This is a genomic window from Aeribacillus sp. SP014 (assembly GCF_054055575.1).
On sequence record NZ_JBSRXI010000001.1, the window covers coordinates 3,503,523 to 3,618,865 of the forward strand.

Annotated in this window: 101 protein-coding genes, 1 tRNA gene and 3 pseudogenes (2 of these 105 cut by a window edge); 15 read left to right on the forward strand and 90 right to left on the reverse strand. The window is 39.2% G+C overall.

The genetic code is table 11. The features are described 5' to 3' along the window. The 8 genes from cas3 to ACVIJU_RS17300 all read right to left on the reverse strand — a co-directional run. Positions 1 to 1,562, reverse strand: the 5' portion of a protein-coding gene (gene cas3 / locus ACVIJU_RS17265) for a CRISPR-associated helicase Cas3' (protein ID WP_456687803.1). It extends 922 nt beyond the left edge of the window; only the first 1,562 of its 2,484 coding nucleotides appear in the window; the start codon lies at positions 1,560 to 1,562; the stop codon falls past the left edge of the window. 45 nt (positions 1,563 to 1,607) lie between these two features. After that, positions 1,608 to 2,342, reverse strand: a complete 735-nt coding sequence (gene cas5b, locus ACVIJU_RS17270; RefSeq protein ID WP_144597299.1) for a type I-B CRISPR-associated protein Cas5b — start codon at positions 2,340 to 2,342, stop codon at positions 1,608 to 1,610. Between the two features lie 15 nt (positions 2,343 to 2,357). Beyond that, positions 2,358 to 3,296 carry a type I-B CRISPR-associated protein Cas7/Csh2 gene (gene cas7b / locus ACVIJU_RS17275; RefSeq protein ID WP_327847971.1) on the reverse strand — a complete coding sequence of 313 codons (939 nt, stop codon included), beginning with the start codon at positions 3,294 to 3,296 and terminating at the stop codon, positions 2,358 to 2,360. A gap of 182 nt (positions 3,297 to 3,478) precedes the next feature. Continuing rightward, positions 3,479 to 5,446 carry a TIGR02556 family CRISPR-associated protein gene (locus ACVIJU_RS17280; protein WP_456687804.1) on the reverse strand — a complete coding sequence of 656 codons (1,968 nt, stop codon included), beginning with the start codon at positions 5,444 to 5,446 and terminating at the stop codon, positions 3,479 to 3,481. Positions 5,447 to 5,570: 124 nt separating this feature from the next. Further along, positions 5,571 to 5,705: a hypothetical protein gene (locus tag ACVIJU_RS17285; RefSeq protein ID WP_327847969.1), complete on the reverse strand. Its 135-nt coding sequence runs from the start codon at positions 5,703 to 5,705 to the stop codon at positions 5,571 to 5,573. A 674-nt stretch (positions 5,706 to 6,379) separates the two neighbouring features. Then, positions 6,380 to 6,826: an aminoacyl-tRNA deacylase gene (locus ACVIJU_RS17290; protein ID WP_456687805.1), complete on the reverse strand. Its 447-nt coding sequence runs from the start codon at positions 6,824 to 6,826 to the stop codon at positions 6,380 to 6,382. A gap of 731 nt (positions 6,827 to 7,557) precedes the next feature. Next, positions 7,558 to 9,618 (reverse strand): glucose-specific PTS transporter subunit IIBC, encoded by a 2,061-nt coding sequence (gene ptsG, locus ACVIJU_RS17295; RefSeq protein WP_456687806.1) that lies wholly within the window; start codon positions 9,616 to 9,618, stop codon positions 7,558 to 7,560. A 96-nt stretch (positions 9,619 to 9,714) separates the two neighbouring features. Then, the gene (locus tag ACVIJU_RS17300; RefSeq protein WP_063388732.1) at positions 9,715 to 11,040 is read right to left on the reverse strand and encodes a 6-phospho-alpha-glucosidase; all 1,326 of its coding nucleotides are present in this window, start codon (positions 11,038 to 11,040) and stop codon (positions 9,715 to 9,717) included. Between the two features lie 157 nt (positions 11,041 to 11,197). On the opposite strand from ACVIJU_RS17300, the gene ACVIJU_RS17305 reads away from it, so the two are divergent. Continuing rightward, entirely contained in the window at positions 11,198 to 12,028 is an 831-nt protein-coding gene (locus tag ACVIJU_RS17305; RefSeq protein WP_235600468.1) for a MurR/RpiR family transcriptional regulator, read from the forward strand. Between the two features lies 1 nt (position 12,029). Beyond that, positions 12,030 to 13,157 carry a glycerate kinase gene (locus tag ACVIJU_RS17310; RefSeq protein ID WP_063388735.1) on the forward strand — a complete coding sequence of 376 codons (1,128 nt, stop codon included), beginning with the start codon at positions 12,030 to 12,032 and terminating at the stop codon, positions 13,155 to 13,157. A 1,056-nt stretch (positions 13,158 to 14,213) separates the two neighbouring features. Here ACVIJU_RS17310 and ACVIJU_RS17315 read toward each other — a convergent pair. From ACVIJU_RS17315 to ACVIJU_RS17330, 4 genes are all read right to left on the reverse strand, one after another. After that, positions 14,214 to 15,728, reverse strand: coding sequence for an acetyl-CoA hydrolase/transferase family protein (locus ACVIJU_RS17315; RefSeq protein WP_063388733.1), 1,515 nt, complete (start codon positions 15,726 to 15,728; stop codon positions 14,214 to 14,216). Between the two features lie 133 nt (positions 15,729 to 15,861). Further along, positions 15,862 to 16,506 carry a LytTR family DNA-binding domain-containing protein gene (locus ACVIJU_RS17320; RefSeq protein WP_066249117.1) on the reverse strand — a complete coding sequence of 215 codons (645 nt, stop codon included), beginning with the start codon at positions 16,504 to 16,506 and terminating at the stop codon, positions 15,862 to 15,864. Between the two features lie 476 nt (positions 16,507 to 16,982). Continuing rightward, positions 16,983 to 17,504, reverse strand: a complete 522-nt coding sequence (locus tag ACVIJU_RS17325) for a DUF4352 domain-containing protein (protein WP_157727907.1) — start codon at positions 17,502 to 17,504, stop codon at positions 16,983 to 16,985. A 1,101-nt stretch (positions 17,505 to 18,605) separates the two neighbouring features. Continuing rightward, positions 18,606 to 18,681: transfer RNA gene (locus ACVIJU_RS17330), tRNA-Arg, on the reverse strand. Between the two features lie 264 nt (positions 18,682 to 18,945). Here ACVIJU_RS17330 and clpP point away from each other — a divergent pair. Continuing rightward, positions 18,946 to 19,524, forward strand: a complete 579-nt coding sequence (clpP, locus tag ACVIJU_RS17335; protein ID WP_063389160.1) for an ATP-dependent Clp endopeptidase proteolytic subunit ClpP — start codon at positions 18,946 to 18,948, stop codon at positions 19,522 to 19,524. A gap of 722 nt (positions 19,525 to 20,246) precedes the next feature. Here the strand turns inward: clpP and ACVIJU_RS17340 are convergent. The 22 genes from ACVIJU_RS17340 to ACVIJU_RS17445 all read right to left on the reverse strand — a co-directional run bounded on the left by ACVIJU_RS17340 (position 20,247) and on the right by ACVIJU_RS17445 (position 38,811). Then, a complete protein-coding gene (locus ACVIJU_RS17340; RefSeq protein WP_063389161.1) occupies positions 20,247 to 20,504 on the reverse strand; it encodes an HPr family phosphocarrier protein in 258 nt (85 codons plus the stop codon). Positions 20,505 to 20,527: 23 nt separating this feature from the next. Then, positions 20,528 to 21,478, reverse strand: a complete 951-nt coding sequence (gene whiA / locus ACVIJU_RS17345; RefSeq protein ID WP_063389162.1) for a DNA-binding protein WhiA — start codon at positions 21,476 to 21,478, stop codon at positions 20,528 to 20,530. Positions 21,479 to 21,501: 23 nt separating this feature from the next. Continuing rightward, positions 21,502 to 22,458, reverse strand: coding sequence for a gluconeogenesis factor YvcK family protein (locus tag ACVIJU_RS17350; RefSeq protein WP_063389163.1), 957 nt, complete (start codon positions 22,456 to 22,458; stop codon positions 21,502 to 21,504). A 2-nt stretch (positions 22,459 to 22,460) separates the two neighbouring features. Next, positions 22,461 to 23,342: an RNase adapter RapZ gene (gene rapZ / locus ACVIJU_RS17355; RefSeq protein ID WP_063389288.1), complete on the reverse strand. Its 882-nt coding sequence runs from the start codon at positions 23,340 to 23,342 to the stop codon at positions 22,461 to 22,463. 210 nt (positions 23,343 to 23,552) lie between these two features. Further along, on the reverse strand, positions 23,553 to 24,011 hold the full coding sequence (locus ACVIJU_RS17360; RefSeq protein ID WP_063389164.1) for an 8-oxo-dGTP diphosphatase: 459 nt from the start codon (positions 24,009 to 24,011) through the stop codon (positions 23,553 to 23,555). A 289-nt stretch (positions 24,012 to 24,300) separates the two neighbouring features. After that, complete coding sequence (trxB, locus tag ACVIJU_RS17365; RefSeq protein WP_456687807.1) at positions 24,301 to 25,248, reverse strand: thioredoxin-disulfide reductase; 948 nt, start codon at positions 25,246 to 25,248, stop codon at positions 24,301 to 24,303. Between the two features lie 99 nt (positions 25,249 to 25,347). Further along, on the reverse strand, positions 25,348 to 26,778 hold the full coding sequence (locus ACVIJU_RS17370) for a tetratricopeptide repeat protein (RefSeq protein ID WP_456687808.1): 1,431 nt from the start codon (positions 26,776 to 26,778) through the stop codon (positions 25,348 to 25,350). Between the two features lie 81 nt (positions 26,779 to 26,859). Further along, positions 26,860 to 27,477 carry a bifunctional phosphoribosyl-AMP cyclohydrolase/phosphoribosyl-ATP diphosphatase HisIE gene (gene hisIE / locus ACVIJU_RS17375; protein WP_094245213.1) on the reverse strand — a complete coding sequence of 206 codons (618 nt, stop codon included), beginning with the start codon at positions 27,475 to 27,477 and terminating at the stop codon, positions 26,860 to 26,862. After that, positions 27,474 to 28,232 (reverse strand): imidazole glycerol phosphate synthase subunit HisF, encoded by a 759-nt coding sequence (hisF, locus tag ACVIJU_RS17380; RefSeq protein WP_063389168.1) that lies wholly within the window; start codon positions 28,230 to 28,232, stop codon positions 27,474 to 27,476. Before hisF ends, hisIE begins: the two co-directional genes overlap by 4 nt. Next, complete coding sequence (gene hisA, locus ACVIJU_RS17385; RefSeq protein WP_063389169.1) at positions 28,229 to 28,966, reverse strand: 1-(5-phosphoribosyl)-5-[(5-phosphoribosylamino)methylideneamino]imidazole-4-carboxamide isomerase; 738 nt, start codon at positions 28,964 to 28,966, stop codon at positions 28,229 to 28,231. The genes hisF and hisA overlap by 4 nt, the downstream gene beginning before the upstream one ends. Before the next feature lie 4 nt (positions 28,967 to 28,970). After that, positions 28,971 to 29,582 (reverse strand): imidazole glycerol phosphate synthase subunit HisH, encoded by a 612-nt coding sequence (hisH, locus tag ACVIJU_RS17390; RefSeq protein ID WP_063389170.1) that lies wholly within the window; start codon positions 29,580 to 29,582, stop codon positions 28,971 to 28,973. Positions 29,583 to 29,584: 2 nt separating this feature from the next. Next, entirely contained in the window at positions 29,585 to 30,172 is a 588-nt protein-coding gene (gene hisB, locus ACVIJU_RS17395) for an imidazoleglycerol-phosphate dehydratase HisB (protein ID WP_063389171.1), read from the reverse strand. Further along, complete coding sequence (hisD, locus tag ACVIJU_RS17400) at positions 30,165 to 31,460, reverse strand: histidinol dehydrogenase (protein ID WP_130158171.1); 1,296 nt, start codon at positions 31,458 to 31,460, stop codon at positions 30,165 to 30,167. Before hisD ends, hisB begins: the two co-directional genes overlap by 8 nt. Next, positions 31,457 to 32,095 (reverse strand): ATP phosphoribosyltransferase, encoded by a 639-nt coding sequence (gene hisG / locus ACVIJU_RS17405; RefSeq protein ID WP_063389289.1) that lies wholly within the window; start codon positions 32,093 to 32,095, stop codon positions 31,457 to 31,459. Before hisG ends, hisD begins: the two co-directional genes overlap by 4 nt. Positions 32,096 to 32,100: 5 nt before the next feature. Further along, positions 32,101 to 33,273 carry an ATP phosphoribosyltransferase regulatory subunit gene (locus ACVIJU_RS17410; protein ID WP_199757327.1) on the reverse strand — a complete coding sequence of 391 codons (1,173 nt, stop codon included), beginning with the start codon at positions 33,271 to 33,273 and terminating at the stop codon, positions 32,101 to 32,103. Positions 33,274 to 33,450: 177 nt separating this feature from the next. Further along, positions 33,451 to 33,957 carry an acyltransferase gene (locus tag ACVIJU_RS17415; RefSeq protein ID WP_063389173.1) on the reverse strand — a complete coding sequence of 169 codons (507 nt, stop codon included), beginning with the start codon at positions 33,955 to 33,957 and terminating at the stop codon, positions 33,451 to 33,453. Positions 33,958 to 33,962: 5 nt separating this feature from the next. Further along, the gene (ppaX, locus tag ACVIJU_RS17420) at positions 33,963 to 34,601 is read right to left on the reverse strand and encodes a pyrophosphatase PpaX (protein WP_063389174.1); all 639 of its coding nucleotides are present in this window, start codon (positions 34,599 to 34,601) and stop codon (positions 33,963 to 33,965) included. After that, the gene (locus ACVIJU_RS17425) at positions 34,591 to 35,535 is read right to left on the reverse strand and encodes a nucleoside recognition domain-containing protein (protein WP_094246438.1); all 945 of its coding nucleotides are present in this window, start codon (positions 35,533 to 35,535) and stop codon (positions 34,591 to 34,593) included. The genes ppaX and ACVIJU_RS17425 overlap by 11 nt, the downstream gene beginning before the upstream one ends. Positions 35,536 to 35,584: 49 nt before the next feature. Continuing rightward, positions 35,585 to 36,370, reverse strand: a complete 786-nt coding sequence (gene lgt, locus ACVIJU_RS17430; RefSeq protein WP_456687809.1) for a prolipoprotein diacylglyceryl transferase — start codon at positions 36,368 to 36,370, stop codon at positions 35,585 to 35,587. Between the two features lie 25 nt (positions 36,371 to 36,395). After that, entirely contained in the window at positions 36,396 to 37,331 is a 936-nt protein-coding gene (gene hprK / locus ACVIJU_RS17435) for an HPr(Ser) kinase/phosphatase (RefSeq protein WP_063389176.1), read from the reverse strand. A gap of 139 nt (positions 37,332 to 37,470) precedes the next feature. After that, positions 37,471 to 38,388, reverse strand: coding sequence for a metallophosphoesterase (locus tag ACVIJU_RS17440; RefSeq protein WP_063389177.1), 918 nt, complete (start codon positions 38,386 to 38,388; stop codon positions 37,471 to 37,473). A gap of 63 nt (positions 38,389 to 38,451) precedes the next feature. Continuing rightward, a complete protein-coding gene (locus ACVIJU_RS17445; protein WP_063389178.1) occupies positions 38,452 to 38,811 on the reverse strand; it encodes a phage holin family protein in 360 nt (119 codons plus the stop codon). A gap of 237 nt (positions 38,812 to 39,048) precedes the next feature. On the opposite strand from ACVIJU_RS17445, the gene sda reads away from it, so the two are divergent. Then, positions 39,049 to 39,204, forward strand: coding sequence for a sporulation histidine kinase inhibitor Sda (gene sda / locus ACVIJU_RS17450; RefSeq protein WP_094245206.1), 156 nt, complete (start codon positions 39,049 to 39,051; stop codon positions 39,202 to 39,204). A 702-nt stretch (positions 39,205 to 39,906) separates the two neighbouring features. Here sda and ACVIJU_RS17455 read toward each other — a convergent pair. The 4 genes and pseudogenes from ACVIJU_RS17455 to ACVIJU_RS17470 all read right to left on the reverse strand — a co-directional run bounded on the left by ACVIJU_RS17455 (position 39,907) and on the right by ACVIJU_RS17470 (position 43,081). Next, entirely contained in the window at positions 39,907 to 40,635 is a 729-nt protein-coding gene (locus ACVIJU_RS17455; RefSeq protein ID WP_429653088.1) for an amino acid ABC transporter permease, read from the reverse strand. A gap of 26 nt (positions 40,636 to 40,661) precedes the next feature. After that, complete coding sequence (locus ACVIJU_RS17460; RefSeq protein WP_235600504.1) at positions 40,662 to 41,360, reverse strand: amino acid ABC transporter permease; 699 nt, start codon at positions 41,358 to 41,360, stop codon at positions 40,662 to 40,664. An 86-nt stretch (positions 41,361 to 41,446) separates the two neighbouring features. Then, on the reverse strand, positions 41,447 to 42,301 hold the full coding sequence (locus ACVIJU_RS17465) for an amino acid ABC transporter substrate-binding protein (protein ID WP_063389181.1): 855 nt from the start codon (positions 42,299 to 42,301) through the stop codon (positions 41,447 to 41,449). 63 nt (positions 42,302 to 42,364) lie between these two features. Then, positions 42,365 to 43,081, reverse strand: a pseudogene (locus ACVIJU_RS17470) (amino acid ABC transporter ATP-binding protein). Between the two features lie 193 nt (positions 43,082 to 43,274). Here ACVIJU_RS17470 and ACVIJU_RS17475 point away from each other — a divergent pair. Further along, positions 43,275 to 44,438 (forward strand): acyl-CoA dehydrogenase family protein, encoded by a 1,164-nt coding sequence (locus tag ACVIJU_RS17475; RefSeq protein WP_456687810.1) that lies wholly within the window; start codon positions 43,275 to 43,277, stop codon positions 44,436 to 44,438. 435 nt (positions 44,439 to 44,873) lie between these two features. On the opposite strand, the gene uvrA is transcribed toward ACVIJU_RS17475, so the two are convergent. From uvrA to ACVIJU_RS17505, 6 genes and pseudogenes are all read right to left on the reverse strand, one after another. Beyond that, on the reverse strand, positions 44,874 to 47,750 hold the full coding sequence (gene uvrA / locus ACVIJU_RS17480) for an excinuclease ABC subunit UvrA (protein ID WP_063389183.1): 2,877 nt from the start codon (positions 47,748 to 47,750) through the stop codon (positions 44,874 to 44,876). Positions 47,751 to 47,756: 6 nt separating this feature from the next. Beyond that, complete coding sequence (gene uvrB, locus ACVIJU_RS17485) at positions 47,757 to 49,739, reverse strand: excinuclease ABC subunit UvrB (protein WP_063389184.1); 1,983 nt, start codon at positions 49,737 to 49,739, stop codon at positions 47,757 to 47,759. A 125-nt stretch (positions 49,740 to 49,864) separates the two neighbouring features. Further along, complete coding sequence (locus ACVIJU_RS17490) at positions 49,865 to 50,095, reverse strand: CsbA family protein (RefSeq protein ID WP_063389185.1); 231 nt, start codon at positions 50,093 to 50,095, stop codon at positions 49,865 to 49,867. A 362-nt stretch (positions 50,096 to 50,457) separates the two neighbouring features. Next, positions 50,458 to 50,751: a hypothetical protein gene (locus ACVIJU_RS17495; RefSeq protein WP_144597336.1), complete on the reverse strand. Its 294-nt coding sequence runs from the start codon at positions 50,749 to 50,751 to the stop codon at positions 50,458 to 50,460. 485 nt (positions 50,752 to 51,236) lie between these two features. After that, positions 51,237 to 52,125, reverse strand: a pseudogene (locus ACVIJU_RS17500) (ROK family protein). A 146-nt stretch (positions 52,126 to 52,271) separates the two neighbouring features. Next, complete coding sequence (locus ACVIJU_RS17505; RefSeq protein ID WP_456687811.1) at positions 52,272 to 54,350, reverse strand: heavy metal translocating P-type ATPase; 2,079 nt, start codon at positions 54,348 to 54,350, stop codon at positions 52,272 to 52,274. 214 nt (positions 54,351 to 54,564) lie between these two features. Between ACVIJU_RS17505 and ACVIJU_RS17510 the strand changes: the two genes are divergently transcribed. From ACVIJU_RS17510 to ACVIJU_RS17530, 5 genes are all read left to right on the forward strand, one after another. Further along, positions 54,565 to 54,885, forward strand: coding sequence for a PadR family transcriptional regulator (locus tag ACVIJU_RS17510; protein ID WP_063389188.1), 321 nt, complete (start codon positions 54,565 to 54,567; stop codon positions 54,883 to 54,885). Position 54,886: 1 nt separating this feature from the next. Further along, complete coding sequence (chrA, locus tag ACVIJU_RS17515) at positions 54,887 to 56,059, forward strand: chromate efflux transporter (RefSeq protein ID WP_456687812.1); 1,173 nt, start codon at positions 54,887 to 54,889, stop codon at positions 56,057 to 56,059. Positions 56,060 to 56,721: 662 nt separating this feature from the next. Then, positions 56,722 to 57,030, forward strand: a complete 309-nt coding sequence (locus ACVIJU_RS17520) for an ArsR/SmtB family transcription factor (protein ID WP_063389190.1) — start codon at positions 56,722 to 56,724, stop codon at positions 57,028 to 57,030. Between the two features lie 14 nt (positions 57,031 to 57,044). Then, positions 57,045 to 57,956 carry a cation diffusion facilitator family transporter gene (locus ACVIJU_RS17525; protein ID WP_456687813.1) on the forward strand — a complete coding sequence of 304 codons (912 nt, stop codon included), beginning with the start codon at positions 57,045 to 57,047 and terminating at the stop codon, positions 57,954 to 57,956. A 21-nt stretch (positions 57,957 to 57,977) separates the two neighbouring features. Continuing rightward, positions 57,978 to 59,024, forward strand: a complete 1,047-nt coding sequence (locus ACVIJU_RS17530) for a flavin-containing monooxygenase (protein ID WP_456687814.1) — start codon at positions 57,978 to 57,980, stop codon at positions 59,022 to 59,024. Between the two features lie 309 nt (positions 59,025 to 59,333). Here ACVIJU_RS17530 and ACVIJU_RS17535 read toward each other — a convergent pair whose 3' ends face one another. The 18 genes from ACVIJU_RS17535 to ACVIJU_RS17620 form a co-directional block, all read right to left on the reverse strand. After that, positions 59,334 to 60,524 carry a PDZ domain-containing protein gene (locus ACVIJU_RS17535; protein ID WP_066249828.1) on the reverse strand — a complete coding sequence of 397 codons (1,191 nt, stop codon included), beginning with the start codon at positions 60,522 to 60,524 and terminating at the stop codon, positions 59,334 to 59,336. A 563-nt stretch (positions 60,525 to 61,087) separates the two neighbouring features. Then, a complete protein-coding gene (locus ACVIJU_RS17540; RefSeq protein ID WP_456687815.1) occupies positions 61,088 to 62,533 on the reverse strand; it encodes a S41 family peptidase in 1,446 nt (481 codons plus the stop codon). Positions 62,534 to 63,035: 502 nt separating this feature from the next. Next, a complete protein-coding gene (locus ACVIJU_RS17545) occupies positions 63,036 to 64,322 on the reverse strand; it encodes a murein hydrolase activator EnvC family protein (protein ID WP_063389195.1) in 1,287 nt (428 codons plus the stop codon). Between the two features lie 72 nt (positions 64,323 to 64,394). After that, complete coding sequence (ftsX, locus tag ACVIJU_RS17550) at positions 64,395 to 65,285, reverse strand: permease-like cell division protein FtsX (protein WP_063389196.1); 891 nt, start codon at positions 65,283 to 65,285, stop codon at positions 64,395 to 64,397. Beyond that, the gene (ftsE, locus tag ACVIJU_RS17555) at positions 65,278 to 65,964 is read right to left on the reverse strand and encodes a cell division ATP-binding protein FtsE (RefSeq protein WP_063389197.1); all 687 of its coding nucleotides are present in this window, start codon (positions 65,962 to 65,964) and stop codon (positions 65,278 to 65,280) included. Before ftsE ends, ftsX begins: the two co-directional genes overlap by 8 nt. 315 nt (positions 65,965 to 66,279) lie before the next feature. After that, the gene (cccB, locus tag ACVIJU_RS17560; RefSeq protein ID WP_063389198.1) at positions 66,280 to 66,612 is read right to left on the reverse strand and encodes a cytochrome c551; all 333 of its coding nucleotides are present in this window, start codon (positions 66,610 to 66,612) and stop codon (positions 66,280 to 66,282) included. Between the two features lie 359 nt (positions 66,613 to 66,971). Then, positions 66,972 to 68,073, reverse strand: a protein-coding gene (gene prfB, locus ACVIJU_RS17565; RefSeq protein ID WP_130158800.1) for a peptide chain release factor 2 whose coding sequence is annotated in 2 segments (ribosomal slippage) — positions 66,972 to 68,000 and positions 68,002 to 68,073 — 1,101 coding nt in all. Because the reading frame shifts where the segments join, the coding sequence is not laid out codon by codon here. A gap of 137 nt (positions 68,074 to 68,210) precedes the next feature. Beyond that, the gene (secA, locus tag ACVIJU_RS17570) at positions 68,211 to 70,721 is read right to left on the reverse strand and encodes a preprotein translocase subunit SecA (RefSeq protein WP_063389200.1); all 2,511 of its coding nucleotides are present in this window, start codon (positions 70,719 to 70,721) and stop codon (positions 68,211 to 68,213) included. A 187-nt stretch (positions 70,722 to 70,908) separates the two neighbouring features. Beyond that, a complete protein-coding gene (hpf, locus tag ACVIJU_RS17575; RefSeq protein ID WP_063389201.1) occupies positions 70,909 to 71,460 on the reverse strand; it encodes a ribosome hibernation-promoting factor, HPF/YfiA family in 552 nt (183 codons plus the stop codon). Positions 71,461 to 71,632: 172 nt separating this feature from the next. Then, positions 71,633 to 71,986 (reverse strand): flagellar protein FliT, encoded by a 354-nt coding sequence (locus ACVIJU_RS17580; RefSeq protein ID WP_130158802.1) that lies wholly within the window; start codon positions 71,984 to 71,986, stop codon positions 71,633 to 71,635. Beyond that, complete coding sequence (gene fliS / locus ACVIJU_RS17585) at positions 71,986 to 72,387, reverse strand: flagellar export chaperone FliS (protein WP_063389203.1); 402 nt, start codon at positions 72,385 to 72,387, stop codon at positions 71,986 to 71,988. The genes ACVIJU_RS17580 and fliS overlap by 1 nt, the downstream gene beginning before the upstream one ends. 56 nt (positions 72,388 to 72,443) lie before the next feature. Then, positions 72,444 to 73,922 carry a flagellar hook-associated protein 2 gene (locus tag ACVIJU_RS17590; protein WP_063389204.1) on the reverse strand — a complete coding sequence of 493 codons (1,479 nt, stop codon included), beginning with the start codon at positions 73,920 to 73,922 and terminating at the stop codon, positions 72,444 to 72,446. 15 nt (positions 73,923 to 73,937) lie between these two features. Further along, the gene (gene flaG, locus ACVIJU_RS17595) at positions 73,938 to 74,282 is read right to left on the reverse strand and encodes a flagellar protein FlaG (protein ID WP_063389205.1); all 345 of its coding nucleotides are present in this window, start codon (positions 74,280 to 74,282) and stop codon (positions 73,938 to 73,940) included. 366 nt (positions 74,283 to 74,648) lie between these two features. Then, positions 74,649 to 74,903, reverse strand: coding sequence for a group II intron maturase-specific domain-containing protein (locus ACVIJU_RS17600; RefSeq protein WP_327019724.1), 255 nt, complete (start codon positions 74,901 to 74,903; stop codon positions 74,649 to 74,651). Next, positions 74,854 to 75,180: a reverse transcriptase domain-containing protein gene (locus tag ACVIJU_RS17605; protein WP_456687816.1), complete on the reverse strand. Its 327-nt coding sequence runs from the start codon at positions 75,178 to 75,180 to the stop codon at positions 74,854 to 74,856. The genes ACVIJU_RS17600 and ACVIJU_RS17605 overlap by 50 nt, the downstream gene beginning before the upstream one ends. A 271-nt stretch (positions 75,181 to 75,451) precedes the next feature. After that, positions 75,452 to 76,564: a cupin domain-containing protein gene (locus ACVIJU_RS17610; RefSeq protein ID WP_063389206.1), complete on the reverse strand. Its 1,113-nt coding sequence runs from the start codon at positions 76,562 to 76,564 to the stop codon at positions 75,452 to 75,454. A 24-nt stretch (positions 76,565 to 76,588) separates the two neighbouring features. Continuing rightward, positions 76,589 to 77,068, reverse strand: a complete 480-nt coding sequence (locus ACVIJU_RS17615; protein ID WP_094245185.1) for a DinB family protein — start codon at positions 77,066 to 77,068, stop codon at positions 76,589 to 76,591. Further along, on the reverse strand, positions 77,065 to 78,015 hold the full coding sequence (locus ACVIJU_RS17620; RefSeq protein ID WP_456687817.1) for a fumarylacetoacetate hydrolase family protein: 951 nt from the start codon (positions 78,013 to 78,015) through the stop codon (positions 77,065 to 77,067). Before ACVIJU_RS17620 ends, ACVIJU_RS17615 begins: the two co-directional genes overlap by 4 nt. A gap of 137 nt (positions 78,016 to 78,152) precedes the next feature. Here ACVIJU_RS17620 and ACVIJU_RS17625 point away from each other — a divergent pair, with 137 nt between their 5' ends. The 3 genes from ACVIJU_RS17625 (at position 78,153) to ACVIJU_RS17635 (ending at position 81,125) form a co-directional block, all read left to right on the forward strand. Beyond that, complete coding sequence (locus ACVIJU_RS17625) at positions 78,153 to 78,953, forward strand: IclR family transcriptional regulator (protein WP_456687818.1); 801 nt, start codon at positions 78,153 to 78,155, stop codon at positions 78,951 to 78,953. Positions 78,954 to 78,967: 14 nt separating this feature from the next. After that, positions 78,968 to 79,738: an IclR family transcriptional regulator gene (locus tag ACVIJU_RS17630; RefSeq protein WP_456687819.1), complete on the forward strand. Its 771-nt coding sequence runs from the start codon at positions 78,968 to 78,970 to the stop codon at positions 79,736 to 79,738. 118 nt (positions 79,739 to 79,856) lie between these two features. Continuing rightward, a complete protein-coding gene (locus ACVIJU_RS17635) occupies positions 79,857 to 81,125 on the forward strand; it encodes a phenylacetate--CoA ligase family protein (protein ID WP_311066887.1) in 1,269 nt (422 codons plus the stop codon). A 283-nt stretch (positions 81,126 to 81,408) separates the two neighbouring features. Here ACVIJU_RS17635 and ACVIJU_RS17640 read toward each other — a convergent pair whose 3' ends face one another. From ACVIJU_RS17640 to ACVIJU_RS17675, 8 genes are all read right to left on the reverse strand, one after another. Continuing rightward, on the reverse strand, positions 81,409 to 81,981 hold the full coding sequence (locus ACVIJU_RS17640; RefSeq protein ID WP_094245182.1) for a hypothetical protein: 573 nt from the start codon (positions 81,979 to 81,981) through the stop codon (positions 81,409 to 81,411). Positions 81,982 to 82,014: 33 nt separating this feature from the next. Continuing rightward, positions 82,015 to 83,238, reverse strand: a complete 1,224-nt coding sequence (locus ACVIJU_RS17645) for an FAD-dependent oxidoreductase (RefSeq protein ID WP_066248852.1) — start codon at positions 83,236 to 83,238, stop codon at positions 82,015 to 82,017. Between the two features lie 86 nt (positions 83,239 to 83,324). Next, entirely contained in the window at positions 83,325 to 83,672 is a 348-nt protein-coding gene (locus ACVIJU_RS17650) for a hypothetical protein (RefSeq protein WP_094245181.1), read from the reverse strand. 311 nt (positions 83,673 to 83,983) lie between these two features. After that, positions 83,984 to 85,702, reverse strand: coding sequence for an acyl-CoA dehydrogenase family protein (locus ACVIJU_RS17655; RefSeq protein WP_456687820.1), 1,719 nt, complete (start codon positions 85,700 to 85,702; stop codon positions 83,984 to 83,986). An 816-nt stretch (positions 85,703 to 86,518) separates the two neighbouring features. Then, positions 86,519 to 88,072 (reverse strand): class I adenylate-forming enzyme family protein, encoded by a 1,554-nt coding sequence (locus ACVIJU_RS17660; protein WP_456687821.1) that lies wholly within the window; start codon positions 88,070 to 88,072, stop codon positions 86,519 to 86,521. Between the two features lie 160 nt (positions 88,073 to 88,232). After that, the gene (locus ACVIJU_RS17665) at positions 88,233 to 89,012 is read right to left on the reverse strand and encodes an enoyl-CoA hydratase/isomerase family protein (protein ID WP_456687822.1); all 780 of its coding nucleotides are present in this window, start codon (positions 89,010 to 89,012) and stop codon (positions 88,233 to 88,235) included. A gap of 22 nt (positions 89,013 to 89,034) precedes the next feature. Beyond that, positions 89,035 to 89,889 carry a 3-hydroxyacyl-CoA dehydrogenase family protein gene (locus tag ACVIJU_RS17670; RefSeq protein WP_063389218.1) on the reverse strand — a complete coding sequence of 285 codons (855 nt, stop codon included), beginning with the start codon at positions 89,887 to 89,889 and terminating at the stop codon, positions 89,035 to 89,037. Between the two features lie 142 nt (positions 89,890 to 90,031). Next, positions 90,032 to 92,251, reverse strand: a complete 2,220-nt coding sequence (locus ACVIJU_RS17675; protein ID WP_456687823.1) for a helix-turn-helix domain-containing protein — start codon at positions 92,249 to 92,251, stop codon at positions 90,032 to 90,034. 201 nt (positions 92,252 to 92,452) lie between these two features. On the opposite strand from ACVIJU_RS17675, the gene ACVIJU_RS17680 reads away from it, so the two are divergent. Next, the gene (locus ACVIJU_RS17680) at positions 92,453 to 93,259 is read left to right on the forward strand and encodes a glycosyltransferase family 8 protein (protein WP_327863538.1); all 807 of its coding nucleotides are present in this window, start codon (positions 92,453 to 92,455) and stop codon (positions 93,257 to 93,259) included. Positions 93,260 to 93,482: 223 nt separating this feature from the next. Here the strand turns inward: ACVIJU_RS17680 and ACVIJU_RS17685 are convergent, their stop codons facing one another. From ACVIJU_RS17685 to rraA, 10 genes are all read right to left on the reverse strand, one after another. Then, positions 93,483 to 95,162, reverse strand: a complete 1,680-nt coding sequence (locus ACVIJU_RS17685) for an ABC1 kinase family protein (RefSeq protein ID WP_130158382.1) — start codon at positions 95,160 to 95,162, stop codon at positions 93,483 to 93,485. 45 nt (positions 95,163 to 95,207) lie between these two features. Next, positions 95,208 to 95,498: a phasin family protein gene (locus ACVIJU_RS17690; protein WP_063389222.1), complete on the reverse strand. Its 291-nt coding sequence runs from the start codon at positions 95,496 to 95,498 to the stop codon at positions 95,208 to 95,210. A 148-nt stretch (positions 95,499 to 95,646) separates the two neighbouring features. Then, positions 95,647 to 96,120, reverse strand: coding sequence for a Cys-tRNA(Pro) deacylase (ybaK, locus tag ACVIJU_RS17695; RefSeq protein WP_066248834.1), 474 nt, complete (start codon positions 96,118 to 96,120; stop codon positions 95,647 to 95,649). Between the two features lie 92 nt (positions 96,121 to 96,212). Continuing rightward, positions 96,213 to 96,923: an AAA family ATPase gene (locus ACVIJU_RS17700; protein ID WP_063389224.1), complete on the reverse strand. Its 711-nt coding sequence runs from the start codon at positions 96,921 to 96,923 to the stop codon at positions 96,213 to 96,215. 353 nt (positions 96,924 to 97,276) lie between these two features. Further along, positions 97,277 to 97,816, reverse strand: a complete 540-nt coding sequence (locus ACVIJU_RS17705; protein WP_063389225.1) for an O-acetyl-ADP-ribose deacetylase — start codon at positions 97,814 to 97,816, stop codon at positions 97,277 to 97,279. Positions 97,817 to 97,961: 145 nt separating this feature from the next. Beyond that, positions 97,962 to 98,300 carry a L,D-transpeptidase gene (locus tag ACVIJU_RS17710; protein ID WP_063389226.1) on the reverse strand — a complete coding sequence of 113 codons (339 nt, stop codon included), beginning with the start codon at positions 98,298 to 98,300 and terminating at the stop codon, positions 97,962 to 97,964. A gap of 450 nt (positions 98,301 to 98,750) precedes the next feature. Continuing rightward, complete coding sequence (locus ACVIJU_RS17715) at positions 98,751 to 98,987, reverse strand: NAD(P)H-binding protein (protein WP_161939834.1); 237 nt, start codon at positions 98,985 to 98,987, stop codon at positions 98,751 to 98,753. A 236-nt stretch (positions 98,988 to 99,223) separates the two neighbouring features. Continuing rightward, positions 99,224 to 99,373: an NAD(P)H-binding protein gene (locus ACVIJU_RS17720; RefSeq protein ID WP_327019725.1), complete on the reverse strand. Its 150-nt coding sequence runs from the start codon at positions 99,371 to 99,373 to the stop codon at positions 99,224 to 99,226. A gap of 86 nt (positions 99,374 to 99,459) precedes the next feature. Further along, entirely contained in the window at positions 99,460 to 100,143 is a 684-nt protein-coding gene (locus ACVIJU_RS17725; protein ID WP_456687824.1) for a class I SAM-dependent methyltransferase, read from the reverse strand. Between the two features lie 599 nt (positions 100,144 to 100,742). Beyond that, positions 100,743 to 101,228 (reverse strand): ribonuclease E activity regulator RraA, encoded by a 486-nt coding sequence (gene rraA, locus ACVIJU_RS17730; RefSeq protein WP_063389228.1) that lies wholly within the window; start codon positions 101,226 to 101,228, stop codon positions 100,743 to 100,745. A 533-nt stretch (positions 101,229 to 101,761) separates the two neighbouring features. On the opposite strand from rraA, the gene ACVIJU_RS17735 reads away from it, so the two are divergent. Beyond that, a complete protein-coding gene (locus tag ACVIJU_RS17735; RefSeq protein WP_063389292.1) occupies positions 101,762 to 103,459 on the forward strand; it encodes an ABC transporter ATP-binding protein in 1,698 nt (565 codons plus the stop codon). A 40-nt stretch (positions 103,460 to 103,499) separates the two neighbouring features. Here the strand turns inward: ACVIJU_RS17735 and ACVIJU_RS17740 are convergent, their stop codons facing one another. The 10 genes and pseudogenes from ACVIJU_RS17740 to ACVIJU_RS17785 form a co-directional block, all read right to left on the reverse strand. After that, a complete protein-coding gene (locus ACVIJU_RS17740) occupies positions 103,500 to 104,615 on the reverse strand; it encodes an ABC transporter permease (protein ID WP_063389230.1) in 1,116 nt (371 codons plus the stop codon). Beyond that, positions 104,612 to 105,877, reverse strand: a complete 1,266-nt coding sequence (locus tag ACVIJU_RS17745) for an ABC transporter permease (RefSeq protein WP_340807157.1) — start codon at positions 105,875 to 105,877, stop codon at positions 104,612 to 104,614. The genes ACVIJU_RS17740 and ACVIJU_RS17745 overlap by 4 nt, the downstream gene beginning before the upstream one ends. A gap of 13 nt (positions 105,878 to 105,890) precedes the next feature. Beyond that, positions 105,891 to 106,823, reverse strand: coding sequence for an ABC transporter ATP-binding protein (locus ACVIJU_RS17750; protein ID WP_063389232.1), 933 nt, complete (start codon positions 106,821 to 106,823; stop codon positions 105,891 to 105,893). 273 nt (positions 106,824 to 107,096) lie between these two features. Continuing rightward, positions 107,097 to 107,732, reverse strand: coding sequence for a response regulator (locus ACVIJU_RS17755; protein WP_456687825.1), 636 nt, complete (start codon positions 107,730 to 107,732; stop codon positions 107,097 to 107,099). After that, the gene (locus ACVIJU_RS17760) at positions 107,732 to 108,832 is read right to left on the reverse strand and encodes a sensor histidine kinase (RefSeq protein WP_066246778.1); all 1,101 of its coding nucleotides are present in this window, start codon (positions 108,830 to 108,832) and stop codon (positions 107,732 to 107,734) included. Before ACVIJU_RS17760 ends, ACVIJU_RS17755 begins: the two co-directional genes overlap by 1 nt. Positions 108,833 to 109,291: 459 nt before the next feature. Next, positions 109,292 to 109,720 carry a DUF2935 domain-containing protein gene (locus ACVIJU_RS17765; protein WP_063389235.1) on the reverse strand — a complete coding sequence of 143 codons (429 nt, stop codon included), beginning with the start codon at positions 109,718 to 109,720 and terminating at the stop codon, positions 109,292 to 109,294. A 228-nt stretch (positions 109,721 to 109,948) separates the two neighbouring features. Next, positions 109,949 to 111,937, reverse strand: coding sequence for a sigma-54-dependent Fis family transcriptional regulator (locus ACVIJU_RS17770; RefSeq protein WP_456687826.1), 1,989 nt, complete (start codon positions 111,935 to 111,937; stop codon positions 109,949 to 109,951). A 518-nt stretch (positions 111,938 to 112,455) separates the two neighbouring features. Continuing rightward, a complete protein-coding gene (locus ACVIJU_RS17775) occupies positions 112,456 to 112,956 on the reverse strand; it encodes an acetone carboxylase subunit gamma (protein ID WP_144598056.1) in 501 nt (166 codons plus the stop codon). Positions 112,957 to 112,960: 4 nt separating this feature from the next. Then, on the reverse strand, positions 112,961 to 115,240 hold the full coding sequence (locus ACVIJU_RS17780; protein WP_063389237.1) for a hydantoinase B/oxoprolinase family protein: 2,280 nt from the start codon (positions 115,238 to 115,240) through the stop codon (positions 112,961 to 112,963). A 22-nt stretch (positions 115,241 to 115,262) separates the two neighbouring features. Next, positions 115,263 to 115,343, reverse strand: a pseudogene (locus tag ACVIJU_RS17785) (hydantoinase/oxoprolinase family protein); it runs 2,068 nt beyond the window's last position.

Below are 115,343 nucleotides of genomic sequence, written 5' to 3' on the forward strand. Positions count from 1 at the left end.
AAACGGTTTTGAAACAGTTCCATCCATTCTGCGGGACTGTATGCGCCTTTATCCCCTCCTAGCCAATGAAGCTCGACCCGTTCCATTTCTTTAAAAAAGTCAATTGGCTTTACCATTACCGATTCCAAAAGTTCAACCGTTTCACCTTTGGGGAAAATAAGCGGCTGCGTTGCTGTTAACAACAAAATTTTACAGGAAAACAATTCTGCCATTTTGTACAACACGGAACGCAACAAAGGCCAATACTCAATCGGCACGTTTTGAATTTCGTCGAGAATGATAATGCTTCCGGCAATTTGATGGAATTTTTTTAACGCGCGGTTTTCATAGCCAATCAGTGTATGAAACAATTGTACAAATGTCGTGACAATCAGCTCTGCCTCCCAGCTTTCCGTCAGCAACAATGCTTTGCGGAGAGGCAGTTCGTCATTTTCAGTTTTGTATTGAAACGCAGATAAGTGGTGATGCTTAACTAAATACCGCTGTTCATTTGCATGAAAATCATCCAACTGGCTTAACAAATCACGGATTACTTTTTCATTTTGATCGATAACGCTTGTAAACGGCAGAGCGTAAATAATTTTTGGTGAATAGCCATACTGCCTTTCTGCTTGCTCACGCCATTTTAAAGCAACCGAAAGCGATAGCAACGTTTTTCCCGCTCCAGTCGGCGCCGTTAATGTGAATAATCGCTGTTCTGGTTTTGTTTTAAAAAGCCCCTCTATTCGTTCCATCACTACGTTGTACATCCGATTGCGCCACCCGTTCGTCCCTTCTGTCACGTTCACATCAAAATTCGCTTCTCGATACCGGTCAACAAGATGAGCTGGAATATAAACACGCGGCTTTCGCTCAATATTTGCGGCCGATAGTTTATCGGCATCAATAAGCACGGAATATAACAACAACGCATAATAGTAAAGCTCCCTCGTCAATTCTTGTTTTCTTCGTTTATCGATCAAATAATATTGGCGGTATACCTCATCGAACGTTTTTTCATAGTCTTGAAGGAAGTTGTGCAGTTCTTCAGAAAGGGACAATGGAATGGACAGTTCATCCCATAAAGGAGATAAATCTTCCAAAATCGCAGAAGCATGGTTCTTTATATCATCGATTTGCTGTTTTAATGTAATGACTCGGTAATATAATGAATCTTGTACGGTATTTTCTGCAATATGGCGCGATTTTGTTACATCTAAAGAAATATCGCGCAAATTCCCATGATGGTGCATAACGACGAAGTAGCCTAATAGCGGGGCAAATTCAAACCAAGAAGCATTTAAGTTCACCGGATGGCGCAAAAGATGGGCGGCAAACACGGCAGAAATAAAGGAATGATGATGTAAATCTCCCCTTGCTTCACCTGTTTGCAAATAATCCTGAAAGTATGATAAATATTTACCGAAATCGTGTGACACCGCAACAATTTTGCCTATATATTCAAGCGTCGCCCGATCTCCCTTAGACAACGGCACATGCTTAAGCATATCTTGCAAATATTCGTATACTTCCTTTAAATGTACAGTCAATTTTTTCTCTGGATGATTATGAGACAAATACATATGCTTCCCCCCTAGAAATAAAGCAGCGATGAGGTCACCGCTGCCTTACATCCATAAAATGTTTTCTTTTTCTCCCCCATAAGCAACGGATACATATGGTACAGCCGGAATCGCGATGAATTGCCGTGATTGTTCAAACAAGTAATAGTCTGTTTCTTGAATCATCCGCTCATTTGTAAACTGGCGTGTCATAAATTCTTTTAAAAAGCGAGTTTCCTTTGAAAATTGGATCGATCGCTCACGCAAATTAGGAATTCGCACAACAGAATGGATCGGCACCGCATCACGACTTTCCATTACCGTTCCCTCTGCTTCGGCAACCCAGTTTAACTGTCCAAGTAATTCAGAAAGCCCTAAATACGGCGGATAAACATATCGGCTTGATTGGATTCTTCCCCTCACGCTTTCATAGATAGATCGGTCAGAGTGGGAAAAATAAATGCGGTACCGCACATTGGCTTCTTCTCCCCCGGGAAGCACTAACTCAAGGGGAATTTGCGTATGTCCTCCGCTATTGTTTAAATGGGCTTTTGACTTTACAAACATATAATTGACTGTTTGCATCACTTTGCGAATCGGCGTGCGAACAGATAGCGCAATTTGGCATTGATTCGGTGAAAACACTTCATAATAACTGTCGCGCTCCATTCCTAAAATACCAGCGAGTATGCCAACAATCGTTGTTCGCGGCGGAAAGGAGTACGAAAGCGAAGATGAGTTCGTATCGATTTTTCGGAAATGTCCCATCTTCCCGATAAGGTCAAAAATAAGTATCTTCATAAACGTCACCCTTTTTTACAATACAGGAACGAGTTTATCCGCCAACTCGGATGGAAGAAGAGCTGTTAGCATCCCTTTTTGTCCTTCATAATTCAACAATAAATTAGAATCTTGCCAGTAATGGATGCGGGCAATTTCACCATTTACTTCCAAAAGTTTATTCACAAGTGCATCAACATGCAAATTAACTTCGGAAATGCTGCGCAGCCCTTCTGTTTCCTCTAAACTCACCAAATCTCGCAAATCTCCGGCAATAAATTCAGGAGAATGATATTCTACACGTAAGTAAAGACGAGGGTATTGTCCGACTTTGCTTCGTGTTGCGCTCAATGGAATCGCTTTAACAACCGCTTGATCAAATAAACGGACATCTTCTTCGGTCAATCTCGTATGCACCGCGCGATGACCGCTTATGATGCCATGAAACGCCAAAAATGAATAATAGACACGATAGTCTTTGCCGATAGTACCGCCGTCATTTTTATCATCGGAACCGAAATGTGAGGTAATACTTGCCGATTCGACAAGCGTGACTTTATTTAACGAGTAGCCCCAGTTAAACTGAATCGGACCAGTAAACGTCATGGAGCTTCCTTTATCCTCCGATTTAATCGGCATTGTCGCACCGAACATGCGGACATCAGTAAATTGCTCAAGCATCCAGTTTTGTTCCTCTTTTGATAGTTTATTAAGGTTCACTTTTCCATCATACTTTTTCTCAAATAAACGCTTAATGCGTTCTGTCGCATTGACCGTTTCTCCATCGACTTTGCCTACAAAAATTTCGTTTCCGAGCTGTTCCAAATAATCGCGAATATATCGTTTTAAACGCACATCACTCACTAAGTTTAATGAACGTTCATAATCCATGCGCGGGCGGTTTTCTTCATCAATATCGCCGTTCGGGTTTGTTAACTTTGCATCATAAAGGAATAAAATATCGCTATTATTCATTTTTTTCATTCCTCCTCGTGTATAATTAATGTTAGAAATGATTTTTTAAGAGATTTTGCAGTTTATCCAAATGCCTTGACCAATTGTTTACTATTTGGAAGGAAGAACTCCCCTCATCTTATACAGGATTGGACTTTTCGCAGTATTTGGGGAATCTCTTCTTCCTTTCCATTCGTAATACTTTATTTTTCATTTTCAAAAACAGGGTCGGAATTATCCTTTTTGCTGCTGTTTAAAATCCGCTTTGTACCATATGCGTAGCCTGAAAGCAAATAAAAAACGTTTTCGCGATCACTTAAATTCCATTTTCCCTGCAATGCTGAATCAAAGAGACGTTTATGTTCCACATAAACAGCTTCAATTTGCAAAGAAGCAATTTTCAGTTGTCTCAGCTTTTCAAATACTTCGTTTGAAAGCATGATCAGTTTTTGCCTATTCATACCATGATAATTAATCTTCGATAAAATCGGCTTATTTACTGTTTTGCCGCTTCGGACTTGTCCAAACGCTTCTGCACGTTCTTTTGCTCTCCGAACTTGTTCAGTTCCAATTTTTGCAATTAAATACCCAAGTAAAAATAAAGAACTTTGCGCGACGTTATAATTCATGGTTTCCATATATTCGACCATGTGGGCATCAGGCAAATCATATGCAACCTTTGTCATCTCCCTTTCCTCCTTAATCAAGCTAAGGTTTTGCAGCATTTTTAAGAACAATTGCGCTCGCACCATCGCATTCACTAATCGAAAATCATTGGATTCTTCCTTGTCGTTACTATACTGATAAAGGTTATAGTTAGCATACATATGCACTTTAGCAAGCTGCACAAATTGCGTGATAAGCCATTGATATGAAAGCATTTTATTTGTCAAAAGCGACTCGTATACTTGTAAAATTTTCCGTTTTTCAAAGTTTTCCCTGCGTTGAACACGCATCGGAACTAAGTAGTAGATCGATTCCAAGCCGAGATTGAATTTTTCATTGCCAAAAAAGTGTTGTCCTATTTCCCCTGCTTTTCGCATCTCGTAACCTAGTCGGCGCAAATGAGTGAGCGGAACATCGGATAACAGTTTATTCACCTTTAAAGCTGACTGCGCTTTTGTGTAAAAAAGAAAATGTAACGAAATATGGTTGTCCATTTGATTATTGAATTCTTTGTAATCTTCTATTTCCCGATGCAAATCTTCCGCTGTTTCAACCGTTTTGACAGTGCGGACAAACTGATGAATGTGCTCACTAATATCTTGAAGCGGGACATTTTCAAACGGCACATCATATAAAAAGTCTGGGATGATATAACAAGGAAGGTCACTGAAACGAGTATTAAAGTGGCGGAGAATGTACGCTTCTCCTGCCATAATCGCTTGATAGGCATCTTTGCTGATGGATAAGTTTTTGACAAATGATTTTTTCTCTAGATCGCTCGCAAAGCTGATTTTATCGTTTATGTAGTAGTTAAATTTCAGTTTTGTCGTTTCTCCTGTCACAAAGTCTTCTTTGTTTGTAAGGGCGCATACTCCCTTTTTCGCCTCTTCAAATACACTTAGTTTCTCTGCGATAACGAGTCGTTCATATTCTGGTTGCGATACGACGAGCTGTCCGTCAATGGCAAGAGAATACAAGAGGACATCTTTGATGCTAACATTGGCTTCTTTTTCAATAAAAGCTTGAAACTGCTTCGCTGCTTCCTTAACCGCTTTTTTCGCCTCTTTTTCCGTCAATTCGCCGCCAACATATGCTGGATTAAAAACATAGCGGTATCGTTCGTCTGATTTTTTTGCCGCGCCAAGATCCAAGAAAAAAACATCTTGTGCTTTCTTTAAAAGAGAATAGTAGGAATCCTCTTGATTCCAACGTTCGAGAAGATTTGTAATTGTTTGACTAAGCAAATATTCGACATTGCTCACCGTTCCAAACCATTGTGGGCTCGCTGCTCCATCCGCTGTACCAATCCATAGCAACTCTAATGAGGTCGATTCGCTTATTTCTTTTGGCGTTATTTTGACTTTTTTATCTTTAATAGAAAAGTCCACAATAATTACATATTTAGTTGTGCCATATGATCTTGCAATGGGCAGCGTTATTGCTTGAATAAGAGATTTTTCTTCGGTTAAATACTTATTTCCAAGGGTGTAAATCGTTTTTATCACCGTCTACACCTCCTTTAAATAATTATTGAAACTTTTCAACTTTCATTTAAATTTTACCAACACAATCTTGTATTTCAACGCTTTTGTGTAATTGAATTTTTCACAAAAAAATGTACTAGCTGGCTTAATCCCTTCTAAATAACCAATTATCCTTTATTATCTCTTCACGTAAATATATTTTTTTCGATATTTTTCTTACACCATTTTCCTCTTCTATTATTAATGTTATCGATATTCTAACAATCTTTCTTTCAAACATTCTTTATGCCTCCTTAGTATATGATAACTATGATTATATTATTAATTAATTTTTTATTAGAAATAAAAATGATAGAATTTTATTGGATCTAAATTGAGAATTACTTAATCAAAAAATTAAATCACCGCAATTTAAGTAATAGTTGCTTAAACAATAGTAAAAACAGGTTATAAAAACTTTGTTATGAAAGTATACTTAATCCTTAGTAGGTAAGATAATGATGATATTATTAATGTTTCAATGCTTTAATAAGCTAAGATATGGAAAATGATAACTATAATTTGTATTATATATTAAATGAAATATTTAAACAAGCCAGTTGCAAATTATTAAAAATACAATATGATGCACATAAGAAGTAGGATTGGGATATAAAAAATGTTACCGAACATTCATGTATTCTCTAACCTTTTATTTTCTTATTTGAAACAGCCATGTACTAAAAGTAGTTTCTATAAACACAGATAAGGCACGGCTTTATGAATCTTTCCTCGTTCTATTTCGTTTATTGATCGGTGTTATCAAGTTTTTTATGCTTTCTACCACTTCAACATTTCCTAACACAAAAGAAATAGACATATCTAATTTTTTTTAAATCTTATTTTATTCTTCAAATTGCAGAGAATATCGAATTTATCGTACGAGGCGGGAAATTTACTTACAACAGCAACACTTTAACCTAAGAAAGCAACAACTTGATTCAGTTGTTCCAAAGCATGAGGAGGTATTTTCAGTGTTGAGGTTGGTTCTCCCGTTCCTCCGTAAATAAACGGATAGCGAAAAAGTTCTTTATCGATTATACAAGGCAAAGAAAGACCAACTAAAGGAACGCTGCCGACAGTGTATCCCGTTATCTTCTGGACTTCTTTTGGGGGTGCCATTTTTAATTGATTGCATCCCAAGATTTCTGACAATTTTTCCAGATTCACACGACCGCGTCCTCCTGAAACGATTATTGCAAAATAGCCTTTGTCAGACTTAAGTATCAATGTAGGAGCAGTCTGACCTATTTCGATTCCAAAAAAGTCCGCGCCTTCCTGCGCTGTGCGAATTGGATTTTCGTGATAAAGGATGTCAAATGGGATTCTATTTTCCTGTAAAATGCTTTTTATATGACCCATAAGTAAGCCCTCCTATTACAAATTCCACGAAACGGACTCTTCTAACAATTTAATTGCCAACAGCTTACTTCCACAAATTAATCCAATTTCCTTTTGAAAAGTGGTTTTCTTTACAAAAAAGAAGTGAAATACAGTTGAATGGGACTTTATGGGGATTGTTGCGAGTAAATGCTATTCATAAACTGGAGAGTTTCGTAAGTATCTAAAATGGTATTGAAATGTAAATGAAAACTCTAAGAAGGCTGCCGCAAATTTTTTATCTATATATGATCCGGTTTAAACTTCAAATGAATACAGTAGAAGCCGAATCGGCATTCATTAATAGTTCCCAATTGCCTATGCTAAAAAAGAGAAAGTACCGCAACCTGATGGTCCTGTACCCTTCCGCTTTGTTACTCGTCCAATTTAAAATCTTTTTTTCTCTCTTTAATGATTCTTTCTGAAATTCTTGCCCGTCAAAGCGGCGTACTACAATTTAGCTGTCGGCTCTTTGCAGCTGCTATTTCCGAAGCCTATGACGCCACATCAGCAGATGTACTGTGCCTTTTCACATTTTTCAATCACTATGCAAAAAAGGCTATCGAATGCACTCGATAGCCTTTTGAATGATGATTGATCTAAGCTATATGGACTTGGGTTCCTTGCGAATTCATGGATAATCGATACTATTCTTTATGAACTCGGAAGCAATTCGGTACAGTATCGTACTGATATCACATGGATGATCGATCTTATCCTTTCTGAGCCTTGATTAATACGTCTTTTCCTCCAACTACGCTGGATGGATAACTACTATGGTCGATTTTAAACTGATCTCCGTTCAGTAAAATAATAGGAGTAATGGTGTTGTACCCTTTTTGACCAATTTGATCGATGGCGAATTGTGCGATAAGATCTCCTTTTTTGATTTTGTCTTTAGGTGAAACTTTTATTTCAAAGCCTTCTCCTTTTAAGTTCACTGTTTCTAGTCCCAAATGAATCAACAGCTCTGCTCCTTCATCTGAACGAAGTGTAATGGCATGCTTGGTTGGGAATACATCGACGATTTCACCGTCAACCGGGGAATAGACATCTCCGCTTGTTGGTTGAACAGCAATACCGTCGCCCATCATTTTTTGAGAGAAAACTTCATCAGGCACTTCTTCCAATGCAACAACCTTTCCTGATAATGGAGCTACGACACTAATAGTTGATTCTTCTTTATATTCGTTTGTTTCCTGATTCATGATATCTAAAATTTGATTTTTTAACGTGTCTGAAGTAGGGCCAAATATTGCTTGAACTCCATTTCCTACCTCCAATACGCCTGAAGCACCAAGAGCTTTCAGTTTTTCTTTATTAACAGCGCCTTTGTTTTTTACACCTACTCTTAACCGTGTAATACATGCATCAAGATTATTGATATTTTCTTTTCCGCCAAGTGCTGCTAATACTTCATACGCTTTTTGATTGACAACAGATTCATCACTTTTTCTATTTGTTTTTTCTTCGTAATCTTTTCTAGTATAAAGTCTGTTCGAATCTTCATCTCCGCGTCCTGGTGTAAGAAGATCCCACTTTTTAATAGCCCATCTGAATACAACGTAGTAAACAACAGCCATTGCCAGACCAACGATAATGACATACCACCATGGCTCTCCAACACCAGGTAATATACCAAATAAGATAAAATCAATGATTCCGGATCCGCCGGCATATCCAACATTCACATCTAAAACATACATCAGCATAAATGACAGCCCTGCCATTAATGTGTGGAAAACGTATAATAATGGCGCTACGAACAAGAACGTGAATTCAAGCGGCTCTGTAATTCCTGTAAAAAATGCTGTTCCCGCAGCAGTCAATAATAAGCCTGCTACAGCTTTTTTGTTTTTCGGTTTTGCCATGTGATACATTGCTAACGCTACCGCTGGCAGACCAAACAGGACGAACGGGAATTTCCCTGCCATAAATCTTCCTGCTGTTATTTCAATGGCATCATTTACTTGTTTATCCGCAAGCTGAGCCATATACATTGCCGTATCCCCGGAAACGACAGATCCAGCAAGTGTTGTATACGTTCCGCCAACTTCCGAAAAACGAATTGGGATATAGAAAATATGATGCAATCCAAACGGAATAAGGGCACGTTCTACTAGTCCATAAATGAACATGTAAAGCGGCGGCGTATTTTCTCCTGATAAGGCAGTTCCAAGTGCATAAATGCCGTCTTGTACATGTGGCCAAACAAAGGCCAAAATCAGTGCAATAATGATTGAATAACCTGCTGTTATAATAGGAACAAATCGTGAACCGCCGAAAAAGGACAGCATTTCCGGCATTTTGAAATCATGATATTTTTCATAAAGAACTGCTGCTACAAACCCGATGATGATACCGCCAAAAACACCGATTTGAAGTGTCGGGATCCCTAACTCAAGTACACGCCCTGGTTCCGATACGTTTTCCGGCGTGATTCCAAGGACAATCCCGATAACGGTATGCATAACTAAATAACCAACAAGTGCTGATAAGGAGGCTGCCGCTTTTCCACCGGTCCAGCTCCCCGCTATACCGATAGCGAACAAAACGCCTAAGTTCCCAAATATCGCTTTTCCTGCACCCTTCATTAAATCAGAAATCGTTTTCCAAAATCCTGAATCTAAAAAAGGCAAATATTCGATTAAATATGGAGATTGTAACGTTGTACCGATTCCCAGCAATAAACCGGCTGCAGGAAGCAAAGAAATTATAACCATAAAAGTTTTGCCAATTCTCTGAAAGAAATCAAAGTTAAATACCTTCTTCATTTCATAGCTCCCCTTCTAGATAAGATATAGAAAACGGATACATTCCAGCTATTTTTCAAGCAGGGAGTCATAACGGCTCCCTGCACGGACAAGTTATTATCGCAATTCCGGCCAGTATTCTTTATTGGCTTCGATTAAGGCATCCAATACCTCTCTCGCTTTTGCTGCAGATACCACTGTACGATTTAAAGTTAAAGCTTGCAGCGCTTTGGCGTATGAGCCTTCCATATATGCTTCCACAGTAAGTTTTTCATACGCATATTGCCCTTCAATCAATCCTTTATAGAATGTTGGAATTTCTCCAACTGCGTATGGTCTAGGCCCGTTTGAGGTTATACTTGCAGCCACTTCAACCATCGCATCATCCGGCAAATTGCTGATGATTCCATCATTTTTCAAAATGACAATAAAATTGTCGCCTTTGTTGTATGCAATGGATTCTGCAACAATTAAGATAAACTCGCCATGCGCATCATTTGCTACTACGTTGGAATCTTTTGCAGTTCCTGTTTCAGCAACGCGCACACAATCTTCAAATACGCGTTTCTCTCTTCCGGCTTGTACTTCATTTGCACGCGTAAAATCCGGATTCAATTTTTTCAGCACTTTATCTGGATATAGATAATACTGTAAATACGTATTCGGCAAATAGTCCGGAAAATCTCGCACCATTTGCTGCACCATGGCATACGTTTCGAGCCATGATTTATCCCTTTGCTCGTAGTCAGCCGGACGGAAGCCGTTTTTCAAAATCATTTCCCTTAGCTCAGGCAATTTGTCATTGCCTTGCGGATCATATAAATGAGTAAACCAGCCAAAGTGATTTAATCCGAAGTATACAGGATCAAAATCACGTTCATTCATATTTAATAAACGGCCGTACGAACGAAGCAAGTTTTCAGGCTGGTCGCAAATATTGAGGATTCTTTTATCATCAGGAAACATTTGCTGTAACGCAATCGCAACGATAGCAGCAGGATTTGTGTAGTTTAAAATCCATGCGTCTTTCGTTTTGCTTCTGACATCTTTGACCAATTGAATCATATCGCGGATCGATCTCATACCGTAAGCAAAACCGCCCGGCCCGCATGTTTCCTGACCGATAACCCCTAGTTTCAACGGGATCTTTTCGTCTTTTTCACGCATTTCATAGCCGCCAGTACGCATTTGCACAAAAACAAAATCGATATCTTCCGTGAATGCTTCCTCTTTATCTGTTGTATAGCTAAAATGAATGTCAGGGTACTCTTCTTTAAAGAGCACTTTCGCAAATTCGCCAATTATTTTTTGGCGTTCGTAATTGATATCATACATGACCAATCGGTTGATCGGGAAAGTATCTTGACGCGAGCAAATTGCTTTTAAAAGCCCTGGCGTCCAAGTACTCCCCCCGCCAACAATAAGTACATTGAATTTTTTCATTGTGTTTCAGCTCCTGGTAGTAATTTTTCATGTAACTGCTTCTACCGATATCTTAACGAACGAAAAAACAAAGACAGGAAAAATTTCATTTTATGAAACTTTTTTCATGGTCATTTATAATAGAGCGTACAATAAATATGAAATCCGGAGTGATTCGATGTACAACTTTATGGCTAAATTATTAAACTTCATTGAATCTTCAACAGACCAAACAAAATCAGAAATCATTATTGCCGAATATATTTTGAGGAATGTGGAAAAAATCCCGAAAATGTCCATTTATGAATTAGCTGAAGCGTGCCATACATCACCTGCAACGATCACCCGATTTTGTCAGCGCTTTGAAAATATTACGTTTAAAGAGCTTAAAGAATATGCCAGATCATTTATTGAATTTAATGATACTGAAGTAGACTATCAAAACCTAAAAACGAAATTTAATCTAAAACAAATAAACGAATATTATGACGAATTACTTGCTTCTCTGAAGCAAACAGAGCAATTTCTCCGCTCAAAGGAAATCATTCAAGTTGTTCACGAAATTCATCACTCAAAAAAAGTTGCTTTTTTTGGGGTAACATTTTCGCATCTCATTGCAAGAAATGCACAATTCAAATTTATTCGTCTGGGCAAATATGCTACTGCGTACAGCAACCATGAAAATCAAATTTCCGAAGCAGAATCACTTACGCCCAGAGATTTAGCCGTTGTCATTTCTTTTTCCGGAGAAACAAGATTTATCGTTCAGCTAGTAAAGGTATTAAAGAAGAGAGGCATTCCTATCGTTGCGATTACAGGCAATGAAAAAGGCTATTTAGCACAGAATGCGAAACAAATCATCAAAGTGAGCAGCTGCAAACTAGAATCCTTTAAATCACCTATTTTGGAAGAAATCAATATGCTGAGTGTAATTAATTCCATTTATCTCGTTTATTCCATCGTTTTTAAAAATTCGGAAGGATATCAGGCAAACAAAGGAGGCAGCTAAAATGAATATTGTCGTAGCACCTGATTCTTTTAAAGGGAGTCTGACCTCTTCTCAAGCAGCAAATATTATGAAACAAGCAATACTTGACCTTCATTATGGTGATACAGTAAGAACAAAGCCAATGGCTGACGGCGGAGAAGGAACAGTCGATGCATTGTTAGCCTCTTCAGCCGGGGATCGCATTGAGGTAACCTGTACAGGCCCCTTGGGCAAAAAAATAAAAACATATTATGCCATCCTCGAAAATAATACGGCTGCTATTGAAGTTGCCAATATCGCTGGGCTTGTCCAAGTGCCTCCTTCACAACGAAACCCGGATGGGACCACTACTTTCGGACTTGGCGAAGTGATGAAAGATGCATTGGATAAAGGCTGTAAATCGTTTATTATCGGGCTTGGCGGCAGTGCTACAAATGATGGGGGCCTTGGCTTTTTACAGGCGCTTGGCATGAAAGCTTGGGATAAAGAAGGAAAAGAAGCGGGGATTTTCGGAAAAGATTTATTGGAGGTCAATCAAGTAAGTTTCGACCGTTTGGATCCGAGATTGGAACATATTACAATAAAGGTTGCTTGTGATGTGGACAATCCGTTATGTGGTGAAAAAGGTGCCAGCGCAGTTTACGGACCGCAAAAAGGTGCCAGCAGCAAACAAATACCGATTTACGACGAAGCATTGGCCCGATTTGCTGCTCTTATTGAGAAGCAGAAAGGAAAAGTCTTCAATAACGTGAAAGGTTCAGGGGCAGCAGGAGGCTTGGGATTTGCATTCCTTGTACTAGGCGCAAAGCTTATATCCGGTGCTGAGCTTGTAGCAGAAGCTTCGAACTTGAAGGAAGCAATAGAGCAGGCGGATCTTGTCATTACAGGAGAAGGACAAAGCGATGAACAAACATTATACGGAAAAGCGCCCGGCTATATAGCTGATCTCGCTCAAATATACGGAGTTCCAACGATATTAATATCCGGCTCGCTTGCAGGCAATTTGGATGTGCTCCGCAGCAAATTTCACGGATGCTTTTCGATTATTACTAAACCATTGACGATTGAGGAATGTATGGATCAGGCAAAACAGCTATTGTACAATCAGACGAAGCAAGTGATGCATCTTATTCACTCTTTGAAGATATAATCGGATCCAGGTTTTCGCTTTTATAATCCAGATGGGGAAATTTTTTTTCAGATGTTTATGTTGAATACTGCAAAAATAACTTTCCCCTTATTCCATCTCAATTTTATCTAGAAGATTGACCGGCAAATCTCCAAAATTCCACATTAGAGAGGCATCTAAGATCTTGTTCAACATCTAAGATGCCTCTTTTGTAATGAAGTAAAAGAAATAATTGATGTATTCCATTAAGCACCGACAATATCTTCACAATTTTGTGTTAAATTATCGAATACAGATCATTTTCCTCACGATCATCCATGTTGTCTTTAAACAAGTCTATAATGCTTCCTGCACTTTTAAACGGTTCTTTCAACTTTTATTCCATAACTCCGTTTTTAACCCATATACTTTTCTTCTTGGTACTGCAAATGCTAAAGTTCTTTAATGATTTCGACTTCGATGTTAAACAACCGTTCCGTTAAACTATTTCCTTCCATTCCTTTTGGATTTTCACAGAAAAACTCAAAATTACCAAAATTGCCAAAAAGGTGAATGCGTATTAACTTCTCCAATCCTAGTAAGTCTTTATAAAAGCGTGTTCTGAACCGAATTATTTGCCAAAACTTTGATGTTGAACGTCCTTTCTTGAAAAAACACGAGATTGACGACTTCCGGAATATCGACTTCAGTATCGAGTTTATCGGCTGATACAGCAATTTGCGTCAGAAAAATGATCAATTAACATTAGATACCAGTTGACGCTGTAATCAATAACCCTTGCAAATCCGTCCTTATTCTCAGAAAACAGTTGATCAAAACGCTCACTATCCGTTCTGTATGATGATTTTCGCAAAAACAATCGTTTTCTGACTTCAACTCGAATTTATTTTTTATTAAATTTTTCAGTACAGTATCAATTAATAAGTCCATTCGTTTAGTGCTTTTAACGCTAAGGGGGTGAAAACATTTGTTGTGTGATATCCACAAAATTGATTTCTAGGGATAAATTCCTTCTTTGATCTAGCTGTGCCGATCTCTTCGCATGTCTAGAAAATGCACGAATAAATTGTCATCCGATTAAACGCTATGTGCAATCTCTTCACGCATCGTTCCGTTTTTAGCAAAATTTATATGCCATGAAAGAGCTTTTTCTAAAACATGTGGTGTATGCCCTCCTCTTGCAAGAGCTTCCTGATAATATTCACGAAGCTGGTCGCGATACATCGGATGGGCGCAGCGTTCGATAATCAGTTCCACACGCTCTCTTGGCGCCAAGCCCCGGAGATCCGCATACCCTTGCTCGGTGACGATGACATCGACGTCATGCTCCGTATGGTCAACATGGGAGACAAAAGGAACAATGCTTGATATGTTTCCGTCTTTCGCTATTGATTTTGTCACAAAAATCGCCAGGCGGGCATTTCTTGCAAAATCACCTGATCCGCCAATGCCGTTCATCATTTTCGTTCCAAGTACGTGGGTTGAATTGACATTGCCGTAGATGTCCACTTCCAATGCTGTGTTAATGGAAATCAAACCGAGCCGGCGAATAATTTCAGGATGGTTGGAAATTTCCTGCGGTCTCAGCACTAAACGGTCGCGGTATTTCTTAAAATTCGAGAAAACCTCCTTCATTTTCGGCTCTGAAAGGGTAATCGAACAACAAGAGGCAAAACGGACTTTGCCCGCATCTATCAAATCAAAGACTGCATCCTGCAATACTTCAGAATACACCTCTAAATCCTCAAATTCTGAATCCAGCAAGCCATGAAGAACTGCATTGGCGACGGAACCGATGCCTGACTGCAGCGGGGCTAAACGTTCCGTTAACCGGCCGGCTTTAATTTCTTTACGCAAAAACTCTATCAAATGCTGCGCCATAATGACTGTTTCTTCATCCGGAGGCACAATTGTCGACGGTGAATCCAGCTGATTGGTAAATACAATTCCTTTTACCTTCTCGATATCAATCGGTATTCCGATCGTACCGATTCGATCATTCGATTTTGTCAGCGGAATCGGTTTTCTTTCCCCTTGTTTCTCCGGTTCATACAAATCATGCACTCCTACTAAATCTACAGGCTGTGCCGTATTAATCTCTATAATGATCGATTTTGCGTGCTGGGCAAATGTCAACGAGTTTCCAATGGAGGTTGTCGGAATAACCATTCCATCTCTTGTAATAGAAACCGCTTCCAAAATTGCAAAATCGATTGGATCCATAACATTTGAGCGCACTAATTCAGCAGTATGGGACAAATGCTGATCGACAAATAAAAATTCTCCCCGATTGATTCCTTTTCTCATCGTAGGATCTGCCTGAAAAGGAAGCCTCTTGCCTAAAATGCCAGCTTCAGTGAACATTTTATCGATATCAGAACCTAAAGAGGCTCCTGTATACACATTTACTTTAAACGATTCTCGCTCTGCACGTTTTACCAACGCATATGGAACCGCTTTCGCATCACCCGCGCGTGTAAATCCGCTTAGCCCTAAAGTCATCCCGTCTTTGATCCATGATGCGGCTTCATCAGCTGTGACTATTCGATCGCGCAAACGCAAATCTTCAATCCTTTCCAATTTATTGTCCATTTCCCCATCATCTCCCCTTTAATGAATTTAAAATTTATTTTACCGATAAAAGTTAACGGGGCAAGGTTTTGGGGATAAGTGACCGAAAATTCAGATAAACAACTCAATTTCCATACTAAAACAGAACGATTTTTTAAAATCCAAGCAATTTTCGAAAATAACTAGAGTAGGACTGACTGACAGGAATTTTATCACCGTTATTCATCAACAGCAAAAAAGTTGAATGCGCATCAGGGTAGATTTCCTTAATATGGTTGACATTCACAATAAAAGCCCGATGACAGCGAATAAAATAGTCCTTTGGAAGCAAGTATTCAAATTCCTGGAGAGAGTATTTATGCGTTCCTGAGCACCCTTCAGTGTACACATAGGTCTTTTTATCTTTTGCTTCTAAATACGCAACTTTCGAAAAAGGAATAGGAACCCATCCGTCATCAGTTTTGACGGTCACAACAGATTTTCCATCCGTCAAAGCAGGAAAAATCGCAGTGACGCATCCCTCAAGCTTTCCTTCCCAAAAAAACGGCACAGCCATCCCGTGATAAGGAACGCCAAACACATCGCGGTTAATAAACTCAGAAACCTTTTGTTTGGTGTGCAAAGCTTTATACGCAATCGTTCCTTTTCTCACCAAGTCTCCCGGTCTGATTTTCAAATCAATCCGTTTGCTCGGCCGGTAATAGATATATTCCTTAGTATTGGAAACAGCAATCGAAACTTCATCAGAAAACAATTCACCAATAACATCTAAAATGGAAACTACTGAAATACGTTCCATTCTTCAACACCCTTCGTGATCTATAAATCTTCAAGATATTATTATTTTACATCTTTTTTCACCCTTTTTGGCATAGTTCTTATCGAGTGCGATGAATGATTAGATGACGCATAGAAGTTTGTGCAAGCAAATTTTCGGATTTACAGCCCTCGCCATGAATGAAAATAGTTCTTGCCAATTCATATTTTTTGATACCGCCAACCAGGAATATTTTCACAGTAAAAAGAGGAAGATTCTGAGATTTACAGTCAAGGAAACGGAGAAGGGATGGCCTTGTTTCTGCCAGCCGTGCATTGAAATTTCACTAACTATCTAAAGTTTTCTTTTTTCAACTATTTTGCCGTAATAAAAGGGGAAACGATTGCTTGTCAACATACAACTGTTTGATAATGCTAGCCTCCATTAACTAAAATTGAAAACGAAATCGCGACATTTTCTTCCGCAAAAATAAAAAAGATGGCGCAAAATGCGCCGCCTTATTGAGGAGTTATTTCAAACGTTATATTTTCGTTGTCCCAACTGAATGATGGTGTGTAGACTAATTCGTATTTTGAATCCTCAGGAACATCGAAGTAAATTTTACCGGTAATTTTCTTACCTGCGCCAATATTTTCATTCATAAAGCCGTCATCATGACCGAAATACTCTTCGTGTTGTGTTCCGTCTTGTGTCGAGATTGCAAACTCTTCCGCGCCAAAATATAACTGCTCTTTTCCGTTATTGACCGTTTCAAATTCTATCGCCAATACTTTACCTTTTTCTGCTGGCGTATATTCGGCATCATCTACGTATTTAGCACTTTTTAGAGTTAATTGTAAGTCGCCTAACTTAACGACATCGCCAACTTTGAATATTTCCGGTTTAGCTTCTTCTTTCTGTTCTTGCGCCCCTTCCGATGTTCCTACTTTTTGTGCACCTTCTTCGCCTCCGCATCCGACTAAAGTCGCGAGGCTAAGTGCGAAAACTGAAAATACAAACCCCCATTTTCGTTTTTTCACTAACATTTACCTCACTTTCCAAAATTTCGACATCTTCATTATATTTATTTATCTGCTATTTTTCAACATATCCCATGACTTTTCGACTATTTTTTCGTATTATTGCTTGGTGTATATTCTAGGTATATTTACACAGTAGATATATCCGCGTGATCAAGAATCATTTGTAGCGAACAAATATCGTCACCTTTTTCAAATAGGTTACGATAAATGTATGTCTTAAACAGTGTAAGACTTACGCAACATTCGTCTTTTAGTTTGAATATTTTCCTGATGTTTCCTTCTTTTTAACTTTTCACCATATTGATTAACGAATACATATGAAATGTTACCGAAGTATCCTCGAATTTCTTCTATCAAGTAGTTTACATACTTCTTTAGTCATTGGAACAATCCGGCTTTTACGGCTATTGTTTTTGGCCCCAGTAACATAATAATACCGTCATCTAAAATACCAGAAATTTCTGACTATTCAACTTAGTTTGCCCTTTGTTCTCACTCTACCATTAGTTTAATAGCACCATAGTCACGAAATCCCGTAAATACCTATATCTTTGACGTTTCATAGCCTCTTTACTTGCGTGTCTGTAAGCACAAAGATTCGTTGTTTATCCTTATTAGTTTTGGCATTTTTTTGACGAGACTTTCTTCAAATAATACCGTATTTATGTAGCTTTCTAAAAATCGATTTAATAGCACCGAAAAGAATATCCACGGTTACAGATGACGTATTAATGTAACGTCTAATTTGGTCAGTAGTAAGATCTCTAAAACCGACAACATCTATAAAATTTTTTCAAGAACTTCAATAATCGGTACTCGTTCGTCCTGGATAGCTTCCGTTTTGTAAATGATCTTAGCGTATTTTAATCCTTCTGCAACCGTCATATAACCGAGATTACATCTACAATCAGATGTCTTGAAACTACCTTTCTAGCCTTTTTCGCATAATAAAAACCTCCAAAATTTTTCATTTTGGAGGCACGCGGTCTCTTTGTCTCTTTGATTCAGTAGGACGGAAACCTTACGAAAATACGTTGTCCGTTTTTCGGTAGTTCCCGTCCGTTGAACGACTTCTAAACCCTTGTTGCTCTAGGCTTACGCGCTCGGAGGGACTCGAACCCCCGACGGACGTGGTACCGGAAACCACCGCTCTATCCAACTGAGCTACGAGCGCATTTTTCAAATGTCACGAATTATATTATAATCGAACCGAACAGTATATGCAAGAATAAATTTTGCTTAATTATCCATCGTGTCAAAATTGTTTTGAAAAATTCATTTTTCATCGTTGTTTGAAAAATGAAAAATGAGGGTATGATGGTACATGTATTGATCTTATAAATAATTATATATAAAAGTTTTTTGTTTGACCTTTATTGACCTTTTATGTATGATGGAATAGAAATGACTTTAACTTTGATGCGAGGGAGGAAACATAATGAATTTAATACCGACTGTTATTGAACAGACAAACCGTGGTGAACGTGCTTACGATATTTATTCAAGATTGTTAAAAGACCGCATTATTATCCTTGGTACGCCAATTGATGATCATGTTGCAAACTCCATCGTTGCTCAGCTTCTTTTCTTGGCAGCGGAGGATCCTGAAAAAGATATTTCCCTTTATATTAACAGCCCGGGCGGATCAATTACTGCTGGCATGGCGATTTATGATACGATGCAATTTATTAAACCTGATGTATCCACGATGTGTATAGGAATGGCTGCTTCCATGGGAGCATTCTTATTGGCGGCAGGTGCAAAAGGAAAACGTTTTGCCCTTCCGAATAGTGAAGTAATGATCCATCAACCGTTAGGAGGCGCGCAAGGTCAGGCAACTGACATTGATATTGCAGCTAGACGAATTCTCTCTTTAAGAGATAAATTGAACAGAATTTTATCTGAAAACACTGGCCAGCCTCTTGAAGTAATTGAACGTGATACGGACCGCGACAATTTCATGTCAGCTGAACGTGCAAAAGAATATGGGTTGATTGACAAAGTTTTAACAAAATAAAAGCTGCCTCAAATAGGAAGACAAAAAAATTTAAACATATCAAGCAGACAGTATAAAAATAAACCGCTGCTTCATACCTTCACGCATTTGAATGAGGAGTAAATGTCAAGAATGATCTTGACAGCAGCTCCTCATTTAACTTTTTGGCAGGAATCGTCAGCTTTACGTTTTCGAAAGGCCGTTAACTGCCGATATTGCTTTAATCTAAGCCCAAAATGCGGATCGAGCCGGATGAAAGATTAAATATGCTTTCGGAGAGCCTGTGTAAACCGTATTTTGCTGAAGTTTTTTCTGGGCACCTGCTGGCAAAAACAAGTGTTATAATCGATTTTTTCATGTTATAAAAGGGCTAGAATCTCTCTTTATCCATTCAGCTGTAAGTCATTCGAACCATATCAAAGCACGTTTGTTTTTTCTTGAATGTTGATCGCAGATTTATGAAAAAATAGTATTTACACCAAATATATTGCTCGGATTCGCCCCGATCTTTCGCATGCTTTGAATCCAAAAGTTCCAGTTAAGAACCTTCACAAAGCTCTCTCCCAACAAAAGATTTATCACACTTTTCTATTAACGCACCCGAAGCCATTTCGTCTTCATATCAGTTTTAGCAAAAATAAAGCCCTCTTGTGGCTGACAGCGGTTGTTTCCTGCTTTCTCCCACAAGAGAGGCAATATCCATCCATTGATGAATTTTGCGGCAATTTTTTTGTGTGTTCACATTAATTTTCGTTTTGAATGTAGTTGATAAGCGCTTCTAATGCTTCTTCCTCATCGTTTCCTTCTGCGATCAATGTGATCTCAGAGCCGCTGTTAATAGCTAAGCTCATCAACCCCATGATGCTTTTGGCGTTTACTTTCTTTCCGTCTTTTTCGATAAAAATGTCAGATGAAAACCTGTTGGCTTCCTGAACAAACAATGCAGCCGGTCGTGCCTGCAAACCGGTTTTTAACCGAACTTCCACTTTTTTCTCAACCATATTAATCCCTCTCTTCTTAAAATTTATTTAAATGAAATCGTTTTGCCAGCCCGCAATTTTTCAGCGATTTCATCGATTTTTCTTAATCGGTGGTTGATTCCCGATTTGCTGATTTTCCCGCTGGACACCATTTCACCTAGTTCCTTCAATGTCACATCTTGATACATAACCCGTAATTCTGCAATTTCCCTCAGCTTTTCAGGTAAGGCGCTTAATCCGATCTTTTCATCAATGAATTTTATATTTTCTACCTGCCGTAAAGCAGCTCCAATGGTTTTATTTAAATTTGCTGTTTCGCAATTGACAAGGCGGTTCACTGAATTTCTCATATCACGAACGATTCGGACATCTTCAAAACGCAGTAGAGCTTGATGGGCACCGATCAATGTCAAAAATTCCCCAATTTTTTCAGCTTCCTTTAAGTAAGTAATATATCCTTTTTTCCGTTCCAGTGTTTTTGCATTTAAATAAAACGTATTCATCAAGCTGCATAGCGAATCGTTATGTTCCTTATATAACGACGAGATTTCCAAATGGTATGAAGAAGTTTCCGGGTTGTTGACAGATCCGCCCGCTAAAAACGCACCGCGCATATACGACCGCTTGCAGCACTTTTTTTTCACAAGGTCTAAAGAGATTTGATGGTTATACATAAAATCCTTGCCTAAAATTCGCAAATCCTCCAAAATCTCTTTTACTTGTTCATTCATTCTAACAATATAGACGTTATTCTTTTTTAATCGCATCTTTTTTCGTACAAGCAGCTTGATCGGAACGTCATATTTTTTTTTGATCAGCATGTAAATGCGTCTTGCAATCGCTGCGTTTTCCGTCTGCACATCCAAAAGCAATTCCCGGTTGGAAAATGACACAGTTCCGTTCATTCGGATGAGCGCGGACAACTCTGCTTTTAAACAACATTGTTTTACTTCCAGTGTTGTCAATTCTTTTTTCGTCTCTGAAGCAAACGACATGTTTCCATTACCGCCCTTTCCGATTACGTTTCTTCCAGAAGCAAATTTTTTAAGATGTTCGCCACTTTATTCGTATCATGTCGAATAACATGTTGATCGAAGGAGACCATGTTGTCCTGCACTACTCGAAGTCCCATATCTTTTAGCGCCTCTGCATCGACTTGGACAGGAAAAGCTGATTCTTTCGCGTAGCGTTTTTGTATGTATTCGGGAATAGATCCGTTGTTCACGAGGATCACATCAATAAACGGACAGTTTAAATGATCGTAAAGAGCCTTCACATGATCGCTCGCTGTATAGTTTAGCGTCTCCCCTGGCTGAGTCATGACATTGCATATATATATTTTTTTGGCCGAGGATTTGCAAACCTCCTCGCCAATTTTCGGAACGAGCAAATTCGGTAAAATGCTTGTATAAAGACTTCCAGGCCCTAAAATGATCATATGTGCCTGTCTGATGACATCGATCGTTTCTTGAAGAGGTTTTACATTTTTCGGGGTTAAAAACACCTTTTTAATTTTTTTTCCTGAAAAAGGGATTTTCGATTCCCCTTTCACAACAGATCCATCTTCCATCTCCGCATTTAATACAACGCTCTGGTTCGCTGCAGGCAAAACAGTACCGCGAACATTTAATACTTTACTCATTTCCCGAATGGCGTGCATAAAGTCACCGGTGATATTGGTCATAGCTGCAAGTATTAAATTGCCGAGAGAATGGCCAGTCAAATCGTTCCCTTTTTTAAAACGATGCTGAAAAAGTTCCTCGATTAGCGGTTCCACATCGGAAAGAGCAGCTAACACGTTGCGAATGTCGCCCGGCGGGGGAATGTTCAGTTCATCACGAAGTCTACCAGAGCTGCCGCCATCATCTGCAACTGTTACAATGGCCGTGATATCAAAAGGGAGCAGCTTTAAGCCTCGAAGCAGAACAGATAATCCGGTTCCTCCTCCAATAATGACGATTTTCTTTTTATCCATAGTTATCGATAGTTTCTCCTTTCAATATCACGATGGGATACATGCACTTTGTAGTTTTTGCGGAAAAAATCCCCTAAATATTCAGCCAGAGTCACCGAGCGATGCTGTCCGCCAGTGCAACCGATTGCAATGACCACTTGACTTTTTCCTTCTCTTTGAAAATGAGGGATCATAAATGAGAGTAAATCTGTCAGCTTCTCTAAAAATTTAGATGTCTCTGTCCATTTTAAAACATATGATGAAACTTCTTCGTCAAGCCCCGTCTTAGGGCGCATATGATCAATATAATACGGGTTGGGCAAAAATCTCACGTCAAACACTAAGTCAGCGTCGATCGGCAAACCATATTTAAATCCAAATGATAAAACGTTCAACGTAAAGGTTTGATCGCCATTTTCTGCGAACTGTTTTAAAATTTTTTCTCTTAATTCTCTTGGCTTTAAGTTGGATGTATCATATACAATTTGCGCACGTCCCTTTAATTCCTCCAGCATTTCCCGTTCAAGGCGGATCCCCTCAAGCGGAAGACCTTTTGGAGCTAATGGATGGGTTCTTCTCGTCTCTTTATACCGGTTAACTAATACTTGATCATGTGCATCAAGAAACAAAATTTGCGGTGCGATCCACGGGATATCATTGATTTCTTCAATTGCCTGATGGAAAGATTCAAAAAATTCCCTTCCCCTCAAATCCATAACTACAGCTACTTTGTTCATTTTCGTTCTCGATTCTTTCATAAGCTCTAGAAACTTGGACAAAAGAGTAGGTGGAAGATTATCGACGCAAAAATATCCTAGATCTTCAAAGCTTTGAATCGCAACCGTCTTACCTGCCCCGGACATCCCCGTAATAATAACCATCTTAATATTTGAAGTTTCACTCATCATTCAAAGCCCCCCGTTTTTTCAAAAGAAAAATATTCAGTAACAGATGTTGAATAGGAAATATCGGGATTTATTTTTTTGATCTGATAGCTTTTTGATCAAGGATGAGAAGAGTCAAATCATAAATTTATTTAGCGGAAATTTTGAAACTGGCATGTATATCCTCTTCTCTGAACCTTGGCTTCGATTTTCTTGCAGCTGAAGTTTTCTTTATTGTGGATCGAGCCGATAAGACAAAAGCTCATAATCAGGTGTATAGATGAATGTTCCATACATGATTCCTGACCCTTTAATCATATATTCAATAATGTGGTAGTCGCCCGCAGCCATCGGCAACTGTTTAATTTCATCAATCGAGTGCCATTTCAGCTTTCCTTCCTCAGTTTCCAAAACATTTTCCCCGTTAAATTGTGTTGCGAAAAATGTAAACATCATCCATTCTTGAACAACCTTATCTCCATCTTTGACAATGATCGTGAAAATCCCTTTAATTTTTGGATTTATTAAATAAATTCCAGTTTCTTCTCTAAATTCTCTTACAACAGATTCTTTTATCGATTCCCCTTGCTCCATTTTCCCTCCAGGGGCTACCCACCAATTCCGGCGCGGTTTTTGAAGCAAGAGCAGCTGACCTTCATGAACAAGAACACAATTTGTAACCCTTTGCAAAGCAAGTTCACCCCTAGGTTGCGGTACATAAAAAATATTTATTCCTTTTATTATACAATTAAATGCTATAGTGTCTCAATGCGCATGCTTTCCTACTTTATCATACGTTTTTTCTCTTTTAAAGGTTTCAAAAGAAAAGGTGCAACAAAAAAAGGAGCATGGGAAGGGTTGCCCATGCTCAAAAGTATATATTATAAAAGGGGGTCAATTACTACTTTTATAGTAACTGAATTTTATTTCATTGATGTTACAGCACAATTAAATCATAGTTACGATTTTGTTAACAATTTTAGGCATTTTTTAATTTCTCTTTTAATTCTTCAATATAATGTTGAGCACTTTGGGCAGCAATGCTTCCGTCACCAGTTGCAGTTACAATTTGCCGCAAAGATTTTTCCCGAATATCTCCTGCCGCAAAGATGCCGGGAATTTTCGTTTCCATGTTTTCATTTGTTTCAATATATCCTGCTTCATTCGTAATTCCGAGATTTTCAAAAGGTTTGGACAGCGGCACCATGCCAATGTATACAAATACACCGTCTATCTCTTTTTCTGTTTCTTCATTTGTTATCGTATTTACGAGCGTGACTTTGCCAACCTTCCCGTCGACTTCATGAATTGCTTTTACTGTATGATTCCAAATAAAATCAATCTTTTCATTATCAAAGGCGCGCTGCTGCAATATTTTTTGGGCGCGCAATTGATCGCGGCGATGAACGATTGTCACACTGTTCGCAAAGCGGGTTAAATAAACTCCTTCCTCGACAGCAGAGTCTCCGCCGCCGACAACAATCAAATCTTTTCCTTTAAAGAATGCTCCGTCGCATACAGCACAATAAGAGACGCCTCGTCCGCCCAGTTCTTTCTCTCCAGGCACGCCGAGCTTTTTATATTCGGCCCCTGTAGCGATAATCACTGCTCTTGCTTTATATTCTTTGTTGCCTGTTTTGACGATTTTATATTCGCCTTCATCGACAATTTCCTTCACATCTCCATATTCGTATTCAGCACCAAACTTTTTAGCATGTTCAAACATTTTATTTGATAGCTCTGGACCTAAAATATGATCAAATCCAGGATAGTTTTCAACATCTTCCGTATTGGCCATTTGTCCTCCAGGCACGCCTCTTTCTATCATTAAAGTAGAAAGGTTGGCGCGAGATGTGTAAACAGCAGCTGTCAATCCTGCAGGTCCTGCTCCGGCAATGATACAATCATAAATTTTTTCTTCAGACACGAGACTCACTCCTCATCATATGATCCAATAAATAATACAAAATTATTATTCCCTACAACATATCCTATATAAAATAAATGTCTCGTGCTATTTATTTGCTCACATTTTCAATTTTTTTGCGACGCGCACGTATTTAGACAGCGTAGCTTTGCTGATGTTAAAATGATTTGCCGCACCATCTTGTGTGATGTTTTTTCCTATCTGTTTCATCCATAAATAATAGACAGCTGCTGACCATGCGTTGACATTGCGAAATTTTATGTCGAACTTAAAGGCATTTTTGAAAAGCCGAAACCAAAATAAAACCAATTCTTTTCCTTCTAACGTTTTGTCCATTAAACTATCGGCCACATGGAAAGCGAAATGAACAGCATGAAAACCTGTCGGCCTTTTGCCATTTAAAACGCTTAAAGCATATTGAACAGCTTCTCTTTCAAGACGAGTTTCAAACTCCTGTTCATTTACTAAATACGCTCGTTCATCCATTTTCATTGCGAAATAGATAGAGAGCAGCCGCTCCGGGACTTGATTTTCCATTTCGTTTAGCCCTTTCATATTCCACGGTTCAGAGCCTTCCTTCCGCGGATTTAAATACAGAACCTTCTTCCATATTTTTTTAGCAAAGTCATAGTGTCCTATAAAATAAGAAGAGTATGCGAGCCAATAATAAAACGTGTCATCCCCCTCAAATCCTTTTCGATACAAGGCATGGAGCCTCTTGAATGCATGAGGATAAAAGCCGATGAGTGCAAACGTCGCCCCCAGTTTATATTGGTGCTCTGAAACAAGCGGATAAACTCTTTTTAGTTTTTCAACTAGCATGCTTATGCTCGCTTCATCACCTTCATAATAAAAAAATACAAGCAAATTGCATAAAGCATGCAAATTCCCTGGATTTTTCCGGAGCACGAGGGAAATCATGTCCTTCGCTTTTTCCACTTCCCCAAGGTAAAAATAGGCAAGCGCCAAATTATTATAAGCGGACCAAAACTCTGGGTAATCAGCTATAATCTCTTTTAAAATGGAAATAGATTCTTGAAACTGTCCATTCTCAAGCAAAGAGCGCGCTTTTTCTTGCTTCACGATTAGATCATCCGAATGCTCAGCCTCTTCTTCTATTTCGATCATTTCAAGAAGATCGCTGTTTTCTACGGAAAATATGCCTTGCGGCGCCTTTTCCTTATATATCATTGCATGTTTATAAGCTTCGTGAAACAAGCCGAGATGAGCATAATTATTTGCAAGAAAATAATAGCATTCTACCGAATGAGGGTGAATATGTTCAATAATATATGTTAATAGTTCGTTTGATTTTTGAAACTTTCCTAATTCGGTATAAATGCTGGCCAGCCTGCAAATCATTTCTTCGTTATACGGATCCAGATCTACTGCCCGCTTGACGAATTTTGAAGCCGACTGCAAATCGCCTTTTTGATAAGCCTTTAATCCCCAGCGATAAAACGTTGCACTGTCTTGGAAAAACGAAACAATTTTTGAATCTTCGTCTTTTTTTACTTTACGGTTTCCCACTCAAACCCTCCATTTCACTTTATTTGCCGAGGGATAGTATACCATATCTTATAAATAGGAAAAACCTATTTTTACTCGCGATTATTTTTCATGTCTTTCTTTTAAAACTGTCAATACTTCATCGAGCGGAAGCTTTTGCTCGCGCAGCAGAACAAGCAAATGAAATAATAAATCCGCGGCTTCCCATTTCAACTCATCATGGCTGCGGTTTTTTGCTGCAATAATGACCTCTGAAGCTTCTTCTCCAACCTTTTTTAAAATTTTGTCCAAGCCTTTTTCAAACAAATAGGTAGTATAAGAATCTTCCGGACGCTCAGCTTCACGCTCAGCAATGACGGCCTCCAGCTTGTTAATAATATCAAAACGGCTACCGTCCACCTGGCCGCCACTTTCTTTTGAAAAACAGCTGTATTGCCCTGTATGGCAGGCCGGACCATTCGGGATTACCAGCACGACAAGCGCGTCCTTGTCACAGTCATAGCGTATCTCTTGAACAGTTTGTGTATTGCCGGACGTTTCTCCTTTATGCCAAAGTTTTTGGCGAGAACGGCTGTAAAACCATGTTTCCTTCGTTTCCAACGTTTTTTTTAGCGACTCTTCGTTCATATAAGCTACTGTTAACACTTCTTTGCTAACAGCATCTTGAACAACCGCAGGAATAAGTCCATTTTCATCGAATTTGAGTTCTGCTATGTTCACCGTATATTCACCCCTTCTTTTTGCAAAAATCTTTTTACTTCTTTGACTGATGTTTCTTTGTAATGGAAAATGGAAGCTGCCAGCGCTGCATCCGCTCGGGCATCGCGAAAAACTTCAAGAAAATGCTCAGCATTACCGGCGCCGCCGGATGCAATGACTGGGACGGGAACTGCCTCGCTTACTTTTTTGGTTAAGTCAATATCAAAGCCGGATTTTTCTCCATCCTGATCCATGCTAGTCAGCAAAATCTCGCCAGCACCTCTTTTTACAGCTTCCTTTGCCCACGCCACGACTTCCCATTCGGTCGCTTTTCGTCCCCCGTGCGTATAGACGCGGTGGCTTCCGAGCTGCGGATCGTATTTTGCGTCAATCGCTACCACAATGCACTGGCTGCCAAAGTAATCAGCTCCCTCCATAATCAGCGAAGGGTTTAATACAGCAGAAGTGTTAATGGAAACTTTATCCGCACCAGCACGCAAAATTTTTTTCATATCTTCCAAAGAGTTGATTCCGCCTCCGACCGTAAAGGGAATGGCTAATGTTGCTGCTACTCGTTCGACAACATCAATCATCGTTTTTCTGCCTTCATGAGATGCGGAAATATCTAAGAAGACAAGCTCATCTGCTCCTTCTTCATCATAAAATTTCGCTAGCTCCACTGGATCGCCCGCATCTTTCAACTGGACAAATTGCACGCCTTTGACGACACGTCCGTCCTTAACATCTAGACAAGGAATGATGCGTTTCGTAATCATAGCCCATTCACCTCATGGATAGCATCGCGGAGGCTGAACTTTTTCGTATAAAGCGCTTTTCCGACAATAGCGCCTTTCACTCCATCCTGTTCATATTGCTTTAACTTTTTCAAATCATCAATGGAGCTTACCCCTCCGGAAGCGATGACTGTTTTTCCAGTTGCTTTTGCCATTTCCACAATCGCCTTGACATTTGGTCCCGAGAGCATTCCATCTGTTGCAATATCAGTAAAAATAAATGTTTCTGCACCGCTTTTCGCCAGTTCTTTTCCAAGATCAACCGCTTTAACTTCGGACGTATTCAGCCAGCCTTCTGTTGATACATAGCCATTTTTCGCATCGATACCGATTGCGATTCGGCCGCCGTATTCAGCCAGCATTTTTTCAACAAATGACCTGTTTGAAACGGCAGAACTGCCTAAAATAACTCTGGAAATGCCGTTTTCCAAATATTCGTATACATCTTTTTCTGTGCGAATGCCGCCGCCAACTTGTACCTTTACTTTTAGCTCTTTTGCCACTTTCAAAACATGTTGATGGTTCACGCGGACTCCGTCTTTTGCCCCATCCAAATCTACCATATGAATCCAGTCAGCACCTTCCTTTACAAACGACTCGGCGACAGCAAACGGTGAATCTCCGTAAACCGTTTCTTTATTGTAATCGCCTTGAAGCAGCCGGACGCATTTCCCTCCGCGCAAATCAATGGCGGGAAAAATAGTAAAACTCATCATTAGCTCACATCCTTGATACAAAAGTTAAATAGTTTTTCAAGATGGCTAGTCCCAGCTTGCCGCTTTTTTCCGGATGAAACTGGCAGCCGAATACATTTCCACTTCCTACAATAGCCGGAACCGTCACACCGTATGAAGCGCTGGCGACCACAACGTCCGGATCGTTTACGACCGCATAATAAGAATGGACAAAGTATACGTAATCTTCTTGAAGACCAGTTATAAGAGGATGATCTCGTTGAAAAGCCAGCTTATTCCATCCCATATGCGGGACTTTTACATTTTCTCCTGGAATTCTTTTTACTTGGCCGTTTAAAAAGCCGAGTCCTTCAGTCCAGCCGTGTTCTTCGCTTTCGTTGAACAAAAGCTGCATGCCAAGACAAATACCTAATAAAGCCTTTCCCTTTTGCACTTCGTCCTTCAAAAATTTATCTGTTTTTGTTTCCGTTAAAATAGCCATCGCGTCTTTGAATGCGCCTACTCCTGGCAATATATAAGCTGTTGCCTTTTCAAGCTCGTTTAAATCACTTGATACAAAATATTCCGCATTCATGCGTTCCAAGGCTTTCGAGACGCTGTATAAATTCCCCATGCCATAGTCGATCACGCCAATCATTTTTACAACATCCCCTTCGTTGATGGGACCCCTTTGACTCTGGGGTCGATCATAGTCGCTTCATCAAGAGCTCTCCCCAACGCTTTAAATACAGCTTCAATCATATGATGGGTATTCATTCCATAGTGAATGATTACATGCAGGTTCATCCGTGCTTCAAGCGCCAGCTTCCATAAAAATTCATGAACAAGCTCTGTATCAAATGTTCCTACTTTCCCCTTCGGCAATTCTCCACGCATTTCAAAATGCGGTCGGTTGCTTAAATCTATAACAACCTGCGCTAAAGAGTCATCCATTGGGACAAAGGCATGACCGTACCGTTTAATTCCTTTTTTATCGCCTAGTGCTTGTTGAATCGCCTGTCCCAAACAAATGCCAATATCCTCTGTCGTATGGTGATCATCAATGTCAATGTCGCCTTCTGCCTCAATCTTTAAATCAAAATGGCCATGCCTTGTGAACAGATCAAGCATATGAGTTAAAAAAGGAACTCCAGTTTTTAGATCTGCACGGCCTTCACCATCTATTGAAAATGACAGCTGAATATTCGTTTCGTTCGTTTTTCGAGATATTGTGGCGGTTCTATTCATTTCGATCACTTCCTCTTTTTTCTAGTCGAGCTTCAATTGCTCTTGCATGCGCCTCTAATCCTTCATATCTTGCAAACTTTGCAATTTTTGAAGCATGTGCACGGAATGCTTCTTCACTGTATGAAATGATGCTTGACTTTTTCATAAAGTCATCCACGTTAAGCGGGCTGGAAAAACGCGCTGTTCCGTTTGTCGGCAAAACGTGATTGGGACCTGCGAAATAATCGCCTACAGGTTCACTGCTATATCTCCCTAAAAAGATGGCTCCTGCATGTTTAATTTTTGGCAGAACACCCGTCGGGTTTTCCGTTAATACCTCCAAATGCTCAGGTGCCAGTTGGTTGACTATCCCAACCGCTTCCTCGATTGAATCCGTTATATAAATAGCACCGAACTGTTCGATCGAAGCAGCGGCGATATCTTTTCGCGGCAAATCGGCCAATTGTGCCGCAACTTCCTTTTGAACTTCCTTTGCTAATTTTATAGAAGGCGTAACAAGGATGCTGGTTGCCAGCCTGTCATGCTCTGCTTGCGATAATAAATCGGCCGCAACTTCATGCGGAACAGCCGTTTCATCAGCTAAGACGACAATTTCACTTGGCCCGGCGATCATATCGATATCAACTGTTCCAAATACCTCCCGCTTTGCAAGAGCGACGAATATATTGCCAGGACCGACAATTTTGTCGACCGGTTCGATTGTTTCTGTACCGTAAGCTAGAGCGGCTATTGCTTGGGCACCGCCAGCTTTATATATTTCCGATACGCCAGCTTCATTGGCTGCCACCAGCACTTCCGCCGGCAGGCTCCCATTTTGATCTGGAGGAGAAACGAGCACGATTCTGCCTACACCAGCCACTTTAGCCGGCATGATATTCATTAAAACAGAAGAAGGATAGGCAGCTGTGCCCCCGGGAACATAAACGCCGACAGCATCTACCGGCGTTAATTTCTGACCGAGCATTGTTCCTTTTTCATCGAAATAAAACCATGATTCTTTCTTTTGTTTTTCATGAAAATGAAAGATATTTTCTGCTGCTTCTTGAACAATGTCAATGAATTCTTTATCTACCGCTTCGTACGCTCGACTAATTTCTTCTTTTGATACGTGCAAAGATTGAAGATCTGCCCCATCAAAACGTTTCGTATATTCGTATAGCGCCTGATCGCCTTCCTTTTTGACTCGTTCAATAATTTCCTTCACAATTTTACGCTGCTCCTCTGTTCCAGCGTCAATCGATCTTTTCAAGGAAAGCTTTTGATCCTTAGTGATGTGAATAATTTTCAATCCGAATCCTCCTTTCCTTCTTCCACTGTTTTGGCAAGTCGCTCCACAAGCATGTCGATCGGCTTGTCCTTCATCCGATAGCTGACGGGATTGACAATGAGTCTTGAAGTGATATCAGCAATATGTTCAAATTCTACTAATCCGTTTTCTTTTAACGTTCTTCCCGTCGAAACAATATCGACAATTCTGTCAGCCAGTCCAATCAATGGCGCCAGCTCGATCGATCCATTCAAATGAATGATTTCGACCTGCTCCCCTTGCTCTCGAAAATATTTAGAAGCCACATTTGGATATTTTGTCGCCACCTTTGGAGCGATGTCATTCATTTTCGTATCAGGCAGTCCGGCTACAGCCAGATGACATTTGCTAATTTTCAAATCAAGCACTTCAAAAACATCCCGCTCTTCTTCCATCATGACATCCTTTCCGGCGATCCCAACATCTGCAACACCATGCTCTACATATGTTCCGACATCCATCGGCTTCGCTAAAATAAAGCGAATATTTTCTTCCGGCACGGTCAAAATTAGTTTTCTTGATTCATCAAATTCGTCTGGCAGCTTGTAGCCTGATTTTCTTAATAGTTCGACAGCTTCTGAAAAAATTCGTCCTTTCGGCATCGCAATCGTTAACATGCTCATCACTCTCTCACCTTTCCTGGTTTTCCGAGGAAATAATAAATATCTGTAAATTGACCAGTAAACCTGTCGATTTGATCGATACCGGAAATATCTTGCATGACAACCTGTTTTCCTTCTTTTCGCAGCTTATTGGCATACCGAAAAGCTTCTTGTCGATTCTCTCTGCTGAATATGATGCAATAGCGATCTTTATTCAATTTTAAATCCCCCAGAGCTTCCAGCAAATTATCTAACCGTATGCCAAAGCCTGTCGCCGGGGCAGGACGTTCAAATTTTTCTAAAAGATGGTCATAGCGCCCGCCGTTTCCGATCGGAAGTCCAACACCGTTCGCATATAATTCAAAAATCACGCTTGTGTAATAACTCATGTGGCTGACGATATTCAGTTCCAATTTGATATATTGATCCACTTCATAAGCTCTTAATTGGATAAGGAGCTGTTTTAAATCTTCCAGCGCTTTCTTCCCGCTGTCACAAGCAACAAGGCTTGAAGCTTCATCAGCCTTCTCAATTCCTCCTTTTAAATCAATGACTCTTAAAAGGCGTTCTTTGTCAATGGTAGAGAGAGATAATCTTTTCACATGCTCGCGGTATCCGACAAAGTTCTTTTCATATAAATAGCGGCGCAGCTTCTCCGCCCGTTCTTCCTTCCCTAAAATTTCTCCGAACAAAGCATTGATAAATCCGATATGCCCAATGGAAATTTTAAAATCTTTAAGGCCAGTATTTTTTAAGGCATATATCATTAGAGCGATCGCTTCCGCATCAGCGCTAATCGTTCCATCGCCAATCAGCTCAATGCCAATTTGTTCAAATTCTGCCGGTCTGCCGCCTTCATGCTGCTGTGCACGAAACACATTTGCAGAATAAGCGAGCCTTAACGGCAAGCTTTCTTTCATCAGCTTGGAAGCCGCAATTCGTGCAATGGGAGCTGTCATATCTGGTCTTAAAACGAGCGTATGCCCCTGCCTGTCAAGAAGTTTAAATAATTGCTGCTCTTGTATCGCCGACTGAACTCCTACTGTTTCATAAAATTCCAACGTTGGAGTCTCCAAAAATTGATAACCCCAGCTTTCAATCACATTCATCATTTTTTTACGAACGCTTTCTTTTATGACATATAAGCCCGGCAATGTATCCCGCATTCCCAAGGGCTTTTCAAACATAAACACTCACTGACACCTCCATGGCGCATTCACTTTAATCCGCTAATATGTTACCATACTACCAAAATAAAGATTTATAATCAATAAGTTTTTGATGTAAACTTCTTTCACAGAGCGCCTTTATTTCACTTTCGCTCAATCCTGCTTAATCAAAAAGCGGCAAGCGACAAAAATTGATGACGCTTACCGCTTTCTTTTTTCCATTTCTTCTTTTGTGTAGATGATTTGCATTGGATTTCCTCCTGCAAAAGAGCCTTCCGGAACATCTTTATGAACTACAGTGCCGGCAGAAACGATAGCTCGATTTCCAATTTTCACACCAGGCAAAATAGTCGTGTTTGCTCCGATCATGACTTCATCTCCAATTTCCACTTCGCCGATGCGATATTCATCGATTAAATATTCATGTGCTAAAATCGTCGTGTTGTATCCGATAATAGAATTGCGCCCAACTTTAATTTTTTCCGGGAACAAAATATCCACCATAACCATAAATGCAAACGATGTTTGCTGTCCGATTTTCATGCCAAGAAATGTGCGGTAAAGCCAGTTTTTGATAGGCATAAATGGAGTGTAGCGCGCGATAAGAATCACGATGACATTTTTGACAACTTTCCAAAAAGAAACCGTCTTGTACACCTGCCAAAGGGAGTTTGCGCCTTCAACAGGAAATTTATCCGTCCTTCTCACAACCTTCACTCCATCACAATGTTCAATAAATCACTCATTTTGTCCAGCACAAAATCTGGCTTTAACGATTCTATATACTCTCTCCCTTTTATGCTCCAAGCAACACCTGCCGTTAATGTTCCTGCATTTTTTCCCGCCTCTATATCATGAAGGTTATCTCCCACCATTAATGCATTAGACGGCTCGGAACCGAGCAATTTAAGAGCGGACAAGACAGGCTCAGGATGAGGCTTCGCATGCTGTACATCATCCAGTGTGATAATTGCGTCAAAAAATGAATCCATTTCCGTTAATTTCAGCCCCATCATAACAGTGTCGCGAATTTTCGTTGTCACAATGCCCAGTTTCAATCCCTTTTCTTTTAAAGCTCGAACCGTTTCGTGCACATGATCATATTCCTTCACAAGCAGATCATGCTGGGCATGATTAAACTCCCGATATCTTCGGACCATTTCCTCCGCTTTTTCAGGGTTAATACGTTGAAATGTGTCAATAAGCGGAGGCCCGATGAAAGGAAGTATATCTTCCCGTTGATATTTGCCCGGATAATAATAGTTCAGCGTATGTAAAAACGATTCAATAATTAATTCATTTGTGTTTATTAACGTGCCGTCCAAGTCAAACAATACGGTGTCAATGTTCATAAACCGTTCCCCTTTTCCCGATATGTGCTTGTTTTTTCCAGACAAAACCGATAATCATCGTTAAAAGAATGGCTGCGAACAGCCGGATGAGTAAAAGCGGCCAAACTGAACCGACGATCGGAACAAAAATCAATGTGTCTTCTATCACAGCATGGCAGGCAACGAGGAATATAAACGCCAACGTTAAATCGCGATGCTCCACTCCATCTTCTTTTACTGCTTGCAGCATCACGCCAGCCCCGTAGGCAAGCCCGAAAATTAATCCTGCCGCAAGCGTTGTTGAAGTGTTCCTCTTCATTCCCAGCATTTCAGTTACCGGCTCCATCTTTTTTGAGAAAGCGTCGACCCAGCCTAAATCTTTCATAAATTGAATGGCAATCATTAGCGGGATGACGATGGCCGCAAGCTGAATGACTCCCATTGCCGCTTTTTCAAGCCCTTCAAGTAAGATCATTCCCCAGTCTGAAGGCACGGCATCTTGTTGAGATATAAATCCGTATTGAGCTTTTTCTCCACCGCCGTCCCAAAAAAGATTGATGATAAAAGCCGAAAAAAATGCCAGTCCGAGCCGGACGGACAAGATGATCCACAGTTTCACACCGACTTTGCTTGCTACAGTCGTTTCGATTAATAAGTTGTGGGAAAATGACAGCATGACTGCCAAAATAAAGACTTCTTTTACCGTAAAATCAATGGACAAAATGGCTCCAATCGCCGCATACAAGTTAAGAAAATTCCCAATCACAAGGGGGATTGCAGCATCTCCATTTAACCCGATTACCTTCATGACCGGCGTTATAAAATGAACCATCCAATCAATCAAAGGAGTATGTTGTAAAAATGAAACAATCAACGTTACAGGGAAAATGACTTTACCGAGAGTCCACGTTGTTTCCAATCCTGTTTGTAATCCTTTTTTCAATGTTTGTTTCAAAGTTTCACCTTCATTCCAGCAATTTATCAATATTCATCTAAATATCTTTCTACTTTTTTAGTCTCCGGTAAATTATAAGAGCAATTGCACTAAGAATAAGTAAAATCGAAATGACCTGTGCCATTTTTACCGTTTCCGTCAGCATCAAACTATCAGTTCTCATGCCCTCGATAAAAAATCGCCCGATCGAATACCAAATAACATATGATAAAAACAGCTCTCCACGCCGCAAATTAAACCTTCTTAGCAAAATTAAGATGACGAACCCAGCGAGATTCCAAATGGATTCATATAAAAAAGTCGGGTGATAATATTGTCCATTTATATACATTTGATTAATGATAAATTCAGGCAAGTGGAGATTTTCCAAAAATTCTCTTGAAACAGGTCCTCCATGAGCTTCCTGGTTAATAAAATTCCCCCATCTGCCGATCGCCTGCCCTAAAATAATACTCGGCGCAGCTATATCAGCCAGTTGCCAGAAAGATAGTTTTTTTACTTTTGCATACACAATCCCGGTTGCCACAGCACCGATTAACCCGCCGTGAATGGCAAGGCCACCATGCCAAATTTTAGGGATTTCCGAAAGATTTTCAGAATAATATTCCCATTGAAAAATGACATAATAAGTTCTGGCACATATAATCGCAATAGGAATAGCAAACAATGCAAGATCGATAAATATATCTTTATGAAGACCTCTTCTCTCCCCTTCACGCATCGCCAAATATAGGCCGAGCAATGCGCCGATTCCTATAATGATCCCGTACCAATGAACTTGTAATGGTCCTAGCTGAAATGCGATTGGATCAATGGGCTGAATTGCCTCTTTCATTCTCTCATCTCTCCTATTTCATCAATTAAAAATCTTCGTGATCTCCATCTTCGATAACATCCGCCAATTTATTTGTAAATTGTTCCGCCGCATTGAATCCCATTCTTTTTAACCGGAAATTCATTGCCGCAACTTCAATAATAACAGCCAAGTTTCTTCCAGGACGTACAGGAATTGTTAATTTTGTCAGTTCTGCATCCAAAATTTTCATTTTCTCTTCATCGAGTCCTAAACGGTCGTATTGTTTGTTCGGATCCCATAATTCCAAATCGATGACAAGGGAAATTCGCTTATGACTGCGGACGGCTCCTGCACCAAACAATGTCATCACATCAATGATTCCAAGACCGCGGATCTCTAAAAGATGGCGGATCAATTCCGGCGCACTGCCGACTAATGTATCCCGATCCTCCTGACGAATTTCAACACAATCATCTGCAATTAAGCGATGCCCTCTTTTCACCAGTTCAAGAGCAGTTTCACTTTTGCCTACCCCGCTTTTTCCTGTAATTAAAACACCCACCCCGTAAATATCAACAAGCACTCCATGTACAGCTGTCGTTGGAGCAAGCTTGCTTTCCAAAAAATTGGTTAAGCGGCTTGACAAGCGGGTCGTTTTCAATGGTGAGCGCAGCACTGGAACATTTGATTTTTCAGATGCCTCAATTAATTCCGGCGGAGCCTCCATCTCTCTTGACACAATGATTGCCGGTGTTACATCTGTACATAGCTGCTCCATCCGGCTTTTCTTTTCTTCAGGCGTCAATTTTGCAAAAAACGTAAGCTCCGTTCTTCCCAGCAGCTGTATACGCTCTTTTGGATAATATGTAAAATAACCAGCCATTTCAAGACCAGGTCTGGAAAGATCACTTGTAATAATGGGCCGGCTGATTCCCTCTTCTCCGCTGATCAATTCAAGTTGGAATTTTTCGATAATATCTTTTGTACGTACTTTCGACACGAAGTCTTTCCTCCTTAGACTTAAAAAACTTTTTTCATCTTTTTATTGTAGCACTTTTCTTTTTGGCAACAAACATCTTTCATCAAGGACATTCATTGCTTAAAAGCAGAGACAAGGGCATCGGAGCGAAAGATAAAGGCTATTCAATCCAAAACTCTTCTTTTTTAGGAGAGAAAAAAAAATGCTTGTTGGAATAAGGTGAATATGCACGGACATAAAATTTGGAGCGACTCGGAAAATAATGGAGCAAGCGTAAAAAGCCTTCTCCTCCTTCAGGAGCCCCCTGATAGTCCGCCAATAATTCATAAACAATCCGATCAGGAGTCCCATCATGATCATCATCAATTTTTGTTTTTAATAACTCACTGTCATCATAATGGCCGCTCAAAACGATTTTTACATTCGGATTCTTTTTGACGATATTGCGAAATATACGATTTCCAACCAGCGTTCGTTTTCCATTTTTATGCAAATATTTATGGACAGCTATGATTGCTGTTCGGTCTGAATGACGTTTTAAGACTTCGTTCATCCAGCTGATGCTGTCTTTGTCAACATGCCAGCCGATATACAAAAAAAGAAAATGTTGATGTCCGAGCGTAATTAAATCATAATGCCCTCGATTATTCCGATATCCCCCACCATAATAAGGCTTCGTGAAAAAACGATCTTTACCAAAATATTGATGAAACATTTTATATGATTTTCCGTTTACTAAATCGTGATTGCCCGCAAGCACTCCATAAGGAATAGACACCTGTTCCAGTTTTCGGAACATGCGGTCTGCTTGAACCCACTGCTGTTTCTTTTCCGCACGGTTGACAATATCACCGGTATGAACAACATATTTTATATTCCAATTATCGCGATTTTGCACAATCCAGTCCATTTGATTACGAAAAATATGAGGGTATTTTTCCGAATAGTATTGAGTGTCTGAAAGCCATACGATCGTGTAGACGTTTGAATCATTTGGCGAAGCTGCAAGCTCAAAGCTAGGAAATGCGGGAGATAAAATCATGAAAACAAAAATAATAAGAGGAAAGATTTTTTTCATTTATATCACCTATTCGTATCATTCCCGAAACGATAGGAGATATGAATGAAAAAATCTTTTTCATTAGTCTTTAAAACGGTTCATAAACACCAATTGAATGAGCAGATTCAAAAACGAAATGAAGATGGAGGCGAGGAGGGCAGTTCCAAAGCCATCAATATTAAAGGCATCTCCCATTATTGCCTGGGCAATCATCAACGTAACTGCATTGATGACAAATAAAAATGTTCCGAGAGTAAAAACCGTAATCGGCAATGTCAATAATATTAGAAACGGCTTCACAAAAACATTTAACACTGACAAAATCATACTGGCTACAATAGCCGCTCCAACTCCGCTTAAATAAAACGAATCAAAGAACCCAGCTACAACAATCAAAATCAGTGCATTTAATAAAATGCTTGTCAACCATCTAATAAACATCGAAATTCGTCCTTTTCACTTTCTATTTACAAATTATTATAACACTTTCTATGTGAAAGTATGAAACAGATTGACATTTTTTCACTATTTTGGTAACATTCTTTACACAAATGGGAAAGGAGTTGATAGGCTTTATATTTTCTGAATTTTCATATTTTGCTCGCCCTAGACGACTCGTCTTTCTGTCCTGACGTAAACGTTTGTTTATTTTAACAGAAAGGAGGGGCAGCAGTTCAAATGAACTCATTGTATCTTTTATCTGATTACCTGTTAATGAAAGCCTATTATGAAGCCATTCAAATCGAGGCTAGTGAAGAGTTTATCGTTTTATTAGAAGAAGAAATTGTTAGAAGAGGAATTGTCCTTTCCTCTCCTAACATAAATGTACAATAAAATTAAACTCACGGAGAAAATTATACCATTTTTTCGTTATTTTGTAAAATGAATTTTTCTTGAATTGGAATGGATGTTTCATGATCGTTTATATAATTTTTTCTGAAAGGGGTTGTTACATAAGCAGAAAACTGACTTATGGACAGCCCTGCATACGTTATGACACAATGTAAGAAAAAGGCCGTTCTCCTTTCTCGAACGATGTCAGGGCATTTTTTCATGCTAAATAAATTTAATTTTTTGCTAGAGAAATATGTTTTCATTTATTCATTAGCACAAATTGTGTGCAATTAGTTGGAAACTGGCATTTGCAATGAACGCAGCTTTTGTACAAAAGCTGCGAATTTTTCATTTGTCCACCAAGCAATTATCACGAAACGCGCACTGCTGTATCATATTAGTCCACACTTTGTTCGCAGCACAATTCATACTTTATATAGGAAAAATTTGACCAAATCGTATCTTCATCTATAAAAGAAACTGAAGGACAACCGAAAATTTAAATCGTGCAGCAACTAGTCCGAAAAGCCATGAAGCGATCAAGGGATAAATTTAAAACAATTAATTATCTCGACCTAATTTTTTTGTAAAAAGACCCCACAACGTGCAATGTTTACACATGTGGGGCTTCTTTTTTTCAATTGGTTCAATGTCATTTGGGGTTTTTTTAATATTTCCGTAAATTAGGAAAATTCCATCCGATTATGCAGTTGTTTTTAGATCCATCCGTTTTTCATAACGGCTCATTTTCTTTTCGAGTTTGGCAAATATGACTTCACATACCCAACAAATAATCCAGTAGATGATCGATGCAACTAAATACATTTCTAAAAATTTATATCCATTATTTGCTATAATTCTTGTAATGGCTAAAATTTCTACGACTTTTACAGCAAAAGCTAAAGATGTTGCTTTGATCAGTCCAATAAACGTATTGCCTAAATTCGGAAAAGCCACAACGAACGCTTGAGGCAGGACGATTCGATATAATCCTTGTGCAGTTGTCATGCCGACTGAGTACGCAGCTTCCATTTGTCCAGCGTTTACTGCATTGATCGATGCGCGGAATATTTCTGCCTCATAAGCAGCTGTATTGATTGTATAAGCAATTAATGCATAAAGCATCGTCGGAACTTCATCCGCATTTAAATTCAATCCGAAATGACGATTAAGAAAATCAAACAATACCGGAACACCGTAGAAAAAGACGTACAATTGGACAACTAACGGTGTTCCCCGAATAAAAGAAATATAAACGATGGACAATTGATTTAGTACAGGAACTTTATATATTCTGCAAAGAGCAATAAGCAGCCCGAATACAAGTCCAAGCACCATTGCAACAATGGCAATCGTCAATGTCACTGGCACACCTTTTAACACTTCAGGCACTTGCTCTAAAGCAAATTTAAAATCAATAGTTGTTGCCACGAGTTATCACGATCCTTAGCAAAAAATTACTTAGATAAACTAACTCGACCTTTTTTAAACACTTTTTCGGCATAGCCGATAATACCTTCAATGAGGATACAAGTACCCCAATATACAAGAGAGATCACGACATAAATCTCAAACATTCCCATACCATGATTATTCCCTAAGATAATTCGAACTTGCCCCATAATATCAATAATACCGATCGAAAAGGCAAGTGATGTATCTTTTAACAATTCAATAATATTATTGCCTAAATTAGGCAATGAAATGACAAAAGCTTGAGGCAAAATAATTCTCCTTAGAGCTTGTGTATACGTCATGCCAACGCTGTATGCTGCTTCTAATTGCTCCGTGCCGACAGCTAAGTAAGCTGAACGGATAACTTCTGATAAATAAGCTGCTGTATGAAATGAGAATGTAATAATAACAAAAACAAGTCTGTTCCAACTATTAATATCAATATTAAAAACTAGCAATAATTGAGGCAGTCCGAAATAGACAAGAAACAGCTGAACTAATAACGGAGTACAACGTGTGAATGACAAGTAAAATGTTGCAATTCCATAAAGGATAGGCGGTTTTTGGATTCGAATAATCGCGATAATAACACCTAAAATTAAAGCGAAAAATAAAGATGTGACCAGCATGAACAATGTTAGAGGGAGCTTATCTAACACTTTCAAAAATAAATCTGCCCAATCTTGTAAACTCGTGTTAATTTTGCTCACCACCTTCATTAAGAAATATATACGAATTTAAATATACCGTATTGAATGATTAAATAATCATTCAATACGGTTTTTGATTATTTCTCGTATTGGAATCCTTCTTTTTTAATATAGTCAAGGTCTTTGAAAAAGTCTACACCAAACCATTTCTCAGCAAGTTTCGGAAGCGTACCGTCTTCAATTAATTCAGCAGTTGCTTTGTCAATTTTCTCAGCTAGTTCTTTATGTTTTTTGTTATAAACAATATAAACCGGCTCTTTCGAAACGATACCACCTATTTTCAAATCCAATTTCAGCTCTTTTTGAAGAGCATCAAATGTAGTTTTGTTCAAAAAAACAGCATCTGCTTTTCCTTCAGCAACACGTTTTAAGTTATCTGCTGCTGACGGATTTTCCATACTTTCAATCTCGATCGGATTATCTGGATTCTTTTCGTTGTACCCGTTTAAAATAGCACGAAGTCCACCGCTTGGCGCCATTGGAGCGAGTTTTTTATCCACCATATCATCTAACGATTTAATATCATTTCGATCTGATTTCGTCACTAATACAGTTAAAGAGTATCCATACTCATGTTCTGGATAAAGGAATTTCTGTTCTCTTTCCGGATTTTTGAAAAACCAGTTAATCGCAAAATCGAATTTTCCTGTGTCAACCCCGATTAAATTCGATTCTTCTTCTCCAAACGTATACTCAAACTTGTATTCTGGCAATTTCTTTTCAATTTCCGCTAAATAATCCATATCATAACCGATAGGTTTATTTTGATCATCCGTATATAAAAATGGTGGATTTACTTCATCACTTAATGCCACTTTAATCACTTTTTTGCCGTCATCAGTTTCTTTACTTTCACTGTTCGAACAACCAGCGATGACGAAAATAGATAAAATGAATAAAAAGAATTTTGTCCAAATACGTTTACGATTCATGCAGTAATTTTCCCCCCATGTAAATTTTAAAATAGTATATTCAGGCTCTATTAGAAGCCTTTTTTAAAATTGTTTTGTTCGCTCATGCTTTGGATGAACTAATATTTCTTCAGGCGGTCCCTGTTCAATAATGGCGCCGTCTGCCATGAACACAGCACGATTCGCTACTTCTCTTGCAAAGTGAATGTCATGAGTTACAATCACCATTGTTTTGCCTTCATCAGCAATTTTTTTAATAATCGACAAAACCTCTCCAACCATCTCAGGATCGAGCGCGGAAGTAGGTTCATCAAATAAAATGACGGAAGGGTTTAAAGCAAGTGCTCGCGCTATACCAACACGCTGCTGTTGACCGCCGGACAGCTGGCCAAGATAGTCATTCATTTTCTCTTCCAGGCCAACTTTTTTAAGTAAATCAATGCCAATTTTACGCGCTTTGGCAGCTTTCATTTTCTTTGCAACGATAAGACTTTCCATTACGTTTTCCAGCACCGTCTTATTTTTTAAATAAATTATTATGCTGAAAAACCATTGCGGTCTTTCGTCTTAGCGTTAAAATGACTTTTTTTGACGCATGTTTTCCTTCCACGGAAAACACATCAATAGTAATAGTACCTCCGTCAGGTCTTTCTAAATCATTCATACATCGAAGAAGGGTGATTCTCCCAGATCCGCTTGAATCGATAATAACTAGGACATCCCCTTTGGTTACTTTTACATCAATTCCTTTAAGAATTGAATTTTTTTAAAGCTTTTTTGAATGTCCTTTAATTCGATTATACGAATCACCTCTCTTTATTATCAAAAATATCAAAACATTGGGTTAATTGAATAATCTAAACTATAACACAACTATTCCTAGTTGTAAAGTATGAATTAAATTGTTATAATGGAAAATGTTCGTAAATTTAATAGTTCATTGAACCTATTAAAATATTAATCTGAACAGAGTTTGCTTAAGGAAGTGTGGAACGTGTCAAAAAAATTATTTGTGAAAACGGATGCGCAAAGATTGTGGATCGAAAAGCTGTTAAAGCATGAAGAGTCGTTTAAAAGTCATTCTAGGGAAAGCGATGAAAAGACAAAGTTTCCAAAAGAAAATATCCAAGCGCTTGTCAATATGGGGTATACGAAGCTCTCGCTGCCAAAAGAATATGGAGGCGGCGGCATTGGTGTAACAGATCTAGTTCTATTCCAAGAAACCATTGCTAGCTTTGATGGTGCTACAGGCCTAGCCATCGGTTGGCATCTGGGCGTCGTTGGGGAGTTGTATGAGAAAAAACTTTGGAGGGAAGAAAAGCTTGCCTCTTTTGCAAAAGAAATTTTAAACGGCGCTTTGGTGAACAGAGCAGTTAGTGAAGCAAAAACAGGCAGTCCAACCCGCGGCGGGCGCCCTGAAACGGAAGCAGTGAAAAGAGATGGCAAGTGGATTATTTCGGGCAGAAAGACATATACTACTATGTCACCTGTGCTGACACATTTTCTTGTATCTGCATGGGTTGAAGAAAAGGAAGGAATTGGATTTTTCTTAATTGAACGAGAAGCAAAGGGATTATCAATTGAAAAAAATTGGGACGTTATCGCCATGAGAGGAACAGAAAGTCACGATCTTGTGTTAGATAACGTTGAAGTAGCAGAAGAAAATTTTGTAGAGCTAAACCATGGACCGAGAGGAAATACAATAAATGGTTGGATTCTGCATATTCCCGCTTGTTATTTAGGTATTGCACAGGCGGCGCGTGATTATGCAGTGAAATTTGCGACAGAATATTCTCCAAATAGTATAAATGGAACCATTAGCCAATTGCCAAATGTACAAAATTTAATCGGTCAGATTGACTTAAAATTAATGAAAGCTAGACATTTCTTGTATAGCGTAGCGGAAATTTATGATGATGAAGCACGCCGTCCATACATTACAAACGAGCTTAGTGTTGCGAAGCATATTGTGACGAACTCAGCCATCAACATTGTCGATAAGGCGATGAGACTAGTTGGAGCAAAAAGCCTTCAACTGTCAAATCCGCTGCAGCGGTATTATCGTGATGTGAGAGCAGGGCTTCACAATCCGCCAATGGATGATATGACGATTTCTAAATTGGCTCAAACAGCCATTCAAGAAATGGAAAATAAATAATTTATATAATGCCTTCTTTTCACAGGGACTGATTTTAAAAAAGCTGATCCAAGGCCGTCAAATATTTTTTTTTGGGTCAGCTTTTTTATGAATTAGCAATGCATCAAAAATATTCAATACATTCGGTAATTGTAGACATCGTGAGCACAATAACTAAGACGCCGGAGAATCCGATTCATCGAGTCTTCAAAATGATGAATTTGAATGAATGATAGGAGAAACATCAGTTTATAAAAAAAGAGCCCTTTGTCACACAAAGGGCTCAAGCTCTGTTTTATGCGAAATGTTCATATATCAAAGAAAATCAGTATTTCCTCGATTTTTCGCTGAAAGGGCTAGTAAAAATCTACAACTCATCTCCTGAAAACCGATGGAGTAAAACCATCCGTTTCAGGAACATTCTTCGTCATTTAAAAGAGACTGGCAACAGCCTATTTAACTGTTTGCCGCTGCCTCTTTTTTCAAAATGAAATTTTTCATTCTCTCCCGATCCCGATCCAAAATCGGTTTTAAATATTTTCCTGTATAAGACTGTTTCGCTTCTGCCACTTCTTCAGGGGTACCCGTTGCAATGATTGTTCCTCCGCCGTCCCCGCCTTCTGGTCCAAGGTCGATGATATAGTCAGCTGATTTAATCACATCTAAGTTATGCTCAATTACAAGAACTGTATCTCCGTTTTCAACAAGCCGATGCAAAACCTTCAAGAGTCTAGCAATATCGTCAACATGCAGCCCTGTTGTCGGTTCATCTAAAATATACAGCGATCTTCCAGTAGATCTGCGATGCAGCTCTGAAGCAAGCTTTATCCGTTGTGCTTCCCCACCGGACATTGTCGTAGCCGGCTGACCAAGTTTCATATAACCAAGTCCTACATCGTAAATGGTTTGCAGCTTCCGTTTGATTTTTGGAATATTTTCAAAGAACTGAAGTGCGTCTTCCACAGTCATTTCTAAAATATCCGCAATATTTTTTCCTTTATATGTGACTTCAAGAGTTTCCCGGTTATATCTTTTTCCGTGGCATACTTCACACGGAACATATACATCTGGAAGAAAATGCATTTCAATTTTAATGATTCCATCGCCTCGGCATGCTTCACAGCGGCCGCCCTTCACATTAAAACTGAAGCGTCCTTTTTTATAGCCTCTTACTTTCGCTTCATTCGTTGCTGCAAACACATCACGAATATCGTCAAATACGCCGGTATACGTAGCTGGATTTGAACGCGGCGTTCTTCCAATCGGAGATTGGTCAATGCTGATGACCTTATCGAGATGTTCAATCCCTTTCATTTCTTTATAGGCACCAGGTTTTGTTTTACTGTTATTCAGCTTTTGCGCCAAGCCTTTTTGCAATATTTCATTGACTAACGTACTTTTCCCCGAACCAGATACACCTGTTACTGCCAAAAATACACCTAAAGGAAATTTGACATTTACATTTTTTAAATTGTTCTCGCTTGCTCCTTTTATTTCAATATACCGACCATCCGGTTTTCTTCTTTCGACCGGCAATGGAATGAACTTTTTCCCTGACAAATATTGTCCTGTAAGCGAACGGTCATCATTCATCACTTCTTTTGGTGTACCCGCAGCTACAACTTGACCGCCGTGCACGCCAGCTCCCGGCCCAATATCGATCAAATAATCAGCTGCAAGCATCGTATCTTCATCATGTTCAACTACAATCAACGTATTGCCGATATCCCGCATATTTTGAAGAGCACGGATCAGCCTGTCATTGTCCCGTTGATGCAAACCGATAGACGGCTCGTCCAATATATAAAGTACTCCTGTCAGTCTTGATCCGATTTGCGTGGCAAGACGGATTCTTTGCGCTTCTCCACCAGAGAGCGTACCAGCTGATCTGCTTAATGTTAAATAATCAAGACCTACCTCAATTAAAAAATTCAGCCGTTCTTTTATTTCTCTTAAAATCAAATTGGCAATTTTCATTTCTTTTTCTGTCAATGCCAATTGGTCAAAAAACTGATAGGCTTCACGAATAGATAATTGAGTGACTTGTCCGATATGGCGTCCGTTAATAAGAACAGCCAGACTTTCCTTTTTCAGTCGATGCCCTTTGCATGTCGGACACGGCTGATTCGTCATATATTTTTCCATTTGTTCACGTATGAAATCAGATGTCGTTTCTTTATAGCGCCGTTCTATATTGCGGACCACACCTTCAAATTCTACATAGCCTTCCCGGATTTGCCCGAAATCGTTCTCATAGCGAAAATAAATTTTTTCCCCGCCGCTTCCAAATAAAATTTTATCGAGCAGATGTTTCGGTATATCTTTAACTGGAATGTCCATATCAATACCGTAATGGTTGCAAACCGCTTGAAGAAGCTGCGGATAATATTGAGAGCTTGTCGGCTCCCACGGTGCAATTGCGTGTTCCTTTAATGTCAAGTTTTTATTTGGAATAACGAGATCCAAATCCACCTCTAGTTTTGAACCTAAGCCGTCACAAGCATGACAAGCTCCGTACGGGCTGTTAAAGGAAAACATCCGCGGTTCAAGCTCTCCAATCGAAAAACCGCAAATCGGGCAGGCATGATGTTCACTGAAAAGCAGCTCTTCGCCATCGATGATGTCAATTATGACTTTTCCATCACCTAATTTTAAAGCTGTTTCAATTGAATCGGTCAACCGGCTTATAATCCCCTCTTTCACGATCAGCCGATCCACAACGACATCGATGGAATGTTTTTTATTTTTTTCAAGAGAAATATCATCGGTAAGCTCCATCATTTCTCCGTCAATCCGCACGCGGACAAACCCTTGCTTTTTTATTTCCTCCAATGTTTTCACATGCATTCCTTTTTTTCCAGACACAACAGGCGCAAGAACCTGCAGTCTTGTCCGTTCCGGATATTCCATAATCCGGTCAACCATCTGTTCGATTGTTTGCGAAGAAATTTCTATCCCATGCACCGGACATGTCGGCCGCCCGACACGGGCAAAAAGAAGCCGTAGGTAGTCATAAATTTCTGTCACCGTTCCGACCGTTGAACGCGGATTTCTGCTTGTCGTTTTTTGATCAATCGAAATGGCCGGCGATAAGCCTTCGATCGCATCGACATCAGGTTTATCCATTTGTCCTAAAAATTGGCGGGCATAGGCAGATAAAGACTCCACATATCGCCGCTGTCCCTCTGCATAAATTGTATCAAATGCTAAAGAAGATTTACCCGATCCCGATAAACCTGTTACAACGACAAGCTTGTCTCTTGGAATCGTGACATCAATGTTTTTTAAATTATGAGCGCGTGCACCTTTTACAACAATTTTATCCATTGCCATATCCAATCATCCTTCCGCTTTCAGCTCCAAAATTAGATCGCGCAATTCAGCAGCTCTTTCGAAATCTAATGCTTTTGCAGCTTCTTTCATTTCTTTTTCCATACGGGCTATCAGTTGTTCTCGATCTTTTTTCGACATTTTGTTCAGCTTCACAGCCTTTTCCGTTTTATATTCTGCTTCATCTTCCGCTGCATATGTCGCCCTAATTACATCGCGAATATCTTTTTGAATCGTTTTTGGCGTAATGCCATGTTGACGGTTATATTCCTCTTGAATCGCACGACGCCGTTTTGTTTCGTTTATGGCGATTTCCATCGATTTTGTGATTGTATCAGCATACATAATGACATGCCCGTTTGCGTTCCGAGCCGCCCGTCCGATTGTTTGAATAAGAGAACGTTCCGAACGGAGAAATCCTTCTTTATCTGCATCTAAAATTGCAACGAGAGAGACCTCCGGAATATCAAGCCCTTCCCTGAGCAAATTGATCCCGACCAACACTTCATGTTTGCCAAGGCGCAGGTCGCGGATAATTTCAATGCGCTCGAGCGTTTTAATTTCGGAATGGAGATATGTCACCTTAATCCCGATTTCCCGCAAATAATCCGTTAAATCTTCCGCCATTTTTTTCGTTAATGTGGTCACAAGCACCCGCTCATTCCGTTTAACCCGCTTTTGAATTTCGCCGATTAAATCGTCTATTTGCCCTTCAACAGGTCGGACGTCAATGGTTGGATCTAAAAGTCCAGTCGGACGGATAATCTGTTCAACAACAACCGGCGTATGCTCCAGCTCATACGGCCCAGGGGTGGCAGAAACATAAATGACATGTTTCATATGCTTTTCAAATTCCTCAAATTTTAACGGACGGTTGTCAAGTGCTGAAGGCAAACGGAATCCATGATCGACAAGCACTTGTTTTCTCGCCTGGTCGCCGTTGTACATCCCGCGGATTTGCGGAATCGTCACATGCGACTCGTCAATGACGATCAAAAAATCATCTCCAAAATAATCTAAAAGCGTATAAGGAGTCGAACCGGGCGGTCTTAATGTAAGATGACGGGAGTAGTTTTCAATCCCGGAGCAAAAGCCCATCTCCCGCATCATTTCTAAATCATATCTTGTCCGTTGCTCGAGCCGTTGCGCTTCCAAAAGCTTTCCATTCTCCCGCAGTTCATGCAGCCGTTCCTCAAGCTCCTTTTCAATATTAGCAATGGCAATTTTCATTTTTTCTTCTCTTGTCACAAAGTGTGATGCCGGGAAAATCGCTACATGCTCCCGCTCTCCAATAATTTCGCCTGTCAGCGCATCAACTTCACGGATACGGTCGATTTCATCTCCGAAAAATTCCACGCGGATACAATGTTCATCGCGCGAAGCAGGGAAAATTTCCACTACATCCCCGCGCACGCGAAAAGTTCCCCTGCGAAAATCTACATCATTTCTTTCATACTGCACATCCACTAAACGGCGCAGCAAGTCATTGCGCTCGATTTCCATTCCTGTACGAAGACTTACGACCAGCTCACGATATTCTTCTGGCGAACCTAAACCATATATGCAAGAAACGCTTGCGATAATAATAACATCTTTCCGTTCAAACAATGCAGAGGTGGCCGAATGTCTTAATTTATCAATTTCATCATTAATGCTCGCATCTTTTTCAATATACGTATCTGTTTGCGGAACATACGCTTCCGGCTGATAATAGTCATAATAGCTGACAAAATATTCAACTGCATTGTTCGGGAAAAATTCTTTAAACTCGCTATACAGCTGTCCGGCTAGCGTTTTATTATGGGCAATGACCAGCGTCGGTTTGTTCACTTCTTTAATCACATTGGATATCGTAAACGTTTTGCCAGTTCCAGTTGCACCTAACAATGTCTGATGTTTTTTTCCTTGCCTGATTCCCTCCACCAGCTCTTTGATAGCTTTCGGCTGATCTCCTTGAGGCTGGTAATTTGAAACTAATTCAAACCGATCCATGGAACATCCTCCAATTCAGAAACTTATATTTTATTTTAACATATAATCAGGCTGAATCACCAAAAATACGAACTGACGTTTGATTTTCATAGACAATAAAAACCTGTCAATCGTGTTGAACAGGTTTAAGTAGATGTTTTCTTATCCTTTTTCATGCTTCTGGCAGCGATAAAACCAGCTGCTAAGCTGGCTACATCCAAAATGGCGATATAAATAGTATCCATATGACCTGCAAAATAAGAGGCAATTAATAAACCAGCTGTCAACAATGTCCCAACGACATGACTATATGTAACTCTTGTGAAAAATAAGACAAGCAAAAAAGGGGCGAATGCGGCAAACACAAGCTTGATCATAAAAAAACCTCTTTTCGTCAACGGTTATACATTTATTATATTGAAGCCCTCAAAAAGCTTTCAAGCAAAACCACAAAAGAGAAGGGAAAAATAAGCCAATGCAAAGAATAAAAAATAATGCGATGTATAGCGGTCAGAAAAACTAGGATACAGGGGAAATAGTTGAAATCGATGAAGTCAAAATAAACGAATAGAAATAGCTTTATGATTATATTTAAATGCAATAATGAAGCTCATAGGCTAAAAAATTCGCCTTTATGAAAGCAACTTTTATACTATATTTACTTTTTTCTTACGGTCACCCCCTAAGCATATAAAAAAGCATCCAATAGTCGCCTTTTTTCACTATTGGATACTCTTTCTTAATCTTGAGATAGATAAAACAAATGATCTAAATTTACATATGAAATATCGTATTCAGAATTTACTGCATGTAATATTTTTTGATAATCTTCCACCTTAAGATCTAGTGGTAGATTTTCAAACAATTCTCCATTTACATGAAAATCCAGTATTAATGCACAAAAATCTTTACCATCAACTAAATCCATTGCAAACTCTCTAAAAATATCTGCATCTTCTTCATTTAACTGTTCATCTGACAATACATAGATTTTTATTACATTTTGAAATTGTTGAATATCCTCTTCATTCATGTATTCATAAAGGTCTTCTTAATCCCCGATAATAAGATATCCCATAGACATACTGTTTTTAAATAATAAATAAATTTCTAAATCCCTGAGTCTAATTTGTCTTTTTTAAGATATATAATTTAATTGATTCTCCCTCTAAATGTAGAGATGTTTAATAATTATTTAAAGATTAAAAAATATTTTTCAATATTCGTTTTGTTTCAGGATATACATTGCAATACTCCTGAACTCCACTTATCAAAAAATGAATAATTCCAGCCACCTAAACTTAATCATCTCAGCTGTAACATAAAGAGCTGTTAGGTCACCGAGCAATATCTTGGATCAATTCTCTTTAGCATTAGTTTTAGCTTTATCTAATTCTTTTTGGTTCTTAACTGCATTCTTGAAAGCTTCCTTTTCTTGTACACATTTTTGTATGCCTGATTTTATTTTATGGCTTGGGTTATCTGTAACGATTATTTGCCGATAAATGTTCTTGAGCTTTATTTTTGATTATTCTCCAAAAACGCCTCATATGCTAAACCGATTGCTCCGCAAAGTCCCGCATTATCCCCTAATCCGGGCGGAACAATATAATCTGCAATCTTTTCTAGCACCACTTCATGGCGAACATAACCGTTTAATAAAGCTTGAACATTTTGATGTATAAGGGGGAACAATTGCTTTTGTTTGGCGACTCCGCCGCCAATTATTATTTTTTTAGGCGATAAAACGAGTATAAGGTTGGCAATTCCTTGTGCAATATAGTACCGCTTCCAAATCCCATACTTTCTCATTTTTTTCTAATTCTTGCCCCTTTTTTCCCCAGCGTTTTTCTATTGCTGGACCGGATGCCATTCCTTCCAAACAATCTTTGTGATACGGACAATTGCCGGCAAACGAATCTTCAGGATGGCGCCGAACAAGCATATGCCCCATTTCCGGATGGATTAGCCCGTGTACTAGATGTCCTTCAGAGATGGCACCGACTCCGATCCCGGTACCGATCGTCATATAAATGCAGCTATTCAGACCTTTCGCAGCCCCCCATTTCATTTCCCCCAGCGCTGCTGCATTGACGTCGGTATCAAAGCCAATTGGAATAGGGAATTCTTTTTTTATCGCTCCGACAAGATTTATATTCGCCCACTGTAGCTTCGGAGTAGATGTTATGTATCCGAATGTTTCGCTTGTGCGATCTAAATCAATCGGACCGAATGAGCCAATTCCAAGCGCTTTAATATCTTTATCCCGAAAAAATTTGACCACTTGTTCAAGCACTTCATCAGGCGTTGTCGTCGGAAAAGAAGTCCGCTCGATGATATTTCCGTTTTCATCTCCAATTCCACAGACAAATTTTGTTCCGCCCGCTTCAATTGCACCTAAAAGCATGCACAATTCCTCCCATGATTTTGTCCAAAATGTTATGTCCAATTTTTCATTAGCGGCAGGTTGTCAAATTAATAAGATTATAATAAATGTCATATGTTTATGGAAGAGAAATATTAAAAAATGCAAGAAAAAAAGGCGATCAGCCATTAGCTGAAAGCCTCATTTAGAAGTTTTTTATTTCGTTCCCATAAAATCGTTAAACTAATGAGGGTCACTAAAACAGTCGCCCCCATATCAGACAGAATGGCTATCCAAAGCGTAAGCCAGCCTGGAATCGTCAGCAGCAGTGCAGCGGCTTTTAAACCTAGAGCAATCCCGATGTTTAACTTGATGATTCTGTTCACTTTTTTGGCGGTTGAAATAGCTTCAGGCAGCTTCCCTAAATGATCTTGCATTAAAACGATATCAGCCGTTTCAATTGCGCTGTCTGTTCCTTTTCCCATTGCAATGCCTAAATCAGCAGCTGCGAGCGCAGGCGCATCATTGATACCATCTCCGATCATTGCCGTTTTTCCTGAGAGAGACAGCTCTTTTACCTTTTCCACCTTTTCTTCCGGCAGAAGGTTTGCAAAATATTCGCTTAAACCAACCTTTTTCGCCACTTTTTCAGCAGTTTTTTCGTGGTCTCCTGTCAACATGACAGTCCTCTTCACACCTGTTCGGTGAAGCATGCGGATCACCTGGCTGCTTTCCTGTCGAATTTCATCCGCTATACCGACCATACCGAGAACGTTTTTGTCATCTGAAACCAAAACGATTGTTAGTCCTTCCTGTTTAAAGGCCTTTATGTCTTCCTTTACATTTTCGCTGAGCGAAAGATGTTGAATCGTTTTTTCATTGCCGACACGGTATTCCTTCCCGTCTATCTCCGCTTTTATTCCCTCACCTGATGTTGCAACAACGGAGCGAGCCTCCAAAAGGGAAACGTTTAACTCATCTATTTTTTTCATAATGGCTTTAGCGATCGGATGAGTAGAGGATTTTTCAATTGATCCGATGATGCTCCAAAAAGAAGGATCATATTCTACAAACTTCTCTACATAAGGCTCCCCTTTTGTCAGTGTTCCTGTTTTATCAAAAGCTATTATTCCAATTTTCCCTAATTGCTCTAAATAAACCCCGCCTTTTACAAGAATGCCTTTGCGTGCATTTCTCGTGATTCCTGAAACGATAGCAATGGGAGAGGATAAAACTAATGCACATGGACAGCCTACAATTAACACTGCCAATCCTTGATATAAAGATGTTCTCCAATCAACTCCTAAGAAAAGCGGCGGAATAAAAATAACGACAAGAGAGATAAGCATGATCAAAGGAGTATAATATTTCGCAAACTTATTAATGAATTGCTCAGTCGGCGTTTTTGTTTCCTGCGCTTCTTCAACTAAATGCAAAATTTTCGCTAGAGACGATTCTTCATAAGGCTTTGTTATCCGAACTTTCAAAATTCCTTCATTATTAATGCTTCCGCCAAACACTTCATCTTTTGCTTCCTTTTCAACAGGGAGAGATTCTCCAGTAATGGCCGCTTCATTAACTGAGCTTTTCCCTTCCACCACTATCCCATCCGATGGAATTTTTTCACCGGCTTTGACAAGAACAATATCCCCTGCCTTGATGTCATGAATGGAAACTTTCTTTTCCTGGCCATTTATAACAATCGTAGCTTCATTCGGCGCAACTTCTAAAAGCGATTCGATAGAACGACGGGCCTTTTCCATTCCCAAGCCCTCTAAATATTCGTTCACTCCAAATAAAATGGCAACAACAGCACCTTCCTTCCACTCTCCAATGCCAAAAGCCCCAATCAAAGCAATTGTCATAAGGGTGTCAATGTTAAATTTCAATCGAACGAGGTTTTTGGCCCCTTTCAAAAATGTTTTATATCCGCTGATCACCGTAGCAATTATATACATTGTAACAGAGGCGGATGGTGATAATGTTTTTTCGAACACAACAGCAGCTATAAAAGCTAAAACCGAGAGCAAAACGAGCCACAATAAATAAGAATGTGTATCTTCATGTTTATTTTCTTCCTCAATATAGGCCCCATCCGATGCTAAAATTTTTTTGACTTTAGCAATATTAATTTCTTCATTGACATACAGTTTGCTAGATTGAAAATTTAATTTTGCATTTTCCCCATATTCAAGCTTTTGGATTTCTTCTTCCAGATTCTTTGCGCAATTTGCACAAGACAATCCCTTTACCCGATACTGAATCATTCTCTAATCCTCCAATGAAATAGAGTACACATTGCAGTATACAGTATATGTGTTTATATGAATAAGTGTTCATATTTTATATGTCCATTTTATGAAAAGGCAATTCAATTGTCAAATATTTTCGTAAATATAATTTTGACATGTACATATGAATAACCTTACAATATTAATGTTATCGAAATTCGATATCGATTCTCAAAATGGGGGGGTAAAAATGGAAGATAAAGTGTTGCGCAAGCTTTTTCTCGGTTTTATACATATTCATATTTTACATCATGCAAGCGAACATCCTATATTCGGCTTGTGGATGCTTGAGGAACTGAAAAGTCATGGCTACAACATAAGTGCAGGGACTCTTTATCCGATTCTCCACGCAATGGAAAAGGACGGACTGTTAGAAAAAACAGAACAAAATGTAGAAGGAAAAATACGAAAATATTATACAACTACACAGAAAGGGAAAGCCGTTCTGAAAGAAGCCCGGACGAAAGCGTACGAGCTTTTTAAAGAAATACATAATGAAGGTGGGGGATAACATGAAGGAATCAAAATGGAAAACGCTGTTCGAGATATTTGCCATTTCCACAAAGCTTGGATTGACCTCATTTGGGGGACCAATCGCCCATTTAGGATATTTTCATGAAGAATATATTCGGAGAAGAAAATGGTTGGATGAAAAGAGCTATGCAGATTTGGTTGCTTTATGCCATTTTTTACCCGGACCTGCCAGCAGCCAAGCCGGGATCGGCATCGGTCTCATGCGGGGAGGAATATTAGGCGGACTTTGCGCCTTTATCGGCTTTACGTTTCCGTCTGCAATCGCACTGATGATCTTTGCTCTTATTCTTAAAGAGTTACATATTGTTGATGCCGGCTGGATTCACGGCTTAAAGATTGTTGCTGCTGTTGTAGTCGCCCATGCTGTTATTGGAATGGCACAAAAACTTGCCCCTGACCTATGGAGAAAAGCCATCGCATTAGGCGCGCTAGTCGTTACTTTATTATGGCAACATGCTTTTTCCCAAGTTGTCGTCATGTTGCTAGCGGCTTTTATTGGATTTTTATTATATAAAAAAGTAGAAGAAGACACCCAGACTTCGTTGCAGGTGCCGATTTCAACACGATTTGCCGCAAGCTGTTTATTGTTATTTTTCGGGCTTCTCCTTTTCCTTCCTTTATTAAAAGTGTGGACTTCTTCTTACTGGATCGGCTTGTTCGACAGCTTTTACCGCTCTGGATCTCTCGTATTTGGGGGAGGACATGTGGTGCTCCCGCTGCTTGAACAGGAATTTGTTCCAACAGGAATGTTAACAGAAAAAGAATTTTTGGCTGGTTACGGAGCAGCACAGGCAGTTCCTGGTCCTTTGTTTACATTTGCTTCTTATATTGGGACGGTCATGAATGGATGGGCTGGGGGATTCGTTGCAACTTGCGCCATCTTTCTTCCGGCAATTCTGCTCATTTTTGGTACGTTACCGTTTTGGGGAAAGCTTCGAAGCAATTCAAAGATTAATGGTGCGTTAATGGGCATACAAGCTGCTGTCGTCGGAATTTTAATTGCCGCTTTTTATGATCCGATCTGGATAAGCTCCATTAATCGTCCGATTGATTTTGCTTTTGCTGCAATTTTATTCAGTATGCTCGCTTATTGGAAGATAGCTCCATGGATCATCGTCTTAACGGGCGCCATTGGCGGCTTGTTCTTGTAAAACTAGATCTGCTGACACAAAGATCCTTCAGGTTTCATTTTATATGATCCCTCTTATGTAGACCTGTCTACCATAAGAGGGATTCCTTTACGGCTAAACCGGACAAAGTATGCCCTTTTCCGACATTTTTTGATCTGGCAGAAGCTGCTATTCATGCCCGGCTTCACCTGTTCCTGTATGAAGGCTAGCCGACAGCGTGAATTAACCAAGTTAACGTTTAGGCAAGGCTGTTCAAGAACGAGAGGTTATCTTCTGCTAGTCAATGATTAAAATAAACATATTGAAATGCTCAATTTCCATGCTTGGCAGCTTCTCAAAAAGATAACTGAATCGACTTCTCAATGATTGCTCGCAAGTACCCTGAAATGTCTTTATACGATCAATTTAGAACATTCTCTCCAGCTGCAATCTACTTTGAAGCAATCATCTTTTAAAAACTGCTTCATTTATCTCATTGCTAATGTCACTTTTAAAGAGCTCTTAGATTTCTTAAGCCCACTGAAAATGCCTCAGAACTAGTTGACCGTATTTCCAATCTGAAAGGTTCCCTCCTCATTATGTACTGTTAAACAGATTTCCTAAACTTGACAAAAAACAGAATGCAAAATATAATAAAATATGAACATATGCTCATATATAATAAAAGAACGAGGGAATTATGAATGAAGACGGAAGATCATTCTTTCTTAAAACCTGAAACAATTGAACATATATCGCAAATATTTAAGGTGTTAGCCGATCCTACTCGAATTAAAATTCTTTATTTGTTATCACAAGAAGAGTGCAGCGTAAATCATATTGCCGAAGTGTTGGAAATGTCTCAATCAGCAGTTTCCCATCAGCTTAGTATATTGCGAAATCTTAGACTTATTAAGTATCGCCGTGAAGGAAAAACACTGATTTACTCCTGTAATGACGAACACGTTTTTTCATTATTAAAACAAGCCATTGATCATTCTGAACATCAGTAAGGAGGCATTTGGCCATGAACAGCCATCACCACTCTCACGACCATCACGACTTTAACAGGGAAAACAATAAAAAAGGACTTATAATTGCATTGCTCATTACTGTTGGAATTTTGCTGTTAGAGTTTTTCGGGGGGTTAATGACAAACAGTCTGGCCCTTCTTTCTGACTCTGGACATATGCTTAGTGACGCCAGTTCGCTTGCTCTTAGCCTAATTGCTATATGGTTTGCGGCCAAACCAGCCTCCCCAAATAAAACGTATGGCTTTTATCGTTTTGAAATTTTAGCCGCTTTGTTTAATGGAGTTACCTTATTTGTTATCGCTGGATTTATCATTTGGGAAGCTGTTCAGCGTTTTTTCAATCCGCCGACTGTAGCAAGCGGCTCGATGATGTTGATTGCGTCTATTGGTCTTTTTGCTAATCTTTTAAGTGCCTGGGTGTTAATGAGAAAAGGTGATGTGAAACATAATGTCAATGTTCGCAGCGCTTATCTTCACGTTATCGGCGATGCATTAGGCTCTGTCGGAGCCATTGCAGCCGGATTCATCATGTGGCTCTTTGGCTGGTATATAGCAGACCCTATTATTTCCATTTTAGTTGCTTTATTAATATTAAAAGGCGCTTGGGGAGTTTTGAAGCATAGCATACACATTTTGATGGAAGGAACGCCCGTTACCATTGATCAAAATGAAGTGAAGAAAGCCTTAAAAAATATTGAAGGTGTGAAGGATGTTCACGACCTGCATATTTGGACGATTACATCAGGTTTAGACTCACTAAGCTGCCATATTTTAATTGAAGATCATCAAGACAGTCAAAAGGTGTTACAAGCTGCCATTCACATGATTGAAGAAAAATTTAAGATTTTGCATACAACCATTCAAATTGAAACCTCTCAAATCCATCATGGAAAAATGAAAGTCTAGCTTTTTTCGGAGTTGATTGAAATGGGACAAAATGTTGATGTTCTTGTAATCGGTGCTGGCCAAGCAGGATTAGCGATGGGGTATTATCTAAAGCAACACGATATATTATTTGCCATTGTCGGCAAGGAAAATCGAATCGGAGATGTTTGGAGAAATCGTTACGATTCTTTAGTGCTTTTTACCCCTCGATCGTTTAGCTCCTTGCCAGGAATGGTCTTAAAGGGTGACCCGAACGGATATCCAACTAAGGATGAAATAGCCGATTATTTAGAGGATTATGCTCAAAAATTCGAATTGCCTATTCATCTGAATACAGAAGTCATTTCTCTTCAAAAAGAAAATGAGATTTTTAAAGTGACAACCAACCATAGGAGATATATGGCAAATAAAGTGGTTATAGCAACAGGGCCTTTTCAAAAGCCTTATCTTCCACCATTTGCCGAAAGCTTATACGATCAAGTGTATCAAGTGCATACATCCGGCTATTTGAATCCATCTCAATTGCAAGATGGCTCTGTTTTAGTAGTCGGTGCAGGAAATTCTGGAGCGCAAATTGCAGTTGAATTGTCCGAAGACAGAGAAGTTTATTTATCAGTAGGTCATAAAATGAGATTTCTCCCCCTTGAAATTATGGGGAAAAGTATTTTCTGGTGGTTTCAAAAAATAGGTTTATTAGACGTCCATATCAACAGCCCGTTAGGCAGGTTGATCAGTAAACAAAGCGATCCTATTTTCGGTAAAGAGCTGAAACATTTACTACAAGAAGGCAAAATAAAAATGAAGCCTAAAACAGAGAGTGTTTCAGGAGATGTTATCTCTTTTGCAGATAACAGTCAAATTCAAGTTCAAAATGTCATTTGGGCAACCGGATTTTATTTTGATTACAGCTGGATACAAATTCCTAATGTTTTAGATCATAGAGGAAAGCCCGTTCACCAACGAGGGGTTACTCCTGTGAAAGGATTGTACTTCTTAGGATTGCCTTGGCAATATCGGAGAGGCTCCGCTCTTATCGGAGGGGTGGGCGCCGATGCAGAGTACTTGATAAATGATATTTTAAACCATTGAAGGTGCTTGCAATGTTTAGCTAAAGTTTTTCTAGCCGCGGCTATTTTCATGATTAGACATATTTACTGAAAGGCTTCAAATATCATTGAACAATGTCAGTTCCTTTGTACAATGATTTCTCGAGCTGCTAGCTATAACATTTTTTGACGTAAAAAACCACTTAGCCAATCATTGACTAAGTGGTTTGATGTGATAGAGAAAATATACCTTTATCGTTCCGGAAAAAAAATGAAACTCATTCCGAAGAATTATGGCCTATTCCTAAAAATTATGTCGCTATTCCGGTTGATTATGAACCATTCATACCGGTTAAGAGGCTTCTGACTTCCACTTCTCATCTTGCACAAAGAGCAAGCCGAGTTCATGATGCTCCCCTTCGTATAAGGCGCGTTGGACAAAACGGATTTCTTTGTTATGTCCTAGTACCTCCAACTTACAATGCGTCCTGCTTATCTGCAGCGCTTCGTAAAATTCGTACGTTGTTTTTACATTTTTTCCATTCACCTTTGTTATAACTTCTCCCGCTTTTATTCCCATTTTCTCTCCCGGGGATTGAGGAAGCGTGCCTAATACGACCAGTCCATAATCTTGTTTCGAGAAATAAAAAGCGGCCGAATTATCATTCATCCTTTGTTTTACAGTTATTAATCCCTTTCCTATCAATGCTAGAGCCGCGGCAACAAACGACAGAAATGGAGCCCACAACGAAGCAGCAGCAACAACAAGAGAAATAATTCCAAGAATCGAAATGCGCCGGCCTGTTACTTGAATGCTTTCCTTTGGCAAAGACCCTTGAATTCTTTGATAAAAACCGACAAAATACGGAATCATCACGAGCATAAATGGTTCACCATTTAAAGAAATAATTGGCCACCAAGAAAAAGGAGATTCCAATGAACCGCCTGGAACTAAAAGCATTAACGGAATCATCCATGTTCTGTTCGCTACATGATTCCCAATCGGCATTCCTCTCTTGCTTTTTATGATAAATGGGGATGTATGGTAATGTGCTGTTCGATAGATGAGAATCCCTTCACAAATAAGCAAAAAGCTCAAAAATAGCGACAAGACGCTGTAGTTTGTTTTATCAAGGCTCACAAAAAATTCATCGATCCAAGGAGATTGATCTGCCACTCCATTTAATAAAGCTGTTAAAAAAATCGTTCCGCCCAATGAGATACTTGATGACAAAAAACGCGGCTGAAAAGTTAAACTAACAGCCAGCAGCCAAATAGTCAATAAAACGAGTGTTCCGAATGGAATCCACAGTCCTAGAAGCATGAAAAGAACAGAAAGGATAAGGCCAGCGATAATTCCCTTCGTATAAGTAAAACGAATATCGTCAAACACATCATATACGCGCACATGAAAAGATTTTCGTTCTCTTCTAACCCGCCAATATCCATTTAAAAAGGAAAAAATGAGAAAGAAATACAAAAGCGGATGCAAGAAAAAACGGCCTATGCTGAAAAGCAATTCTAAAAGCCATTGTCCAACCAAACGGCCCACCCCTTTTACGAATCATATGAGACTTTCCTCTATTTTATCAAATCTTTTAAAAAAGAAGCTAGAACGTCATATAAAAAACTGGAAATAGGTAAAAAGGCCGATTGACCAAATTCATGGAGCAGCGGCTTTTTTGGCTTCATACCGCTTTTTTCTAAAAAGCTGAATGAATCAGACTTGCAGCAAATTGATCAAAAAATTGAGCAAGGAAACAGCCACTTAACAATGCCGCTCTGTCACTTCCCGATGATTTAAAAGAAAACGCAGCCTTATTGTCATAAAGCTGCGTCCATCCTCTGTATGCATAAATAATTGTAAATTTCACTACGATATGAAAGCAGAAATTTTCTCAACTGAAAAGCCTGCACAAGGAAGCGAAATCTCATTTAGAGGCTGTCCATAAAGTGAAATCCCTATTGAAAACAAAAAATCATGAACATCGATATATCAACGTTTCTAAAACATTAAAGGGGCGTCAATAAGCCGTAAAAACGACTTATTATTAGACAGCCCCTTAAACAAAATGCAACAGAAAAGCTGCCGTATTTTTTCAATACTTAAGAAGATCGTGCTAATAGTGAAATGGCAGTTTGCAGCTGCAAGTCATTTTGTTTTGAACGAGTTTCTTTTGTGATCAATTCATTCATTTTTATAGCTGTTTTTTGATCCACTTTCCCCGTCACGGATAAACCGTTCATTTTTTGAAACGCCTTTACAGCCAGCTCGGTTTCTGCACTGAAATAACCGTCTTTTCTCCCAGGATCATAACCTAATCCTGATAATAATATTTGTGCAATGCGAACTTGTTCATTATTCATCTCTTTTTTTAATGGCTGTAAAATATCGAGCGGTCCAGCTTTAAAATAATCCGGCTGCGATATTTTTACCGTTGGTTCCACACCTTTTTCATGAATCCAATTTCCTTTAGGAGTCAACCATTTGTATAACGTCAGCTTTATGTTGCTTCCATCATCCAGCGGTATTGTTTGCTGAACTGTTCCCTTTCCAAAGGATTTTTCGCCGACAATGGCATACCCTCCTGCTTCTTTCAATGCAGCTGCCAAAATTTCCGAAGCAGATGCGCTGCCGTTGTCAATTAAGACTGCAATAGGATAATGCTTCTTTTCTTTTAATGTTGAATAATACATCTCCCTTTTTCCGTCTCTCTTTTCTATTTGAATATATGGTGCATGATTAGGGACGAGCTGCTGCAAAATTTGCTCTACAGCCTGCAAGTACCCCCCCGGATTGCCGCGAACATCGATGACTAGACCGTTAATTTTCTTTTTTTCTAACATTTTTAGCTTTTGTTTAAAGTCATCAGCTGTCCTTTCAGAAAATGAAGTAATATGCAAGACGCCTAACCGCTTGTCATTTTTATTGATTTCGGAGCTGAACACTGTTTCAATCGGAATCTCATCCCGCTTTACTTCAAAAAACAATAAATCTTTACTTCCAGGGCGGCGTATCGTAAGTTTGACGGTTGTTCCTTTTTCTCCTCTGATTTTCAGTACTGCGTCATGAAGATCTGAACTGGAAACTGTTTTACCATCAATTTTCACAATTTCATCATTTGGTTTTAAGCCCGCTTTTTCCGCCGGCGAATTTTTAAATGGTGAAATAATGGTTATTTTGCCGTTGTTCATCCCGATTTCGGCACCGATTCCTTCAAATGAAGAATCAAGGGACTCTGTAAATTGTCTAACAGTTTCCTTATCCATATAGACTGAGTATGGATCGCCTAAAGAAGATAGCATCCCTTGAATGGCACCTTCTAGGAGACGTTTTTTGTCGACTGGATGGACATATTTTTCAGAAATTAATTCATACGTTTTTATAAATTTCTCCAATCCTGGAATGGTTTCATCTGAACTTTGCGCAGATGCAGCAATTGTTTTATTTTCCAGCGATTCATTATTTTCAGCATGACCGTGCACATCCAAAACGATGATGGAACTGGTCACTATCCAAAACACTGTAATCAATTTTATTATTTGTTTCATATGTTTTTGCCTTCCTTTCCAACAATCCGAATTATTTATAGCGTATGCAAAGCTTGTACAAATCATGTGCGGATTACAGGAAAAGGAAAAGCAATTCAAAAAAACTTAATATACCGCCCTTTGACAAGAATTTGACCGCTTCTAGCCAGGTTCCATCAAGAAAACAGAAAAATCAGCCAACGATCATCTTTGCTTTGAAAATGGGTAAGGTGTTTTGTTCTCATAAAAACGCTTTCCTTTTCTTTTAGTCAAGCAAACTGCCTACACCGGCATAATCATACGGGAGGAGTAACTATATTTTTTGTAATTATCTATCACTACATGAAAAAGAATTATTGTGAAAATCAATCCATTGAAGCTTGATGTAATCTCCCGTTTCCTCTATTTTTTGCATCGATGAAACACGATCAGAAGAAAACTGTTTTGCAATTTATAAAAAAAATAACAATGCACAACAAACTCTTCTTCCCTAAAGAGCTTATTGTGCATTGTTAATAAATTTTTATGGAAGAACGCTTAAAGGATTGATCGCGCTGGATTTGCCTCGCCATGTTCCGTTATGTACTTCAAAATGCAAGTGCTGCCCTGTTGATCTTCCTGTATTTCCCATATATCCAATAAACTGACCTTGGCTCACTTTTTGACCACTTGAAACGTTAATGCTTCTCAAATGCCCGTAAAGTGTAGTATACGTTTTACCGTTAATATTATGGATGATCATAATAACATTGCCGTAGCCGCTCATTTGTCCAGCATAACTAACCGTGCCGCCAGCAGAAGCGTAAACTGGAACCGTTCCCCGTTTCGCAATATCAATTCCTGCATGGAATCTGCCCCATCTCATACCCATTTTAGAGGTAAGAACACCTGAAGCCGGCCAGATAAAAGATCCGCTTCCTGCAGCTGATGATACAGATGGTTCTGGTGAAGATCCGCCATCGCTTGAAGCAGCAGCTTTATCGCTTGATTTAGAAGCAGATTGTGAAGCTTGAGCCTGTCTAGTCTTTTCTTCTTCTAGTCTTTTTAAATATTCTTGCTGCTGTTGTTCAATCATTTTTTGCTGCTTTGCCAGCATAGCATCTTGATGTACCAAATCTTCTAATTGATCCATTGCCTGGCCATGTTCCGCTTCCAATTGCCCTAACAATTTATCTTTTTCATCAATTTGCTTATCTAGCTCTTGTTTCAATGAAGCCAATTCAGATAAAGCTTCTTCCAAAGAGGACAGCTGTTTGTTTAATTTAGCCTCCGCTTCCTCTTTCAGTTTCATATCTCTTTCATGCTCTTCAATAATTTTTTGATCCGCATCAACGATCGTTGTAACAGCGCTTATACGAGTTACAAAATCATTGAAGCTTTTCGCACCTAAGATAACGTCGAGATAGCTGATTGTACCTCCGGCTTCCTGCAAGGATTTTGCCCGTTCTTTTAACAGTTCATTCCGCTTTTCAATCCGTTTTTTTACTTCAGCAATTTGTTTTTTCAACTGTTCAATTTCAGTTTTAGTTTTCTTGATTTCATTCTCTTTCTCTTCGATTTTTTCACCAGTATCCAGCAATTTTTCATCTAACTTTTTAATCTCTTGATTAAGTTGATTTTGTTTTGTCTCTAATTCTTTTACTTCACTTTTCTTGCTCTCTATATTCGATTGAACATTGGACCGCTCATTTTGAATTCTTGCTTTTTTCTCCTCAAAGGATGACGCATAAGCGCTTTTGCTCAGCGGTACAAATACCCCGCTTGTCCCCAATATAGCTGTAAGACTTAATGTCACTATTCTCTTTTTCACAATCCGGTTCCTCCTCTTAATTCATGTTTTCAATCAATTCGATCTGGTATGATAAGAGCTGCCTAAGACAAACTACACTTTCAAAAACTTTCGAACAGACATTAAGCTTCCCCATATGCCGATTAAGACGCCGATTAACAATAAGATAGCCGATATTTGAAAAACAAAAGGAGAAAATGGCAACAACTCAACAAAAGAACCTTGAATATAAGGAACGGCAATATTTACTAAGCTATTGTAGCTGACAACTAAAACTGTAATTGGTATGACAGCTCCCAGCGCTCCTAAAAACAAACCTTCTAAAAAGAACGGCCAGCGTATAAACCAGTTTGTTGCACCAACAAGTTTCATAATTTCTATTTCTCGTCTGCGGGCAAATATAGTGATTTTTATAGTGTTTGAGATTAAAAACATCGCAGTAAACACAAGTCCGATAATCAAGACTATGCCGATATTTCTTGAAACGTTGACAACTTCAAACAATTTTTCCACAGTTTCTTCTGCATATTGAACATTTTCGACATAGCGCATTTTTTTAATTTCTTCCGCTACAACTGGAGTATCTTCGGGAACTTTCGTTTTGACGATGAAAACATCGTTTAAAGGATTATCCTGTTCAAATAGCTTGAATGACTCTCCTTTTTCACCGAAGCTTTTAATTAATTTTTCCAGCTCCTGGTCTTTGGAAGAAAATTGGACATTCTCTACTTTTTCTAGATTTTTCAATTTCGATTCAAGTTGGTTTTGAGCGTTTTGATCTGCTGTCCTGTCAATTAGCACGGTTATTTCAACATCTTCTTCAATGTTGCTGGCAATATTATTTAAATTCATCATAATAACCAAAAACGTGCCGACCAAAAGAAGGGTCACTGTTACGGCTGATATAGAGGCTACGGACATCCAAGCGTTTCGCCCAAGACTTTTTACCGCCTCCCGCAAATGACGACCGAGAGTTTTATTCATAAAGACCATACTCCCCTCTCGCCTCATCGCGTACAATTTTGCCGTCCTCAATCGTGATAACCCGCTTTCGAATCGTGTTCACGATCACTTTATTGTGGGTGGCCATTAACACCGTTGTGCCCCGATTGTTGATTTCCTCTAGCAATCTCATAATCTCCCAAGAGGTTTCAGGGTCCAAATTCCCTGTCGGCTCGTCTGCTATTATAACAGGCGGATTGTTTACTATGGATCTAGCAATTGATACGCGCTGCTGTTCACCGCCAGACAATTCGTCAGGGAAGGAACGGGCCTTATGCTTCAATTGCACAAGATCAAGCACATTTAATACTTTCTTTTTAATGTTCTTCGGATTTTCCCCGATCACTTCCAATGCGAAGGCAACATTCTCATAAACAGTCAATTTCGGCAATAATTTAAAATCTTGAAAGACAACCCCGATATTTCTCCGCAAATACGGCACTTCTTTTTCTTTTAGGTTTTCTAGTTGTATACCGTTTATGACAATACTGCCTTTTGTAGGCTTTTCTTCCCGATACATCAATTTGATAAATGTCGATTTTCCAGCACCGCTAGGACCTACGATGTATACAAATTCGCCTTGATTGATTTTTATTGAAATACCGTTAATGGCCAAAACACCATTCGAATAGGTTTTATAAACATCCTTCATTTCGATCATGCTATCACCTGAAGTCATTGAATTATTTCAGTACTTAGTCAAAAAAAATTTTTATAACTTGAAACTAATGTTATTTTCTATTCGTCTATTAATTATGAAGCAGAAAACAAATCTTACATCCTTCCCACAAAAAACATTATAACATCATTTTTCGTCAAAAATAGACTTTTTCATATTACATTTTTGTTTCAATATCATATTTCGAGGGAAAATTTTTAAAATTCTTGTAAAAAAAACTACAAAATTTTCTATTATCTGCTATTTTTTTCTATAGCATAAAAAAGCGAGGGTGATCATGTCCCCTCGCTTCTTATGTTACTTTTGTCCTGCAAGCCACTCAGCGACAACATCTGCTTCGCTATCGTTCAATAAACCTTTTGGCATAGCGCCTTTGCCGTTTAAAATAATATCTTTTATTTCATCTTTGCTATACTTGCTTCCAACTTTCTGTAAACTCGGACCGGAAGCACCTTCAAGATTTTGTCCATGGCAGCTTGTACAATTTTGTTTTATCAGATCTTCTGCAGATGCAGTATTCTCAGCTTGATCTGTTCCGCCATTTGTTCCGCTTTCTTGGTCATTCCCGCCGCCCCCGCATGCAGCTAATACGAGTGAAAGACCAAATACTAAGATCAAGAACTTTTTCACTGCGAAATCCCCCTTCGCCAATTAGTCTCGAAGATATTATAACCTAATTATTGAGGTTTCAATCTGAAACAAATTGACCAACATTTGACAATCCTGTGAAAATAACTTGAATATTGATAAAAAAGAAAAAGGGTGTCTAATAAGTCGTTTTTACGCCTTATAGACGCCCCTTTAATGTTTTAAATGTTGATATATCAATGTTTATGATGTTTCGTTTCAATGGATTTTGACTTTCTGGACAGCCCCACAAGTTCTCTAATCAAATGGAATTTAGGGCAGTTTTTCTTCGTCATTTTTCCGCATCACATTTCTATTCGCTCATCTTTTGTAAACGCGTCATCATCCTTTTCATAACAGCCTTAAGACAATTTTGCTCTTAAATATGCATCAATAAATGCATCAATTTCCCCATCCATTACAGCTTGAACGTTGCCGATTTCGACATTTGTCCGGTGATCTTTCACCAATGAATATGGATGGAAGACATAAGAACGGATTTGGCTACCCCAGCCAATTTCCTTTTGCTCTCCTCGAATTTCCGCTAATTCTTTTTCCTGCTCTTCAATTTTTAATTGGTATAGCTTAGATTTTAACATTTTCATTGCTCGTTCTCTGTTTTTAATTTGAGAGCGCTCCGTTTGACATGTCACGACAATTCCAGTTGGCAAGTGTGTAATCCGTACCGCCGAGTCGGTCGTATTTACGTGCTGCCCTCCCGCACCGCTTGAACGGTACGTGTCAATTTTCAAATCCTCGCTTCTAATTTCAATATCGATTTCATCATTAAATTCTGGCATCACTTCGCAGGAAACAAAGGAAGTATGGCGGCGGCCTGATGCATCAAAAGGAGAAATGCGCACTAACCGATGGACTCCTTTTTCCGCTTTTAAATAGCCGTATGCATTGTGTCCTTTAATTAACAGCGTTACACTTTTTATTCCTGCTTCATCACCCGGAAGATAATCGATCGTTTCAACTTTAAATCCTTTCTTTTCCGCCCATCTCGTATACATTCGCAGGAGCATAGATGCCCAGTCCTGAGATTCCGTCCCTCCTGCTCCCGGATGAAGCTCTAAAATCGCGTTGTTTTTATCGTAAGGCTCATTTAAAAGAAGCTGTAATTCAAAATTATTCAATTCCTTCGTTAATTTTTTCAATTCGGATTCAAGCTCTCTTTGCAAATCATCATCCGGCTCTTCTTTAATAAGCTCGTAAGTTACTTGAAGATTTTCATATGATTCATTTAAATGGTTAAATTCTCCGACAAGATCTTTTAAGGCGTTTGCTTCATTAATTACCTTCTGAGCTGCTTGCTGGTCATCCCAAAAATTTGGCGCAGCCATTTGCTCCTCTAATTTTTTTATGCGTGCTTCCTTCTCTTCTAAGTCAAAGAGACCCCCTAAAATCCGCTAATCGCTTAGCCATTTTCTCCAGTTCATTCCGAATTTCTACTAAATCCATTAGTCCATCACCTCTAAAAATTTTTTGCACAGTATACTATATTTTTGCAGATTCGCTTTGTCCACTTATACATTAATTAAAAAATTTATGGGACAGGCGAGACTGACATCTCGCCACACCCATTCTATTTAAAATCGTTATCTTCCGCAACAATGTTTGTATTTTTTGCCGCTTCCGCACGGACATGGCTCGTTGCGGCCAACCTCTTTTGCTTTTCTGACTGGTTTCTTTTTCGTCTGGGCGTCTCCTTCTTTCGGCTGCACGGCTTCGCCGACCGCCACTTCCTGACGTTCCAAATTGTTTTGAATTTCAGCTTTCATTATATATTTTGTAACCTCTTCTTGGATGGACGCAATCATATTTTCAAACATTGTGTAGCCTTCCAATTGATATTCACGAAGCGGATCGGTTTGTCCGTATGCACGTAAATGAATACCTTGGCGAAGATGATCCATTGCATCGATGTGATCCATCCATTTTGTATCAACGGCGCGGAGTACAATGACTCGTTCAAATTCACGCATGTTTTCCTCGCCAAAAGCAGCTTCTTTCTCATCATAACGCTTCTTCGCTTTTTCCCAAATGATATCAATAATTTCATCCGATTCTTTTCCGCGAAGGTCATTTACATTAAAGTCATCTGCTTCATCCAAAATATTGGCTTTTACCCAGTCGACTAATCCTTCAAGGTTCCAGTCTTCTGGAAGCTCTTCTTCAGGCGTAAATGACTGTACAACACGGGTAATCGTTTGTTGAATCATGTCTTCAACATTTTCTCGCAGATTTTCAGATTCAAGCACTTCATCTCTTTGTTTATAAATAATTTCACGCTGCTGACGGAGCACATCATCATATTGAAGAAGCTGCTTCCGCGCATCAAAGTTGTTTCCTTCCACCCGTTTTTGCGCCGATTCCACAGCACGGGTAATCATTTTGCTTTGAATCGGCTGGGAATCGTCCATTCCAAGCCGATCCATCATGCTCATCATACTTTCTGAACCGAATCGGCGCATCAGTTCATCTTCCATTGACAAATAAAACTGCGTAACACCCGGGTCTCCTTGACGTCCAGAACGTCCTCTCAGCTGATTGTCAATTCTTCGGGATTCATGGCGTTCTGTGCCGATGACAGCTAATCCACCCAACTCTTTTACGCCTTCGCCGAGCTTTATATCCGTTCCCCGTCCGGCCATATTTGTCGCGATCGTCACAGCATTCTTTTGTCCGGCTTGTTCAATAATTTCTGCTTCCTTTGCATGGTTTTTTGCATTCAACACATTGTGCGGAATTCCCCGCTTCTTAAGCATATTAGAAAGCAATTCAGATGTTTCAACCGCGACTGTACCTACTAGAACAGGCTGACCAATCATATGCCGCTGAACGATGTCTTCTACAACCGCTTTAAATTTCCCCTCCATTGTACGGTAAACGAGGTCCGGACGATCTTCGCGGATAACCGGCTTGTTTGTCGGGATGGTAATAACCTGCATGTTATAAATGTTGCGAAATTCTTCTTCTTCTGTTTTCGCAGTCCCTGTCATTCCCGCCAGCTTTTCATACATTCGGAAATAGTTTTGGAACGTGATCGTTGCCAACGTCATGCTTTCATTTTGAATTTCAAGGCCTTCTTTCGCTTCGATTGCCTGATGCAAACCGTCGCTGTAACGGCGGCCTTTCATTAACCGTCCGGTAAATTGGTCTACAATGATCACTTGTCCGTCTTCAACGACATAATCAACGTCTTTATGCATGACGACGTGGGCTTTCAGCGCATTGCTGATATGATGGTTTAGTGTGACGTTTTTTAAATCGAACAAATTATCAATATGGAAAGCACGCTCCGCTTTTTCAATCCCTTCTTCTGTAAGTTGAACGGATTTCGTTTTTTCATCATAAGTATAATCTTTATCCTTTTGAAGCGTTCTGACAAAAGCATTTGCCTGAATATACAGTTTGGTGGATTTTTGTGCTTGTCCAGAAATAATAAGCGGAGTTCTTGCTTCATCAATTAAAATGGAGTCTACCTCATCGATTACCGCAAAATGCAGAGGGCGCTGCACTTTTTGTTCCTTGTATAAAACCATATTGTCGCGCAAATAATCAAACCCAAGTTCGTTATTTGTTGAATAGGTGATATCAGCTTCGTAAGCAGCCTTTTTCTCCTCTTTTGACATACCGTTTAAATTTAAACCAACAGTCATGCCGAGAAATTCAAAAATTTTGCCCATTTCTTTTGCGTCCCGGCTTGCCAAATATTCATTGACGGTAACGACGTGAACGCCTTTCCGCGTCAACGCATTTAAGTAAACAGGCATCGTTGAGGTTAATGTTTTCCCTTCACCTGTCTTCATTTCCGCAATATTGCCTTCGTGAAGGGCAATAGCTCCCATAAGCTGTACTTTATATGGATACAGGCCGAGCACTCTGTGAGCGGCTTCTCTTACAACTGCATAGGCTTCCACAAGCAGATCATCGAGTGTTTCTCCCTTTTCAAGCCGTTCCGCAAACTCAGCTGTTTTTGACCTCAATTCCAAATCAGAAAGCTTTCTCATATCTGGACCGAGAGCATTTATTTTTTCAGCTATTTTTTCATAACGAGCTAAAGTGCGTTTATTCGGATCAAACACTTTATTTAAAAGTCCAAGCATCTTTAACGCTCCTTAATTTATTTTATTATTTTAGTTTCTTTTAAATTTTATCACTGCTTTTCCAAGCGTACAACTTTTGCTGTGTGAAAGTCTTTCCATAAACCCGTCCCATTTGTTTACATTTTATTTGCTTGAAGGTAAAAAAAGTACAGCCAAGGTAGGCTGCACTTTTTTTATATAATAAATTTTACTCATTCGGTTCAATTAATCCATAGCGGCCGTCTTTTCTGCGGTAGACAACATTTGTTCTATTTGTATCAGAGTTCGTAAAAACAAAGAAGTTATGGCCGAGCATGTTCATTTGCAAAATAGCTTCCTCAGTATCCATCGGCTTTAAATTGAACCGTTTTGTTCTTACAAGTTCGATATCCTCTTCATTCACATCAGTGTCATCATTCGTTTCCGCATTGATGAAATATTTAGCATCAACTTGTTGTTCACGAAGCTTCCGGTTTACTCTTGTTTTATGCTTGCGGATCTGACGTTCAAGCTTATCAACGACAAGATCAATCGCAGCATACATATCTTCATGATATTCCTCAGCACGCATCACTAAATGCGTCATTGGAATCGTTACTTCAATTTTAGATTCTTTGTCATTATAATATTTTAAATTCACATTTGCATCGGCTTGTACTCCATTATCAAAATAACGTTCAAGTTTAGATAACTTTTTTTGTACATATTCTCTTAATGCTGGAGTTACTTCAATGTTTTCCCCTCTAATGTTGTATTTCATATTGAGCTCCTCCTTTTATTAAGGGATATATATATAGTTCGATATTTCGTTCGTTTTTCCTTTCACAAAATAAAAAAAATCGTGAACATTTTATGAATGCTGATGAGCGGGGAAAACGATTTTCACACTTTCATCCATCGCTACATGATCGTGTCTTTTTGTACATATATTGCTATTTTTTCTTATCATAAAAAATGCCATCAATAGTGGCATTCGCATAAGAGTTCATATATTTTTTTGCCATCTCTTTCTGGGCTTTCATCTTGACGATATCATGTTGTATCTCTTGTTTTATTAGTTTAAGCTGCTCAACAAGAATTTGATTCAATTGGATAATTTTTCTTCCTGCTTCTTTCTCCTTGGGCGTGAAGGGAGGATTCATGCTTTTTGTTAACTCCTCCCGTTTTGCTAGCAAGTCTTCTATTTTTTGTATCACTTGATCACGGTCGCGATGTTGATCTTTAGACCGTTTTGTCAATTCCACTAACTCTTCCGTTATTTCCAACAATTTTTCCACTTCGTCCATTACGCTTGTCCGCCTTCACTATGCCGCTGTTTCCGGTTGATTTGGATTACTTCTTTCCACGTATCTCTGAACTCTGTCACATATCCTTCCACTTCTTCAATAATGGTGACATCGTTTTTAAAATTGGCCTCAACAAGCCGTCGATTCATGTACTCATACAGTGCGTACATATTTTTAGAAATCTCAATATCCATATTTAGCGTGGCCATTAGTTCACAAATGATTCTTTGTGCTTTTTGCAAATTTTCGTTTTTTTGTTGGATAGATTTTTCTTCTATTGCTTTTTTCGCAAGCTTTAAAAATTTTAAACACCCGTTATAAAGCATTAACGTGAGTTCACCCGGTGATGCAGTTTGTACGCTGTTTTCCAAATAAGATTGATAAGGATTGTTCATTGCCATTTAAGACACTCCTCAGATATCATATCCATTAAAAAGTAAATAGTAAAGGCAGACGATTAAGCGCCGCCTCCAAATAATTGCATCAAATATGCTGACTGTTGGTTCGCCCGCTGAATCGCCTGTTCCATTGCCGTAAATTGCCGATAATATCTTGATTCGATTTGTATAAGCCGATCTTGAAAGGCATTGATTCGATTATCCAAATCTTTTAAGTTTTTTCCAATCGTAAACTGGTCATTTGTAGACAAAGACGTTCCCGCTTTGTCTTTAATTTTTGTCATCATACCTTTCAAAGAATCGCGGAGACGGCGGGCAATCCCTTTATCATTGTAAGATTCGCCGTCAGACATAAATAGTTTATAGATCGCTTCTGGATTTTCCTGAATTTTTTCCCGGAGTTTATTTTCATCAATTGTAAGTTTGCCTCGGTCCAAATAATTGGCTGTTGTTGAAATCCCAATATCCGTAAGCTGCTTAAACCCTTTCAAAGCATCTCCGGCGACAGGAGAATATAAATCCAACCGCATTTGATTAAGACCGCTTGTTAAAATCGCATCGCCGCGAAGAAGGCCGCTTTTCGCTTTTTCTTCCCACAGCTCGATTTGCTTTTCCGTCATTTCCTCTTTTTGTTCATCCGTTAGAGGAGGAAAATTCCGGAAGCGCTCTTCTGTTAATTTGCCATTAATCTTTTCAATCACTTCATTATATTTATTAACAAATTTTACAATAGTATCGAGAATTGCATCAACATCTGTTGATGTAGAAATCGTAACAGGACTTGTCGTTACATTTTTAATTGTATATTCAATCCCCGCAATCGTAAACGTATTAGATGTTTGGACAGTTTCGTAGCCGTTGATTTTAACTTTTGCATTTTGACCCGCAGTTTCGGGGATTAGGTTAAACGTTGTATCATCAAGTGAAAAACCTAGGCTTTGCAAAAAATCAAATGTTTCACTATCGGCAGCTTTAATCGTTCCGCCTTCACCTGTTTTATTATTCGTTAAAACGAGCCTTTCCACACCAGATGAATCCTTTAATTTCATCCCCGTAACGCCTAGATTTGAGCTGTTGATTTTGTAGATAACATCATCAAGCGTATCATTTTCACCAATATTAATCGTCACTTCTCTCGTTTCTGTTGAACCTGGATCGGTCACTTCAAATTTTAGCGTTCTTGCACCAGATGTAAAATTATTTAACGTTGCTGCACTATATGTGGCAGCCTTAGCCAATTGTTGGACTTCAATCGCTGTTGACGTATTAGCTGAAGCGTTGATTGCCTTTGCCACAACAGCTGACTCATCAGAGCTCGTCACTTTTTTTTGCCGGAAATTCGACAGTCTGTATACGCCGTCAAAAATCAATCTGTCCAATTCGTCCAACAGCTTGTTGATTTCCCTGTAGCTGTCGCGCTGCCATTCAAAAATTTGCTTTTGTTGGACCATTTTATCGAGCGGAATTCTTTCCGCCTTCATTAAATCTTTTACGAGAGCGTCAATGTCCATTCCGCTTGCCAAACCGACAATTCGCATTTTTTCCACCCCTAGTTAAATTTTCCGATCCACGATTAATCCCATCAGCTCTGCCATTGCCGCATATATATCAAGCATTTTTTTCGGAGGAATTTCCCTGATGACTTCGTTCGTCTCTACATTGACAACTTGTACAAAATATTCTTTCAGTTCTTCATGAAGTACAAATTGAATCGATGTTTTAATCGGCTTCAAAAAATTGTTCAAATCCTCAATTGCTTCCTCCAGCGTAACTTTAGCTTTTTTTTCTTCTTCTTGGACAGGCTGCTGGTTTTCAGGCATTGACAATTTTTCCTCTTTTCCTTGCATATCCTGCAAAAAAGCATTATTATTAACACCGGTTATCTTTTGTATTCCCATATTCCTTCTCCTCCGAGGAATTCTTGCTATTTTATTTATCGGTAAAAAATTGCCTTGTTTTAGCATCTTTTGACAAAACATTCATAACTTTATTGAAATGATTTCTTAATTTTTAAAATATTGAGTTTATGAAATCGGTAAGCTGAAGGGCTGCTTAAAATCCACACAACCATTTTTTATTCTTCTAAAATCTTAAGTCGTTCAAGATGGGGAAGGCTTCCAATTTACTAGTAGAGTAGAAAACTGTTTTCAAAGGGACAGCCTATGCTGTCTCTTTTACTCTCAGCTTCCCCTCATCAAACCGTACGTGAGGTTTTCCCTCATACGGCTTTCCGACGTTCTTCTTCCTTTGGCTTTCGTTCTTGTCTAACTTGCTAATTTCACTAATAAGCCTTGTGTTAATTTTATAACTTCTTTCATTCTCGCATGTTTCTTCCTTTGGTTCTTCTTCTTATTCCAGTACAGAGTAAGTCTTTCTAATACATACCAGTCCACTTTATTTAGCCACTTCTTGGCGATGGACGAAATACTGTAGTAATTCTTAAATCCTTGTAAAATTCGATTGAGCCTTTCACCAGTTCTTTGATGTCCATAAATCGCTTGTTCCTTGGACTCGTATATTCCTTAAATTCATTTTCATTTTCTTCATGGCTTTCTTACTTGGAATGTGAGACATGACATAAACTTTCGAGCCTCCCTTGTTCATCACAGGAAATTTCCGATGGTGTAGATCTAGAAAGTCAAATCCGTTTGTGTCGTCCCATAGGCTGACCAGTTTGGATTTCTCTGTGTTGATTTCAAGGTCGAGTTTCTTCATGATGGCTTTTAGTACTTGAATGCTCTCCAGCGCCTCGTTTTTCGTGCGACACATGATCACGAAATCATCTGCGTATCGCACCAGTTCTCCTAAGTGTAGGAACTTCTTCTTTCATATCGTGTCCATATAATGCAGGTAGCTGTTCGCTAAAAGAGGCGAAATGACTCCGCCCTGCGGGGTACCCTTTTCGGTGTTATGAAACTGTCCATCTTCCATTACACCTTAGCTGGGCGCGCTAAAAAACAAAAACCCCTTTTTCAACAATAGCTTTGTGAAAAAGGGGTTTTGAAAACCTCGTCAAAAGGTTCAGTTTTAATTTAGACCGTCAACTGCTCCATTATGCTTGCTAAGTTTAAACGAATACAGGTTGAAATTCATCGGTCACTTGTTGGAATCCATTATTTTCTTCATAAGCTTCTTCACGTTCCACATCAAATCTTTCCATAATCGGCAAATCATTCGCAGAGAACAGGTAAGAATCTTTTTCGGCAACATGCTCATGCCACGCCCAATTCGGAACAACGAAGAAATCGCCGCTTTCCCAATCAAAGCGCACACCGTTGATAATACTGTACCCAGATCCCTTATAGACATGGTAAATAGTTGAGTGCGTATGACGGTGAGCTTTTGAATGAAACCCTTTTGGAAGCAATTGCATCCAAGCGGAAATCGTCGGATTGGCTTGTTTGCCTGTTGAAGGATTGATATATTCAACCGCATATCCATCGTACGGATCTGGATCGAAGCGTTTTAAACCTTGAATAGCTGCTTCAGTCTGCTTCCATTTATAAGACCCTAACGGAGCGATTTTTGGTTCACGGTCAGAAATTGGACGAACCATGCCGCCTTCATATCTTTGCGATGAGTAATTATCAGGAACTTTCGGTTGTTCAATTCCGTCTGGATAAGGATCAAAGAACGTGCCGCCAATCGAATAGATAGTTGGAATATCAAGGCAGTCCATCCAAATCATCGGCTCATCACCCGGATGTCCATGACCATGCCAAAGCCCTTTCGGAGTAATGAGATAATCGCCTTCCTCCATAAAAATCCGCTCGCCTTGCACAATTGTATAAGCGCCTTTTCCTTGACTGATAAAGCGCAGCGCACTTTGCGAATGTCGATGCGAAGGCGCTACTTCACCGGGAAGAATTAATTGTACGGCAGCATAAAGCGTTTGTGTTGTTGATGCCCATCCCCAAGGCTTTCGATAAGTCAATCCAGGATTTTGAAAATAAATCGCTCGTCTTTCTCCGCCGCGCTCAGGAGTAAAAATTTCAGTTGCTTCCATCAATTTTTTATAAAGGGTTTTCCATTTCCAAAGATACGCTTCAGCTTGCGGAGTTGGCTGGCGATGCATTAAATCTGGAATAGCATCCCAAAGCGGTCCTAGATGGTATTGCTCAATATCTTTTGTGAAATCTCGGACAATTTTACTTTTAAAAAACTCATTTTTTTCCGCCATGATGAACTAACCTCCTCTATTCTTTTAAAGCTTTGATAAATTACGTTGAATTTGGCTATAATGCTTGCTTGCATGTTCGACAAGCAGGTGGTCGACAATAAAAGACATCGGTTTTGTTCCGAAACGAGGATTGCGGCTCGGAGCCTCTGATTTTAAATCTTCTTCTGACAGCTTGCTCAACACTTTTTCCACTTGATCTTTTACGTTTTCAAGCTTGTTTAGCACGTCTGAAACTTCACGTTTTTCTGTATTAGCAACAGCAGCAAGCCTGTTTTCATCCGTAAGTCCTCTTCCCCATTCTGTACCCGGCGACTCAAGCAGCCGCTCAATTTCGTTTAACCAGTATGGAATCGCTTCTTCAACATGGCAAAGAATTTGCATGATGGACCATTCTTCTTCTGATGGATTCCAACGAATGGTCTCTTCTGAAAGACTTTTTGTAGTTTCAATCATTTGGTCAATGGATTGTTTTATGCTTTCAATCGCTTCGTTCATATTAGTCATTCGCTGATCTCCCCCGTCACTTTTTTCACTTTATTTTCTAATGCACCGATGCCGTCTATCTCGATGCGGACAACATCTCCATCTTTTAAAAATACTTGAGGGTCTCTTGCTACACCAACACCTCCTGGAGTTCCTGTCAAAATGACATCTCCCGGCTCAAGGGTCATAAGTCCAGATAGAAATTCAACCAAGTACTGTACGGAAAAGACAAGATTTTTCGTGTTAGAACGCTGACGTTCTTCACCGTTAACCGTTAAGACTACTTCCAGCCCAGAAGGATCTGACAGCTCATCGGTTGTTACTAACCACGGCCCCATCGGAGCGCTTCCATCCACTGTCTTGCCTTGAAGCCATTGCAGCGTACGGCGTTGAAGATCCCGGTAAGTCACATCATTCACAATTGTATAGCCTGCAACATAATCCAATGCTTCTGCTTGGGAAACATTGCGCGCCCGTTTTCCAATCACAAAAGCAAACTCAGCTTCATAATCTAGCTGATCGGAAATTGGATAATGAGGGATGTCATCCTCCGGTCCGATGACAGTATTCGCGAATTTCGCAAAAACTACAGGATATGGAGGAATCTCTCTTCCCATTTCCAAAATATGCTCCCTGTAGTTATGGCCTACGCAAATCATTTTCCCCGGCGATGGCACTGGTGCTTCCACTTTTACATCTTCTTTGGAAAACACAAGCTGCTTTCCTTTATATTTTTCATGTTTTAAAGCAAATGCAACTGCTTCTTTTGCATAGTCCAAGCTTTCCTTTCCGCCTTGCAAAAATCCGTTCATATCTGTCGGCACATACGCCTCAGCAATTTGTTTGAAGCGCAATTTCCCTTCAGATTCCAGCTTTTTTTCAAATGCGGCATGCAGATCAATCACTTTTCCATCCTCAATTGCACCGATGCGTGTGACGCCTTGTTCTGTAAACGTGATCAGTTTCACTATTGAAACCCCTTTCATTGATTATGGTCTTGTTACCATCTTAATATTGAAAAAAATCTAAAAATACATTATTTTTCTTATATACAGAACAAAAATGGATTTCCTCATCAATCAAAAATTTTTTACAGGTGATATGGATGGCTTCTCAAAGTAAACAAAGAATTTCTTCTGTTGAAAACGCTTTAAAAATTTTGAAAAGCTTTTCAATGGACGAACCGGAACTGGGTGTGTCAGAAATAGCCGAAAAGCTAAATATCGGAAAAAGCACTGCCCACAGACTTTTAACAAGCTTAGCCAGCGAAGGATTTGTATACAAAGATATAAACACAAATCATTACAGTTTAGGTGCTTCGATCTTGACATTAACAAGCATCGTTAGCTCCCAATTGAAAATTTTAAATGAGGCGACGCCGGTTCTAAATGTTTTAACAGAGGAGACAGGCGAAAATTCGCACATTTCCATATTAGAAGGCACCGAAATTATTTATTTGCAAAAAATTGAATGCACGTATCCTTCAAAAAAAGAATATACCCATATCGGCAGAAGGAATCCTGTCTACTGCACAAGTCCCGGTCAAGCCATTTTAGCCTTTGAAGACGAAGAAGTAATCGAGAAAATTTGCTCGCAGCCCTTCAAAAAATACGGTCCGAACACGATCACTTCACCCGAGCAATTAAAAGAAAAGCTTTTGAAAATAAAAAAAGAAGGCTACGCCGTTTGCAATCAAGAGTTCCAAAAAGGGATCATCGGAATCGGTGCGCCCATTTTTAATGAACATAACAAAGTGGTTGCAGCAGTGAACATTACCGGCTCTACGAAGCGAATCAATTCCATTAACATCAAGCAACTTATAAAAAAAGTGGTGAATGCGGGAGAAAGAATTTCTGAATTAATAAAACAGAGAAAAACGAAGCAATTGTTCGGAAATGACGACTAGACTGGAGGACTAACATGAGCGAAAAATATTTGCTGTCATCTGTGAAGAACGCAATGAAAATTCTGCGTCTTTTTACACATAAACAAAAAGAGCTAGGGATTACCGAAATATCAAAAAAATTATATATTTCCAAAAGCAGCGCCCATCGCCTTGTTTCTTTGCTTGTAAAGGAAGGATTTTTATCAAAAAATCCCCGGACAAACAAGTATCGATTAGGCCTTTCGATTCTAACATTAGGAGGCGTGATTTTCAGCAATCATGAGTTATACAAAGAAGCGCTGCCCATTGTAAAAAAGCTTGTTCACACATTAAATGAATCCGCCCATATTTGTCTTTTGGAAGAGGATCAAGTAGTGTATTTGTTCCGAATTGAAAGCAGCCAGCCCGATCGGCTGTTAACATATATAGGGCGGAAAAATCCGATTCATTGCACAAGTGAAGGGTTATGCATTCTGGCTTATCAAAACAAACGAACAATTGAAAAAGTTTTGTCGAAAAAATTATATGCATACACTCCCTATACGATCACCGATCCAGACATTTTAAAAAATGAGTTAAAAAAAATTAAAAAACAAGGATTTGCCATATCAAAAGACCAATTTTATGTCGGGTATGTCGGGATCGCAGCACCAATTCGCGATTATTCCGGCAAAGTGGTGTCTTCACTGTCCATGATTGGCTCAACTGCCAGAATGACAGATGATCGGTTTCCAGTCTTTATTGAACATATTACGCAAGCAGCTAAAAGCATATCAGAGCATTTAGGGTATATCGACGGAAAATGAGTACATTTTTTAAAATTTTGAATTTTTTGTTTTGTATAAAAGAACTAGAATATTCCTTTTTCTTTCTTTTCTGACTATGATAAGAAACTAGCTACAAGTCTAAAAGGGAGGAATATTCATGGTTCATACAGTACAAACACAAGAAAACGAACTTAGGTCGCTGCAATTGCAAAAACTGAATCGATTGTTACATTTTGTTTTGAATCATAATGAATTTTATAAAGAAAAACTTGCCGGTTTAAAGCTTCCGCTGCAATCTTTGGAAGAAATGAAAAAGCTTCCTTTCACAATGAAAAAGGAATTGGTCGATGATCAAAACAATCATCCTCCATACGGCAAAAACCATTCATACCCTTTAGAGGAATATGTAAGATACCATCAAACTTCCGGCACTTCAGGGAAACCGCTGAAAATTTTAGATACAAAAAAAAGCTTTGAATGGTGGGAAACATGCTGGCTGGAAGTTTATCGCTCCAGCGGAGTTACGAAAAAAGACAGAGTATTTTTCGCCTTTTCGTTCGGTCCTTTTATTGGATTTTGGGCTGCATTTGAAGGAGCAAAACGATTAGGTGCCCTTTCGATTTCATCCGGCAGCCAAACTTCGATTGAGCGATTGAGAAGCATGATAGAAAACAGAGCAACAGTACTAGTCTGTACTCCAAGCTACGCTTTACATCTGGCGGAAGTAGCGGAAGAAAACGACATTGATATAAAAAATGGCCCTGTCCAAAAAATCATTACGGCTGGTGAACCTGGAGCCTCTGTCCCTTCTACACGAAAGCAAATTGAAAGTTTGTGGGGAGCCGTTTTATATGACCAAGTAGGCATGACAGAAATGGGAGCATACGGTTATTCTTGTTCAGAACAAAAAGGGATTCATGTCAATGAATCGGAGTTTATTGTAGAAGTGATCAATCCTAACACGTTGGAGCCGGTGGAAGTTGGTGAAAAAGGAGAATTAGTATTAACCAATTTAGGAAGAGAAAGCTATCCGGTTATTCGCTATCGGACAGGCGATATCGTGATCCGGTCTGATCAGCAATGTGAATGCGGCAATTCCTATCAATTTTTCCCTGGAGGAATTCTCGGCCGCGCAGACGATATGGTCATAATACGGGGCATTAACATTTACCCGTCTTCCATTGAATCCATTATTCGCGAATTCAAAGAAGTGAAAGAATTTCGCATTGTGTACTACACAGAAAATGAGATGGATCAAATCAAAGTGGAAATTGAATCCGATTCTGAACAAATCGTGCCTATCCTCGCAACAAAATTAAGAGAACGAGTCGGTTTAAGAATTCAAGTTGAAAAAGTTCCAGACAACGAGCTGCCTCGCTTTACAATGAAAGCGAGAAGGGTTGTGGACAATCGAAAAAAAAGATAAACACATATATATTTTTGAAAACGTTTTCCATATAACTAGAAAAGGATGAAGATTTTCTTATCTCCAAAAAATAAAGCAGCCTTGCTTCATCTGTAAGAAGACAAGGCTGCTATTTTGCATAATTTTATTCTTCAAACTTAAAAACGGCTTTTTTCTGACAAAACTTGCATTTCTTTTTCGTGTAATGACTTAATATTATGACATGCGGTGCATCTAACAGCTTCAGCGATTCCTTTACATGCTTTTCGCACGAAAATATGGCTGCCGCACACATATGGAACCCCTACATTATATAAAATGTTTGGTTGTTTGAACCTAATGGAATATGTCCCATTTCTAAAATATCAACTAAATAGGCAAATGGATTTTCTCCCCATTCGTTTATATTTGCAACCAATTCCCATGCGCATGCCAACACGCTGATGTACATGGCATGGCCAACTAAAAACCGAATGAATGATTCATCTGAAAATGTTTTGAAGGCACCTTTATAGACTTCATGAAATACAGCTTCCGGCAAGTGATAGACGATTTCGTTCAAAATTTCCTCTTGTCCGGATTGATCAATTTTCTCTTTCAGCCTGTCAGGCAGCACCTTCAATGCTTCCCATAAAGAGCTGTTAGTTAACCGAATGGTATCGTATATATTTCCAATTTCATCTTTTGAAATCCACTTAATTTCGTAATTTGCTATATTCAGTGATTGCAAAAATTTTTCTGCTTTATTCTGGACGTCATCATGAATTGTTCCGACATGCTGGTACCAGTTAATGTTTAGCAGACGATCCGCCATTTGATTGACTCGTTCATGCTTGAAATCATATGAAGCATGGTTCTCAATGAGCGTAATTGACATGTTTTCCACCCCTTTATATAAAATCAAAAGCGATTAATATTTTGTTGTTAATTCAGGCGGACCAAATTTCGGGCCATAAGGACCTTCATCAAGCCATCTTCCTAATTTCGGTACAATGGCTGTTAAAGATGCAGCAATTTCCCTTTTTAAATTCATTTCTGGAGAATTTCCTTGCAGGTGATGCAATGCAGTCGAAGAGCTGTTGCGATTCCACAAGCCTGCAATTCTCCGTTCATTTGCCGCTTTTTCAATCGCTTCGCGTCTTTTCTCTTCGCTTGAAGCATCAAGAGCTTTTTCAATTCCTTTAACAGCTATTAAAGCATCAGGAACCCCCGAATTCAGCCCTCTAGCACCAAATGGTGCAAATAAGTGGGCAGCTTCTCCTGCCAACAGAACTCTTCGTTTTTCGTCTGTATATGAATTGGCGACGACTTGATGAAATCTGTATGATGATACCCACGTAATCCGTTCTGCATATTTAGGATCCATAACTTTCGGAAGCCATTTTTTTACTCCTTCCACTTCCGAATATTCATCTGGATTATCGTCTTCCAGCAGTTGAAGGTCGATTCTCCACCCGCCTTTGAACGGTACAAACATCACATTCCGCCCGCCCATTGCCGGATGCTGATAGTGGAAAACCCTTTCAAGCGGCAGCGGATCATTTTCATCTTCTTCAACATCAACGACAAGAAATGTATCTTTTGTTCTTGGCCCTTCAAATTTTAATCCTGCTGTTTCACGGACGACAGAACGAGCGCCGTCACAACCAATCACATATTCCGCTTCCCAAACATCCCCTTTTTCTGTCACCACTTTAATGCCGTCTTCTTCTGAAATCACTTCTTTCACAGGGGTATCCCATACAAATTCAACGCCGGCTTTTTCACAATAATCATATATAATCGATTCAATATGATTTTGATGTAATGACGTAAATGGCGGAAGCTTTGTCGGATCACTAGTATCCGTCACACCGTAATTTCTTACGTACACTTCTTTCCCTTTATAAATCGTGCGTTTTATCGGCCAGACAACACCATTTCTCGCAATTTCAAAACCAAGTCCTTCATCAATGCTTTCAAGCAGCTTCAACGTTGCGTTATGAATATAAATTGCTCGGCTTCCAGGTCTTGGCCGCCCTTTCGGCTCCGCTTCAATCACGACAGAAGAAATTCCTCTTTTTTTGAGTGCCAATCCTGCTACAAGGCCAACTGGACCGGCGCCTACAACGACAACTGTACGCTTGTTGCTCATGACATATCTCTCCTTTACATAAATGAAATGGATGGATTGATTGATGGAAACGCTTACTATGATTCTATTATAATGGCATTTTTTCTTTATTCGTCACTCATTTGTTCCTCTATGCGGGACAAATAAAATACCTTTGCTATTTTTTTAAATTGAATGCCCCTCGCGTCTGCAAGGTGCCAGATTTTCTTTGCGGGAGCTCGATAAGGTATATGTTGAGTTTGGGATTGCGGCATCAGCTCATACATGCTGAAAGGGGCTGTCCGATGAATTTCTAAAATGAAGGATTTGGGAGAAATACTACCGTGAAGGACAAAATAATCGAATAAAATTTGCAAATGTCCTTCATATAGGTAATGAAGTTCAACAAGAAGCAATTGTATGTGCTGAATGTCCGTCATAAAACGTTTGGAGAACGTAATTAAAAAAGAGAGCATAAGAAAAGTCCTTCATAAGACATCTGAAGGATATAAACAAGATAGAAAAAATGGTCTGTCCGATAAGTCCCTAAAATAAAGGGCTCCAAAAAGTCAGTTAACCCTGACTTTTTGGACAGCCCCTTCAAACAAAAATCGAAATATATTAAGGGGGCTGTCGTTTTTTTCGGCTTATGACGCCCCCTTAAATGTTTTAGAAACGTTATATATGTGCTTATGATTTTTTGTTTTCAATGGAGAATTGACTTCCTGAACAGCCCTACTTGAATTATTTTTGGAACTTATCGGACACCCATGTAAGAAACAATCGATTATAGCTTGTGAATGCCTGAATAATTTCCGGCAGTTATAACGGCAGATGCTATCAATCGTTTATCATGAACAAAATCATTGTTGCTTGATTGAATCGTTTTAAATAATTTTTCTTTTTGCTGCTTTATTTGTTCATCGTGTAACACACTGAACTTGAACATTTCTGACACGATTTTACTAGATGCCTCATATGCGAAAATTTTTGCCAATAGTTTCTTTTCTTTTATTTTTTTCTGATCTTTATTTGCGAGTAATTTTTCTACTCGAAATAAATTGCTTTCAATTGCATAAATCGAAATGGCCAAATTTGCCAACCATGCTAAAATTTCTTGTTCTTCCTTATAATTTTCAAATGACTGTAAAATCATTTCCATCGCTTGTTCCGCGAGCCTTCTCAAGTTGGACAGCAGCTCCCACTCCTGCGCCATTTCTTCAGATGGACCTTCATCCAGCTTTCTGAAATCCGGCCATTCCGCTTTTGATTGCAGCAGTGTTTGGGCAATAATCATCCGGTTAATCTCGTTTGTTCCTTCAAATATTCTGTTAATCCTTGAATCGCGGTAAAGGTGCTCCACTTCATATTCGGAAATATAACCGTATCCTCCATGCATTTGCAGCGCTTCATCCACAATGATATCCAGCGCTTCGGAAGCAAACACCTTGTTGATCGAAGCTTCCACTGCAAATTGCTTTAAAATATCTCTATACGGTATATTATTTTCTTTACAGTACTGATATCCCCGATCCAACTCGCCGGCAGAACGATATACCATGCTTTCAATCGTAAATATTTTTGCAGCTATGTCGGCTATTTTTTCTTGAATTAACGGAAATTGCGACAGCGGCCGATTAAATTGTTTCCGCTCTGATACATGCTGAACGGCGAGCTCCAATGCTCTTTTTGCCATGCCGAGGCTTGCCGCTGATATTTTATGGCGGCCGTTATTCAAAATGTTAAACGCAATCAAATGTCCCCTACCAATTTCCCCTAATACATTTTCAACCGGAACTTTTACATCCTCCAAAATGACCGGTGTTGTTGAAGAGCCTTTTAAACCCATTTTCTTTTCTTCCGGTCCTATTGTAATCCCTTCACTGTTTTTATCGACAATAAAGGCGGTGAACTTCTCACCGTCCACTTTCGCGTACAAAATAAAGAAATCTGCAAAAGATGCATTAGTAATAAATTGTTTTTCGCCATTAATTAAATAGTATTTGCCGTCATCAGACAATCGTGCTGACGTTTTGATACTTAAGGCATCCGTTCCTGCCGACGGTTCTGTCAATGCATACGCACCAATTTTTTCGCCGCTAACTACGTAAGGCAAATATTTTTCCTTTTGTTCGTCTGTTCCATAATACACAATCGGAAGGGAGCCAATTCCAATTTGCCCTCCAAATGTTGTTGAGAAAGATCTCGTCTTTCCAATTTCCTCCATGATGATAACCGAGCTGATTTTGTCTAAATCAAGCCCTCCGTATTCTTCAGGCACATCTGATCCTAATAGACCTAATTCTCCTGCTTTTCTTAAGAGCTCAATCGATTGATCAAATTGTTGTTTTTCTATTTCCGGCAAAACAGGCAAAACTTCTTGTTCCACATAGGCTGATGCAGTGCTAGCTATCATGCGATGTTCTTCAGTAAAATTCTCCGGTGTAAATATATCATCTAAAGAAATCACTTTTTTCAAAAAAGGGTTGCTTGAAAATTGTTCCATTTTATAACACCTCTGTTTTTTACCATTCATTTTTCTCCCAAAGCTGCTTCACCTGTTATTAGAGCAAAATCAAGAAAAGTGCATTTGCACCAATAAGCTGAAAACAGTCCCCATAACCACCGGCATCTGTATAAGCTTGCTGAATAGAAGCACAAAACATAATGGCATCACATACATAATGGAAAGAACAAAAGCTAAAGGCACGAAAGAATAGCGGGAAATTCCAAATCATACATCACTTTTCCTTTGCGTCCAAAAAAAGAGGCGGAGCCAGCCGAAATAACGGCTGAAAAACTCATCATGAGACGACAAATTATATGGAAGGTAAGTAATTGCTGCTGCAATATCGAAAAGAGACAAGAATAGAAGCAGGGAGCCGCCAAAAGATTAAGAAAATCCGGATCTCGCAAATGAAATCAAATGAGCATGCACAATCATCAAACGCTTATGAACATTTTTTGCAATCGTTTTCAAATTCCAAAAGATTGGAAGTAAAAATAATAGATTTGAGATATTGTTATTTTATCTGAATTTCCGGAAATTATAACTCGTTTATTCAGTCAATAAGCCAGCTTCCAAATAGCAGCATGGACATCAAACGCATGAATGACTTCAGTACCATAGCAAAACTGTCCGTTACGACGAGTTAAATAAACAATGCCGGCCGGCAGTGTAAAGAAACCAACAGGAAACATTATATGGAATGGATGCTCAGCTTCCTAAGATATCCCGATATTTTCCAAATCATAATCGCCGGAGTTTCAATGTTTCAGCCGATAAGCTGTTCTTCTTAAACTCTTCTTTTCAACGAACCATTTATGCATTGATATTAAATTTTTCCATCACTTGGTCTTTCAGTCTTACCTTTTGAATTTTACCGCTCGCTGTGACAGGAAAATCTTCTGTGAAAATAATTTTGTTTGGAACTTTGTATGATGCAATTTGCGCTTTAACAAACTCTTTTAATTCTTCCTCTGTGCAAGCTGCGCCTTTTTTCAGCTTTATAACAGCACAAACTGATTCGCCCATTACTTCATCAGGCAAGCCTATGACAGCTGCTTCGACAACTTGAGGGTGTTTAGTTAAAACTGCCTCGACTTCCTGCGGATAAATGTTGAAGCCTCCACGAATGATCATTTCTTTTTTTCGCCCGACGAAACGAAGGTTTCCTTTTTCATCCAACACTCCGAGATCTCCCGTATAAAACCATCCTTCTTTATCCAAAACCTGCTCTGTTTGTTCCTTCATTTTGTAATACCCTTTCATGGTGCCAAAGCTGTGGATGGCAATTTCACCAACTTCGCCTGGAGGGAGCTCCTGCCGATTTTCGTCTACAATTTTCAGCTTTACACCTTCGATCGGTTTTCCTACAGTTTCCAATATCACGCGTTCATCCTGTTCATCATAGTCAGTCGCAGTAACAGATCCTGTTTCGGTAATTCCGTATGATTGGCACAAGTTTATTCCCATCCGCTCCCGAATTTCTTTCACTTTGTTTGGTGGAATAGGTGATGCCCCGACAATACCCGCTCGCAATGAAGAAAGGTCATAATCTTCAAAATCTTCTTGTTCTAATTCTTTTATAAACATGGCGGGAACTCCTTGTTTGATCGTCACTTTTTCCTGTTCAATTAATTTTAATGTTTCCTTCGGATGATATTTCTCTTGCAAAATGATCCTTGCGCCGCAAGAGATCGCACAAAACAAGTTGACGGCCATTCCAAAAATATGGAATAAAGGAGCAGGAACGATAAACACATCTTTTTCAGTACATCTAATCGTTTTAGCTATAATATTAGCTGATTGAACAATGGCGCGATGGCTGATCATTACACCTTTCGGAATGCCTGTCGTTCCTGATGTATACAATAAACAAAACAAATCGTTGTTGACATCAAGCTTTTCAGCTGGAGCATCTTCTGACGCGGAAGACGCTACTTCTTGATAGGATAATAGATCAGGATGTTCAAAACCAACAGAAATCAAAGTTTTTACAACTTGGAACGCTTGCTTAAATCCAATGTTTTCATCAAACTGCTCCGTTACAAACAACACTTTTGGCTCCGAATTTTTGAGAATGTATTCCACTTCGTGATGCTTATACTTCGGATTAAACGGAACTAGAATGGCACCTATTTTGGCCGCTGCTACAAAAATAACGGCTGTTTCGTTCCAGTTTGGCAAGCAAACAGCGACTCGATCTCCCTTGTTGATCCCCAGCTTTTTCAAACCCGCAGCCAGCCGATTAGCTTCTTGAAAAAATTCGCCATAGGTCAATCTGTTTTTCAGGTCATAGAGCACTTCTTTATCTTTATAGGCTTTCACCGTATGTTCTACCAACTCGTACACCGAAAACAAATAATTGTTCATTGCTTCGCCATCTCCTCTTACGCAAATATTCAAAACATGTAAGACACGAAGCATCCTGAGTCATTTCATATCGGACACTTCGTGAAATTACATGATTTGTTCGATGACTTTTTCTATATAAAATAACCTTTTCTACATGAAGTCGGTTGTATCGCTTTTATTATTTTCCAACGTAAACCGGCTTGCGCTTTTCTGCAAACGCTTTCAATCCTTCTTTTCGATCTTCTGTTGAAAAGGCATTGGCAAAACTAGATGCTTCAAGGGTCAATCCTGTTTCCAGATCAGCATTGCTGCCAGCATTGACAGCTATTTTCAGCATACGAAGAGCTACAGGCGGTTTTTGGGCTAGCTTTTCTGCCCATTGTTTGGCAGTTGCCAGCAGTTCTTCGCCAGGTACAACTTTGTTCACTATATGAAGCTCCAACGCTCTGTTAGCATCAAACATGTCGCCAAAATAAAGTAATTCTTTAGCAATGCCTTGACCGACAATTTTTTGCAGACGCTGGGTGCCTCCGCCGCCAGGAATAATGCCAAGACCGACTTCAGGGAAAGCAAATTTAGCTTTTTCCGAGCAAATCCGCAGGTCACAAGCCAATGCAAGCTCTAAGCCTCCGCCTAAAGCAAGACCGTTAATGGCAGCAATGACAGGTTTGGATGCGTTTTCAATTTTTGAAAAAGCTTCCCTTGACACACGGTTCATATTCATCATGCCAACAAGATCGAGATCAGCCATTTCGTTAATATCTGCTCCGGCAACAAATGCTTTTTCACCGCTGCCTGTTAAAATAATGACTCTTACTTGGCTGTTTTCTTCCAGCTCGTTAAAAATGGTTACAAGCTCTTTAAATACTTTTGAATTCAGCGGGTTGACAGGCGGGCGGTTGATGGTGACAACTGCTACATGCTGTTCAATATCGCATGTTAAAAATTCCAAGCTCATCTTCAGTCCCCCATTCTCATGATTAGTCATAGTCGTAAAAACCGGCTCCTGTTTTCCTTCCAAGTCTTCCTGCTCTTACTAATTGCTTTAGAAGCATTGGAGGTGCGAAGCGGTTATCATTAAACTCATTTTTCATATATTCCATTACGTAGTAGCCGATATCAACACCGGCAAAATCTTGAAGTGTGAACGGCCCCATAGGATAGTTCAGCCCGAGCGTAACCGCTTTATCAATATCTTCCGCTGTAGCTACCCCTTCTTCGAGCAGCTTAATCGCTTCAATAAATTGCGGAATCATAATACGGTTGACAATAAATCCTGGAGTGTCTTTTTTCACTTCCACCGGTTCTTTATTCAGCTTTTTCGCAAATTCCTTCAGTTCTACTACTGTTTCATCGCTTGTTTTATATCCTCGAACAACTTCCACTAATTTCATGATCTGCGCAGGATTGAAGAAATGCATTCCTGCGACGCGTTCCGGCCTGTTCGTTGCAGACGCAATCTCTGTTATGGACATGGAAGAAGTATTTGTTGCCAAAATCACATGGTCAGATGTAATTTGATCCAATTTCGCGAAAACGCTTTTTTTCACTTCCAAATCTTCTATAACAGCTTCAATCACAATATCAGCCTGTTTAAAATCCTCCAAATTTGTCGTAACTTGAATTCGTTCCAAAACTTCCTTTTTTTGCTCTTCGGTCATTTTTCCTTTTGCAACGCTTTTTTCCATAAATTTATTTATTCTTGATAAGCCGTTATCAAGAAATTTTTGTTCGACATCATGCAAGATAACTTGAAATCCTGAAATGGCGGCCAAATTGGCGATGCCGCTTCCCATCGAGCCTGCTCCAACTACCCCGACTTTAGATATCGTCATAGTCACAACTCCTTTTAAAAACATAACTTTATTAATATTCTGTAAATTATTATAGAAAATATAAAATGAAATAAACACCTACAAAATACGGAAAAAGCTTCTCTTCTATCAACAATTTTGTGGAAAAAACGCTGTGGCGCTTTTATATTCTTTCAGTTGTTTTTGAATAATACAGGTCATAAAGCTTATAAGCCATCATCATATTGAATCGATGATCAGCATCATTTAAATCAATTTCCAGCAGCGATTCAATCTTTTCAAGACGATAAAGAAGGGAGCTTCGATGAATAAACAGCTCTTCTGCCGAATTTTTAATATTTCCGTTGTTATAAAGGAACACTCGCAGCGTATGGAATAAATCCATACTTTTCCCTTCCGAATAATTCAATAACGGTTCAAGATGCCTTTTGATAAAAAATTCCACCGCTTCTTTATTATCTAAATGATGTAAAATAGTGTAAGCACCCAATTCCTCAAACAAAGCAAACCCTTTTGGGCGAAACCTGTGAAACACGACATTCAAAGCTTGGATAGCCTGCTGATAGCTAATATAATAATCATTTAAATTTTCAGTTTTACCGCCGATCCCCATGAATACTTGGCATTCAATATTGCCTTCTCGAACCCAATTTTTTATATTTCTGTAAAATACTTTCCAATAGTTTTTTGGATGCTTGCCTTCTTCTTTTACCGGAACAATCAATATATAGTTTCCATCGTTTGTCGCCATGATAATTTCTTTGCTGAAACGGGAAATTTGTGTTTTCAACTGGTCCCAAATCAATGTTTTTTTAGATTGTTGAACAAGCAAATTACTGTTTTCCGTTTCCTTCTCATCTAATAAAATCGACAACACCGCTAATCGGTGCTGATGAAATAAGTTCCATTGGAATAAATTCGCATATTGTAAAATCCGCTCTTGATCCTCTATACGTTCCACAAGCAATTTGCTGACAAAACTATCCTTTACCTGCTCTTTTGTATCCAAAACAAGCTTCTGCTTGATAAATTGGATCGAACAAATATTTCTTGCCAAATCAATTGTCAGCTGGTCAAATTCATCCATGTCATTTTCGCCAATTTCAACAGCCAAAAACCCAAGCAAATTTCCTCCGCCGTTCACCTTCCACAGCCGGAAATGAAGCTCTTCCCCGTCATTCAATTGGATGTGGATTTTCCTTCCGTTTTCTATCAATCTCTCTTTATTTCCGCTGCTCATCAGCCTTTCTACATCTTTATTTGATAAATCATAATGATGGAAGGAACAAGAAATCGGCCTCATAAAACGGTCGAACAAAAGGACGGATTTGGAAAAAAGACTTCTTAAAGCAGAAGTAATACCGTCAAAATTGTCATGCTCTACTGTTTCTTTCACAAGAGCGTGCTGATAATCAAGCAGAAAGTAAAGACGTTCTTTATGCTCCTTTTCGTTTTTATATAAACGGGCATTTTCCAAAATAGCTGCAATATGATTGGAAAGCAGCTTTAATATCTCCAAATCATCTTCATTAAAAACTCCCTTTTGTTTCCCTTCTACATGAAGCACACCGATTGTTTTCAAATCAAATATTAATGGAACGGTCAGTTCAGACCCGCCTGGAGTATCCAAAAACGGAAAGTATTCTTTTAAAACATAATTTGTTTCAATATTAATCCGTTCCGGTTTTTCAAATGGACCATAGGATGGAGGCTGAAAAATAAAATGGTTTTCTTTTTCGTTATATAAATAAATACAAGCCATCCTTGCATTAGTTCCTTTTCCGGCGCGTTCCACAAGTGTTTCAATATTTTTTTCAAGTGGCACATCAAGCGACAAATTTTTGCTGATCCACTCGATCCCTTCGATTTTTTTAATTTGTGCTTCTTTTTGTTTCGCCATTGCAATCGCAACAGCTACATCTTTGCCGAATTCGTCAAAATGGGCCTTCATATCCAACAGAGGTACATAGTCAAGATAAGCAATAATGCAAAAGCCCAAGCTGCTCATATCGTCTTTGAGAGGAACTGTAAACCACGTTTTTACTTTTTCTTTTTTCATTAAATTGGTAAACTGACAGTCGCCTGCTTGTTCTGCTTTATCATATGTTAAGCTTTGGTGAAGGAGATTCGGCGAACAGTTTTGAACCTGCAGCGGAAAGGATTCCGTTATTTGCTGCAAATCTCCGCTCCAAACTTTCAAACTCAGCTCCTCTCCCTCTTGTAAAATGATGCCGACAAAATCACATGAAAACTGGGAGCGGAAGGAATCAGCCAAAAATTGCAATGCCTCTTCCTCCGTATCAATTTTCACTAGATGTCTAGCCGTTTTTCGCAAATGATTTTCAATCTTTCTCATTAATTTTTCCCGTTTTGATTCTGTCAAAGAGAACTCCTCCTTTTTGAAGAAGCTTGTGTCAATATTTCGAAAAATGAAAAACATGCTATAATTCAATTTAAGCAAAAACAAATGCTGCGTACAAATTTTATTTGAAAAATGAAAACGTTGATGGTAATTTGTTAAATAGCTGTGGCTTTATCCACGCTTTTAAAAATTTTGCTACGATCTTTTGCGAGGATGGTACAAATGATCAATATTCTTGTCACACTGAATTCAAATTATATTCCCCCGCTGAAAGTTATGTTAAATTCATTATTCCAAAATAATATTGAAGAAAAATTTTCGATATATATCATGTATTCAAATATTTCCGATCAAGATTTACACGAATTGGGTCAATTTGTAAAACGTCATAACCAAAGTTTATATCCAATATACGTAGACCCTAAGCTCTTTGAAGATGCACCCGTTTTTCGCCATTATACATCAGAAATGTATTATCGATTAGCTTCCCATCAATTTTTGCCCGACGATTTGGACCGAATTCTGTACCTTGATCCCGACATCGTTGTAATCAATCCCATCAAAGATTTTTACTATAGTGATTTTGAAAATTGCTTGTTTATTGCTTCTGAACATACACATTCTACAAAAGTTGCCAACCTTTTTAATAAATTAAGGCTTAAAACCCCGAATGCGAAAGGATATTTTAATACGGGCGTTTTGCTTATGAATTTGGAACGGATTCGGAAAGAAGTGAAATTGGAAGATATCTATGCATTTATTAATGAAAACCGTTTAAAGCTTGTCCTTCCTGATCAAGATGTGCTCAATGCTTTATACTGGGATAAAATTAAACCTGTTGATTGTTATCGATACAATTATGATGCAAGATATTATGAAATTATTAAATTGCTTCCAAATGCAAAGCATGGGATGGAGTGGATAAAAGAGAATACTGTTTTTATCCATTATTGCGGGAAAGACAAGCCTTGGCAAAAAAACTATAAAGGAGAGCTGGGAGCTTTTTATAAAAAGTACGAAATACTATAAAGAGCGGCAAAAAACATTTATCATCACATCTCCGCGTTAATAAAAGGGGCTTGTCTAATAAGTCGTTTTTTCGGCTTATTGACACCCCTTTCTTACATTTAGTCAAGTACTTTTTTAAATTCTTTTGGAGATATGAATTAATGTTTTAGAAAACGTTGAAATATCGACGTTAATGATTTTTTGTTTTCAATGGGGATTTGACTTTCTGGACGGCTCTTTTTGACTAAAACCTTCCTGACTTAAAAATGGAAAATAACAGCCACAAAAACATGAGCGTTGCTACGCCAAAACCGATTTCAATCGCTGGAATTTTCCAAAGCAGTGTTGATTGCCTTCCCATTGAAGAACCAATAATAATCCCTACCATAATAATACTGAATGCCAATAGCACGATGCTGAACGATAACCGATTGCTGATGCGGTCAAGTTTTTTCAGAAAAAGATCTAATTCCGGAATCGTGATCTCATGGCGGAGTCTGCCCCGCTTCATTAAAGAAGCGATCTCTGCTACATAAGCTGGAAAATCCATTAGCAGTTCTGTATAATCTGTTACGTGTTTCCATGCATTTTCAGCGATATACTTCGGATGCAAGCGCTCCTTTGCCAGCCGGCGACCAAAAGGCTCAGCAACATCGATAATTCTAAAATCAGGATTCAATTTTTCGACCACGCCTTCAACCGTCAAAAGCGTTTTTCCTAATAGTGTTAAATCAGAAGGGATTTTGATGGAATGTTTGAAAGCTGCTCGAAAAAGGTCGTTCACAGCTTCACCGATGCTGACTTGGTGTAACGGAACACCGTAATACTTTTCCCGTAAATCTTCGATGTCCGCTCTCAATTGCTTTAAATCGATATCTTCAGGAACGATGCCCATGCGCAAAATGGCTTTCATGACGCCATCCGTACTCTGTCTCATTAAAGAAATCACTAATGATGAGAAATGATGCTTCATGTCCGATGTAAGCCGGCCGGTCATTCCGAAATCAATGAAGGCAATGATTCCGCCCTGCTTAATGATGACATTTCCAGGATGGGGATCGGCATGAAAAAAACCATCCATAAATATTTGTCGGAAAATTTCTTTTGATAAAATTTCTGTAATATGATCCAAATGGTATCCATTTGTTTTTAGTTTTTCAATCTCATTTAGTTTAATTCCTTCTACATATTCCATTGTTAATACTCTTTTCGTCGAGTACTCCCAAAACACTTTCGGAATGTAGACAGCTTGTTCATTTGCACTCTGTTTAGAAAATTTGTCTGCATTTCGGGCTTCAATGGTATAATCGAGCTCAGCACGAAGAGCCTTTGAAAACTCTTCAATCATGTCCCTGACCTGATACTTTGCAGCCCATTTTAGCCTATGCTCCGCTAATACCGCTAAATCTTGAAGAATTTCTAAGTCCGTTTCAATCACATTCGAAATATGAGGGCGTTGAATTTTTATAGCCACTTTTTCACCCGAATGCAAAACGGCTTGATGAACTTGTCCTATTGAAGCAGCAGCTAACGGAGCATGATCAAAGTGCCGAAAAATTTTTTCTATTTCACCGCCCAATTCTGATTGAACAATCTCACGCACCTCATCAAAAGAAAAAGGCGGAACTCGATCCTGCAATTTTTCCAATTCACTAATAATCTCCTCCGGCAGCAAATCAGGACGGGTGCTCGCAATTTGACCTAATTTTATAAATGTCGGGCCTAACTCTTCCAATACAAGCCTTACCCGTTCACCTATCGTTTTGGAATGATGCTCAGTTTTTCTGCCAAAAAAAGCTTTTTGCGGCAAAGAAAGAAATTGCGAAATACCCATTTCCTCTACGACGAATCCAAATCCATTGCGAATTAAAGCAGATGCGATATCCCGATAACGGCCAATATGCCGCATCCTTTTTCCGACCACTTTACCGCCTCCTCAACAACAAAGGACCTTTTAACAGGTCCTCTTTTACTCATCTTCCTTTTCCAATTTGCGAATCTTTTCTTCCAGTTCTCGGATATCCTCCTTCGTTGCTATATCTAGTTTGTTGATCACCTGAGCCACTTGCTCTCGAACAAGACGCTGCAGTTCAGTTTTTTCTTCTTCACCGCGCTTGATTAACTGGTTAAAAACTTCTTTTGATTCTTCAATCGATATCTCGCCTTTTTTCACGAGTTCATCTACAAATTTTTTCACTTGTTCTTTGCTTGCTACAGCTAAACCAAGTCCGAACGCCAATCCCTTTTTGAATAAATCCATTATGCTTGCCCTCCATTTCTTTCGAATTTCAACACGAGGCTTTATCCTTGTTATCACCTTAATCTTCTATTTTATTCAGTAAAATTCCTTCACTTTCTTTTCGAAGTGTAAAACAACAACCACATCTTATAAAATTCGGCTATTTTTGTTATTTCGTCACATCTTCCAGCTTCGCTTCTGTTACTTGCTGCAAATCTTTGACGCTGAGCTCCATTTGCACGCCGATTTTGCCCCCGCTGACAATAATATGCTCGTGTTCCAATGCAGTTGAATCGATAATCGTCGGGTAATGTTTCTTCATGCCGATCGGCGAACAGCCTCCGCGGATATAGCCTGTCCATTTTTGTAAATCTTTTACTGGCAGCATTTCGATTTTTTTCTCTCCTGTTATTTTCGCAGCTTTTTTTAAATCTAATTCTGCCTCAACAGGGATGACAAATACATAAATGTTGCCGGCGCTGCTCTTAGCAACTAATGTTTTATATACTGATTCAGGGCTTCTGCCAATCATTTGTGCAACAGAAATCCCATCAACCTTCCCCTTTTGGACATCGTAAGTAATCACGTTGTATTGTATTTTTTCTTTATCAAGAATTCGCATTGCGTTTGTTTTTGTGTTCATTGTTTATACCTCTCCAAAAGCAGAATATTTCAGGGTGAGTGATGTGATGAAAAATATAAATGGACGGCATCTCCAACACAGGCTGTTGTGTCTCAATCATTAAACAGTTCACTTAACACCTTTTTTCTATTTTCGAGAAACCGCCTAGTAATAATATAATGCATAGTTTCTTCATATTTTACTTCCTTTAGCGGATGTTCATCAAAATTTAAGATTTGGGCATTTGGATAGCCGAGTAAAATGGGAGAATGAGTAGAAATAATAAACTGCGCATCGTTTTCCAAATCTTTTATGATTCTTAATAAAGTCAGCTGTCTAGCAGGTGAAAGTGCTGCTTCAGGCTCATCCAACAGATAGATCGCTTTTTTTCCAAAACGATTTGTTAAAAGTGAGAGAAAAGCTTCCCCGTGCGACTGTTTGTGAAGAGAACGGCCTCCATAATAAGGGAGACTTTCAGGAATTGTATCGAGATACGACGCAAAATGATAAAAGGTCTCAGCTCGCAAAAAAAACCCGTTCGTCACTTTTGGCATCCATGACAGCCGTATGTATTCCCCAAGGGCCGCATCGGAGGCATCTACATGAAAATTATTGTTTTTGCCTCCTCCGGCTGTATTAAAGCCACACTGATAAGCTATTGCCTCAAGGAGCGTTGATTTTCCGGAACCGTTTTCCCCGACAAAAAAAGTAATGTTGGAACGAAACGAAATGGATTTTAAATTTTTTATTGCAGGAATCGAAAACGGGTAGCTATTTAAATCAATATCTTTATTTCTTAAAATTTCGAGGCTTTTCAAATACATTGAATTCATCTCCAAAGTCGTTCGTATTTTCATATTCACTGTGCACGTTTCACATAAAATAAACAACTGCCGATTGCTTGATGTTTTATGGAAAAAATTTTTTGGAATACTGCGACCTTTGAAGTTGATCGCTTTGAAAATCATCAAATGTTGTATTCCGACTTCGAAATTTCTGCATTCATTGAAAAAGTTTCATTATAAACGAAACGGGCGATGGATATTTTCGTCTCAACGCTGCATATTTTCTTAGTTTTTGATAAATATGTCGCAAAAACTTATTGTTTGCAATTAAAGCTCGCCAACGAATAAATGATTTTTGTATGGTGGCCATTGATTCGAAAAAGAGTTTTTTCCTATCTGATCATCGTCTTGTAAATATGATAATTTTCGTCATCAAAACAAACGAACAATATTGATTGAATGCTTCGGATGAATTGATTTTGAATACACTCCTTAACGGTCTCTAAAGCAATTTGGGCCGCTTCATGCTTTGGAAAACGATAAACACCAGTACTGATATTTGGAAATGCGATCGTTTTCACGAAATGCTCTTCCGCAAGCTTTAAGGAGTTTATGTAGCAATTTCTTAGCAGCTCCCTTTCTTGATAGGCTCCGCCTTTCCATACTGGTCCGACAGTATGAATAACGTATTTGGCGGGCAAATTTCCTGCAGTAGTAATAACTGCTTCCCCGGTCGGACATCCTCCTGTTCTTTCCCTGATCTTTTTGCATTCCTCCATAATCTCCGGCCCGCCTGCTCTATGGATCGCGCCGTCGACACCCCCGCCTCCCAAAAGTCCGTTGTTAGCCGCATTAACAATCGCGTCACAAGTACACTTTGTAATATCGCCTTTTATTACCTCCAATTCAGTATCGTTAATAACGATTTTCATTAATATCAACCTCCGTTTTTGCAAATTTGAATATGTTATTTCTGGCAGACAGCTCCTATCATGACATATAACAAGAGCTGTCCAAGTTGACGGAAAACCTATTAAACAATACTCTAAACCTTGTGATGCTAGTTGTCGCTGTTATTTATTGCCTTATATCAACTATCGTGCCGATCCGAACGAATTTGGACAATTCAATGATATCGTGATTGTGCATGCGAATGCAGCCTTTGGACACCCTTTTCCCGATCGAAGAAGGGTCATTTGTTCCATGAATGCCGTAATGTTTTTTCGACAATCCCATCCATAAGACACCATAAGGCCCTCCTGGGTTCGGAGCTTTATTGACAATCTTAAAACGACCAATCGGTGTCGCGGTGACAATTTTTCCTATTCCTACTGGGTACCCCCTAATCACTTTGTTTCCATCCAACAGAAAAAGTTTGCGATCCGAAATGTCAACGATGATCCGATAATTTGGCATGCTTCTCACCCTCCTACCTGCACGATATGGGAGGGCGGAAACTAGTGTGACAACATGAAAGCCAAAGGCTTAAACCTTATCATTATTTTTACGTTTTTATCTGTTTTCTAGTTTCTTAATTTGTTGCTTGATGAACGGTACGACCTGAATCGCCGCTTAAGCATCACTTCCATTTTTTCATACCAGACAGAATGAATAAATTTTTGTATATGTGTGGTCCGCATCCATTTTTTGAACATGGACTTTAAAAGAGGGGCCTACCAAATAGGATTGATTATTATCATGCAGTACTTGAAGCTTCGGTATGACATGTTTCATTTTGGATGGCGTGGACAGTGAGTTTTCTATAAAAAACAGTGAATTCCAAAGATTATTTTCAATCATTAGCGAGTAGCAAAATAACTCATGGCTTTATAAAAAAATGGCTTCTTCCCCGCATATAGCTTTTAGTCAGCTTGAAATAAAAGGCTTCTTTTCATGAATCTGATCAATAATAAATCTTGCTATATCAGTATTCGAAATTTTTATTCCCGGCATATCCGTTAAGCTTTCCTTTATATTGCCCGTTTCTGACCCCTCAACAACAAATGGTAAGCGTACAAGCGTCCAGTCAATCTCACTATTTGCGAGAATGTGTAGTTCTTTAAGTTTGTCTGTCATTATCTTAGGAAATAAGAGTTCAAGCATTTTTGCACCTATTCTATTTATTAGTTTCTTGTTGTCACCTTTTATAGTTGGGACGCACCTGTAACCCCTTAGTATCTTTTAATTCCAAATTCATGCATTATCGCAAGGACATTATTCGGTACACTGCTATATAACGGCAAAGCCTTTACCGACTGTCCAAAGGTATTTATAACAATATTACAGTCTTTGAGGAGAATTCGAATAAAATTTATATTTTGAACATCTCCCCTAATAAGCTAAATTCTGTCATCACGATATGCTAATTTATCTGGATTTCTAACAAGCATACGAACTTGGCAGCCGCTTTCTAACGCTTTTTTGGCAATGTAACGACCTACTTTTCCTGTCCCCCCATGATTGAATTCTATCAGAATGTTCCAATGAATCTTCCCCTAGGACATTTTTTAAAGAATGTGTAAAATATTGTTTTCGTTTCTTTTTAAACAACTACAACAAAATAAGTCCCCATTTGCTATTCAGCTTTACGAAGCATGAATAACCACATGAAGGTTAATGCCTGCTTTAACTCCGTTGAAAGTGAGGCAACTAGTTTCTCAGTGACTCTGCTTTTATAAACTCCTTCTCCATCAACTATTTCCCAGCCGTTTTCCTTCGCTAATTTTTCAAACTCCCATGGCATCATTGTATTGCAAATCACTGGCTCTCCATATAATCGGCGATAGCTGTGCATTCGCGGAGCAGCGGTCGGACCGAGCAGCCCTACACAAAGGAGATGACCGTTTTTTAACACTCGCCTCATTTCATTCAAAGCTTCCAGCGGCTTCTCTATCCACTCAATCGAGTTAATTGCCATTGCTCCTGAAAATGTTTCATCAGGAAACGGCAATTTCGTTAAATCCCCTTGAAGAAATTGCAAATGCTCGTTCTCTCCTCTCGACTTCGCCTTTTCAATCATTTCCTTGGAGAAATCAATGCCAATAACATGATAGCCTGCTTCATGAAGCTTAAACGAACCGTATCCGTCCCCGCAGCCTAAATCAGCGATATAACTTCCTTTCGGTATATGCTTTAAAATAAAAGGAACAATCGTTTTACGGTTGCCATGCTCCCACCTTTCCTCACTGCTTTGATTCCAAAAATCGGCCCGATCATCCCAGTTTTTTTCTGCTTCTTTATGCCAATTAAATGTTTCCAATGTTTACACCTCATTTGTATTAAGATACATGAATGGACGAGAAGTTAGGATTGACAATCAACCAAAAATGCTTGCTGCGCAAAAAAATTATGAAGGCGGCATTATAAATTTTAACCTCTTCGGGGCAAGTGCTGATGGAAGCCGCAAATGAAGCTGTTCGTGCGTAAAAATTTTCACAGAAAAAACGGTGATCATGACATTAGTAGAAATGGCGAATAACTTTCCTGCATTTTTCTAAATAAAAAGGAGAGTTCATTAAAAGTACGATAAAGGCAGCGGTGACCAAAAAATTCATCCATTTTTTACTCAAGCGATTGGAAGCGGCAACAGCAATAGCAATAAGTGTAATAAATCGTCAAATATAAAAGTGACGTAAATGATGAAAAGGAAAAAGTCGACACTTTTATACGAATGTCGACTTTTTGTCTAGATCTTCATTGTTACTTATATAGGCTGACGGTGCGTCTGAACGCGTGTTATTCGCAAAAAATTCTCATTTTTCCTTTCGACATTACGTTTCGTCCTCTGTATCGTTTGACAGCTTTTCAAGTATAGATCACTATGCTGTCCCGCGTAAGGACAGTATGCAATCAATTAAATTATTCTATATTCATATTTAGCGACACTTCAGAAACGACAATGCCATCGCTGTCAGCATACACATACGCATTTGGGATCCAGCGCACTTCACCAAATTCAAGTACGACATCACGGCTTCCTTTCCCTTCTTTTTTACTTTTAACCGGACAGGTGCCGAGTGCCTTTACCCCAATCGGCATCGTCGCAATTTCAGCGGAGTCGCGTATACATCCATTTATAATCACGCCAGATAATTCACGTTCACATGCAATCTGAGCTAAACGATCTCCTAAAAGCGCGCAGTTTCGTGAACCTTTTCCATCCACAACTAGAACTGAACCTTTTGGGATCGTTTCTAGAGCCTGACGAACTAGCACATTATCTTCAAACACTTCAACCGTTGCAATTGGACCTGAAAATTCCTTTTGTCCCCCATAACTGATAAGCGGCAATTTACAAACTTGAAGCTTTTCTAAATATTGATCGCATAAATCAGCAGTTTTCATGATGAATTCTCCTTCCCCATCTATGATTGATACAAAAATATATTTTGACAACCAAGAAGCAAAACCCTTTCAAATTGAAAAAATAATCAAAGGTCAAGATCCGCGCTCGCTTTTCGTTGTTTGGCCGGGCTTGCTGGATACTAGCCGGCGCAACACAAAGCCAAACTCTTCTCTCTTGCACTTAGCGATTCATTAATTCTTTCTTTAAAATATTTCGATGAACTACCCCCTCCCACTTGCTTAGAGGCGGGCTTCATGTAACCGTTTTAACGATATGAAAAGGACTGAGAAGTCAAATCTGTTCCACTTAGACAGCCGCAATTCTTCCTTTCCATACAATTTCAAAATTTAAATCATTTTTTCAAAAAATATATTGATTCTAACGTTACGTCAGGTTTTAAGATAAAACTAAGAAGGAGAGAAGCTATCCAGCAATCCTGATTCAAAATGGCCCGAACGTAAAGGAGAGATTCATTGTGGATAATTTTGAAAAAAATCAAACTTCCTGGCAAAATTTTAAAAAGCTGATAAAAATGGCTAACCCTCCTTTCTGGATTTTTGTTGCGGCAATCGCATTAAGTCTTTTGGAAGCAGCTACAGGATTAGTCGTTCCGATCTTTACACGGGATTTGATTGATCGTTTTTCAACTTCAAGTATTGAAACTCATTTAATCTTTTTATTGATTGCAGTTTTTATTCTTCAGTCAGCCACATCAGGCTTCTCCTATTATCTTATGTCTTATATTGGCGAATATATTGTGGCAAAAATCCGTTTAAAGCTTTGGAACCATGTGCTGTATTTGCCGATACCTTATTTTGACCGCCATGAATCTGGAGAATTGATGAGCCGCATAACACAGGACACTTATACAGTAAAGTCGCTTGTGACCGAGCATTTAGCTAATTTCGTTTCAGGAATTGTTACGGTCTTAGGGGCTGTCGCTATTTTAATTATCATTGATTGGAAAATGACGCTCATTCTGTTTATTTTTGTACCGCTTGCTATCGTATTGGTTCTTCCACTTGGACAGAAAATCTATAAAATTTCCATGCAAACCCAAGACGAAATGGCCACTTTCAGCGGTAATCTAGGCCGCGTGCTGAGCGATATCCGGTTGGTAAAATCAAACATTGCCGAACCTGTCGAAAAACAAAACGGAAATCAAAAAATTCAGCAGTTGTTCCGATTCGGCTTGAAGGAAGCAAAAATCCAAGCGATTATTTCACCTTTAATGGCAACGATTATTATGGCGGTGTTAGTCGTCATTATCGGCTATGGAGGAATTCGTGTTGCCAGAGGGGAATTATCCGCAGGTTCGCTCGTTGCCATCATAATATATATGGTGCAAATTATTGTACCTTTTAGCCAAATGGCAGGATTTTTTACAGCTTTCCAAAAGGCAATGGGTGCGACAGAACGAATTCAGCAGCTTTTGAATACAGAAACAGAACATAATAATGGAAATACAAGAATTGATGTTCATAAACCAATCGTGTTTCAAAACATCTCGTTTGCTTATGAAAAAGGAAAAACGATTTTGCAAAACGTTCATTTTGAAGTGAAGCCCGGCCAAACCGTCGCGATCGTCGGACCAAGCGGTGCTGGTAAAACAACTATTTTTTCCCTTATTGAACGGTTCTATCAGCCAACAAACGGGGCAATAAAATTAGGGAATACCGACATTCGCGAATTTCCGCTTTTTGAGTGGCGCCAACAGATCGGTTACGTTTCTCAAGAAAGCCCGATTATGTCTGGCACGATTCGTGAAAATATTTGCTACGGCCTAAATCGTACAGTCAGCGAAGAAGAAGTGAGAAAAGCAGCGCAATTGGCCAATGTAGATGAATTCATCGAACAAATGCAAGACGGCTATGAAACGGAAGTCGGCGAAAGAGGGATCAAACTATCCGGTGGGCAGCGTCAGCGCATTGCCATCGCGAGGGCACTGTTGAGAAATCCAAAAATTCTTCTGCTGGATGAAGCTACATCCAATTTAGACAGCAACTCCGAGCAAAAAGTGCAAAACGCTCTCCTTCATCTTATGAAAAATCGTACAACATTTGTCATCGCCCATCGACTTTCAACTATTATTAATGCAGATTTAATCATCGTCCTCGAAAATGGTAAAATTACCGGTCAGGGAACACATAATGAGTTATTGCAGTCCCATCCGTTGTATCAAAAGCTTGTCAGCCGACAAATGCAAAATTTTGCTCCCGCCAACGATTAAGGCGGGAGCCGCATATAATTTACAAATGGAAGCTGACCGCTTAAGCCCGTTTCCGCTCCATAATGTTGATCCCTAACCCCATGAACACAACAGCCATCAAGAATAGGATGCTCATCGGATAGAGCAAATCGCTGAATGAGTAGCCGTAAACTACCGCCCCTTTTAACAGGTCCATTCCATACGTAACGGGGACAAATTTTGAAAGCAAGAGAAGTGCATCCGAAGAAACAATTTCCAGCGGCCAATAAGATCCTCCGAGCATCGCCATGCTGACAGAAACAAGCGGAAGCACCGCATGAAACTGCTGCTCATTATTGACAATTCCTACTATAAAAATTGATATTGCGACAATTGCCAGTACATAAGGGATGAGCAATACGAGCACAAACCAAAATTTATCGCTGAAATCTACATCAAACACAAAGTGAAAGACTGCAAAAATAAGCGCCACCTGAATATAGCCGGTTGCAAAACTGTAAATTAAATTTCCGGCATACATCTCCCATTTTTTGACCGGCGACAAAATCATTCGATCCCAAATGCCGTTTCGCTTTTCCATTAATATATTAAAAACGTTGTACGCAATCGTATAAATGACAAAAAATAAGACACTGCCGAAAATCGATTGCATTTTGCTGTTGATGATAACAGTTTCATCCGCACGGAAATGTTTTGTCTCTATGGTAAACACCGGATCGTTTTTCGCTTCCGCAAGCGATTTTGCCACTTGCTTTGCGCTTGATTCTCCTTGTTTTTCCTTCACCTGATCGATGATCGACTTGGATTGTAATGCTTTTGCGTAAACTTTTTGAACCGTTTGCTGAACCAAATAGCTATTGGGGGTATTGGAAGCAACGATTATGCGGAAATCGTCCTTTTTAAGCTCCACACCTGCTTCCGCCTTACCTTCGCCAACCAGCTTTTCAACTTCCTCTTTTTTCATCCTTTTAAACGAAAATAGATTATACTGCTCAAGAGAGCGAATGATTTCCTTCACTTCACTTTCAGGCAGCGCGCTGTATACTGGAACAACTATAGTCTGTTTGTTTACGGAACTGATGAGCATAGCAAAAACGACAGAAAGGATCGACACCATTAAAAATAGCCAAGGCTTCCGGATAAAAAGACGCAGCTTTGCTGTCAAAACTCCGATCACGCCATTTCACCCCTTTTTGGGAAAACTAGCAAGCTCAATACAAACATAACAAAACCGAAAAGACATAAGTATATGACAGGCCAAATAAATTGCGACAGATCATAGCCTTGCAAAATTTTTAAATAAGCTGTCATGCCGGCTCCATTTGGCGTCATATCCCCCAATTTGTGCATAAATTCCGACATTTGCGAAACCGGGAAATAGCTGCCGCCAAGAAAAGCCAAAATAGAAACGACTCCGCTTGAGAAGAAAATGGAAACATTATCTGAATTTATTCGATAGCTCAATGATGTTAAAAAGGTTCCTATTCCTCCGACTGCCACACAAAGAGCAAGCGTAACAATGATAAACGAGAAGAGATCCGGCCACTTGACACTGTAAAAAACGGCTGCTAAAGCATATAACAAGGAGAGCTGAAAAAAGGCAATGATCAAGGAAGTTATGAAAATAGCAGCCATGTATAAATTTTTCGGTACATTGGCAAGCAACAAACGATGGAATGCGTTCGACTGTTTTTCTTGCAAAGCATGAGACGAAATATACGAGGCCAGATACAACACAAACATAACGCTTATGCCGACTGTATAATAAGTAAAAGAATTAATAGGCTCCCGTTTTGTCACGGTTTCCATTTCTCCCTTTACTTTTACGACAGGCAGTTCAAGTGATTCGTTTAAGCCAGCCTGATCCAGTTTAGAAATCAAAGAATATTGCTCTTGAAATTCAGTGATGAGTTCTTGAACAAATTGGGCTGTAATTTCTTTGCCTTCGTTGACATATATACTAAGCTTCGGCTTCGTTTTCTCACCAAATATTAAATGGTTTAACAACGTGTATGAAAAATGCTCCGGCACTTCAACAATGACTGTATATTTGTCATTTTCACGAATTTCCTCCAATTCAGAAGGCTGAAACTCTGCCATTTGTATATACGGTTCCAGCTCTTTTGAGCCTAAAATTTCTTGTTTTAAAATGGAAATAGGCATCATTTTTTCCACTTGTTTTAATAGAAATTCCTTTTCCTCATCCGGCATTTGCACGTTTTTTACGTCGTTGGCGAATTTTTCGAAGTCCTTTTGTTCATTGCCATGTTCGACAATCGCTACTTTCGCTTGAATATCCATTTTTTTGCTGTCCATTACACTTGTGAGCGCAAAACCTAAAATAGATATAAGAGTGAACGGCATTACTAATAGAAGAAGCAATTCCTGCTTATTGCGGATCATTATTAAAAATTGTTTCTTAATAAATTGTCCAATCATGGTCATCACCCTTTTAATTTCGTAATGCTCTTCCAGTTAAATGAAGAAACACATCTTCCAAAGTAGGTGTTTTAATCTCGATAGATGTCAACATTGTGTTTGTTTCCTCAGCAATTTTGAACAATATGGAAAAAGCATTCGCTTCCTTTGGCGTTAATACGGTAATTACCCGATCTTGCACAGTCACGCGATTGACAACCGGATGATCACGCAGCGCTTGAATAAATGAATCGTTCACGCGCTCGACAGTAATTTGGATTGTGTTTTCTGCCGATAAAATATTTTTTATCTCCTCTTTAGTACCGGCCGCCAAAATATTCCCTTTATCCATAATGTAAATGCGATTGCATAAAAATTCGACTTCCTCCATATAATGGCTCGTGTACAATACGGTCATTTTTTTCTCCTTATTTAACCTTTTGACGGTTTCCAAAATATAATTTCTTGATTGTGGATCAATGCCGACTGTCGGTTCATCCATAATGATCAATTCAGGTTCGTGCAGCAAGGCAGCCCCGATGTTCAATCTTCTCTTCATTCCGCCTGAAAAATTTTTGACAAGATCATGCTGGCGATCCGTTAAACCGATCATTTCCAAAACTTCCTCTACCTTCTGTTTTAATTGCGAACCTGACAGCCGATAAATTTTGCCGAAAAACAGCAAATTTTCCCGCGCTGATAAATCGGGATATAATGCAATTTCTTGCGGTACAACCCCTAAAATTTTTCTGAGCTTTTCCGGCCTTTTGATGACACTTTCGTTATTCAAACGAACATCACCGCTTGTCGGCGGAATCAGAGTAGAAATAATTGAAATGGTGGTCGATTTGCCGGCGCCGTTTGGCCCCAAAAGCCCGATGATTTCCCCTCTTTCCAAAAATAAATTCACACCGTTTACAGCATGCGTTTGTTTAAACCTTTTCGTTATTTCAACAGCTTCCAGCATTTTTTATCCTCCCTCTCAACGTTCTATTTTGTATATTACAGCGTCCGCACTTTCTCACATACTATCTGCAGTCACTCTTTTCACTGAAAAACTATGACTTAGGTCATACATTTACAAAGTCTCTAGGAATAGCGCTGAAAATCAGCAAACATTCCGAGTCGAAGCAAACATTTTTCAATTATGAACGCTTCATTAACATAGAGCTTTAAAATTTCACGGCATTATTTCAATACAAAAAAAGACCGGCCTAAATAGCCGATCCTAATCAAACAGCTAGCAAATATCATGTTTAATGGCATAAATAGCGAGCTGTGTTCTATCCCGCAGCCCAAGCTTATTTAAAATTTGCGTCATATGGTTTTTGACAGTTCCGATGGACAAATGAAGGTCAGACGCAATTTCTTTGTTCGTTTTTCCTTCGCCGACAAGCTTCACAATCTCCAGCTCACGCGGTGTTAAAGGCACGTTCACCATCTCTTTTTTTGGCTTTTCCAGCAGCTTCGGTACCATTTTTGCCGCTACATCTTCATGAATGGACATTCCGCCTTTCATGCAGCTATGTATCGCATCAATCAGCTTTGCCGGTTCAGATGTCTTCAGCAAAAAACCGCTTGCCCCATCCTTCAACGTCTGTACGGCATATTCCTCATCATTAAACGTTGTTAAAATAAGAATTTTCGCATCAGGCCACCGCTCTTTTATTTTTTTAGTCGCTTCTACTCCGTTCATAACTGGCATGCGAATATCCATTAAAATCAGGTCTACAATTGTCTTTTCCATTATTTCGATTGCTTTTAACCCATGATCAGCTTCCGCGACTACTTTTAATTGCTCGTCCTGTTCGATCATCATTTTCAAGCCCTGGCGGACAATGGCTTGATCTTCAACAAGTAAAATACGGATGGTCATCATTCATACTCCTTTATTGGCAAAGTCCCATGAACAACAAACTCATCATTTGTTTGAAATATGTTCAAGCTTCCTCCAGCTTCTTTCACACGCTCTTTCATATTCGTTAAACCGAAGCCTTTTTGAAACGGTTTGGCATCCGATATCCGGTTTTTTATCGTAAATTCCAAGTCACCGATCGCATTTTTTCCTAATATGATATACACTTCCCTTGATTGCGCATGCCGCATCGCATTCGTTAGCGCCTCTTGGATGACTCGGTACAAAACGACATTTTGCTGATTAGTAAGACGGGCCGACAAAACCCCTTGCTTCGTCGTAAAATGCACCATAATATGACTTTCCGATTCCAGCTTACGAATGAGCTGAAGCACTGACGAAATCCCTTCACTTTCATCCATTTTTAGCGCCCTAACTGCATGTCTCGTTTCCTCTAAACTTTCGCGAACTAAAGATTTTAATTCTTCATATTCCTTCCTTTTCTCTTTGATCGAAAGCATCTCAAGCTGCATCAGCAATGCCGTTAATTTATGCCCGACAGAATCATGAATATCACGGGCAATTCTCGTTCGTTCTTCCAATCTGGCCGACCGCTCGTTTTCATAGCTGATACGCTTTAATCCTCTATATTCTCCTAATAGTTGTTCATACAGCTCCCTTTGTTCCTTCCTTTCAAAGATATATTCATTTAAAACAACAGAAATGAAAGTAAATATAGCAAACACCGTCAGCCATTCAAAAGGATTAGGAAGGAATAAGGCGATCAGGATCGAAACAGAAACATGAATGACGGCAAACAGACGAAAGGGCTGTTTTTTTAGCTGAAAAATTGCTTCGACATAAAGATATAAAATTAATAAAAGAGAGGCATGATTGCCTGCAGCAGACTGAAGCCATCCCGCTGACAAAATGAAAAGATCCACGATGATGTACAACAGAAGAGTATTTTTGACAACAGGCAGAAAAAAATAGCAGCCAATTGTACAAGCACTTAAAAATACCAATAAGGTGAGATGTGCTGAATGATCCAAAAAAGCTGAAAATAAAAAGTACGTCCATAAAACAGCAAAAACGAACACTCTGAATAAAAAAGCCTTCACTGACATCCCACCCTTTGTAATCTACTATCAACCTACTGAAACTATAAAAGAATGTCAACGGCTTTTCAAAAGAAATGTCGGACATTTCTCAAATCATGTACCAATTAATTAAAATACTGAACTCCTCCCTTTTTCTCTCCAAAATAATTACCCTGTGATTTTAGAATTCAACATTTCTAAATAACAACCTCTATAATTAAAGACACCGGTTTAATCTAACCGATGTCTTTAACTAAATCCTATAACTAACAATAACAATTCCTATATCTAATTAGTTAATGTAAAAACCGCATAAAAATCAATATTCCAGCGGTTTTTATAAATAAAATTTTTTCTTACTAGTATTCCATAGTATGTAAAAATATCCTCATACTCTCGAAATTGCATATCATAGATATAATAATAAAATCCAGGAAAACAAAAAGGAAACTCCTTCAAAAAAGGAATTCCCTTGAAAATTTACTTGCTGCCATACAACAGCACTTGCGCTATGCCGACAAAATATTCTGATTCACGAATAATATGGTTCAAAACAACTTTGGCGGTCGGATTTTTTCGAACAGCAGCGCTTTCCGTTTTAATTTGCCGGCATAATTTAATAAAATCGAGACTTTGCTTTAAGCAAAATGACACCAAATTCAATACTCGTTGATAAAGCTTTGCTGGAATATAGTAAGGGGAGCGTATGACAGACTCAATATAGCGCACAACCTTTTGATGCGTCTTCGACAATTCTTCTTCCCAATTTAACAAAGCATCTACATAGTTTTGCTCTAAATTTGCCACCAGCTCTCGGATCACAACAGTATGCTCTTCCTCTTGATGCTTCCAAAACTCCGCTTCATCCAATATGCGAAGCGGCATTTGCTGACCGTAATAAAATTGCATCATCCATCCTCCCATGATCGTCGTTCATTTCAATTGTATGGAAGGAATGGATAAGGTATGATAGCTTTGTTTGAGGATCTTTTTATTTTCAACACACTAGCTTCTATTATCTATGACACCGTAAAAAAAAGCGCCTTGCCTAGGCATTTTTTTGTTTTAAAAAATTTGAGATGTGATGACATGTGAAGAGTTTAGTGAATATGATTGGATTTACGCGAGAAAATCGGCTTATGTTTGTTTTAGCTGATATTTTTTTAACTTCCGATAAAGAGTGGACCTGGCAATATTCATTTTTTTGGCGACAGCTGATAAATTCCAGCCTGTTTCCTCTAAAAGCCTGACAAGCACTTTTTGCTCTTCGACTTCTATTAAAGATAAATCTTTAAGCTGGTTATTGATGGAGAGGCTCATTCTGTTTTCAATAAAGTATGCCGGTAAGTCTTCTATCCTAATAACAGGAGAATCACTAAATATGACGGCATACTCAATGACATTTTGCATTTCTCTTATGTTGCCGGGCCACGAATATTCTAAAAAGTAATTTAAAGTTTCTTGCGCAATGGAAAGGGATTCTCTCGCATACTTTTTTGCAAATTTTTTTAAGAAATAATCAGCAATCAGAGGAATATCTTCCCTTCGCTCACGAAGAGGAGGAATATTAACCGTAACAACGTTAAGTCTAAAAAATAAGTCTTCGCGAAAAAGCCCTTGTTTACACAAGGCATATAAGTTCTTATTCGTTGCAGCAATAATTCTCACATTGATTGGAATCGTTTGAGATGAACCCAGCCTCATAATCTCCTTTTCTTGCAGCACCCTAAGCAAATGGACTTGCAGATCTAGTGGCATCTCGCCGATTTCATCTAAAAACAAGGTTCCTTCGTTTGCTTCCTCAAATTTTCCTTTCTTCCCTTCTTTCGAACCTCCGGTAAAAGTTCCACTTTCGTAACCGAACAGTTCACTTCCAATCAATTCTTTCGGAATTGCGCCACAGTTTATTGCTAAAAAAGGTTTGTCTCTTCTCTGACTAGATTGATGTATTGATTTTGCAATTTTTTCCTTTCCTGTACCGCTTTCTCCCAACAGAAGAATCGGAACATTTGAAGGAGCAGCTTTATAACATTTGTTTAGTGCTGTTAACAATGCATCCGATGTCCCAATAATATCGTTCCATGGTTCATCCTTGAGAATGTATCGCGCAGTGGTACGGAATACCTTTTTGTTATCCTTCAACACGACCATATATCCAGCAACTTCCCCTTTAAAATGAATCGGCTCGATTGCTAAAACCTTGAAATCTCGAACCATCAAATCGCTGGAAATATCGTTTTTCGCAGAGAATTTGGACATCCTTTTCATCTCATTTATTAAAGGATGAAAATCAGGATTTACCGCCAAATCTCCTGCATGTTTCAGGTTAAATAATTCCTTTAGCTTTTCACTGCTCTTCACAACATAAAAAGCATGGTTCAGTACTAGAATATGATCGTTTTTCCATTTATTTGCGCATTGAAAAAAATAATCTATTAAATAGTTATTCACTTTCATATAGACGTATGCAAGCTGTTTTTCAATCACTTGTGCAGTGGATACAGCTAAACCAAGTGTATGAGGCTGAGCATCTTCCCAAAATCCTGTAAAATCGATGACACCGATGACCTCTTTTGTGAAGGGATGAATGATAGGAGCTGAAGAACATGTCCATGGATGACATCCTTGACAAAAGTGTTCTGCAGAAAAAATTTGAATGGGATTTTGGGTGACGATACACGTTCCAATCGCATTTGTACCTGCTGCATTTTCGCTCCAGTCCATGCCAACTGTGAAATTCATTTTTTCCGCTTCCCGCAAAACATACGGTTCACCTTTTAAATAAATTATGCAACCGTTTTCATCCGTCAGCGTGATAAGATACCGAGTACCTTTCAACTTATAAAATAAATTATCAATAATCGGTTTCGCAATTTGATATAGCTCAGATCCTTTTAACAGATGATTTAATTCGTATTCTGTTAAAGCTGCCTTCGTTTGCAATTGCATCGGGTCAACTCCAGTTTCCTGACAGCGGCTCCAAGAATCTAAAACATTTTTTCGTATTTTGCCCGATATTTTATCTTCCCACGATCTTTCCACAAACATTTCCCATAAAGTTTCCAAATCTCTTTTTTTATCTGGCAAGTTGTGCGTAGAGAAAATAGATATATATGGATTGCCCATGTACTCCCCCCTCCTCTTGGACATATTATCAAAATTTTTCGAAAATAGATTATAAAAATACTTTATTCGGGGCTTTAAAAGCAAAAAACTTACCACCCCCGTAGTTCTTAAGGAATTACACACCAGTGATGATCAGCAAGGAAGTGACAAGTGTTACCACAATTATTAACGTATTTACTCGAAGATATCAAGTGTCTAGATTCGCATTTTTAATCTTTTGAATCAAATTCATGCGTTCACCATCGCTTTATCAAAACGATGTCAAATGTTTAACGCATTTGCTCAAGTGTGCATGCGACAGATTAATTTTGAGCAATACGTTTTGAACTGCTTGTCGTAAAAAATTCTGTTTCTTTATGGTATTCTCTCTAAAAATGAAATAATGTGTCAACTTTCTATAGTTTTTTTAAAACTGCTTTAAATAAAAGTGGATAACCTTTGTGATGAAAACACTAGGTTATCCACTTGCTGTTCGATTGTGTCAGCCTTTAGTCAGAAACGAACTCCTGGTTGATGGTTTATTTCACTTGAGGTATCGGACGCTTCAGCCATTCATTGTAAAATGCATCAATATCTGGTTCAAAATCTTTTAAGATTGGATACCAAGGTGTTACAGCTTCTACCTCCAGTTGACTTGCACAATTTGGGCAATAGTATTCACGTATAACCTGCCACTCCGGATCTGGAGCAAGCAGCTTCGGATACAGCTCCACCATTTTTTCCTCTGTATCACGAACGTGTATAAGCGCATGAAGTTTCCAGTTGTCACTTGCCTCACAAAATTCATGTCCGCAATCACACTTTACGACTCGTTTGCCATCTGGCTTCAAAACGATATAAAGGTGAAGTCCAGCCGGCAATAGAATTGGATCATCCCATGGAACTCTTTCCTGCAAAATGCTGATATATTTATCAAATCGGTCAGTATCCTTAAAATTTGAAAGCATTTCTTTTAATTTGTAAAAATCAATTGTTCCGTCGATCAGCTCTTCAATCGTCTTACGATCATATTGTGCCATGTTCTCACCCCGTTTTTTTCTGATGATTTATTTTTGCTCCGAAGGTTGGTACACCTAACTCATCTTCTGATAAATGCCATTCTGTCGGCAGATTCCAGAACTGTTTAAACTCATTCGCAAATTTTTCACTTAAGGCAAAGCTGCCGGCATACATATGACGAACCTGTACAGCCGCTTCTTTGTTTAGAATTTTTTGTCTCTCCTGCTCCATCCATTCTTTTACAGGAACCCCGCGCTTTAGACGCTCTTTTCTTATTTTTTTGCGGCGTTTTTCTGTCGCTTTTTCATCAACGATATACTTGCCTTTTTCATTTTTGCTGACAACTGCTCCGTAAACGCTTTCTGCATAACGCGGCAGCAGCAGTCCTTCATTTAAATCATCCTCAATCATTTTCGGCTTGCGCTCAAGCGGATCCCCAAAACCAGGGCCCCCACGAAGGTAATTTAAATACAGATCGTAATTTTCAAAAATTGTTTCTGTTGTAATGGATTGCTTATCACGGATAATTTCCTTTGCTTCCATTAAAGTATCGTATTCTGGATTATCCGGATCACTGTCTCCCCCTGTAGGAATAGGCAGTCTTTTTTCGATCCGTTCTTTCAAATTCGTTCCATGTGCTTCAAAACGGTATCCTGACGCTGCTGGATAGCCTCCCATTAAACCGCAGTCACTTGACATATAGCCATTTCCCATAAAGAACATCGTCCAGTCTTTTGCACCATATACCATCCGCAAAGTCTCGTAGCCGCTGCCTCCCCGGTATTTTCCATACCCTGCTGTATTTGGTTTTATGCTTCGTCCCAAATAAAGAAGCGGTTCTGCGAGCTCCCAAATTTCCATATCTCCCATATCACCTTCAGGGTTCCAGATGGCTGCCGCATGGTTAATACCGTCTCTTACCGCACTTGCTCCGACCCCTTCGGCTGCTGATTCGAAGCTGTTAACGGCATGATTTTCGTTAAATTGGTTATATCCTCCTCCTTGCAGCCAGTTAGAAGTGTTGGCATTTCCGGCGTTAACTTCTTCTAAATACCCGCGTGCAAAGTAGTTGCGGCTAAGTGCACGCCATAATGGACTCCATGCAGATACAAGGAAGTGCCATGCATAGCTGTGAGCGGTCCGAATATCGTCCGGATTTAGCCATGAACCGTAAGGCAAGTCGAACTGGCTCGCATAATAAGCGCCATCATTAACCCGATCGTTCGGGATGAGCGTTTGCGACATCATGACCCATATTCCGCTCGTAATCGAAACAGGTGTAGCATTGTAGCTGTGCCATCCCCATCTGTTAACGCCTTCAAAGTCGATTTGGAACTTGCCATCTTTGTGAACAGTCAGTTCTGTTGGGGCATGCATAATCGTGTTTACACGAGCGTAAGGAGGAACATCTAGGTTTTTATATGGTACGTCCACAAATGAAACTTGGCGGTATTTACCCGGAATCAGCAACGTTTTTACTTGATTGACAAAACCGCGCCGTCCATCCTCAATTACCTCGCGAATAAATTGTTTATAAGTGTCGACACCTTCCTCCTTGACAATATCAAGGACAAGGTCTCTGATCATATGGCAGCCGGCAACGCGAGTCCGTTCATCAAGAAGCCAGTACTTTGTTGTTCGGACAGAACGCTGGCTTTCAATAAGCCAATCTTTTAAGAGCGTATCGTTTTTACCGATTTTACGGCAGGCCACTTGATAACCGTCATCGTAACGGCTAACTGGTCCAACGGTCATACTTCCTGGTGCAGTCGCCCCAACATCAATTACGTGGGTAACTCCGCCAACCCAGCCTATCAGCTCGCCCTCGTAAAAGATTGGAACAATTGTATGAACGTCACATGGGTGCACATTTCCGATCTGGCAATCATTGTTACAGAAAATATCTCCGTCTTCAATTCCCGGATTCTCTTCATAATCGTTTTTAATCATGTATTTAATCGCTGCGCCCATCGTCCCGACGTGAATGATAATTCCAGTAGAAGTTACAATCGAATCTCCTTCAGGAGTGTATAAAGTAAAGCATAATTCCCCTTCTTGCTCAACAATCGGGGAGGCCGCCACTCTTTTGGCCGTTTCCCTTGCATGCACAACTCCTCCCCGCAATTTTGAAAAGATCTTTTCATAGCGGATTGGATATGACTCTTTTAATGGCAATGTTTTTAAACCTGCGTAATGTCCTGTCTCTCGGCTGATTTCATCAATTTCTTTACGCATTTGCTTGAGTGTTTTTCCGTGCCAACCAATATTTTTCTGGCTTTGTATTGTTTTTTCAGTAATCGTCATGAAAAAATACCCTCCTTTTTCCTTAAAGTTCTTTTAAGTGGAAAATGCGATGCTCATCAAGATATGTTTCAAAACCAGGCGGAATCACAAACGTTGTGGCTGG

Coding starts and splice junctions, on each gene's coding strand:
- cas5b (WP_144597299.1), bottom strand. CDS start 2,342: ATGAAGATACTTATTTTTGACCTTATCGGGAAGATGGGACATTTCCGA.
- cas7b (WP_327847971.1), bottom strand. CDS start 3,296: ATGAATAATAGCGATATTTTATTCCTTTATGATGCAAAGTTAACAAAC.
- ACVIJU_RS17285 (WP_327847969.1), bottom strand. CDS start 5,705: ATGTTTGAAAGAAAGATTGTTAGAATATCGATAACATTAATAATAGAA.
- ACVIJU_RS17290 (WP_456687805.1), bottom strand. CDS start 6,826: ATGGGTCATATAAAAAGCATTTTACAGGAAAATAGAATCCCATTTGAC.
- ptsG (WP_456687806.1), bottom strand. CDS start 9,618: ATGAAGAAGGTATTTAACTTTGATTTCTTTCAGAGAATTGGCAAAACT.
- ACVIJU_RS17300 (WP_063388732.1), bottom strand. CDS start 11,040: ATGAAAAAATTCAATGTACTTATTGTTGGCGGGGGGAGTACTTGGACG.
- ACVIJU_RS17305 (WP_235600468.1), top strand. CDS start 11,198: ATGTACAACTTTATGGCTAAATTATTAAACTTCATTGAATCTTCAACA.
- ACVIJU_RS17310 (WP_063388735.1), top strand. CDS start 12,030: ATGAATATTGTCGTAGCACCTGATTCTTTTAAAGGGAGTCTGACCTCT.
- ACVIJU_RS17315 (WP_063388733.1), bottom strand. CDS start 15,728: ATGGACAATAAATTGGAAAGGATTGAAGATTTGCGTTTGCGCGATCGA.
- ACVIJU_RS17320 (WP_066249117.1), bottom strand. CDS start 16,506: ATGGAACGTATTTCAGTAGTTTCCATTTTAGATGTTATTGGTGAATTG.
- clpP (WP_063389160.1), top strand. CDS start 18,946: ATGAATTTAATACCGACTGTTATTGAACAGACAAACCGTGGTGAACGT.
- ACVIJU_RS17340 (WP_063389161.1), bottom strand. CDS start 20,504: ATGGTTGAGAAAAAAGTGGAAGTTCGGTTAAAAACCGGTTTGCAGGCA.
- whiA (WP_063389162.1), bottom strand. CDS start 21,478: ATGTCGTTTGCTTCAGAGACGAAAAAAGAATTGACAACACTGGAAGTA.
- ACVIJU_RS17350 (WP_063389163.1), bottom strand. CDS start 22,458: ATGGATAAAAAGAAAATCGTCATTATTGGAGGAGGAACCGGATTATCT.
- rapZ (WP_063389288.1), bottom strand. CDS start 23,342: ATGAGTGAAACTTCAAATATTAAGATGGTTATTATTACGGGGATGTCC.
- hisF (WP_063389168.1), bottom strand. CDS start 28,232: ATGATTACGAAACGCATCATTCCTTGTCTAGATGTTAAGGACGGACGT.
- hisA (WP_063389169.1), bottom strand. CDS start 28,966: ATGATGAGTTTTACTATTTTTCCCGCCATTGATTTGCGCGGAGGGAAA.
- hisH (WP_063389170.1), bottom strand. CDS start 29,582: ATGATTGGCGTGATCGACTATGGCATGGGGAATTTATACAGCGTCTCG.
- hisB (WP_063389171.1), bottom strand. CDS start 30,172: ATGAATAGAACCGCCACAATATCTCGAAAAACGAACGAAACGAATATT.
- hisG (WP_063389289.1), bottom strand. CDS start 32,095: ATGTTAACGATTGCGATGCCGAAAGGACGAATTTTTTCAGAAGCTGTC.
- ppaX (WP_063389174.1), bottom strand. CDS start 34,601: ATGAACATTGACACCGTATTGTTTGACTTGGACGGCACGTTAATAAAC.
- lgt (WP_456687809.1), bottom strand. CDS start 36,370: ATGAAAGAGGCAATTCAGCCCATTGATCCAATCGCATTTCAGCTAGGA.
- ACVIJU_RS17440 (WP_063389177.1), bottom strand. CDS start 38,388: ATGAAAAAAATCTTTCCTCTTATTATTTTTGTTTTCATGATTTTATCT.
- ACVIJU_RS17445 (WP_063389178.1), bottom strand. CDS start 38,811: ATGTTTATTAGATGGTTGACAAGCATTTTATTAAATGCACTGATTTTG.
- sda (WP_094245206.1), top strand. CDS start 39,049: ATGAACTCATTGTATCTTTTATCTGATTACCTGTTAATGAAAGCCTAT.
- ACVIJU_RS17465 (WP_063389181.1), bottom strand. CDS start 42,301: ATGAATCGTAAACGTATTTGGACAAAATTCTTTTTATTCATTTTATCT.
- uvrA (WP_063389183.1), bottom strand. CDS start 47,750: ATGGCAATGGATAAAATTGTTGTAAAAGGTGCACGCGCTCATAATTTA.
- uvrB (WP_063389184.1), bottom strand. CDS start 49,739: ATGGATCGGTTTGAATTAGTTTCAAATTACCAGCCTCAAGGAGATCAG.
- ACVIJU_RS17490 (WP_063389185.1), bottom strand. CDS start 50,095: ATGATCAAGCTTGTGTTTGCCGCATTCGCCCCTTTTTTGCTTGTCTTA.
- ACVIJU_RS17495 (WP_144597336.1), bottom strand. CDS start 50,751: ATGAATGAAGAGGATATTCAACAATTTCAAAATGTAATAAAAATCTAT.
- ACVIJU_RS17505 (WP_456687811.1), bottom strand. CDS start 54,350: ATGATTCAGTATCGGGTAAAGGGATTGTCTTGTGCAAATTGCGCAAAG.
- ACVIJU_RS17510 (WP_063389188.1), top strand. CDS start 54,565: ATGGAAGATAAAGTGTTGCGCAAGCTTTTTCTCGGTTTTATACATATT.
- chrA (WP_456687812.1), top strand. CDS start 54,887: ATGAAGGAATCAAAATGGAAAACGCTGTTCGAGATATTTGCCATTTCC.
- ACVIJU_RS17520 (WP_063389190.1), top strand. CDS start 56,722: ATGAAGACGGAAGATCATTCTTTCTTAAAACCTGAAACAATTGAACAT.
- ACVIJU_RS17525 (WP_456687813.1), top strand. CDS start 57,045: ATGAACAGCCATCACCACTCTCACGACCATCACGACTTTAACAGGGAA.
- ACVIJU_RS17530 (WP_456687814.1), top strand. CDS start 57,978: ATGGGACAAAATGTTGATGTTCTTGTAATCGGTGCTGGCCAAGCAGGA.
- ACVIJU_RS17540 (WP_456687815.1), bottom strand. CDS start 62,533: ATGAAACAAATAATAAAATTGATTACAGTGTTTTGGATAGTGACCAGT.
- ftsX (WP_063389196.1), bottom strand. CDS start 65,285: ATGAATAAAACTCTCGGTCGTCATTTGCGGGAGGCGGTAAAAAGTCTT.
- ftsE (WP_063389197.1), bottom strand. CDS start 65,964: ATGATCGAAATGAAGGATGTTTATAAAACCTATTCGAATGGTGTTTTG.
- secA (WP_063389200.1), bottom strand. CDS start 70,721: ATGCTTGGACTTTTAAATAAAGTGTTTGATCCGAATAAACGCACTTTA.
- hpf (WP_063389201.1), bottom strand. CDS start 71,460: ATGAAATACAACATTAGAGGGGAAAACATTGAAGTAACTCCAGCATTA.
- ACVIJU_RS17580 (WP_130158802.1), bottom strand. CDS start 71,986: ATGGACGAAGTGGAAAAATTGTTGGAAATAACGGAAGAGTTAGTGGAA.
- fliS (WP_063389203.1), bottom strand. CDS start 72,387: ATGGCAATGAACAATCCTTATCAATCTTATTTGGAAAACAGCGTACAA.
- ACVIJU_RS17590 (WP_063389204.1), bottom strand. CDS start 73,922: ATGCGAATTGTCGGTTTGGCAAGCGGAATGGACATTGACGCTCTCGTA.
- flaG (WP_063389205.1), bottom strand. CDS start 74,282: ATGGGAATACAAAAGATAACCGGTGTTAATAATAATGCTTTTTTGCAG.
- ACVIJU_RS17610 (WP_063389206.1), bottom strand. CDS start 76,564: ATGGCGGAAAAAAATGAGTTTTTTAAAAGTAAAATTGTCCGAGATTTC.
- ACVIJU_RS17615 (WP_094245185.1), bottom strand. CDS start 77,068: ATGACTAATATGAACGAAGCGATTGAAAGCATAAAACAATCCATTGAC.
- ACVIJU_RS17625 (WP_456687818.1), top strand. CDS start 78,153: ATGGCTTCTCAAAGTAAACAAAGAATTTCTTCTGTTGAAAACGCTTTA.
- ACVIJU_RS17630 (WP_456687819.1), top strand. CDS start 78,968: ATGAGCGAAAAATATTTGCTGTCATCTGTGAAGAACGCAATGAAAATT.
- ACVIJU_RS17635 (WP_311066887.1), top strand. CDS start 79,857: ATGGTTCATACAGTACAAACACAAGAAAACGAACTTAGGTCGCTGCAA.
- ACVIJU_RS17640 (WP_094245182.1), bottom strand. CDS start 81,981: ATGTCAATTACGCTCATTGAGAACCATGCTTCATATGATTTCAAGCAT.
- ACVIJU_RS17645 (WP_066248852.1), bottom strand. CDS start 83,238: ATGAGCAACAAGCGTACAGTTGTCGTTGTAGGCGCCGGTCCAGTTGGC.
- ACVIJU_RS17650 (WP_094245181.1), bottom strand. CDS start 83,672: ATGCTCTCTTTTTTAATTACGTTCTCCAAACGTTTTATGACGGACATT.
- ACVIJU_RS17655 (WP_456687820.1), bottom strand. CDS start 85,702: ATGGAACAATTTTCAAGCAACCCTTTTTTGAAAAAAGTGATTTCTTTA.
- ACVIJU_RS17660 (WP_456687821.1), bottom strand. CDS start 88,072: ATGAACAATTATTTGTTTTCGGTGTACGAGTTGGTAGAACATACGGTG.
- ACVIJU_RS17665 (WP_456687822.1), bottom strand. CDS start 89,012: ATGAGCTTGGAATTTTTAACATGCGATATTGAACAGCATGTAGCAGTT.
- ACVIJU_RS17670 (WP_063389218.1), bottom strand. CDS start 89,889: ATGACGATATCTAAAGTCGGGGTAGTTGGAGCAGGCTCGATGGGAAGC.
- ACVIJU_RS17680 (WP_327863538.1), top strand. CDS start 92,453: ATGATCAATATTCTTGTCACACTGAATTCAAATTATATTCCCCCGCTG.
- ACVIJU_RS17690 (WP_063389222.1), bottom strand. CDS start 95,498: ATGGATTTATTCAAAAAGGGATTGGCGTTCGGACTTGGTTTAGCTGTA.
- ybaK (WP_066248834.1), bottom strand. CDS start 96,120: ATGAACACAAAAACAAACGCAATGCGAATTCTTGATAAAGAAAAAATA.
- ACVIJU_RS17700 (WP_063389224.1), bottom strand. CDS start 96,923: ATGTATTTGAAAAGCCTCGAAATTTTAAGAAATAAAGATATTGATTTA.
- ACVIJU_RS17705 (WP_063389225.1), bottom strand. CDS start 97,816: ATGAAAATCGTTATTAACGATACTGAATTGGAGGTAATAAAAGGCGAT.
- ACVIJU_RS17710 (WP_063389226.1), bottom strand. CDS start 98,300: ATGCCAAATTATCGGATCATCGTTGACATTTCGGATCGCAAACTTTTT.
- ACVIJU_RS17715 (WP_161939834.1), bottom strand. CDS start 98,987: ATGCTTGAACTCTTATTTCCTAAGATAATGACAGACAAACTTAAAGAA.
- rraA (WP_063389228.1), bottom strand. CDS start 101,228: ATGAAAACTGCTGATTTATGCGATCAATATTTAGAAAAGCTTCAAGTT.
- ACVIJU_RS17735 (WP_063389292.1), top strand. CDS start 101,762: ATGGCTAACCCTCCTTTCTGGATTTTTGTTGCGGCAATCGCATTAAGT.
- ACVIJU_RS17745 (WP_340807157.1), bottom strand. CDS start 105,877: ATGATTGGACAATTTATTAAGAAACAATTTTTAATAATGATCCGCAAT.
- ACVIJU_RS17750 (WP_063389232.1), bottom strand. CDS start 106,823: ATGCTGGAAGCTGTTGAAATAACGAAAAGGTTTAAACAAACGCATGCT.
- ACVIJU_RS17755 (WP_456687825.1), bottom strand. CDS start 107,732: ATGACCATCCGTATTTTACTTGTTGAAGATCAAGCCATTGTCCGCCAG.
- ACVIJU_RS17765 (WP_063389235.1), bottom strand. CDS start 109,720: ATGCAATTTTATTACGGTCAGCAAATGCCGCTTCGCATATTGGATGAA.
- ACVIJU_RS17770 (WP_456687826.1), bottom strand. CDS start 111,937: ATGGGCAATCCATATATATCTATTTTCTCTACGCACAACTTGCCAGAT.
- ACVIJU_RS17775 (WP_144598056.1), bottom strand. CDS start 112,956: ATGGCACAATATGATCGTAAGACGATTGAAGAGCTGATCGACGGAACA.
- ACVIJU_RS17780 (WP_063389237.1), bottom strand. CDS start 115,240: ATGACGATTACTGAAAAAACAATACAAAGCCAGAAAAATATTGGTTGG.